Source organism: Rhizobium aethiopicum, assembly GCF_014197535.1.
GTDB lineage: Bacteria > Pseudomonadota > Alphaproteobacteria > Rhizobiales > Rhizobiaceae > Rhizobium > Rhizobium aethiopicum_A.
The window spans coordinates 399,258-503,238 of sequence record NZ_JACIFV010000002.1 but is presented as its reverse complement, the minus strand read 5'-3'; the positions used below and the strand labels follow the sequence as shown (position 1 = coordinate 503,238).

Sequence of the window (103,981 nt, the reverse complement as noted above, 5' to 3'; positions counted from 1 at the left end):
GCGCCTGACCGGTCTGCCGGGGCATGACATGAGGTCGGGACGAACGATCGAGCATAGCCTCTCGACCACCGCCCTTGAAACGCTCGACCCAGCGGGCGACGATCTTGGCCGAGACGCCATAGGCCTGTGCTGCCTGAGCCTGAGTCAGATGCCCCTCGATAACAGCAAGGGCCATTTCTTCCCGGCGCAACGGTGTCAGTCGGGCATTCTTATGAATGTTCATTCGCGGCGATCCCTCCGACTCGAGATGTGGTAGCTCCAGTCTCCTCGATCCGCTCCGAATGGACAACCTCCCGAAAGCTCACACCTAGAGCCTTTCCAGGTTAGATTGAAGCGTTCCACGCTTTCAACGCGCATGCGATACGTCGGGCATCCGCACGGAGGTCGACAAGATCGCCGGCGACGGTCCGGGACCGCCTCGGTGCGGCCTGTATTTTCTATGAGAATCAACGCCTGGCCTCGGGAACAATTGTCTTCATCGGTTATTTCTTCTCTGACGCGCAGGAAAGAACATGACTCGCTACTATTTCGATCTGCACAACGGGGAAGGTCCGACGCGCGACGAGCACGGCACCGAGCTCAAATCTCGTGAAGACATTCCCAAAGAGGTGACCCGCATCCTGCTGGATGTGGCCCGTGACGAATTGCCGGCAGGCGACCGCACGACCATCGCCGTCACCGTCCGCGACGAGCGCGGCGATCCGGTCACGGTTGCCAGCCTCGTCTTCAGCAATGAATGGCTCGACGTCATCCGATGACGGCCTTCATCGAGGCTGCCGCCGAAGCCCGCGGGAAGGATTTTCAGCGCTCCGACACCCGCGCGATCGTCAGAAGGCGCCTGCCTCGGGCGCAGCCATTTCCTCGATCGCGTCGACACGGTCGGGATAAAAGGCGAGATGGTCCTTGATGTTGCTGACGGCGGCATGCGGGGATTCGTAGGTCCAGACGGCATTCTCGGAGCGTTTGCCAGCCAAAACAATGCTGTAGTAGGAGGCATCGCCCTTGTAGGGGCAATGCGTGGCGTGATCGGTGCGCTGAAGCAGCGACATGTCGACATCCCTGCGCGGAATATAGTGGACCGGCGGATAGGAGGCCTCGCGCAGCGTCAGCGCGTTGCGGCTATCGGCAATCGTCTTGCCGCCGACGGTGACGACGACGCGGCAGGGATTGTGCTCAACGGTGATCGGATGGTCCGGCCCGGGAATCTTGATCGACTTGTCCAACATGGGGTTCGTCTCCAGAAGATAACGATGCCCCTGAGATAGGGCGCCCATGCCGCCGGCCCAAGCCCCGAACCTTTATCCCCTCACGCCTGCAATTCGAAGCGCGATGACGCGTGGCTGAGGGTTGCGGTCGCCGCCGTCACCGTCCAGTGACTTGCGAGCGCATCGGCGAGTGTCGCGATCAGCCTGCCGGTATCCTCGCCGGCGCCGGCATGCAGCGCCTCGGCGACGATCAGCACCGAGCGCGTCGTCTCCCGCACCGCTGAAAGCCCGCTCTGCCGGTTCGTCCAGCGGCGCGCATGGGCTCTGCCTTCGCCATCCGCGAAGATCACTTCGTCAGGCTCCGGATGTTCGCTTTGACCGCCGAAGGTGAGATAGGTCTCATGCCCCGTTGCATGCCGCACCTGGAGATCGCCGGCAATTTTTTCCGTGTCGAAGGCGGCGACAGGAATGGCAAAGGCGAGCGAAATCGCATTGCAGAGATCGACGAGCGGATGAAGCCGCGGCAGCAGGCACTCCTGGCGGAAGCGGCGCAGCAGCGCCTCGGAGGCCGAGCGATACTGCGTCGGCTTCAGCCCCATGCGGGAAAAGCCGCGCCGCCAGGCCTGGATCTCCGGGAATTCGCTTTCCTGGGCTTCAGCCAGGCGAGCCTCGGCAATCGCGCTGAAACTTGCGACCGCCTCTTTGACGTCTGCCGCCGCATCAATGCCATCGGCATAAATCGCGGCGGCGCGAAGCTCCGGAAAAGCCTGCCAAATCGCCTCGGAATGGCTGAACTGCATGATCATTTCCCTTCCATGAGTTTCCTGTGGTTTCCGGCAAAGGCAAGCCCGGACACGGCCGCCAGCACGCAGGCAATGCCGGCAATCTGATTGAAGCCGACCGGCTCGCCGAGAATGACGAAGGCGAGCATGACGGCCGAAACCGGCGCAAGCGCGGTGAAGAGCGCGGCTTCGGTGCCGCTCACCCTCTCTGCCCCCGCATACCAGAGCAGAAAGCCGCCGACGGTCGGCACCAGGGCATAATAGGAGACGGCAGCGGCAGCGCTGGCGGAAAACCCATGAAAGAGCGCCTCGAAAATCGCCGGAACGATCGAGACGACGAAGCCGATGCCGGTCATCAGCATCGACTGGGCAAGCGGCGGGATATCGGCCGCCAGCCGCTTGTTCAACAGAATGAACAAGCCCTCGCAGATGACCGCAAGGAAAATCAGCAGATTGCCGACAAGCGAGCCGCCGGTCGCCTTTGGCGTGAAGGCGATCGAAAACACGCCGGCACTTGCCAGCGCCACCGCCAGCAGCAGGCCCCGCCCCGGCCGTTCGCGCAGCAGCAGGATCGAAACCGCCGCCGAGACCACCGGCAACGTGCCGATTATGACGCTGGCATCGGCGGCCGACGTCAGGCTGAGGCCCGATATCAGCAGCGTCGTGTAGCCGACACTGCCGGCGCCGGCCTGAATGACGAGGATGAGGCGGTCATGCCCGGAGAGCTTCGGTAACCGGGTTCCGCTTGCCCGCATCAGCAGGAAAAAGACGGGAAGAGCGAGGGCGAAGCGCAAGGCGGTGGCCGTGAAGGGCGGCAGTCCCGAAGCAATGATCTTGCTCGCAATGACAGTGCTGCCGACCGTCAGCATGGCCAGCGCCAGATAGAAATAGCCTTGAACCTGTCTCGACATTCCGCGCCTCCGATTGGATGCGCTGAAGAAACAGCAGCGACCGGTCTGGGTCTTGAACGAAATTGCAGGCGTATGACCAAAGGTGGCCAGCCCCGTCCTTCGAGGCCCCTGCGGGGCGCCTCAGGATGAGGCTGGAGAGAGGCCCAGTGCGGCCCTTGCGAGGCACCTCGGGATAAGGCTGGAGAGAGGTGGCAGCCGCAGGCACCCACGACCAGCCCTCATCCTGAGGCGCGTAGGCCAAAGGCCGGAGCCTCGAAGGACGAGGGCGGGTGGCAGGGTCTCACCGCTCAGAGAAAAGCGCCGGCGTAAAGCCGCGGCGACAGGCCGTATTTGCGCACGAAGACGCGCGTCATATGGCTCTGGTCGGCAAAGCCGCTGGCAAAGGCGGCTTCCGCAAGCGGCGTGCCCTCAGCGATCAGCCGCCGGGCGAGATGGATGCGGGCCTGGACGAGATAGGCATGCGGCGTCAGTCCCGTCGCCCTGGCGAAGCCGCGCAGCAACTGGAAGCGGCTGAGGCCGCTTTCCCTGGAAAGATCGGCCAGCGAGACGGCGGCAAGAGGATCGTCGTCGATCAGATCCCGCGCCGCGCGGATGGACGCCGGCACCGGCGGCCTCTCCTCGCTGCCGCCGCCTTCCCGCATGACATCGGCAACGAGTTGCAGCAGCAGTTCCTCGGAAAGCAGCCCGTCGGCAGTACTCGCGGTCACCACACGAAACAGCGTTTCGAAGCGGGCGGCGATCGCCGCATCGCGAATGACGGGATGGGAGATTTCCGAGCGCCCTGCGCCGATCTCTTGCGAAAGGCCGGTGACGATCTCGGGATCGAAATAGAGGATGCGCCACGATCGGCGCTCGCCGATCGGCGCGCCATCATGCACCTCGTTCGGATTGACGGTGATGATATCGCCGGCCTCGGCCTCCACCACGCCGCGCCCGCTGAGCGATTTCTGCGCCCCCGACGAGACAAGGCCGATGCCGAACTGCTCATGCGTGTGCCTGGCGAAACTGTGAGGCGTTTCGGCTTCCACCGCTTCGACGCCTGTCAGCGCCGAGCGCAGCATCCTGAACTGGTTTTTCGGCATTTGACATCCGCAGGTTCGATGCCGGCAACTCTGCCAGCCGCGCCTCGATGACGCAACGTCTAGAAGAACTCATCGAGCAGCTGATAATAACCGAGCCTTGCCGGATCAGGTGCCGGCAGGCCGTAACGATCGAGAAAGGGCTGCAACAGCGCCTCGCCGAAATTATAGGCGATGCTGCGGCAGGCGAGCGCGATATCCTGATGGCGGTCGGCGACGCCGAGGCGGCTGCAATCGATATAGCCTGAGAATTGGCCGCCGGACGCGACGAAGTTCGGCAGGCAGGCATCGCCATGGGTGACGACGAGATCCTCGTCGGTTGGCCTCATGCTTTCGAGCGCGGCGAAAAGTTCGGCAGCCCTTTTCCCAAGCCGGGCCGCATCGAAATCCTCCTCATCGACGGTTCCCGCTTCCATATGCGCCTTGGCCACCGGCAGGCGCTTTTCCAGGCGGTGATCGAACGGACAGGAAGCAATCGGCAGGCGATGAAGATCGAGCAGTGCCCCCGCCAGCAATTCGACACGCGCCAGCGGTGTCAGCGCCGAAGCGCTGGCAAGGTCGGTTCCCGGCAGGGCGCTCACCAGCAGCCAGTTGCGCTCGCCGTCGCTTTCCCGGGCGATCACCTCCGGGCATGGCAGGCGGCAAGCCTTGAGCCAGTCGAGCCGGGCCGCCTCATCGGCAAGCTCGCCGAACGGCCCCGCCGCCTCCACCTTCAAATAAAGCGCCGGCAGGCCCTCGCCTGCCAGGCGAAAGACACTCGCCGCCGACCGGCCGAGCGCATCCCGTTGCATCCGGTAGCCGGCCAGACGGGCAGCAAGCGGGCCAGGCAATCTCTCGAAAGATGTCAATGAATCGTTTCGGCGGGGGCTGCTTCGAGCAGGATCTCGAACGCCTCTTCGAGCGCCGCCACCAGAATATCGGTCAGTTCCTCGCCTTTGTTTTCCAGGAACAGCGCGCTGACGGCTTCATCCTGACGCTCAAGAAAACGCTCGATCTCGTTCGACATATCATTGTCCCTTCTTCACCGTACCATCACGGCCATGGTGAGAGGCTAGATGCGGTTCCTTGCGTGTGGCTGGTTGCGGGAGAAGGCTTGCGCCACGTGAAGGTCAGTATTTCAGAAAACCCCGGCTTTTCCATTGGCTTTTGGGAATCTTGTCTCCAACATCGAAGCGGAAGGATATTACCTTCCTAGCATCATTGTCGACTTCGCATATCAAGGTAACGTCGTACCAAGAGCCTGAACTCTGGAAGGCGCCGCCTGTGCCGTTAAGAATATTCCCCTTGATGGCACGCGAGAAGGAAGGCAGGAAATCCGGCTTATACCCTTTCGGAGCATGGATCAGTTGCTGTTGAAGTTCGGTCAGGCAGAGCGCATTGATGCGGGTACCTCGAGGCAGATTGTTAATCGCGGTCTTAATCATCGGATCGGAAGTGACCCTCTCGGAATACAGCACCCCAGCTTCGGTAAGCTCTTTGGCTTTCTTTCCAGCTGCCGTCACAGGAGGTGGCGCTGACGCAGGTTCGTTTGTACGTTCCGCTTGCTCGAATTTCGTCTTTGCTTCGTCCGGCCCTATGGCAGCCGGCGCTTTCTTTTCCGGGTTGATTTCATCAGTTTGCACCTGAGGGAGCTCGATATCCTTAGGCACTGGATTCGCCGCAGGAACCGTCTTCGGAACATCAGACTTTTCGGATTGCGATGGCTCAACGGACGCGTTCGCTGATTTCACGCCGGCAATGGATGGCTTTCGGGTTTCCGCGTGCTGCGGCAACGCCTGTTGCCTCTGTCCCGACACAGTATCCTTGTTCGCAAACTCAAGAACCGAACGAGAGATGCTTTGCATCGGAGGGGTCAGCTGAGGTTTTGCAGCTTCCGTTTGAGGCGGCGGCGGTGGAGGCGGCGGCAGTTGTTTCTTCGCCTGTTCCGGCGGCTTCAGTTCCGGTCGTTTTTCCTTGGGTTTTTCCTCCGGCTTCTTCTCCTCCGGCGGCGGAACGAGCTCGACCTTCACGCTCTCGTCTTCGGCGAGCTTCGGCTCGATCCTCGGCAGACCGAAAATGAGAAGCGCGATGAGAGGCACATGCAGAAGCACGGACGCACCGACACCCCAGCGGATTTCAGTCCGCTGTTTCGATCCTTCATGCATTTCTGCCGGGTCGACTTCTTCTGTCACAGCAGCGATGTGGCCTTTAAAGCGGGCAGCATCAAGCCACAAAAGCAAAAAACCTCGTGATTACACCGCCGAACTCTCAGTTCGGCGGACGTCATCCGCAACGCGGTATGCGTATGCGCTTCGGCCTCACCTGGCCTCTGCACAGTATTTGGAACCGAGCTCGAGCAGTGATCAGCCCAACGAACCAATGAGATCCCGATAGGCCGCTTCCGGGAAGGCCTTCAGCGTCTCGGTCCGCACGTTGCCGGCCATGGCAAGAGAGAGTGTGAAATGCGCCATCACGGCATCGTCAGGCGCCTCGCAGACGGCCACCATGTCATGCCCGCCCATCGTCAGAAAGAATTGATTGAAGGAGCCGCCGACGCTGGCGAGCAGTTTCTTCGCCGCGTCCAGCCGTTTTGTCGAGTCACGTACAGTGCGGATGCCTTGATCCGTCCAATCGATCAAAAGAATGTAAGTGGTCATATCGCACCTCCCAGAGCGTGGTGCCGAAAAGGTGAGCAGACGACATCATGCTCTCTTCTTGGATCAGATCCGGATTCGGATTTCAGGCCGGCAAGGCCTGCAATCATCTGGATCCGGCGGGGATAGACCATGCAGGCATATGTCGCCCCTCGCTCGCGCGTCGCGATCGATCCCTACCCGCGGCCGGATTATAGGCTTGTCACCACAGGGCGACAAGAAAGCCGCCGCGATCATTGGTACTAATCATAAAAGCAAAAGCCGGGCGTAAAGCCCGGCTTTTCCAAATCATCACGGCATTGTCGAAGCGTCAGCTGTCGAGGAAGGAGCGCAGCTTTCTCGAGCGGCTCGGATGCTTCAGCTTGCGCAGCGCCTTCGCCTCGATCTGGCGGATACGTTCGCGGGTGACCGAGAACTGCTGGCCGACTTCTTCGAGCGTGTGGTCGGTGTTCATGCCGATGCCGAAGCGCATGCGCAGCACGCGTTCCTCGCGCGGCGTCAGCGAGGCGAGAACGCGGGTCGTCGTCTCGCGCAGGTTCGCCTGGATGGCAGCGTCGATCGGCAGCAGCGCGTTCTTGTCCTCGATGAAATCGCCGAGATGCGAATCCTCTTCGTCGCCCACCGGGGTTTCGAGCGAGATCGGCTCCTTGGCGATCTTCAGGACCTTGCGGACCTTTTCGAGCGGCATGGCGAGCTTTTCGGCCAGTTCCTCCGGCGTCGGCTCGCGGCCGATCTCGTGCAGCATCTGGCGCGAGGTCCGGACGATCTTGTTGATCGTCTCGATCATGTGCACCGGAATGCGGATCGTGCGGGCCTGGTCGGCGATCGAGCGGGTGATCGCCTGACGAATCCACCACGTCGCATAGGTCGAGAACTTGTAACCGCGGCGGTATTCGAACTTGTCGACCGCCTTCATCAGGCCGATATTGCCTTCCTGAATGAGATCGAGGAACTGCAGGCCGCGGTTCGTGTACTTCTTGGCGATCGAGATGACGAGGCGAAGGTTCGCTTCGACCATTTCCTTCTTGGCGATGCGGGCTTCGCGTTCGCCCTTCTGCACCATATGCACGATGCGGCGGAATTCCGAGATCGAGATGCCGGTTTCCGTCGCCAGATTCTGGATCTCCTGGCGGATGTCGCGGATCGTCGTGTTCTCGGCCTTGGCGAATTCCTTCCAGCCGCGAGCAGCCAGATTGCCGATCGACTTCATCCAGTTCGGGTCGAGCTCGGCGCCCTGATACTGCTCAAGGAAACTATCGCGCTTGACGCCGTAGGATTCGGCCAGACGCAGCAGGCGGCCTTCGTTCTGCACGAGGCGCTTGTTGATGTCGTAGAGCTGCTCGACCAGTGCATCGATGCGGTTCTGGTTGAGCGACAGCGATTTGACCGCCTTGATCAGCTCGTCCTTGAGTTCCTTGTAGCGGCGCTCCTGGGCGGAAGACAGCGTGCCGGTGGCGGCAAGACGCTGCTCGACCTGCTGGTCCTGCAGCTTGCGCAGCTTCTTGTAGGTCTCGGCGATGATGTCGAGCGTTTCCATCACCTGCGGACGAAGCTCGGCTTCCATCGCGGCGAGAGAGAGGTTGGATTCATCCTCGTCCTCTTCTTCCTCTTCAGGAGGCAGGCCTTCGCCGCCGACATCGGTAATGTCGTCGTCACCGGAGCGGGCGCGCCGGGTCTTTTCCTTCTCTTCCGCCGCCTTGCGGTCGGCCTCGATCTTTTCGGGGCTCTGGAACTGCGGCGCGGCCTTGGCTTCCGGACCGGAATAGGTCGTTTCGAGATCGATGATCTCGCGCAGCAGCGTCGTGCCCTCGTTGAGTTCGTCGCGCCAGATGATCAGCGCCTGGAAGGTCAGCGGGCTCTCACAGAGGCCCGCGATCATCGTCTCGCGGCCGGCTTCGATGCGCTTGGCGATCGCGATTTCGCCTTCGCGCGACAGAAGCTCCACCGAGCCCATCTCGCGCAGATACATGCGCACCGGATCGTCGGTACGGTCGGTCGGCTCTTTCTTTTTGGCGGTCGCAAGCGCGGTGCCGGCCGAAGGCGCGAGTTCGCCGCCTTCGCTTTCGTCATCGCCGCCGGCGTCGTCGTCATCGCCACCGCCGGAAGCACCAGCCTCTTCGGCTTCCTCGTCCTCGATGACGTTGATGCCCATGTCCGACAGCATCGACATCGTGTCTTCGATCTGCTCGGAGGTCACTTCCTCGGACGGCAGGACGGCGTTCAGCTCGTCCATCGTCACATAGCCGCGCTTCTTGGCGGCCTTGATCATCTTCTTGACCGCGTCGTCGGAAAGATCGAGAAGAGGGCCGTCGCTTGCGCCGTCGCGTTCGACTTCCGCGTCTTCGTTCTCTTTGACCTTGGTTGCCATTTATATCGTCGCCTTCCTGACGCTATCCAATCTCGCTACGGTGAATGGGCCGTCTCAGGGCTTGACGCGCCGCTCGCGTCGCCCTTGAATCACCTGAGCCCACCTAACGGGATGACATTTAAAGTCTGATTAACCACGATCGCCGGTACCGGACAGCAAAGCTTTCTTGCCTTTGGATTTCCGGCCATGGTTGCGCGATCCGCCTTGACCCTGTTCACCGCTTCAACAAGTCGAACGGTGATTCCCACATTTTTTGTTCTCGTCAAGCTTTTCCAGCAAAAAAGCCCGCGAAAACTCGGAAAAAGCCTTATCCACAGGCTTTGAACCGCGGCTGCGATTGCGAACCTTATTTAAGAAGCAGCAAACAAAAGACAAGGGCGGCCGAGATTTTGCTCGCCGCGCCCGTTGTTTCAGCCTTTTGACGCAGTTGTGGCTTGGATATATTGCGCTTTTTCCGGGCGGGTATCGGCCGGCCTAATGCGCCGCGCCATCATAGGGCGTCACCTTCAGCGCGCCGAGATCGAGCGCGGGAATGCAGCGCAGATTAATCGAAGCCATCGACGAGCCGTTAGGGGCCACGCCCTCGCCGAAAGGCGCGATGCCGCAATTGGCGCAGAAATGATGCTGGATGACATGCTTGTTGAAAGTATAAGTCGAGATATTTTCCTCAGGTGTCTTCAGCACCAGCTTCTCGCGCGGCACGAAGGCAAGAAGCCCGCCTCGCCTGCGGCAGAGCGAACAATTGCAGTCGAGCGCCTCAGTGAATTCGCCTTCGACGGTGAAAGCGATGTTGCCGCAATGGCAGCTTCCATAGAGCATGTCGTCCTCCTCACATCCAATCCATCACGACTTTGCCTGAATTGCCCGACCGCATCGCCTCGAAACCGTCGCGGAAATCGTCGATCTTGATGCGATGGGTGATGATCGGCGAAAGATCGAGGCCGCCTTGCACGAAGGCGATCATCTTGTACCAGGTCTCGAACATCTCACGGCCATAGATGCCCTTGAGATTGAGCATCTTGAAAATCACCTTGTTCCAGTCGATCTCGAAACCAGCCGGCGCGATGCCGAGAATGGCGATCTTGCCGCCATTGTTCATCTTGTCGATCATGTCGCGGAAGGCGGGTGCTGCGCCCGACATTTCGAGCCCGACGTCGAAGCCCTCCGTCATGCCGATCGCCTTCATCACGTCGGCGAGGTTTTCCTTCGATGCATCGACGACATGGTCGATGCCGAGCTTGCGCGCCAGGTCCAGACGGTGCGGATTGATGTCGGTGATGACAACCTTGCGGGCGCCGGAACGTTTGGCGACGAGCGCTCCCATGATGCCGATCGGCCCGGCGCCGGTGACGAGCACGTCCTCACCGACGAGATCGAAGGAAAGCGCGGTATGCACGGCATTGCCGAACGGATCGAAGATCGCGGCGATCTCGTCGGAAATGTCGTCCGGGATCGGCACGACATTGCTTTCGGGAATGCAGACGAACTCGCCGAACGAGCCCGGCCGGTTAACGCCGACGCCGAGCGTGTTGCGGCAAAGATGCCCCCTGCCCGCCCGGCAGTTGCGGCACTTGCCGCAGACGATATGCCCCTCGCCGGAGACCCGCTCGCCGACGTGATAGCGGGTGACCGCCGAACCGATCTCGGCGATCTCGCCGGAGAATTCATGACCGACCACCATCGGCACCGGAATGGTCTTCTGCGCCCACTGGTCCCAGTTCCAGATGTGGACGTCGGTGCCGCAGATCGCCGATTTCTTCACCCGGATCAGCACATCGTTCGGCCCCACCTCCGGCACCGGCACATTCTCCATCCAAAGCCCGACTTCCGGCTGCGACTTGACCAGCGCCTTCATCATGTTCGACATTCAACTACCCCACCTTTGCTGGCCCAGACTTCGCTATTCCCTCTTCTCCCCAGCGGGGGAGAAGGTGCCCGTAGGGCGGATGAGGGGGCCACACGGCACACCGCCCAAATCCGATATTGTTTCTCGCTTACTGCTCGAAACCTCGCTTCGCTCGCCCCCTCATCTGTCCTGACGGACATCTTCTCCCCGCTGGGGAGAAGGGAGAAGAAGCCTTCTCAAATCACCCCCAACTCCCGCCCTGCCTCCGCAAAAGCCGCAATCGCCCGCTCTACATCCGCCTTCGAATGCGCCGCCGACATCTGGGTGCGGATGCGGGCCTGGCCTTTCGGCACCACAGGGAAAGAGAAGCCGACTACATAGATCCCCTTCTTCAGCATCAGGCTCGCCATGTCCTGCGCGAGCTTGGCATCGCCAAGCATGACCGGGATGATCGGGTGGCCTTCGCCGGCTAGCTTGAAGCCGAGCTTCGTCATTTCAATACGAAAGAGATCGGCATTGTCGGAAAGGCGCTTGCGCAGGGCATCGCCGTTTTCGATCAGGTCGAACACTTTCATCGAGGCAGCGGCGATGACGGGAGCCAGCGTGTTCGAGAACAGATAGGGCCGCGAACGTTGCCGCAGCCATTCGACGACTTCGGCTCTCGCCGAAGTGTAACCGCCGGACGCGCCGCCGAGCGCCTTGCCGAGCGTGCCGGTGATAATATCGATCCGGCCTTCGACGCCGCAATATTCCGGCGAACCGCGGCCGTTCTTGCCGACGAAGCCGACGGCGTGGCTGTCGTCGACCATGACCATCGCGCCGTATTTCTCGGCGAGATCGCAGACGCCACCGAGATTGGCGATGATGCCGTCCATCGAGAAGACGCCGTCGGTCGCAATCAGCTTGAAGCGGCTGCCTTCGGCCTTTTTCAGCTCCTCTTCCAGCGCCGCCATATCGTTGTTGGCGTAGCGGAAGCGCTTGGCCTTGGAGAGACGCACGCCATCGATGATCGAGGCATGGTTCAGCGCGTCGGAAATGATCGCGTCCTCTTCGCCAAGCAGCGTTTCGAACAGACCGCCATTGGCATCGAAGCAGGAGGAATAGAGGATCGTGTCCTCCATGCCGAGAAAGGCAGAAATGCGGGCTTCGAGCTGCTTGTGCTCCTCCTGCGTGCCACAGATGAAACGCACCGAGGCCATGCCGTAACCGTAGCGGTCGAGCGCCCGCTTGCCGGCCTCGGCCAGTTCTTCATTATCGGCAAGGCCGAGATAGTTGTTGGCGCAGAAGTTCAGCACACGCTCGCCGGTGGAAATCGCAATCTCGCCCGCCTGCTTGGAACTGATGACCCGCTCTGACTTGTAGAGGCCGGCATCCCTGAGCGCCGAAATTTCGGCCCGGAGATGGGAAAGAAATGGCGAGGTCATGGGCGGCCTTTCCTGACGTTTTTTATAGCAATCGGGTTAGCATATCGCTGCTTGCTTGTCTTCTCGCTGCACCAAAATCAGCAGGCCCCTTCAATCATTGTCGTGCGAAAGAATGATCTCCAGGAAAGCGTCGCCATAACGCTCGAGCTTCGATTGCCCGACGCCCGATATGCCGAGCAATTCCTTGCGGCTGCGCGGCCGCTCCGTTGCAAAGGCAATCAGCGTCGTATCGGGAAAGACGACGTAAGGCGGCACGCCGAGCGATTTGGCAATCGCCATGCGCTCGGCTCTCAGCGCCTCGAACAGCGTGCCGTCGGCGCCCGACAGGCCCGACTTGCGCTCGCTGCGCTCGGCCTTCTTCGTACGCCGTTCCGAGGCCGGCCGGTCCTTGCGGAAGAAGACCTGCCGTTCCTGCTTGAAGACGGCGCGCGCCTCCGGCTCCAGCTTCAGCGCCCCATAGGCCTCATGATCGATACGGATCAGCCCCATGGCGAGCAGCTGGCGGTAGACCGATTGCCATGTGCGCGCCGGAATGTCCTTGCCGGCGCCGAAGACGGGCATATTCACATGGCCGAAACGCTCGGTCTTTTCGTTGACGTTGCCGACCAGCACGTCGATGACGTGACCGGCGCCGAAGCGCTCGCCGGTGCGGTAGACGGCGGCGAGCGCCTTGATCGCCGCTTCCGTGCCCTCCCAGGTTTCAACCGGCTTCAGGCAGGTGTCGCAATTTCCGCATTGGCCGGCATGCGCCTCGCCGAAATGGGCAAGGATCGCCTGCCGGCGGCAGGAGGCGGTTTCGCAGATCGCCAGCAGAGCGTTGAGCTTGGCGCGCTCGACCCGCTTGATTTCGTCTGCGGCGTTGCCCTCATCGATCATGCGGCGGCGCTGGATGACATCGGCCATGCCATAGGCCATCCAGACCTCGGACGGCAGCCCGTCTCGGCCGGCGCGCCCGGTTTCCTGATAATAGGCCTCCACCGAACCCGGCAGGTCGAGATGGGCGACATAACGCACATTCGGCTTGTCGATGCCCATGCCGAAAGCGACGGTCGCGACCAGGCAGAGATTCTCTTCTTTCAGGAAAGCATCCTGATTGGCGTCGCGCAGCGCCCGGTCCATACCGGCGTGGTAGGGCAGCGCGCGGATACCCTGCCCGTTCAGCCAATCGGCCGTATCCTCGACCTTGGCGCGCGACAGACAATAAACGATGCCGCTGTTGCCTTTATGGCCGGAGAGGAAGCGCAGAAGCTGCTGGCGCGGCTGGTCGCGCTCGACGATTTCATAGGCGATGTTCGGCCGGTCGAAGCTGGTGGTGAAGATTTCGGCATTGCCGAGCCCCAGCCGCTCGATGATATCGTCACGCGTATGCGGGTCGGCCGTTGCCGTCAGCGCCACGCGGGGCACGCCGGGATACTGTTCGCCGAGGCGGCCGAGCTCGCGATATTCCGGGCGGAAATCATGGCCCCACTGCGAGACGCAGTGGGCCTCGTCGATCGCAAACAGCGCGATCTTCTCACTGGCGATCAGCTCGCGGAAACCATCCGTCAGGATGCGCTCGGGCGTCACGTAGAGAAGATCGAGCTTTCCCGCCGAAAGCGCCCGGCGAACCTCGACGAACTCCTCGCGCGACAGCGACGAATTGAGTGCCGCAGCCCTGATGCCGAGCTGCTTCATCGCCTCCACCTGATCGCGCATCAGCGCAATCAGCGGCGAGACGACGATGCCGACGCCGTCACGGCAAAGCGCCGGGATCTGGAAGCACAGCGATTTGCCCGCACCTGTCGGGAAGAGCACCACGGCATCGCCGCCTGAAACAATATGCTCCACCACCTGCTGCTGTTTGCCGCGGAAGGTGGAATAACCATAGACCTGTTTCAGGATGTCGAGCGGCGAGCGGTCGGCGGAAAACAGCGCATCGGAAGCGGAAAAGCCTGGTTCATTGCGTTCGCGGAGCGGCATCAGTGGTTCGCCGCCCCTTTGACACGGCCGGAAAGCACGCCGAAGCCGTCGATGATCGCCTCCTGATTCTCGAGGCGTACGCCTTCAAGATGCACTTCCTGCTGCGCCCGTATCAGCTGAACGATCGCCTCGCCGTCGCCGGCTTCGGTCGCCAGCGCAATCTCGCGTTCGAGTTCCATCTTCTGCCGGCGCAAAGCCTTCGCCCGTTTGTGGAAGGCGAGCGCCTGACGATAGCCCTCACGGGCATCCTCCATCGCCGCCTCCTCGGTCGCCGTCCAGAGCCTCGCATTGCGCACCTGCTGGTCGAGGCTCTTGATGAGCGGACCGAAGCCTTCGAATTCCAGCCGCTCAGTCAGATATTCGCGCGTCAGATGCGGGCCGGCGACGGCAGCGGCTGCGCCGAGCATCGCCGACCAGAGCCGCTGCAGCTCGCGGCTGTCATATTCGATCGCGGCGATTTCATCATAATCGTCGATCATCAGGGCCGGATGATTGACGATGGTGAGCGCCAGCACGCTTTCGCGCAGCGCCGTATTGTCCCGGTGTCCGCGCACGGGGCCCGAGCGGGCGAGCCGGTCGGAAATCAGGCTGGGGCTTTTCGGTCCTGCCTTGGCCGCATTGTCGCGGCCGTTCCGGGAATTGCCGCTGAAACCGCGCCGCTCGCCACTGTTGCGGTTCTGGAACTGCGGCTGGAAGAAGGCGTTCAGCCGGTCGCGAATATCCTGCTGGTAATGGCGGCGCACATTTTCGTCGGCGATGACGGCGACGAGCTGCTTCAGCCGTGCTTCGAGCTCGGCGCGCGCCTCGGGCGTATCGAACTTGCCGGTGTTGATTTCCCGGCTCCACAGCATCTCCGAAAGCGGCTTCGCCTGGCTCATCACCTTGTCGAAAGGCGCGCGCCCATCGTCGCGCACGAGATCGTCCGGGTCCTTACCGTCAGGCAGAAGCGCGAAGCGGACGGAGCGGCCGGGCTTCAGATGCGGCAGCGCCAGCTCGGCGGCGCGATTGGCGGCGCGAATGCCGGCGCCGTCGCCATCGAAGCACAGCACCGGCTGCGGCACCATCTTCCAGAGCAGCTCGAGCTGGTTTTCGGTGAGCGCCGTGCCGAGCGGCGCGACGGCATTTTCGATGCCCGCCTGATAGAGCGCGATCACGTCCATGTAACCTTCGACGGCGATGATGGTGCCGCTCGCATTGTCGTCCTGAGAGTCGCCGCGGCCAGGCCCCTGTATGGCGCGGCGCGCTCGGGCGAAATTGTAAAGGACATTACCCTTGTGGAAGAGCTCCGTCTCGTTGGAGTTCAGATATTTCGCCGGCGCATCTGATGACATGGCGCGGCCGCCGAAGGCGATCACCTTTTCCCGCGACGAAAGGATCGGGAACATGATGCGATCGCGGAAGCGGTCGTAGGAGACCGGCACGTTTTCATGAACGACCAGGCCGCAGGCCTCGATCTGCTCCTTGGAGACGCCCTTGCCGGCGAGGAATTCCTTCAGCGCATTGCGGCTATCAGGCGCATAACCGAGACGGAAGGTCTCGATGGTACGCCCCGTCAGCCCGCGATCGCGCAGATAGGCGCGCGCCTTTGCGCCGTTGGCCGTCTGCAGCTGGTCCTGGAAGAAGCCCGTCGCCATTTCCATGACGTCGATCAGCGAGCCGCGCTCCTTCTCGCGTTTTTCCATCACGGGATCGGCAAGCGGCATCGGCACGCCGGCCATGTCGGCGATCTGCTGCACGGCCTCGGGAAAACTCAAGCCCTCCAGCTCGGTCAGGAAGCGGAAGTGATCGCCGGTGACGCCGCAGCCGAAGCAGTGATACCGACCCTTTCGGTCCTCGCAGTGGAAGCTCGGCGATTTCTCGCCATGGAACGGGCAGCAGGCCCAGTAGTCGCCGCGCGAGACATTGGTCTTGCGCTTGTCCCAGCTGACGCGGCGCGCAATCACGTTCGAAATCGGAACGCGGTCGCGGATCTCATCGAGAAAGGTGTTGGAAAAGCGCATTTATCCCTCTTGGCCAAGCTCCATATAAGCTGCTTTGCCGCACCATGCCACGAAACTCGTCGGGAAAACCCGCTATTCACAGGCAAGTGCACCCAACGGTGGCAGCGTCGGTTATCCAATCAACAACGCGTGACCACCCCTGCGACAGGGGTGCGACATTATTGTCGCCGAAAGGCCTGAGGTCGGCCGCCTCAAGGGCTTCGGCACGAGCGGTGGCATAACACGAAACCGAATTAAAACGTTTCAAAACAGCCGCTTATCGGCATGATCGCTCGCGGATCGTGATCCTCGCGGCGCCTGCCGAACCTTCGCCTCGAAGACGCTCGAAGCGCCGTTTCCGGCAATCATTATTTTTTTGTAATTTGAACAGACAGCCGCATCGCCATAGGTTTGATCTCAACAAAGCGATCCCCGAGCGAAGCACCATCCCTACCCCCGGCGCCGCTTCGCAAGGGTGCCTTTGCAAATACCCTCCGGCTTGGGCCTCAGCCCTGCGTTGCCGGCGGAAGCAAAGAGCAAGAAGGCAGGAGCGCCCCCAGCTCCTGCCTTCTTAAATTTAGGCTCTGTTGCCAACTCTCCCTTTGAAATTAACCGCTTATCGACAAAACCGTTGACAGACGGCGCGGGCATGAAAGATGTATGCCCGAACTCCTGGACCCTTCCCAATGGCTTTCACCGCGGAAAATCTTGCAGCAGACGATCGCTTTCTCGCTGCGATCCTACATTGCGCCAATCAACTGCTTGCGATCTATCGCGAGAGCCCGCGCATCGCATCGATTTTCGCCGCGCAGCAGCGCTGGCTGATGGCCCATGCCGGCTTCGCACTTCATTACGGTCACCCCGACGACGGCCAGAGCGGTGGCCTCTATTCCGGCCGCTTTGTCGATTTCGCAGTCAAGAACGACATCGCCAGCCGCAACACGGCCGCGGCTTTCATGCAGGAAATGCTGGCCTATCGTTCCCTGCGTGTGGTGCCCGGACCTGACAAGCGCACACGCTATCTGGAACCGACCGAAATTGCCGAACAGCATTTCACCCGATGGCTCGTCACCCATATGATGATCCTCGACAGCCTCGACGGCGGCGAACGCGCCGACCAGATCACCGCCGACCCCTCCGCAACAATGGCTGCGATCCAGCCGCGGATCGCAAGGGCGATCATCGGCAGCGACTCCGTGCGCAATCCTGGCCCCACCTTCAACCTCTTCAACTGGGCGAATTCCGGCGGACTGGTGATGGATTACCTGATCTCCCGCCTTCCGCAATTTCCTCGGGCGGCCGAGCGCGTCGTTATCGGTCCCCTGTCGCTCCGGGAGCTCCGCGAACAATTCATGATTTCCAATACCCACCTGAAGCGGCTTCTGACCCAGGCCGCGACCATGGAAAGCGTCGGCTGGACAGAACCTTCGCGCAAGGGCGACTTCTGGCTGTCCCGCCGCTTCATCCTCGAATATTGGAACTATCAGGCGGCGAAGTTCGCCATCGTCGATGCCGCCGCCGAGGCCGTGCTCGGACCTGCGGTCCGTCAAGAACCGCAAGCGAGACGGGCCATCTGAGGCTTATCCGTTCAAAAGCTCCTTGACGGTTGCCGATGCCTTGGCGAAATCCATCTGGCCGGCATAACGCTCCTTGAGCGCCGCCATCACCTTGCCCATGTCCTTGACGCCGGCAGCACCCGTCTCGGTGATGATCGCCGAGATGTTGGCGCGCACTTCGCTGTCGGAAAGCTGCTTCGGCATGAAGTCCTGGATGACGGTGATTTCCGCCCGCTCCTTGGCGGCAAGCTCCGGCCGGGAATTCTCCTCATAGATCTTGGCCGATTCGTCGCGCTGCTTCACCATCTTGGCGAGGATCTGCAGGATCTCGTCGTCGCTCGCCTGCTCCTTGCCGGTACCGCGATTGGCAATGTCGCGGTCCTTGATCGCCGCCTGAATCAGCCGAACGGTCGATAACCGCTCCGTATCCTTGGCCTTCATCGCCTCTTTCAGCTGGGTGGCGAGTTGATCGCGCAGCATGTCTTCACTCCTTTTTTGATGCCGCTTCATAAACCACGCCGATGCGACCGATCAAATAAATTGCGCGATGGGCGCGATAAAGCGCAGGAAAACGGCCGCAATCCCGGCTACAAAGATTGACGCTCAGCGATTGCTTGGCTATTTACCGCCACCTGCACCAAAATTCGTGATCAGGCCTGAAGCGCGCGGCATTGCCGTGCCCACACGTCTGCGAGATCAAATGGCGACGAGCGCGGCTAAGCGCATCGGCCGCCGGAAACGGGATGAAGATGACCGCAACAGCACCCTGGACAACCGAAAAGCCGACCGCCTTGCTCGTTCTTGCCGACGGTACGGTGATCGAAGGCAGGGGCATCGGCGCCACCGGCAAGGTCCAGGCCGAAGTCGTCTTCAACACGGCGCTGACCGGCTACGAAGAGATCATGACCGACCCCTCCTATCTCGGCCAGATCGTCACCTTCACCTTTCCCCACATCGGCAATATCGGCACCAATGACGAAGATATCGAGGACCTGACGCCTGCAGCCCGCCACGGCGCGGTCGGCGTCATCTTCAAGGCCGACATCACCGACCCCTCGAACTACCGCGCCGCCAAGCACCTCGACCAATGGCTGAAGGCCCGCGGCATCATCGGCCTTTGCGGCATCGACACGCGTGCGCTCACCGCCTGGATCCGCGAGAACGGCGCTCCGAACGCGGTGATCGCCCACGACCCCAACGGCGTCTTCGACATCGAGGCGCTGAAGGCCGAAGCCAAGGCCTGGAGCGGCCTGGAAGGTCTCGATCTTGCCAAGATCGCCTCGTCCGGCCAGTCCTCACAATGGGCGCAGACGCCGTGGGTCTGGAATGAAGGTTACGGCGAACTCGGCGCGGCGGATGCGAAATATCACGTCGTCTGCCTCGATTACGGCGTCAAGCGCAACATCCTGCGCCTGTTTGCCGGCCTCGACTGCAAGGTGACCGTCGTGCCGGCAACAACGAGCGCCGAAGACGTGCTCGCCTTGCAGCCGGACGGTATCTTCCTGTCGAACGGTCCCGGCGATCCGGCGGCAACCGGCGAATATGCCGTGCCGGTCATCAAGACGCTTGTTAAGACTGATGTCCCGGTCTTCGGCATCTGCCTCGGCCACCAGATGCTCGGCCTCGCCTTGGGCGCCAAGACCGAAAAGATGCACCAGGGCCATCACGGCGCCAATCACCCGGTCAAGGATCACACAACGGGCAAGGTCGAGATCGTCTCGATGAATCACGGCTTCGCGGTCGACTCGAAGTCGCTGCCCGACGGCGTTGAAGAGACTCATGTTTCGCTTTTCGACGGCACCAATTGCGGCCTGCGCGTGCTCGGCAAGCAGGTCTTCTCCGTCCAGCACCATCCGGAAGCCTCTCCCGGCCCGCAGGACAGCCATTATCTCTTCCGCCGCTTCGTCAACATGGTGCGCGAGAAGAAGGGCGAACCAGCGCTCGCCGAACGCTGATTTCAAGAAGTGCCGGTTTCGCAAGGCCCGTTAAACGGGCAGCCACCAACGTAACGCAGCATCTCTTGAACTTGAAAGACAGCTATCAGAGAAAGGACCGCTATCTGCCCATAGCGACCTTTTTTCGTTGCCGAAGAACAGGGCTGCTTTGCGTTCGCAAGTAGAGGACGGCTTCGCAGCTTCCTGACGCTGAGGGTCGTGGTTGCGCCGGCACTGGCTATTACTCAGCTCCGTGCAAACGGCGGCAACAGCTTCAAGATCGGACATTAATCATCCGTCATTGTGCGACACCGGCCTTGCGTAGCCCCTCCACGACAAGCTCGAAATCAGCGGGATTCTTGAAGGGCAAGACTTTGCGACGGTATTCCAAGGAGTAGTCGGGATTGACTCGCAGCACTTCTTGCCACGCCGCGCGAGCCTCTTCGAAACGGCCGAGGTGCCCGTAACAGGCGGCGAGAAGCGCGGGGGAGACATCGGTAATGGGGTTGCGGCTCACGCGCTGCAGCAACAGCTCGACGGCCTCTCGGAACCTTCCCAGTTGAAACAGAGCCAAAGCCTGAAAGTGGAGAACGACATCCGGAAAGTACGGATTCAGGACCCTCGCCCGATCGAAACAGGCGAGTGCCTCCCCGGCTCTGCCCGAATAGATTAGTGCCTCGCCGAGGCTGACCTGCCCTTCGGCGAAGTTCGGATTGAGGACTATCGCACGCTCGGCCTCGCTGATGGCTCTATCGTGCTGTCGCGAGTAAAGCTTGACCACGCTCAGCGCCCAGTGTGCAACAGGATCGTTATCATCCCGCGCTACCGCCAGCGTCGCAGCCTCTTCGGCTTGCTCGATGGAGCGCTGCGGCGACGCGCTCCACCGGTTCAGGTAGTCGAGCCCGTGAGTAAGAGCGAGAAAGGCGTGCGCCGAGGCGAAGTTCGGGTCCAGGTCGACGGCGCGTCGCAAAAGCTCGCGGGCATCGCTGTTCGTTTGCTTCGTCAGGCGGTGCCACAGCTCCCGGCCACGCAGGAAGCAATCATACGCCTCAGGGCGCCCGGTCTGCCCCGGCACCAGCCTTTTTCGATCGCCCTCTGTCAGACTGACCGCCAGCGCATCGACGATTTTCTGCGTTACATCGTCCTGAACCGCGAATATGTCGGTCAGGTCGCGATCGAACCGCTCCGCCCATATGTGCCCGCCGGTGGTCGCGTCGATGAGCTGCGCGGTGATGCGTACCCTGTTCCCCGATTTGCGCACACTGCCCTCGAGAACATGCCGCACGCCGAGCTTCGTGCCCACCTCCTGCACCTGGACGTTCTTGCCCTTGAAGGTAAACGACGAATTGCGGGCGATGACGAAGAGCTGCGACAACTTCGATAGCGCCGTGATGATGTCTTCCGATATGCCGTCGGCGAAGTAGTCCTGTTCGGCGTCACCGCTCATGTTGGCGAAGGGCAGGACGGCGATCGACAGCTTCGGCGACGTTGCCGTCGCAGGTGGGTTCGTTGCGGTTTCCGAGGTCGCGGCTGCCTTGGTCCCGGCGCTGCCGACTTGCAGCGAATAGACCCGGATCGGTTCGGCGATGTTCTTGAGTTGCGTGTTGCCGAGATCGCTGACCGAGAGGTCGAGCCTCGCCTTGACTTGGCGATAGGCATCCTCGGACAGGCAGATCGCGCCCGCCGCAGCGACGCCCTCCAATCGCGAGGCAATGTTGACCCCATCGCCCATCAGATCGCCGTCGCTCTCCTCGACCACGTCGCCCAGATGGATACCGATCCGGAACTCGATGCGACGATCCTGCGGCACGCCGTCATTCCGCTCGACCATACCGTTCTGCACCTCAATGGCGCAGCGCACGGCGTCCACCACGCTGCGGAACTCGACCAGCGCACCATCGCCGGTGCGCTTCACCACCCGGCCATGGTGCACGGCGATCGTCGGATCGATGAGATCGCTGCGCAGTGCCCGCAATCTCGCCAGAGTGCGGTCCTCGTCGGCGCCGGCAAGCCGGCTGTACCCGACCACGTCTGCGGCCAGGATTGCAGCCAGCTTTCGGTTCTCGCTCATGGCGCGGTCTCCTCACTTCCAGGATAGCAGGGAGACAGAGGGCAAGAAAGAACTTCTAGCCGCGGCTTGGAGCGATCTTGGTTGAGATCGACTTGTCCAATGGCTCATGGACGCACCCGACGTTGAAGCTCCACGCAATGATGCCGAGCCAGCGACCGCTTCTGGCGCACCGTTGCATCAAGCTTCGACAATGTCCCCGAAACAGGAAAGCAATGGACTTTCGACCGGCCCCTCCCCTTTCACTATTGACCTCAACCATGCTTGAGGAATTACAGAACTGCCTGCAGATCCGATGCAGGAGATATAGATGAGCGGAGCTTTCTATCGTGTCGACAAGTTCATCGTGCCGGCGGCGGCGCGTGAGGAATTTCTTGTCAAAGTGATGATGACCCACAAGCTGCTGGAGGCACAGGAGGGCTTCATCGATCACCGGGTGCTGGAGCAGGTCGCAGGTCCCGGCGAATTCAATTTCGTCACCATCGCCGAATGGGAAAATACCGAGGTCGTCGAGCGTGCGCGGGCAGCCGTGACGGCCGCCCATAGGGCCGCAAATTGCGATCCGCAGGAAATGTTTTCGCGTCTCGGCATTCGAGCCGATATCGGCAGCTACAAGCCTGTCGCCGCTTGAGGGTTGTGGCCGCCGGCTCAGACGCCGGCGATCGCGCCCTCCCGGCGAACGAGAAGATAGAACCGTCCGCAGAGCATGGCGGCCGCCGCCGCCAGCCCGACGAGGAAGCCGAACCAGATGCCGATGCCGCCCAGGCCCAGCGGAAAAGCGAAGGCCCAAGCCAGGAAGAAGCCAATCGGCCAGTAGGCGATCAGCGCCATGATCATCGGCACGCGCGCGTCCTTCAGGCCGCGCAGCAATCCGTTGGCGATCACCTGCAGCCCATCGACCAGTTGGAAAAGCCCGGCAACGACGATCAGCGGCCCGGCATAGGCGAGCACCTCGGGCGCCTCGGGCGAACTGACGTCGAGGAACCAGCTGCCCAGGAATTGCGGCATGGTGGCAAAGAGCACCGAGCCCACCGCCGAAATGGCGCAGCCGAGGATGAACACCATGATCGAAGCCCGCACCAGCCCGTCATAATCGCCCTGCCCGTGCGCGACGCCCACGCGCACCGTCGCCGCCTGGCTGAGGCCGAGCGGGATCATGAAGGCGATCGAGGCCCATTGCAGGGCGATACCGTGGGCGGCAAGTTCGATCGTGCCGATATAGCCCATCAGCAGCGAGGCCACCGTGAACAGGCTGACCTCGGCAAGGATGGTGACGCTGATCGGGAAACCGAGCCGGATGACTTCCAGCAGCGCATGCCAGTCGGGCTTCCAGAAACGCACGAAGATCTCGTAGCGGCGCGTCTCCTCCCGCCTCTGCACGAAGGCAAGGATGAAGAGGAAACCAGCCGTCTGTACCACGACCGACACGATCGCCGCACCCTCAAGCCCCATCGCCGGAAAGCCGAAATGGCCGAGCACGAGGGCATAGGCGAAGAACGCGTTCATCACCAGCGTAACGATGGTGACGTTGAGGATGATGCCTGCCTTGCCGATGGCGCTGACCAGCGCCCGCATCACGTTGAACAGCAGTGCCGGCAGCACGCCGAACTGACCGATCATGATATAGCCATGCGCGAGCTTGGCCACCTCCGGCTTCTGCTGCGCGAAGAGCAGGATCTGCTCGGAATTGAAGAAAGCGGGCTGCATAACGGCCCAATATCCAATCACCACCCACAGCCCCATGCGCAGCGATCGGCGCACAGAGACGACGTCGCCGCGGCCATAGGCCTGCGCCACCATCGGAATGACGGCGATGGCAAAACCCGAACCGAAGATCAGGATCGTGAAGAGGAACTGAGCCGAGAGCACCATCGCCGCCAGATGCTCGGCGCCGAGGCGCCCGACGATCATCACGTCGGTGGTATTGATGCCGAGCTGAGCGAGCTGTGCGCCGATCAGCGGAATGCCGAGCGCCAGTGTTGCACGGAAATGCGCACCCCAACGATTATCGTTTGTCGGCGCAAGGCTGCGCGCGTCGATCGGCGTGTCCATGACACCAGTCCTGTGATTGAGATCTGCAACGCCGCGTAGTTGGCGCAAAAATATCAATCGGGCTTAAATCAAAGCCCCGCAAAGAACTACCCCAATACAGGCAGATGATGAAAAATTCATCATACCATCACCATTTCTGATCGGTTCAGCCCACGCCTTCCAGCGCCTCGGCCGGCTCCCGGGCTCGAACCCTCGTAAGAAACACCCCGGCGGCCAGAACGATGAGCACGGCAGCCGTGAGATAAGGCGCACCGGCAAAGGTGACGGGCGCCTCAGGCCGCGTGAAATAGCCGAACATCTGCGTGAAGATCAGCGGCCCGACAATGGTGGTGATGCTGCTGAGGCTGGTCAGCGCGCCCTGCAACTCGCCCTGCGCCGAAGGCGGCACCTTGCCGGCGGCAATACTGCGCAGCGCCGGATCGGCGACGTTTTCGATGACGGTCGCCACGATGACGACATAAACCACCCAGCCCTCCCAGGCGAAGGCATAGCCGGTCAGCCCCGCAGCGGAGAAGCAGAGCCCGAGAAGCGCGGTCTTCCATTCGCCGAGCAGAGGCACGACACGCGGCAGGACCAGCCCCATAACGAGCGCCGCGCCGATGCCGTAAATGCCGAGCGACAGGCCGATCTGCCCCTCGCTCCAGCCATAGCGGTAGGTCGAGACGAAAGACCAGACCGAGGGATAGACGGCATGCGCCAGGAAGAACAGGAACATGACGAGGCTGACCCCGCCGATGCCGGGGTAATGGCGCATCTGTCGCAGCGCGCCGAGCGGATTGGCGCGTTTCCACTCGAAGCGGCGGCGGTTCTTCGCCTCCAGCGTCTCCGGCAGCAGAAAGCAGGCGGCGAGGAAATTGAGAAGCGACAAAGCGGCAGCGCCGAGGAAGGGCACGCGCGGGCCGAATTCCCCTAGGAAGCCGCCGATGACCGGGCCGATGGTGAAGCCGACGCCGAAGGCAATGCCGATCAGTCCGAAGTTCTTCGCGCGGTTCTCCTCCGTGCTGATATCGGCGATATAGGCCGAGCAGGTGGCGAAGCTGCCGCCGCTGATGCCGGCAAGCACGCGGCCGACGAACAGCATCCAGAAGCTGGTGGCGATGCCGCAGATGAAATTGTCGATCGCGAAGGTCAGCACCGAAAGCAGGAGGATCGGCCGGCGGCCGAAGCGGTCGGACAGGTTTCCAAGAAATGGCGCGAACAGGAACTGCATGCCGGCATAGACAAGCATCAGCCAGCCGCCGTCGATCGCCGCATCGCTGACACTGCCGCCGGTCAGTTGCTCGAGATAGGCGGGCAGCACCGGCATGATGATGGCGATGCCGATAATGTCGAGGAAGAGAATGACGAAGACCAGGAAAAGGCCGCGGCGAACGAATTTGGGATCAAGCATGAAGCATCTCAACCGCGGCTGTTTCTGGAAAGACGATCTCCGTCGCCGGAAAGTGACATAGCTCAGAAAAGAAACTGAAACAATCCGTGAACATCTGGAAGCATCTCAGGAGTTCTACGGGAAAATCGTCTGGGCCTCAACCGGTAGACGCGCGGCGTCGTTCCGGCGGATCCCGGCGACAACTCCCTTGCAATCGCCGCGACGGCATCCAGATCAATCCAGGCAGAACACTCATTGTGCATTTCCCCGCGCAGCCTGTTCCGCCCGGATACGAAGACGGTGGAACAGCCTCGACAGCAGCGCTCCGGCGCGGATGCCCGGTCACGCCGCCTGGCGCAATAAAGGAGAAGACAATGCAGACCTATCGTTTGGGACAGACCGGACCCGATGTCTCGGCCATCGGCCTCGGCTGCATGGGCATGTCGGGCATGTATGGTCCCGCCGACCCCGCCGAGAGCATTGCGACAATCCACGCCGCCCTCGATGCCGGCATCAATCTGCTCGACACCGGCGATTTCTACGGCATGGGCCACAACGAAATGCTGATCGGCGAGGCATTGAAGGGCCGCAGGCGCGAAGACGCCGTCATCAGCGTCAAGTTCGGCGCGTTGCGCGATCCTGCAGGCGGATGGAGCGGCATCGATGCCCGCCCGGCGGCTGTGAAGAACTTCCTGGCCTACACGCTGCAGCGCCTCGGCGTCGACTATATCGACATTTACCGCCCTGCCCGCCTGGATCCGAATGTGCCGATCGAGGACACCGTCGGCGCCATCGCCGATTTGATCAAAGCCGGTTACGTCAGACATATCGGTCTGTCGGAAGTCGGTGCCGACACCATCCGCCGCGGCGCCGCCACCGCCCCGATCGTCGACCTGCAGATCGAATATTCGCTGATCTCGCGCGGCATCGAAGAGAAGATCCTGCCGACGACACGCGAGCTGGGCATCTCGATCACCGCTTACGGCGTGCTTTCGCGCGGCCTGATCAGCGGCCATTGGCAGAAGAGTCAGGCCGCCGCCGGTGACTTCCGTACCCACAGCCCGCGCTTCCAGGACGGCAATATCGAGCAGAACCTCGCGCTGGTGGAACAGCTGCGCGAGATCGCCCGAGCAAAAAGTGTCTCCGTCGCCCAGATCGCCATCGCCTGGGTCACCGCCAAGGGCAAGGATATCGTCCCCCTCATCGGCGCACGCCGCCGCGACCGGTTGACCGAGGCGCTCGGTTCACGCGCAGTCGACCTGTTACCGGAGGATTTCGCCGCGATCGAACGAGCTGTGCCGAAGGACGCGGCTGCGGGTGGGCGTTATCCCGAGCATATGCTGCAGCATATGGATAGTGAGAAATAAGGCTAGGTATTAGGTCAAAGGGGCTGAAACGTCCCGTCGTGCGGCCCCCTCATCCGCCCTACGGGCACCTTCTCCCCGAGGGGAGAAGGGGACTTGCCACAACGTCTCGACTCCCTCTTCTCCCCTCGGGGAGAAGGTGCCCGTAGGGCGGATGAGGGGGCTGCACGGCAGGACATTGCACCCTCAAACCGGCCCCGAAAACGTATCGCACGCCGTCAGCTGCCCGCTGTCGAAACCGCGCTTGAACCACCTGACGCGCTGCGCCGAGGTGCCGTGGTTGAAACTTTCGGGAACCACGTAACCCTGCGAGCGCTTCTGCAGCGTATCGTCGCCGATCTGCTGGGCGGCGTTCAGCGCCTCCTCGAGATCGCCGGCCTCCAAGATCCCCTTCTGATCGGTATATTTGCCCCAGATGCCGGCGAAGCAATCAGCCTGCAGCTCGACGCGCACCGACATCTTGTTGGCTTCCTCCTCGCTCATGCGCTGACGGGCCTGATTGAACTTCGGCAGGATGCCGAGCAGGTTCTGCACGTGATGGCCCACCTCATGAGAGACGACATAGGCTTCGGCGAAATCGCCGGAAGCTCCGAACCGATCGGATAATTCCTGGAAAAAATCCGTGTCGAGATAGACCTTATGATCCCCCGGGCAGTAGAATGGACCCGTCGCGGCAGAGGCAAATCCACAGGCTGATTGCGTTTGTCCCGAGAAGAGAACAAGGCGCGGCTCCTCGTAATTCCGGCCCTGGGCCTGAAAGATCCCGTTCCAGGTGTCTTCAGTTTCGGCAAGAACGGTGCGCACGAAGGCGGTCATCTCGTCGTTGGCGGGCGTGCGCGTGCCCGCGGACTCGCTCTGCTCGTAGCCGGGACCGCTCGACATGCCGCCGGTTTCGAGCACCTGCAGCAGATCGACACCCATCATCTTGAAGATGAAATAGATGACGACGAGGAAGATGATCGTACCGATGCTCAAGCCGCCGCCGGCGCGGCGGACGCCGCCGCCTGAGGGAAAACTGAAGCCACCGCCGCGGCCGAACCCGCCGCCGGTGGGATCGCTGCGGCGATCCTCGACATTGTCGGACTGACGCCGGCCTCTCCATTCCATCTTCGTTCTCCCCGCCAATCCCGATGCTTGTCATCAATGAATTTATATAACCGTCAGCAGGAGGAATTCCAGCGGCTTCAACCGCATGCAAAATAGGCGGTTGCACGGCTCCTCGGCTGCAAACTTGACGGACGGGATATTGTTCCCTCAGCCCATCGGCCCCAGCCATGCGTCCCCATCACGTAAAGAAGATGCGTCAACCGCTTGACGCGACTCCTGCTTTCGCTCTTCCTGTTAGAAGGGGAGAATGCGGGAGGAGATGGCGATGAAGGCGGTGCGTCTGCAAGCGACGGGACAGTTGCATCTTTGCGAAGTCGAAAGGCCGATACCTGGTCCGGGTGAATTGCTCGTCCGAATTGAGGCTTGTGGCATCTGCGGCACCGACCGCCATATCTTCCACGGCGAATTTCCGTCGAAGCCGCCGGTGACGCTCGGCCATGAATTCGCCGGCATCGTCGAGACCGTCGGACCTGATGTGACCGATTTCCGCCCCGGCATGCGTGTGACCGGCGATCCGAACATTTCCTGCGGCGGCTGCGAGGAATGCCGGCGCGGCCGAGTCAATCTCTGCCGGAACCTGCAGGCGATCGGCATTCACCGCGACGGCGGCTTTGCCGATTATGTCTGCATGCCGCAAAGCCAGGCCTTCGCGCTGCCGACCGATCTTGATCCGCTCCACGGCGCCTTCTGCGAACCGCTCGCCTGCTGCATCCACGGCGTCGATCTCGCCGGGCTGCATACCGGCGCTTCAGTCATCGTACTCGGCGGCGGCGTGATCGGCCTGCTCACGGTTCAACTGGCAAGGCTCGCCGGCGCCACCCGCGTCATTCTGGTGACGCGCAGCGCCGAAAAACGACGCTTGGCCGAAATCCTCGGCGCCACGGCAACGGCCGATCCAGGCGACGGCGATATCGTTGCCCGCATCACCGCCGCAGACGGATTGCTGGCCGGCGGCGCCGACGTCGTCTTCGAATGCGCCGGCGTCGCTGAAACCATGCAACAGGCGCCGCGGCTTGCCCGCCGTGGCGGCACTGCCGTCATTCTCGGCGTGATGCCGCAGGGGGCAAAAATCGAGATCGAGCCCTTTGACCTGCTGTTTCGCGAAGTCAGGCTGATAAGCTCCTTCGTCAACCCCTTCACCCATTGCCGCGCCGCCGATCTGATCGCCTCCGGCAGGATCAAGGTCGAGCCGTTGATCTCCCGCAGGATTGGGCTTGCGGAAGCCCCGGACGCGATCGTCAATCCGGCGCGCAGCGGCGAAATCCGGGCACTCGTCATCCCCGGCCGGGAATAGGCGTCCGCGCCGGTTCGAATTCCTGTCGATTCCGCGATTTATGGGGTTCCGTTTGCAAATACATTTGCCTATAAGCCGCTTCTAGCCTGAAAAGACCCAGCATGCGCAACCGACCCGGTGATCTCCCACCCTGGCCGGTTTTCTGCGCAGCCAGAAAATGGATATCGCCATGCCGAAGCGCCAAGACATCAAATCGATCCTCATCATCGGCGCGGGACCGATCGTCATTGGCCAGGCTTGCGAATTCGACTATTCCGGCACCCAGGCCTGCAAGGCTTTGAGAGAGGAAGGCTACCGCGTCATCCTCGTCAACTCCAACCCGGCGACGATCATGACCGACCCCGGGCTGGCAGACGCAACTTACGTCGAGCCGATCACCCCGGAAGTCGTCGCGAAGATCATCGCCAAGGAGCGCCCTGACGCGCTGCTGCCGACCATGGGCGGCCAGACGGCACTGAATACCGCCCTATCCTTGAAGCGCATGGGCGTGCTCGACCGCTACAATGTCGAGATGATCGGCGCCAAGCCGGCGGCCATCGACATGGCCGAAGACCGCGCGCTATTTCGTGAGGCGATGGCCCGCATTGGCCTGGAAACGCCGCGTTCGATGCTGGCGAACGCCACCGACATCAAGGATCTCGACCGCAAGACGCATGAGGCTGAGCGCACCAAACTGCGCGAAAGCCTCTCCGGTCCCGACCTCGACAAGGCGCTGGACGAGCTGGAAAACCAGTGGAATCTTGGCGAGAGCGACCGCAAGCAGCGCTACCTGAACCATGCCATGGCGATCGCCGCCCAGGCACTCGACCATGTCGGCCTGCCCGCCATCATCCGCCCCTCCTTCACCCTCGGCGGCACCGGCGGCGGCATTGCCTACAACCGATCGGAATTCTTCGAAATCGTCGGCGGCGGTCTCGATGCTTCGCCGACCACCGAAGTGCTGATCGAAGAATCGGTGCTCGGCTGGAAGGAGTATGAAATGGAAGTGGTCCGCGACAAGGCGGACAACTGCATCATCATCTGCTCGATCGAGAACATCGATCCGATGGGCGTTCATACCGGCGATTCCATCACCGTCGCTCCGGCGCTGACGCTGACTGACAAGGAATACCAGATCATGCGCAACGCCTCGATCGCAGTGCTGCGCGAGATCGGCGTCGAGACCGGCGGCTCGAACGTCCAGTTCGCCGTCAATCCGAAGGACGGCCGCCTCGTCGTCATCGAAATGAACCCGCGCGTCTCCCGCTCCTCGGCACTCGCTTCCAAGGCCACCGGCTTCCCGATCGCCAAGGTCGCCGCGAAGCTCGCCATCGGCTACACGCTCGACGAGTTGGAAAACGACATCACCGGCGGCGCAACGCCGGCTTCCTTCGAGCCGTCGATCGACTATGTCGTCACCAAGATCCCGCGTTTCGCCTTCGAGAAATTCCCCGGCGCCTCGCCGGTCCTAACGACGGCGATGAAATCGGTCGGTGAAGTCATGGCGATCGGCCGCACCTTCGCCGAATCGCTGCAGAAGGCGCTGCGCGGCCTCGAAACCGGCCTGACCGGCCTCGACGAAATCGAGATCCCCGATTTCGAAGAAGGCGAATCCAGCCAGAACGCCATCCGCGCAGCCATCGGCACGCCGACGCCGGACCGCCTGCGTATGGTCGCCCAGGCGCTGCGCCAGGGCCTCAGCATCGAAGAGGTGCATGAAGGCTGCAAGATCGATCCCTGGTTCATCGCCGAACTCAAGAATATCGTCGACATGGAAGCCCGCATCCGCGAGCATGGCCTGCCCGGCGATGCCGCGAACCTGCGCATGCTGAAGGCCATGGGTTTCTCCGACGCGAGGCTGGCGACCCTGACCGGCAAGCGCCCGAAGGAAGTCGCGGAACTCCGCAACAGCCTGAACGTGCGTCCGGTTTTCAAGCGTATCGACACCTGTGCGGCCGAATTCGCTTCGCCTACGGCCTATATGTATTCGACCTACGAGACGCCCTTCGTCGGCGCCGCCCGCTCGGAAGCTCAAGTCTCCGACCGCAAGAAGGTCGTCATCCTCGGCGGCGGCCCGAACCGCATCGGCCAGGGCATCGAGTTCGACTATTGCTGCTGCCATGCCGCCTTCGCGCTGAAGGATGCCGGCTATGAAGCGATCATGATCAACTGCAACCCCGAAACCGTCTCGACCGACTACGACACGTCGGACCGTCTCTACTTCGAGCCGCTGACGGCCGAAGACGTGATCGAGATTCTGCGTGCCGAACAGGAAAAGGGCGAAGTCGTCGGCGTCATCGTCCAGTTCGGCGGCCAGACGCCGCTGAAGCTTGCCGAAGCACTTGAGAAGAACGGCATCCCGATCCTCGGCACAGCGCCAGACATGATTGATCTCGCCGAAGACCGCGACCGCTTCCAGAAGCTCTTGATGAAACTCGACCTCAACCAGCCGAACAACGGCATCGCCTATTCGGTCGAGCAGGCCCGCCTCGTCGCCGCCGAGATCGGCTTCCCGCTGGTCGTTCGCCCGTCCTACGTGCTCGGCGGCCGCGCCATGCAGATCCTGCATTCGGAAGGCCAGTTGCAGACCTACCTTCTCGACACGGTTCCGGAATTGGTGCCTGAGGATATCAAGCAGCGTTATCCCAACGACAAGACCGGCCAGATCAACACGCTGCTCGGCAAAAACCCGCTGCTCTTCGACAGCTACCTCACCCATGCGATCGAAGTCGACGTCGACTGCCTCTCCGACGGCACCGACGTCTATGTCGCCGGCATTATGGAGCATATCGAGGAAGCCGGCATCCATTCCGGTGACTCGGCCTGCTCGCTGCCGCCGCGCTCGCTGCCGGTCGAACTGCTCGACGAACTCGAACGCCAGGCGAAAGCCATGGCCAAGGCGCTCAATGTCGGCGGCCTGATGAACGTCCAGTTCGCCATCAAGGACGGCACTGTCTACGTGCTCGAAGTCAATCCGCGCGCCTCGCGCACCGTGCCCTTCGTCGCCAAGACCATCGGCGCGCCGATCGCCAAGATCGCCGCCCGCGTCATGGCCGGCGAGACGCTCGACACCACCTTCGCCGCCTACGGCACGAAGCCCGATCCGCGTAAGCTCACGCACATTGCCGTCAAGGAAGCCGTCTTCCCCTTCGCCCGTTTCCCCGGCGTCGACACGCTACTCGGCCCGGAAATGCGCTCGACCGGCGAAGTGATCGGCCTCGACACCGATTTTGCCCTGGCCTTCGCCAAGTCGCAGCTCGGCGCCGGCGTCGAACTGCCGCGCGACGGAACGGTCTTCGTCTCCGTGCGCGATGAGGACAAGGCGCGCGTGCTGCCGGCGATCCGCATCCTCGTCGAAGAGGGCTTCAAGGTGCTGGCAACCGGCGGCACAGCCCGCTTCCTCGGCGAAAACGGCATCACCGCCAACAAGATCAACAAGGTCCTGGAAGGACGTCCGCACATCGAGGACGCGATCCGCAACCGCCAGGTCCAGCTCGTCATCAACACCACCGACGGCAATAAGGCGATCTCGGACTCCAAGTCGCTGCGCCGCGCGACGCTGATGCAGAAGGTGCCCTATTACACGACGATGGCCGGCGCCGAAGCCGCCGCCCAGGCGATCAAGGCGCTGAAGGCCGGCAATCTCGAAGTTCGGCCGCTGCAAAGCTACTTCGCTTGATACGGCAGCGCCATCGCCATAAGGCGGTGGCGCAAACTCAGCCGGAATCAATTTATCCAGCTGAGACGATAAGCCGCTGAATTTTCAGCAGGTCGTCGCGAAACCGCGCCAGCTCCTCCGCCTTCAGTCGCTCGTCCGGAATGCGCAGCAGATAGGACGGATGCACCGTCACGAAGAGCGTGCGCCCTCCTTCGATCGCCATCGCCCTTCCCCTGACATCCTGCAGGCGTTCTTTCACATCGGTCAGCGCAGCAAGCGCCGTCGCGCCCATCGCGACGATCAGTTTCGGCTTGATGAGTGACATTTCCCGATCGAGCCACCAGCGGCAAAGCTTTACCTCGCCCATATTGGGCTTCTGGTGGATGCGCCGCTTGCCGCGCGGCTCATATTTGAAATGCTTGACGGCATTGGTGACGTAGAGCGTCGACCGGTCGATGCCCGCCTCCAATAGCACCTGATCGAGCAGCATGCCGGCAGGTCCGACGAAGGGACGTCCGGAAATATCCTCCTGATCGCCCGGCTGCTCGCCGACGAACATCACCCGCGCATCACGCGGCCCCTCCCCGAAGACAGTCTGGGTCGCATAGGCATGCAAAGGGCAGCGCGTGCAGACCGCGGCTTCTGCGCGCAGTGCTTCCAGCGTGCCCGCCGGAGGCTCGGGTTCTGCGGGCTGATTGCGTGCGGCCTGCTGTAAGCGGTCGTGAAACGGCAGCGACTGCGTCACCTCCCGCGCCGCCATCTCCCGCACCTTGCTTTCGGCCGATGCAATCAAACCGGGAATAAGGTCGGCCTCCGGCAGGTTCTTCCAGTATTTCTTCGGCATCTCCGCCTGCATCGCCTTCACCTTCAACCGCGCCGGGTTGAAGATGCTGGCATAGTAGGTCCGCCAGAGTTCGTCCGTGGCATCGCTGAGATTAGGCTTTTCGCAGGGCTCGTCGGCAATCGTCAGCCGCTCGCCGTCCCAGGCCGCCGAGCCCTTGGGCGTGGCAATCAGCCAGTCCATGTCGGTGAAACGCCGCTGGAAAAACGCAGCCGTGCGCCTGACGATATGATGATCCGGCTCGAACCAGGCGAGGAATTTCCGGCGACCTGCCGATACCGCGCCGACTTCCTTGAAACGGACGAAGGCCGTCATCTTGTGCGCGTCGCGCCGAACGTTCTTCGCCATCAGCCTGGCCCGCACGACATCCTCGTCGGAACTTACCTCCAGCAGCTGCCGATCCAGTTGAAGCCGCCAGAGCAGACGGTACAGCAGAGAAAATCGCGCCGGATCGGAATGGCAGAGAACCGTCTCGGCAAGCTCGATGAAGGCGGGCGGCACCGTCATCGGCTTGCGTGTTGTCGCAGGCGCGGGCGGCATGGCGTCCCGTTGAAATGAAAGATCGGCCTCGGCGCTTTTTTCACGCCAGTCGATCTCCTCGGGCAATATGCCGGCGGCCGCCAGGGCGCGTGCGGCGTCACGCCATTCGCCAAGATCTCCGCGCCCCGCAAGCACGACCCGGCGCATCACAGCAACGACAATTGTTCAGGCTGCGGCTCGAACATGGCGCGCAGATCCGGGCGGTCGACTAGCCGTCGCGGCGACCAGCCTTCCGCTGAGATGAAGGCTCGGACCTTCTTGATCGAAACGCCGAGCCGGGCGAGCTCATCGAGCCGCAGGCGACGAAACCGGCGTGCCGAAACGATCGCCTTCACCGTCTTGGTGCCGAGGCCGGGCACACGCAGCAACCGCTCGCGCTCAGCCTTGTTGATGTCGACAGGAAAATCGGCCCGGTTGGCCAGCGCCCAGGCAAGTTTCGGATCGAGATTGAGATCGAGCATGCCGCCCGCCTGGTTTGCGGTAATCTCGTCGATGCCGAAGCCGTAGAACCGATAGAGCCAGTCGGCCTGGTAAAGTCGGTGTTCCCGCATCAGCGGCGGCTTGATCAGCGGCAGGTTTTTTGAGGCGTCTGGGATGGGGCTGAAGGCGGAATAATAGACACGCTTCAGACCATAGCTGCTATAGAGCCGGCCGCTGCTCGCCAGGATCGTCGCATCATTGGCCCCATCCGCGCCGACGATCATCTGCGTGCTCTGGCCAGCCGGGACGAAACGCTGTCGTTTTTTGGTCTTAAGCGTCGGTTCATCGGCCGCCTCGATCTTCAACCTGAGATCAGCCATCGATCGCCTGATACTGGCCGGCTTCTTTTCCGGCGCGAAACGGGAAATCCCGCTGTCGGTCGGCAGTTCGATATTGAGCGACAGCCTGTCGGCATGAAGCCCCGCCTCCTCGATCAGATGCGGCGACGCCTCGGGGATCGCTTTGAGATGGATATAGCCGCGGAAATTATGCGTCACCCGCAGCTCGCGGACAATGCGGACCATCTCCTCCATCGTGTAATCGGAAGAGCGGATGATGCCGGAGGAAAGGAAGAGGCCTTCGATATAGTTGCGGCGGTAAAATTCGAGTGTCAGCCAGACGACCTCCTCCGCCGTGAAGCGTGCCCGCTCGACATTGCTGGAGGAGCGATTGACGCAATAGGCGCAGTCGTAGATGCAGAAATTGGTGAGCAGGATCTTCAGAAGCGAAATGCACCGCCCATCCGGAGCATAGGCATGGCAGATACCGGATCCCTCGGTTGAACCCAGCCCGCCGTTTGCGCTCGAATCGCGTTTCACCGTGCCGCTGGACGCGCAGGAAGCGTCATATTTCGCAGCGTCGGACAGAATGGCCAAGCGTTCGGTTAGCGACTTCTTCATCCCAATGTTCACTATATGTTCTAATATACATAGTCAACCGAAACGATCCCGCCTCTGCCCCATTTTGGGGCGCATCGCCCGATGCCGCAGTGGGTTGCATTTCGTCTATGCGAATTTTCTGGAAATCGGCCTTGCCGATCTGCTATAAGCACTTAACTAGAAATGTGGCACGGTTCCGAAGCTCCCCTTCGGGACCTGTTTTCTTTTGTGTGGGCGCCTGATTGCGCGAACACAAGGAGTGAAGGACAAAAAAATGGTTGAAAAGGTACCGATGACACAGGGTGGTTTCGTCAAGCTGCAGGAAGAGCTGCGCTGGCGTCAGCAGGAGGAGCGCCCCCGAATCATCGAGGCGATCGCCGAGGCCCGTGCTCATGGCGACCTTTCCGAAAACGCCGAATACCACGCCGCCAAGGAAGCCCAGAGCCACAACGAGGGCCGTATCAGCGAACTGGAAGACCTAACGGCGCGCGCCGAGGTCATCGACCTCACCAAGATGTCGGGCGACAAGATCAAGTTCGGCGCCAAGGTGAAGCTCGTCGACGAGGACACCGAAGAAGAAAAGACCTATCAGATCGTTGGCGACCAGGAAGCCGACGTCAAGGCTGGCCGCATCTCCATCTCCTCCCCGATCGCCCGCGCGCTGATCGGCAAGGAAGTCGGTGATTCCATCGAGGTCAACGCACCCGGCGGCTCCAAGGCCTACGAAATCCTCCAGGTTTCCTGGGGCTGATCGCCCGCCAGACACGAGATCCATCCCTTGCCGGACATTCGTGACGTCGAGATCATCGCGCCCAACTTCAAGCGCCGGCTCTCCGGCGTCACGTCGACTATCGTCCAGCTCATCCCGTGCCAGATCCGGCTCGGCATGAGGATCGCGACGCTCGGCCCCGGCCTGCCCGACGGCTTGGCGAAACTGACATGGCCGCAGATCCTCGGCTTGTGGCGCCCGCCCGCACGCCGCCGTCACCGCGTCTGGCACGCCCGCCGCAACAATGAGATGGCTGTCGGCATCCTGCTTCGCTATGTCCTGCGCATGCCGCTGAAGCTGCTCTTCACCTCGGCGGCGCAACGCCGTCACACCGCCTACACGAAATGGCTAATCCGCCGTATGGATGCGGTGATTGCAACCAGCGACCGGTCCGGCTCCTTCCTCGAGGTACCGCATACGGTTATCCAGCACGGCGTCGACCTTTCTATCTTCCATCCGCCGGAAACGGCCGACGACGGCATCGCCGCGACCGGCCTGCCCGGCCGCTATCTCGTCGGCTGCTTCGGCCGCGTGCGCCATCAGAAAGGCACCGATCTCTTCGTCCAGGCGATGATCGAACTCTTGCCGCAGCATCCGGAATGGACGGCCGTCGTCTCCGGCCGCGTGACGGCGGAGCACACCGCCTTCGGCGAAAAGCTCAAGGCCGATGTCGCCGGCGCCGGGCTCACCGACCGCATTCTCTTCCTCGGCGAAGTGCCTGATATCAAGGTCTGGTATCGCCGCCTGACGCTTTACGTCGCCCCTTCCCGCAACGAAGGCTTCGGCCTGACGCCGCTCGAAGCCATGGCTTCTCGCACCGCCGTCGTGGCATCGGATGCGGGCGCCTATGCCGAACTCATCGCCGACGGCGAGACCGGCTCGGTCGTCGCCGCCGGTGACGGCGAAGCGCTGACGCGGGCAATCGCCCCCTATATCGCAGATCCCGCACTGGCGATCGCCCATGGCGAGAATGCGCTGTGCCATGTCCGGGCGAATTTCGCGCTGGAGAAGGAAGCAAAAGCGATTGGCGCTGTTTACGATCGCCTTCTCGGCGACAACAGCGGCTGAGTGCAAAAGAAGACTACATCGGTACAAGGATCCATAAAAGACCCCGCCCCAAGCCCCTCCCCACAAGGGGGAGGGGCTTAACTTGCCGCGCCCGTTCTCCATATCTGCGACGTTTCGAGAAGGAACGAAGTGGGCGCTCCGGGTTAGTCCCTCCCCCTTGTGGGGAGGGGTTGGGGAGGGGTAAGCGGTCTCGCCGATCTCCTTGGGTCGGAACGGCTCGTGACGTTGAACATCTGCGTAGAGGGCGACATCTATCGACAAGCGAACGGCCCGCTGTAAAACGGGCCGCTGCAAAGATTGCCAATAATCAGGCGAGATTATTCCGCCGGCTGAAGTCCGGCAACCGGAGCGCCCTCTTCTGCCTGGCCGCCCAGCACTCTAGCGAGCTGCGCCGTATCCAGCTCGTTTTCCCAACGGGCCACGACGATTGTCGCGACCGCATTGCCGACGAGGTTGGTCAGCGCCCGGCATTCCGACATGAAGCGGTCGATGCCGAGGATTAGCGCCATGCCGGCGACCGGCACGGAAGGCACGACGGAGAGCGTCGCGGCAAGCGTGATGAAGCCGGCGCCGGTGATGCCGGCAGCACCCTTCGAGCTCAGCATCGCCACGAGCAGCAGCAGGATCTGGTCACCCCAGGAGAGCTGGATGCCGGTTGCCTGGGCGATGAAGAGGGCGGCCAGCGTCATGTAGATATTGGTGCCGTCAAGGTTGAAGGAATAGCCGGTGGGGATGACGAGGCCGACGACCGAGCGCTTGCAGCCGGCCTTTTCCATCTTGTTCATCAGTCCCGGAAGTGCGGCTTCTGACGACGAGGTGCCGAGAACCAGCAGCAGCTCTTCCTTGATGTAGCGCAGCAGCGCCAGGATCGAGAAGCCGTTATAGCGGGCGACGGCGCCGAGCACGACAAGAACGAAGAGCAGCGAAGTGATGTAGAAGGTGCCGATCAGCATGGCGAGGTTGGCGATCGATCCGATACCGTACTTGCCGATGGTGAAGGCCATGGCGCCGAAGGCGCCGATCGGGGCAGCCTTCATCAGGATGGCGACCAGCTTGAAGATCGGAGCCGTCAGCGCATTCAGGATGTTGATGACCGGCTCGCCCTTTTCGCCGACCATGGCGAGCGCAATGCCGAACAGCACCGAGAAGAACAATACCTGCAGAATATCGCCATCGGCAAAGGCGCCGACAATCGTCGTGGGGATGATGTTTGTGAGGAAGCCGACGATGCTCTGCTCATGCGCCTTCTCGGCAAAGGTGGCGACGGCCTTGGGGTCAAGCGAAGCCGGATCGATATTCATGCCGGCGCCGGGCTGAACGACATTGGCGATGACCATGCCGATGACGAGCGCCAAGGTCGAGAAGGTCAGGAAGTACAACATCGCCTTGCCGGCGACGCGGCCGACCTTCTTCAGATCGCTCATGCCGGCAATGCCGGTTGCCACCGTCAGGAAGATGACGGGCGCAATGACCATCTTCACGAGCTTGATGAAGGCATCGCCGAGCGGCTTCAGCTGCGTGCCGAGCTCGGGGTAGAAATGGCCGAGAAGGATACCCGCGGCGATGGCGGCGAGAACCTGAACGTATAGATGGGTGTAAAAGGGCTTCCTGCCCTTGCTGTCTGCAACTGCGTCAACTGGTGCTGCGATCATGATATCCTCCTAAGGGCTCGCCCGGAACGAACTCCGGCCTCCCGAGCCGTTCGCTTCACTCCAACAGCTCAGCCGTTGTGCCATCTCCTTCGCAACCGCCGTGCCAGTTTCGCATAAATTGGGTAACTAGTTGTTTTGAATAGGATAAAATTTATACCGCTGCCAAAGGGCTAAATAAGCAATGCGGAAAGCCGCACAAATCCGTTTGCGTTCCGTGCCGAAAAATGCACAAATCCGCCATGTCCTTGTCCGTTTCACAAAGGCTGTGGCCCTCCCTGCCCCTCCAGCACCGCATCCGCCGGATGTGGTGGCTGTTTGCGGCCGCCGCCCTGCTGGCTGTGATCGCTAGCCTGTGGGCAAGCGGCGAGCTTGGCCGCCAACGGGCCGAGACGGCTCTCGAAGAGCAGGCCCGCACGGATGCCAGGCTGAACGCAGCATTGCTGCGCACGGTTCTCGAAAAATTCCGGGCCTTGCCCTTCGTCCTGTCGCAGGACAATGCGCTCGCCGCCGCGCTGGCAGAGCGCGATGCCGCCACGTTTGAGCAGCTGAGCCGCAAGCTGGATATGCTGGCGACGGGCACCAAAGCGGCCGTCATCTATGTCATCGACAAGCACGGCATGGCTGTTTCTGCCAGCAACTGGCGCGAGCCGACGAGCTTCGTCGGCAACGACTATCGCTTCAGGGAATATTATCAGGGTGCGGTCGCCCGTGGCCAGGCCGAACACTTCGCGCTCGGCACCGTCAGCAAGAAACCTGGCCTCTATATCTCGCAGCGCATCTCCGACGGCAACAACAGCCTGCTCGGGGTCGTCGTGGTCAAGGTGGAATTCGACGATGTTGAGGCAGATTGGAATGCCACGGATGCCCCGTCTTACGTCGTTGACGACCGTGGCATCATTCTCATCACCAGCATTCCCTCATGGCGGTTCATGACGATCGGCCAGATCGCCGAGGACCGGCTGACGGCGATCCGCGAAAGCCTCCAGTTCGGTGATGCGCCACTCCAGCCCCTTCCGCTCGACATAGTCCGAAATCTCGGCGACAGGCTCGACGTCGTCGAGATAGTCATGCCGGGCGGCGCCGGCAAAACCAGCTTTCTCGATGTCGGAGCACCCGTTCCGGAAACCGCATGGCGCCTTCAGCATCTTGTGGCGCTCGGCCCTTCGATCGATGCGGGAGTTCGCGAAGCCCGCATGCTGGCGCTGCTGACGCTGCTGCCAGTGCTGTCGGGAGCGGCCTTTCTGCTGCGCCGCCGCCAGACGATCACGCTCAGGATCTTCAGCGAACAGCAGGCGCGCGAAGAACTGGAACGGCGCGTGGCCGAGCGGACGCTCGATCTTAGCCAGGCGCGGGATCGCCTGCAGGCCGAGATCACCGGTCACCGCAGCACGGAGCAGAAGCTCCAGGCGGTGCAGCAGGATCTGGTGCAGGCCAACCGGCTGGCAATCCTCGGTCAGGTGGCGGCCGGCGTCGCCCATGAGATCAACCAGCCGGTGGCGACCATCCGCGCCTATGCCGACAATGCCCGCACCTTCCTCGAGCGCGGCCAGACCGCGCCTGCCGGCGAAAATCTTCAGAACATCGCGGCGCTGACGGAGCGTATCGGCACGATCACCGAGGAGTTGAAGACCTTCGCCCGCAAGGGCCGCAGCAGTGCCGAGCCGACTGGCCTGAGGGAAGTCATCGAGGGTGCGGTGATGCTGTTGCGCAGCCGCTTTGCCGGCCGCATGGACACGCTTGACATCGAGCTGCCGCCGGCCGCGCTGCAGGTCATGGGAAACCGGATCCGCCTCGAGCAGGTGCTCATCAATTTGCTTCAGAACGCCCTGGAGGCAGTCGCGCCGAAGGCCGAGGCGGGGCGCGTCGAGGTCAGGACATCAACCGATGCGGACATGGTGACCCTGACGGTCGTCGACAACGGCCCCGGCATTTCGCCTGAAATCCGCAAGGGCCTATTCACGCCGTTCAACACATCGAAGGAGAGTGGTCTCGGCCTCGGGCTCGTCATCTCCAAGGATATTGTCGGCGATTACGGTGGCCGGATGGAGGTTGAGAGCAATGGCGCAGGAACCCGGTTCATCGTTCATCTGAGGAACGCTTAGGTCATGGACACACGGAGCCCGGTTGCGCTGATCGACGACGACAGGGACCTGCGCCGCGCCACCGCCCAGACGCTGGAGCTCGCCGGCTTCTCCGTTTCCGCCTATGACGGCGCCAAGGCGGCGCTGGCGGACCTGCCGGCGGACTTCGCCGGCCCCGTCGTCACCGATATTCGCATGCCCGAGATAGACGGGCTGCAACTCTTCGCCATGCTGCAAGGCATGGATGCCGACCTGCCGGTGATATTGATGACCGGCCACGGCGATATTCCGATGGCCGTCCAAGCCATTCAGGATGGCGCCTATGATTTCATCGCCAAACCCTTCCCCGCCGACAGGCTCGTCCAGAGCGTGCGTCGCGCCAGCGAAAAACGTCGGCTCGTTCTGGAAAACCGCATGCTGCGCAAGGCGGCCGAAGATGCGCAAGAGACTTTGCCGCTGATCGGCCAGACCCCCGTCATGGAGAATCTCAGAAAGATTCTTCGCCACATCGCCGATACCGACGTTGACGTGCTTGTGGCCGGCGAGACCGGCAGCGGCAAGGAAGTGGTCGCGCAGATCCTGCATCAGTGGAGCCACCGCCGGAAAGGCAATTTCGTGGCGCTGAACTGCGGCGCGCTACCTGAGACCGTCATCGAAAGCGAGCTGTTCGGTCACGAGGCCGGCGCCTTTACCGGCGCGCAAAAGCGCCGCACCGGTCGCATCGAACATGCCAGCGGCGGCACGCTTTTCCTCGATGAGATCGAGAGCATGCCTCTCGCCACGCAGGTCAAGATGCTGAGGGTGCTGGAGATGCGCGAAATCACCCCGCTCGGCACCAACGAGGTGCGCCCGGTCGATCTGCGCGTCGTCGCAGCCGCCAAGATCGACCTTGGCGATCCCGAGGTGCGCGGGGATTTTCGCGAGGATCTCTATTACCGGCTGAATGTCGTGACGATTTCCATTCCGCCGCTGAGGGAGCGCCGCGACGATATTCCGCTGCTGTTTTCCCATTTCGCCGCTCGCGCCGCCGGGCGCTTCCGCCGCGATGTCCCGCAGCTTTCAGAGAATGTCCGCCGGCATCTCGCCACCCATGCATGGCCGGGCAATGTCCGCGAGCTCTCCCACTATGCCGAACGGGTGGTGCTGGGCGTGGAAGGCGGCGGAGCGACGCTCGTTCCCCCGCAACCGACCGGCGGCACGCTGCCCGAACGGCTGGAACGCTACGAGGCGGAGATCATCCGCGACGCGCTCGCGGCCAATGACGGCGACGTGCGCGGCACCATCGAGGCGCTCGGCATTCCGAGAAAGACCTTTTACGACAAGCTCCAGCGCCACGGCATCAACCGGGGCGGCTACGCCTCGCGCAAGTAACCGCGAGGTCGCATTAGACTTCGACCAATCCCAGCTTCTTCACCTGCCGGATCGTCAGCATGGTGCGCACGGTGTCGACATGTTCGTTCGCCGTCAGAATCTCGATGACAAAATCCTGGAAATGGGTGAGATTTTCCGCCACGCAATGCAGCAGGAAATCGCTGTCACCCGATACCATCCAGGCCTGGCGCACCAGCGGCCACTCGGTGGTGGCGGCGGCAAACGCCTTGAGGTTGCCTTCCGACTGGTGTTTGAGGCCGACCATGCAGAAAGCAACCAGATCGAAGCCGAGCTTCGGGCTGTTCAGCATGGCGTGGTAGCCCTCGATGATGCCGGCTTCCTCGAGCTTGCGCACCCGGCGCAGGCAGGGCGGCGCCGAGATGCCGACCCGGTCGGCGAGTTCGACATTGGTCATGCGGCCGTCGGCCTGCAGCTCCCGGAGGATCTTTATGTCGATGACGTCGAGTTCCGTGCGCCCCACACCGTGGCCTTTCTTTAATTCTTCGCGGCGAGCTTCTATATAAAGCGGCGGAATACGCAAGAAAGTTTCAAGCCGATGACGGATTCTTGCACAGCGAGGCGATTTGCCTTGTTGGTAATGCAAGGCTGCCCTTGAATAATAGCATTGGACGTTCATAAATGGCGCATGGACCGCGAAACGGCCGCAATCGCCTTTTAGCCGCCGCCCTCCTGCCAGTCGAAAGGAAATGACATGCCTGCCCGCCACACGAAGGTGCTCATCATCGGTTCCGGACCCGCCGGCTATACTGCCGCGGTCTATGCCGCGCGCGCCATGCTGAAGCCGGTTCTGATCGCCGGCCTCGAACAGGGCGGCCAGCTGATGATCACCACCGATGTCGAGAACTATCCGGGCTTTGCCGATCCGATCCAGGGCCCCTGGCTGATGGACCAGATGCTGCAGCAGGCAAAACATGTCGGCGCCGAGATCGTCAACGACCTCGTGACCGAAGTCGACCTGAACCAGCGTCCTTTCGTCGCCCGCACCGACAGCGGCCAGGTATGGACCGCGGATACGCTGATCATCGCAACCGGCGCCAAGGCCAAGTGGCTGGGCATCGAAAGCGAGCAGCATTTCCAGGGCTTCGGCGTTTCGGCCTGCGCCACCTGCGACGGTTTCTTCTATCGCAACAAGGACGTCATCGTGGTCGGCGGCGGCAACAGCGCCGTCGAAGAGGCGCTCTATCTCTCCAACATCGCGAAGTCGGTCACATTGGTGCACCGCCGCGACTCCTTCCGCGCCGAGAAGATCCTGCAGGAACGCCTGTTCGCCAAGGAAAACGTCGAGGTGCTGTGGAACAGCGAGGTGGCCGAGATCACCGGCACGCCGGCCAAGCCGCCAATGCCGCAATCCGTGACTGGCGCGCGTCTGCGCGACGTCAGAACCGGAGCGATTACCGAAATGCCGATCGACGGCGTCTTCGTTGCCATCGGCCACGCCCCGGCAACCGAGCTTTTCAAGGGCAAGCTGAAGCTGAAGGACAATGGCTACCTCTGGACCGCGCCGGATTCGACCGCGACCAGCTTGGAGGGGGTCTATGCCGCCGGCGACGTGACCGACGATACGTTCCGCCAGGCAATCACCGCCGCCGGCTTGGGGTGCATGGCAGCGCTCGAAGCCGAGCGATATCTGACGGGCCACATGCCTATCGCCGTGGCTGCGGAGTAAGACCGGCATGAGGGGCGGGGGAATGCCATTGGATTGGGACAAGCTGCGTATTTTCCACGCAGCGGCCGAGGCGGGTTCGTTCACGCACGCGGCGGATAAACTGCATCTGTCCCAGTCCGCCATCAGCCGCCAGGTGAGCGCGCTGGAGCAGGATGTCGGCACCAAGCTGTTTCACCGTCACGCGCGCGGACTGATCCTGACGGAACAGGGCGAACTGCTCTACCGCACCGCCCATGACGTGCTGCTGAAGCTCGAAACCGTCAAGATGCAGCTCACCGAGACGACCGAGACGCCGTCGGGCAAGCTGCGCGTGACGACGACGGTCGGTCTCGGCCAGGGCTGGCTGACCGACAAGATCCAGGAATTCCTGCAGCTTTATCCCGATGTGCAGATCCAGCTGATCCTCGACAACGAGGAAGTGGATGTGAACATGCGCCACGCCGACTGCGCAATCCGTCTGCGTCAGCCGCAGCAGTCCGACCTCATCCAGCGCAAGCTCTTCACCGTGCACATGCACGTCTACGCCGCTCCCTCCTACATCAACCGCCATGGCGAGCCGCAGAAGATCGAGGATCTCGACAATCACCGCATCATCACCTTCGGCGAGCCGGCTCCGAGCTACCTGCTTGACGTCAACTGGCTTGAGGTCGCCGGCCGCTCCTCCGACAACAAGCGCATCCCGCATCTGCAGATCAACAGCCAGACCTCGATCAAGCGCGCCTGCCTGCTCGGAATCGGCGTCGCCTGCCTGCCGGATTATATCGTCGGGCGCGACCCTGGCCTGATTCAGCTGCCGATCAATGCGGACGTGCCGTCATTCGACACGTATTTTTGTTATCCTGACGAGATCAAGAATGCCGCCAAGCTGAAAGCTTTCCGCGATTTCATTGTCAGCAAAGCGAGAAACTGGAATTTTTAAGCCAGATTTATGGAATGATTTCCATACTATGCGGTGAGCGCATGACTGGCATGCACAAATGAGGGTTGCTGTTTGCCCATTAAACCACCATATCGCACATAGCTGATGCACATGGTGGCTTTTCCTCCCAGTTCCACCGCATTAGCTGTTCCCCTCTGGAGGTTTTTGAACCTTCACACTTATAAGGGCCCTGGTTTTCCAGCGGCCCTCTTTTTTTGCCTTGCCGCTTCGGAAAATGCCGCATCGCAAAAAAATTGTGCGGCGCATAACAGGTATGCACAAAAAAGCATTGAAACCTGCCTAAGGAAGCACCATATCCAACTCAGCTGATGCATTTCGTGGTTTCTCTCCCAGTTCCACCGCATTAGCTGTTCCCCTCTGGAGGTTATTGACCTTCACAATTCAAAGGGCCCTGGTTTTCCGGTGGCCCTCTTTTTTTGCCCAAAATTTGCCCAATCAACAAAAGCTGCCGCCTCACGTCTCCGTGATTTGCATATCGGTATCCGACGATCAATATATCGTTCAAACACGATTTATAATTCGGCAAACGACGATGGACAAGGACGAGATCATCAAGGCGCTCGCCCACCCCACCCGAATGGACATTCTGAGCTGGCTGAAGAATCCCGAGGAACATTTCCCCACGCAGGAGCATCCCTTTGAAATGGGCGTCTGCGCCAGCCAGTTCGAGCGCTGCGGCCTATCTCAATCCACCGTCTCGGCTCATCTTGGAACCCTGCAGCGCGCCGGCCTCGTGACCACGAAACGTGTCGGCCAGTGGATCTTCTATAAGCGCAACGAAGAAACGATCGCGGCTTTCCTCAAGCAGCTGACACAGGATCTCTAGAATGCCCCTCGCCCTTCTCGTCCTCGCCTTGAGCTCCTTTGCGATAGGCACGACCGAATTCGTCATCATGGGTCTGCTGCCGGAGGTCGCCGCCGATCTCTCAGTGACGATCCCACAAGCCGGATGGCTGGTGACGGGTTATGCGCTCGCGGTCGCGATCGGCGCACCCATCATGGCCATTTCCACAGCGACGCTGAAGCGCCGCACGGCACTGATTGCGCTGATGGCCTTCTTCATCGCCGGCAACCTGCTTTGTGCTCTGGCGAGCGATTATTGGGTGCTGATGATCGCCCGCATCGTGACCGCGCTCTGCCACGGCGCCTTCTTCGGCATCGGTTCGGTCGTCGCCGCCGGCCTCGTCGTCGAAGACCGCAAAGCCCGCGCCGTCGCGCTGATGTTCACCGGTCTGACCCTTGCCAACGTCCTTGGCGTGCCGCTCGGCACCGCAATCGGCCAGGCCTATGGCTGGCGCGCCACGTTCGGCGTCGTCACCGTTATCGGCATCATCACCATATCAGGCCTGATCGCCATCCTGCCGAAGGACAAGAAACAGGAAAGCGGCAGCATCCTGCGCGAGATCGCGGCACTCAGGAATGGCAGCCTGTGGCTGGCGCTTTCCACCACCGTCTTCTTCGCCGCCTCGATGTTCGCCCTCTTCACCTATATCGCGCCGCTCTTGCGTGACGTCACCGGCGTTTCGCCTGAGGGCGTCACCTGGACGCTGTTCCTGATCGGCCTCGGTCTGACCGTCGGCAATCTCATCGGCGGCAAGCTTGCCGATTGGCGCCTCGGCGTCACACTTGCCGGCGTCTTCACCGCGATCGCCGTCACCTCGCTTGCCTTCAGTTATACGAGCCGCCTCTTCATCCCGGCTGAGATCACCCTCTTCCTCTGGGCGACCGCAAGCTTTGCCGCCGTGCCGGCGCTCCAGGTCGGCGTCGTCGGCTTCGGCAAGGATGCGCCGAACCTCGTCTCGACGATCAACATCGGCGCCTTCAACACCGGCAATGCGCTTGGCGCCTGGGCGGGCGGCCTGGTCATCGATGCCGGCTTCGATCTCACCCTCGTTCCGCTCGCCGCAGCCCTGATGGCCCTGATCGGCCTGGGTGCGACGGCGCTCACCTATCTCTCCGCCAGGGGCCAAGCCGCTCTCGCCCCCGCCGAGTGATCCTCCCGCAAAAGAAAGGACCATCATGGCCAAGCTTTTCGAACCCGCCAAGGTTGGCGACATCGCCGTCAAGAACCGTATCGTCATGGCGCCGCTTACCCGCAACCGTTCGCCAGGTGCGATCCCCAACGACCTCAATGTCGAATATTACCGCCAGCGCGCCACGGCGGGTCTGATCATCACCGAAGCGACCGCGATCACCCATCAGGGCCAGGGTTATGCCGACGTGCCCGGCCTTTACAGCACGGAAGCGCTCGACGGCTGGAAGCGTGTGACCGATGCCGTCCACGCAGCCGGCGGCAGGATCGTCGTCCAGATGTGGCATGTCGGCCGTATCTCGCACACGACGCTGCAGCCGGACGGCGGCAAGCCGGTCTCCTCGACCAATCGCGTCGCCAAGGCCAAGACCTATCTGGTCAATGCCGACGGCAGCGGCAGCTTTGCCGATACCTCCGAGCCGCGTGCACTCGAAACCGCCGAAATCCCCGGCATCATCGAGGATTACCGCAAGGCAGCCCGCGCGGCCATCTATGCCGGATTCGACGGTGTCGAGATCCACGGCGCCAATGGCTACCTGCTCGATCAGTTCATCCGCGACGGCGTCAACGACCGCACCGATCAATATGGCGGCTCGATCGAAAACCGCACCCGCCTGACCTTCGAGGTCGTCGATGCCGTGGTTAGGGAAATCGGCGCAGGCCGTACCGCAATCCGCATCTCGCCGGTGACGCCGTCGGGCGAAAGCTACGATTCCAATCCGCAGGCGACCTTCACCCGTGTCGTCGAGGGGCTGGCCAGATACGGCCTCGCCTATATCCACGTCATCGAAGGCCAGACCGGCGGTGAGCGCGACTACAAGCAGGGGGATAACCCCTCCTTCGATTACAAGGCACTGCGCCAGGCCTATGAAAAGGCCGGCGGCAAGGCGAGCTGGATGGTCAATAACGGTTATGACCGCGATCTCGCGATCGACGCCGCCGAAAGCGGCCGCGCCGATCTCGTCGCCTTCGGCAAGCCCTTCATCGCCAATCCCGATCTCGTCGAGCGGCTGGCAAAGAACCTGCCGCTCAACACGCCCGACCAGTCGACCTTCTACGGCGGCACCGCCAAGGGCTACCTCGACTATCCCACATTAGAAAAGGTCGCCTGAGATTTCCCATACGCATCAAGAAATCCCGCCGAGAGGCGGGATTTCTGCGTTCAGTATCCCTATATGAGGGGCATGTTTGCTCCCTATCTCGATCGCTGGTCGCTCATGTCGGACGGCGAGCCCATCATCACCCATTCGAGCCGCCTGCTGCCGGTCCTCTGGCAGGAGAGGCCCGCCATGCTGAAAGTTGCGACCGATATCGATGAACGATGCGGCGCACTGCTGATGCAGTGGTGGGACGGCGACGGCGCAGCTCATGTCTATGCCCACGAAGGTGACGCCGTATTGCTGGAAAGGGCAACCGGGAAACGCTCCCTGCTGGCCATGGCGATGGACGGCGAAGACGACGAGGCGAGCCGCATTCTCTGCCGCACCGCCGCCCGGCTGCACGCACCGCGCGAAAGACCACTCCCCAATCCCATTCCCCTCACCCGCTGGTTCCGCGATCTCGAGCCGGCCGCCTGCAAACATGGAGGCACGCTTGCCGATTGCTCGGCGATCGCCAACGCCCTTCTTGCCGATCCGCGCGATCTCTCCGTCCTCCATGGCGACATCCACCACGGCAACATTCTCGATTTCGAGGCGCGCGGCTGGTTGGCGATCGATCCGAAACGGCTCCACGGCGAGCGCGGTTTCGATTTCGCCAATATCTTCGCCAACGAGGAATTGCCAACCATCACCGACCCCGCCCGCTTCCGCCGCCAGCTCGCCATCGTCTCTGCCGAGGCGGGGCTGGAGCCGAAGCGGCTGCTGCAATGGATCGCCGCCTATTCCGGTCTTTCCGCCGCCTGGTTCCTTGGCGACCCCAATATCGAGCAGGCGGAGACGGCCTTGACGGTTGCGCGGATCGCGCTGGCCGAGCTGGCGGCCTAAGGCGCCTTCTGCAGCGTATGCCCGATAAAGGCGGCCGCGGTGTCACGACGCGCTTCCGGCAGGCAGCCGAGCGCCACCAGTGAGGCCCTCACCGCCTCGTCGATCGGTGTCTGCGGCTCCTTGCTAAGTTCGGCGACAAGCTTGGCGTTGTTCATCCTGAGCGGCACTTTCCAGAGATAGCGCATCTCCTTGATCTCCCGCATGACCGGAACGAAAGGCGCGGCGAGCGGCACGATCCACCAGGGAAACCGCCCGATCTTCGCCTTGCCGCCAGCGACTCGCTTGATCGCTTCCGCCATCTGCATGCCATCCGCATCCCAGAAGCCATCCATATGATAGACGGCGAAGGGCGGCAGCCGATCGGCCCGCTCGACGAGCTGGGCGATGGTTTCCGCCATGTCGGGCAGATAGGTCCACTGATGGCCGACGCCGCGCCGCCCTGGATTCTTGATGGTGCCGACCGGCTTGCCCGGCGTCACCAACCCCGATGAGAACCAGCTATTGGCCGTTGCGCCCGGACCGAAGAAATCGCCGGCCCGGACGATGATCGCGGCGGTGCCGGATTGCGAAGCCGCCTTCAGCCGCTTCTCCATCTCGACGCGGATCGCTCCCTTCTTTGTAAGGGGATGCTGCGGGCTTTCCTCCGTCGGCGACTGCAGGGCGTCGGGACCAAAATTATAGACGTTGCCCGGCAGAACGATCCGCGCACCGACGACTCGAGCGGCAGCGATCGTATTGTCGAGCATCGGCAGCACCAGCCTTTCCCAATCGCGATAGCCGGGCGGATTGACCGCGTGGACAATCAGGCCAACACCTTCAGCCGCCTTCAGCACGTCGCCGGCATTCATCGCATCACCCTGCACCCATTCGAATGCCGGCTCGTTCTTCGACGCCTTGGCGGCGTCACGGTTGAGCGCACTGATGCGCCATCCGCGGGCCAGAAGTTTGCGCGCGATCGCGCCGCCGATACCGCCGGTCGCGCCGAGAACCAGTGCCGTGATCTTCGTTTCTCCACTCATCGCAATCATCTCCTTCAATTGAATGAGATGACTATGCGCCTGCTCTCAGATAAACAAAATTGACGAAATAAGTGGATCAGCTATACAAAAACATATGGCTCTCGAACCAAGCTGGGATTTCTACCGCAGTTTCCTGACCGTGCTTCAGCAAGGGTCGCTTTCGGCCGCTGCGCGCGAACTGGGGCTGACCCAGCCGACCATAGGCCGCCATGTCGACGCTCTGGAACAGGCGATCGGCGCCGAACTTTTCATCCGGTCGCCGAACGGCCTCGTGCCGACCGACGCCGCACAGGCGCTGACACCCTATGCCGAAACACTGGCGGCAACCGCCGCCGCCCTTTTGCGCACGGCATCCGGCGAGCGAGAGAGGGTAGCCGGAACGGTGAGGGTCAGCGCCAGCGAGGTCGTCGCCGTCGAGATCCTGCCTCGGATTCTCGGGCCGCTGCAGGAAGCCTATCCCGAACTTCACATCGAGCTCTCGGCATCCGATGCGATCGAAGATCTGGTAAATCGCGAGGCCGATATCGCCGTACGCATGGCCGAGCCGCAGCAGGATGCTCTCATCGTGCGCCGCATCGGCGACATCCCGATCGGCTTCCATGCCCACCGCCGCTATCTCGAACGGCACGGCATTCCGCAAACCATGGCGGACCTCGCCAACCACCGGCTCATCGGCTTCGACCGGCAGACGGCCTACGTCCGCATGGTGATGAAGCGCTATCCGGCGTCCGAGGGCATCAAATTCTCCTACAGGACCGACAGCAATCTTGCCCAGCTCTCCGCAATCCGCGCCGGGGTCGGCATCGGTCCCTGCCAGATCGGACTGGCCCGAGAAAACCCCGACCTCGTGCATGTCCTTCCCGATGCGTTCGAGATTCCGCTTGGCACATGGGTGGTCATGCACGAAAGCCTGAAGACCTCACCGCGCTGCCGCGCCACGTTCGACGCGCTGGTCAAGGGCCTCCGGACCTACCATCATCACTCGACCGGCGCGTAAGCAGAAAAGCGAAATCGATTTTTGGTGAGAATCATGAGCAATCTCGCATCGGAGGGAGATAACGATGCACAAGCCGGTTGAACTCGTGAGCTACGATAGGGAATGGCCGGAAGCTTTCCAGCGCATCCGAGCCAAGCTGCTGGCTTTGCTGCCGCAGGCGCTCGCCATCGATCACGTCGGCAGCACGGCCATACCTGGTATGACCGCCAAGCCGCTCATCGATATCGACATCGTTCTTTCCGGTCTGGAGCAGATCGAGCCTGCGACGCAGGTGCTTCTCTCGGAAAACTACGAGCCGCGCGGCAATCGCTACGATGACGAGGTCTGGGCATTCTTGTCGAGAGGTTCGGCGCCGGCGGAGCGGGTATACCTTTGCCCGGCCGGCAACGGCACGCATCGAAACAGGCTGGCTTTCCGGGATTATCTCATCGCACATCCCGAGGCAGCGGCCGATTATGCCGCGCTCAAACGCAGACTGGCAGCCGAATTCAGAATGGACGGCGATCGCTATACCGCCGAGAAACGCGAATTTGTCGACACGATCGTCACGCGGGCATTGAGGGGCTAAAGCATGTCGCGCAAAAGTGTGCGCGATTTTGCGATAACGGCGTGCGCAAAACAAAGGCCCAAAGCGCAGCAAGCGAATCTGAAAGCTCGCGACGCGCTTTAGGGTTGACGTCCGGCGCTCTGCGAGGCTCCAGCCGATCGCTCCTGCCATAAGCCGTCGACCACCTCGGTTTCCGGCCGGTCACCGCCTTCGGCATATTCCTCATGCCATTTGCCGTTTTCGTCCTGCCAGCTGATCTCGGCGGAATCGCCCCCGACCTGCTGTTCGGCCGCGACGATGCGCGCAGCTTCGAGCGCCTCGGCATGGGTCGGGAATGCCTCGGAATAGACGCCTCCCAGCCTGTAGGCCCAACCGCCGTCATGCGGCACGACTTCATAGACCACCTTGATCATGCATCCGTCTCCTCATCATCTTGTTGCGCATTCGCATGCTTCCGGACAGGGTCCGGATCATCGCGGCCGCGTGACGAGAATTCGAGGACGCCGCGATCTGCTTTCCGGCCCCGATGGCGTCAGTATTCCATTAAACGCCGAAGACTGCAAATAGCAGAGTGCCGCCGCGTGCTTCCCATCCGAAATCAGTGACTTAGTTAAAAGGCGTGAATCGCAACGGGAGCTGAGATTTGGGCATCGCGTCACGCCTTAAAGAGGAGAGGTTTCTGGTCACTGCACTCGTCGTCGCGGTGACCGCCTATCTTCTGGAGCATACAGTCATGGAGATGGGGCGCGGCCTGGCGCTCATCGCCGCCGCAGCACTCGTCGCCACCATCGTGCTCGCTTCGATCCGCGTCGCCTATCATGCCGAACTGCTCGCCGTCAAAGTCGGCGATCCCTACGGCACGATGATCCTGACACTTTCGGCCCTCGCCGTCGAAGTCATCATTCTCGCCATCATGATGAGCGGCGAAAGCTCTCCAACGCTGGTGCGCGACACGATCTATTCGGCCCTGATGCTCGATATCAACGGCATCCTCGGCCTCGCTGCCCTTCTGGGTGGCCTCAAGCACGGGGAGCAGCCCTACAACGACAATTCGGGCAAGACCTATGGCGTGATGATCCTCACCGCCATGGGCATTTCGATGATCGTGCCGGAATTCGTGCCGCGAGATCGGTGGCATTATTACTCCGCCTTCACCATTGTCGCGATGATCGCTCTCTACGGCCTCTTCCTGCGCATGCAGGTCGGCCAGCACAGCTATTTCTTCAGCTACAGCTACCCGCGCTCCGAGCGGAAGAAGGAAAGTCGCGACGAACACGGCATCAACGGACCGGCCGCCGTCTCGATCGCCACCATCCTCGTCGGCGTCGTCATCATAGGCCTGCTGGCGGAATTCATGTCGGCCTTCATGACCGAAGGCTTGCGCGACAGCGGCGCACCGATCGCGGTGACGGCCGTCGTCGTCGCGGCGATTTCGGCCGCCCCCGAAATCCTGACCGCTTTGCGAGCGGCGCTCAAGAACCGGATGCAGGCAACCGTCAACATCGCCATGGGCGCCTCGCTATCGACGGTGATCCTGACGGTGCCCGTGATGGAAGCGATCGCGCTCTATACCGGCCAGCCCTTCATCATGGCGATGACCCCGGTGCAGACGGTGATGGTGACGATCACCTTGATTGCCGCGGCGATCAACCTCAATGACGGCGAGACAAACGCCATCGAGGGCATGACACATTTCATCCTCTTCGCCACCTTCGTCATGCTGACGGCTCTGGGGCTCTGAGGGCTCCCTCCCCGCGGAGGAAGGGAAGGAACAGTCTGTTTAGGCGGGCTGTTGGGCGAAGAGCAGGCGTTCACGGGCTGCGAACCATTCCTCGGCGTAATCGTCGTTCTTGTATTCCTCGAAATACGGCCCGCCATCGGTGAAATGGACGTTCTTGGCGTCTTCGCGGTAGTCGTATTCATTGACGAGGTAATTCCATGTCACCGGTAATCCGCCGATGAGGTCTTCATTCTCCAGCCATTTGAACTGATGCAGTTGCAGCCCGGTCGCGGTATTGACGTAGTCGGGCGTCAGCGCGCGGCATTTGTCGTTGTTGAAGAGGATGAAGCTCGACCAGTTCTTCTTTTCGTACTTGGTCTGCGTCTGGCCGAGGAACTTGGTGTCGATCTTCGGCTGATAATCGTGTTTGACGCACATGACGGCGTAACGCCCGTCGCGCAATGCCCAAAGCTCGGCTATATCGGCACGCATCAGCATGTCGCAATCCATGAAGATGCTCCAGCCCTCGTAACCGCTGAGATAGGGTGTCAGGAAACGCGAGAAGGAGAACTCCGTCGATTGCAGCGCGTTGCGCTGGCGGGTGAAAATCCCGCCAAGGTTGGAGAGCGCAATGGGCGAGAACTCGACCGGGATCGAAGACTTCTCGATGATACTCTGCACGAGAACGTGGTAGGCGACCACTTCCTTGGGATCGAATCCCACAAATATTCGGACGTTCTGTTGTTCCATTGTCCACCTTGATCGCCAGTATCGGCAACAGCTTTCTTGGCCACCCGCGCCTGTTAGCAAAGGCCTGCGACAGTCATCCCTTCGACTTTTCGAGAAAACGCTGCTTGCGGGTTTTCGGTTTGAACCGCCGAAAGAAATTGTCGACGGCGCGGATGAATTTGGTGATGGACATCAGCCTGTCGATCTGGCTGTTCGTATTGTCGAGCCGCTCCGACAAGACCTCAGCCGCAGTCATCGCGATCTCGATCGGCGGCACCTCAGGAAACCGTTTGGCAAGCGCCGAATAGGGGCTGGCATCGACGCCGCCCATCATCGAGATCGAACCCATGCGCGCAAAGAGACGCAGGAAGATCTGCTCGAACGTCCAATCGTGCACGTCGAACACCTTCCACTTCTCGCTCCGCTTCGCCGAAAAGCCGGCAAGCAAGACCTTGCCCGGCAACTGCAGATCGGCGAGCCACAACGCTACCGCAAAGCCGCTCGTCGCGATCTTGCCGATCGGATAGAGGTCGGCGAGCATTTGCGTCAGATCGAGGTGCCGAGCCTTAGCGCCTTCGAAGCGGCTCTCTTCACTGAGATTTTCCTCGACGGAGACCCGGATGTTGACGACGCCGAGGAACTCGTCGCCGCCAAAGAAGCGCAAGACATCCGCCGCCTCGCGCCGGTGGACGATATGGGCGCCCATCACATCGCTGCGGGCAACCAGCATGGAATGGCCGACGAAGGGTTCGTCGAGCACCTTGTAGACCTTGTTGAAGAAGACGTAGAGCGCTGTCTCCGGCAATTCGCTCCGCAGCCGTTCGAGGTCGACCGCCTCACTGTTTGCTACCAACACGATATGGGAGTAGCCCGACAACAGCGCCTTCCACGCTTCCGGCGTCAGGAAATTGAAGCCGCCGTCCGGAGCGGTCATAGCCTTGTTATCGCTGGGGATTGCTTCCATATCGCCTCACATGCACTTTCCAAGGATGACGCGCTCCGCCCGCCCGACTAGCTGTTGCTGAAATAGGCGCGCATCCGGGCAAGCCGCGTCAGCCCGCCGATCTGCTTTCCCACATGCGAGAGGAAGCCCGCCACTCGGCCCGTCATCGACGGCTGCCTGCAGAAGGAAGCCCAAGGCGTGTTGCGAAGATCCTCGGCATAACGATTGGCCATCCGCCGGTGCACCCAGGGGACGTTCGCCTGCCACGGCTTCTTGCGGCCGGTAAAATGAAAGATGGCCGGCCGATCGACGAAAGGCAGCAGGCCCGTCTGTGTATTCCAGCGCGGATCGAGCACCAGCCAGTCGCGGTCGAAAGTGACGTTCAACGCATCCTGGTCGTTATTCTCGAACAGATGCGACCGCTCCTCGAAGACTTCCCGGGTCCTGGCGAAAAGCCCCCTCGCCCGGCAGGCCGACCAGTCGAACAGCAGCACGCCGGCATTGAAGTAGCGACCGCCCTCGCCCATGCCGATCTTGCGCTGCCGTGCCCCGGCCTTCTCAGGAAAGGCCATGACGTAGTCGTCGACGGCGGCGAGCGCCTTGCCTTGGAGATCCCGCGTGAAGAGCTCGTCGACGGAAGCCACCGCGAGCACGTCGGCATCGAGGTAAAGCAGGCGCTCGATATGGTCTGGTATATCCCGATCCATATAGAGCCGCGCCAGCGTGGCGGCGGACCAGCGGCCCCGCGCCTGAAGGCCGGTGTCGGGCGTCTTATAGGGCAATACCCTGATCGCCATACCGTGAAGCCGCCCAAAATTATCGACCTCGGCGACCTCGTGCGGCTTGAGGTCGATGCCGAGAAGCAGGAACTCTACATTAGCATTCGTAAGATTGCGGTTGACGGAAAGCAGAGTGCAGCAGGCGGCCGGGAGCATGTTAACGTCAGAACAGACGATGACGGCACTAAGCTGCAAAATCCGGCCCCCCGAAGCGGCAAATTGAACTTGATGCCGGATATCTAGTTGGTTTGGCGGCCGCCCGCAACCGCAGATCACCCGCCCCACCGGCACTCCGCGTCACGTTTTGAATCGGAATTCAACGACTTGCGAGGCGAAGCGGATTCAATGCAGCAACGCGTTGAATCGGAATGTGAGCTATAGCCGCAGCGCCAAAGGATGATCGACGAGCAGCCGGTCGACGATGGCAAGCTGCAAACCTTCGACCTTGCACTGCGCCAGCAGCAGCCAACGCCGGATAAATAAAAGGCCCGCCGTCACCGGCAGGCCTTCGATCGATATGATGGCGACAAGCCTACTTGCAAGCGCCGCAGAAGCGCTGGATGCGGCGGCAGGCTTCCTCAAGCAGATCTTCCGATGTCGCATAGGAGATCCGGAAATTTGGGCCGAGGCCGAAGGCGGAGCCGTGAACGACGGCGACGCCTTCCGATTCCAGAAGCTCGGAAACGAAATCCTCATCTGTCTCGATGACCTTGCCCGACGGCGCCGTCTTGCCGATCAGGCCGGCGCAGGACGGATAAACGTAAAAGGCGCCTTCCGGCACCGGGCAGGCGATACCCTTGGCCTGGTTCAGCATGGAGACGACGAGGTCGCGGCGGCCTTCGAAAATCTTCTTGTTCGCCGGGATGAAGTCCTGCGTGCCGTTCAGCGCCTCGACAGCCGCCCATTGGGCGATCGACGTCGCACCCGAGGTCTGCTGACCCTGGATCATGTCCATCGCCTTGATGAGCTGGATCGGCCCGGCGGCATAACCGATACGCCAGCCGGTCATGGCATAGGCCTTGGAAACGCCGTTCATCGTCAGCGTGCGGTCGTAGAGCTTCGGCTCGACTTCGACGGGCGTGACGAATTTGAAGTCGCCATAGGTCAGGTGCTCATACATGTCGTCCGTCAGCACCCAGACATGCGGATGCTTCATCAGCACATCGGTCAGCGCCTTCAACTCGGCATGCGTATAGGCCGCGCCCGTCGGGTTGGACGGCGAGTTGAAGATGAACCACTTGGTCTTCGGCGTGATCGCCTTTTCGAGATCGGCGGCCTGGAGCTTGAAGTTATGCTCCTGGGTGGCCGAAACGAAAACCGGCGTGCCGCCGCAGAGCGCCACCATCTCGGGATAGGAAACCCAGTAGGGCGCCGGGATGACGACTTCGTCGCCGGGGTTCAGCGTCGCCATGAAGGCGTTGAACAGGATCTGCTTGCCGCCGGTGCCGACGATCGTCTGCTCCCAGGAATATTCGAGACCGTTCTCGCGCTTGAACTTGGCGGCGATCGCCTTGCGCAGCTCAGGAATACCGGAAACCGGCGTGTACTTCGTCTCGCCGCGGTTGATCGCGTCGATGGCGGCCTTCTTGATATTGTCGGGCGTATCGAAATCCGGCTCGCCCGCGCCGAGACCAATGACGTCGCGTCCTTTCGCTTTCAGCTCACGCGCTTTCTGGGAAACGGCGATGGTGGCTGAAGGCTTCACACGAGAAAGAGCATCGGCAAGGAAGGCCATGATATCGGTCCTATTGGTTGAAACGGGCAGAAAGCCGGGACCGGAGTTCTGCGTTTAGCTCTATGTCCAATGTATGACGGCATTTCAAGGGCAAAGGCGTGATGGGGCAATGATTCTTATTCATCGTTTGGCCGCGCCGGCGGGCTGGCCCGCTTTCCATTTCGGCGAGGCTTGCAGCGAACGGTGGAACCGTTCCGCAGCCAAGTGCGCTTGCGGCGGGATTTAGCTCAGCCTAATCTTCCTCCCGATCCAATGGCGGCGCGTATCGGGCGTCAGGGAGGGCACGGTTAGAATGGCGGACGTCCGGGAATTGAACCAGCCAGAGGGACAGCAATACCAGCAGCAGGCCACCGGCCGGAACATGGCTGCCCGCAACTATCTGAGCGTCCATACGGCGATTTTGCTCGGGATCCTGTTTATTGCCATCGTCTTCAGGTTCCACAAGATCACCTTGCCGCTGGTCGACGGTTTCAGCTGGCGCGAGATCAGCACCGCGATGATGGCGGACAATTTCCAGCAGCGCAGCTGGAACATCTTCTTTCCGGAGGTCAGCTGGACCGGGCCCGGGCCAAGTTATCAGGGCCGCGAGTTCCAGATCATCAGCTATGTCACAGCCCTGCTCTACCAGCTCTTCGGCTGGCACGACTGGTTCGGCCGCGTGGTAGCGGCTTTCTTCGGTCTGGTGACGGTGTTTTCGCTGCATAGGGTCACCGCGCTATGCTGGGGCGAGATGCACGCCCATGCGGCGGCGCTTGCCTACGCGCTGATGCCGGCGGCGATCATGATCGACAGCTCGTTTCTTCCCGATCCGGCAATGCTGGCCCTGGCGACGCTTGGCGTCTGGCTGTTCGTCAAGTACTGGGCCGGCGGCAGCGGCTGGCTCTTGCCGCTCGCCACGGCGAGCGTCTCGCTCGGCGCACTGTCAAAGCCGCCAGGCCTCGTCGCGGGGGCCGTCGTCTTTTATTTGATGGTTTGCTGGATTCTAGAGAAGAAGCAGAAGCAGGCAACCGTGGTCTTCGTTTGGGGGCTTTTAAGCCTAGCCATCATCGCCTCTTATTACAGCTGGGCCATTTATCTCGGCCGCAACTATCCGCCATATCATATCGCCGGCAGCGGCGGCTACATCTGGGATCACGGATTCTGGGCATACGTCAAGAACAGGTTTTATTTCAAATCCGCGTGGAACACGGCGGTCTTGTGGTTCTACGGCTATCCATTCTTGATGCTGTCGGCGGTCGGCTTGTGGATACCGCCGAGATCCGTCGAAGACCTGAAGCAACGCGCACTTTCGACCATTCCCTATGTATGGATGGCAGCGGCGATGATCCTCTATCTGGCGGCGGCGGGCGAAATCACCGCCAATGTTTGGAACTTCCACATCTTCCATGTGCCGCTCGCGATATTCTGCGGCCGCGGCGCGCTTCTCCTGGCAACGCTTTCCTCGAGAACAGTTCTAAAGCCGGCTGTGGCGCTCCGCGCCATCTGCATCGTGGCCGTGGCGCTTGCCTGGTCGACCCTGCCCCTCGTCAGGACGATGAAGAAGCCCGTCGCCACGAAGGGCAAACTGCTTGGCGAGGAACTGGCGCGGTTGACGCAACCGGGCGATCTCGTCGTCGCCATCGCGCCCGACGTCGGCGACCCCGTCGCAGTCTACTACAGCAGGGCGCGCGGCTGGGTGTTCCCACCGGGCGGAGGCGACGCCGATTGGTCGACATTCGTCGCGGATGAGGCCACTGCGATCGCGCAGCTCGACGAACTGCGCGCGCAAGGCGCGGATCTGTTCGGCGTTGCCAAGAACGCCACCGACCAGCAGAATCGGCGGTTCGTCGAGCATCATGTTGGCGTCATCGATTATCTGGACAAGACGGCAACCAAGCTTGTGGATTCGAACGATTTGCTGGTCTACAGAATCACCCGTCCATGAACGTCGCGACAGTCTGAGGCCATGGGCTTTGGACAGGACATGGCTCGATCGCGGTGCTTTCGCCGTGACGACGATTCTGTTTTTCGTCTTTTGAAATCAGAGAGATCGTCGGATTTCGTCATCGCCACGAATAAGCCGCAACAAATGCCGCACGCCGCCGCAATTCGGTCGCGAGCGCGCCGAGATCGAAGCTGCATCATTCGCTCATCCAAAATTGGTTATTGAGGGTAGGCCAATGTTTCTGGAAGATGAGTTCGCCATCGGGCGCATGCGCATGCGCCGGATCTCCATTTCATGTCTTGTCGCCGTCACCGCCTTTGTCGCCTGCATCGCCGCGATGCTGGGGCTGGCCTCCACCGCCCGCGCCGAGACGCGGCAGGCATCCGGCCAGCTCGCGGCGCTTGTGCGGCCGAACGACGTCAACAACGGCTCGCTGCTCTTCCCGTCGAAGGAACCGGGCTTCTATGTCGAAGCGCCGCGGCTGAAGACCGACGTCGCAATCGATGTCTCCGGCCCGATCGCCAGGGTGAAGGTCACCCAACGTTTCCGGAACCCGAGCCAGGGCTGGGTCGAGGGCACCTACGTCTTCCCGCTGCCGGACAATTCCGCCGTCGACGCGCTGAAAATGCAGATCGGCGAACGCTTCGTCGAAGGCCAGATCAAGCCGCACCAGGAGGCCCGAGAGATCTACGAGCAGGCCAAGGCCGAGGGCAAGAAGACGGCGCTGCTCGAACAGCAGCGGCCAAACATCTTCACCAACCAGGTCGCCAATATCGGCCCCGGCGAAGAGATCGTCGTGCAGATCGAATATCAGCAGACCGTCCACCAGTCCGGCGGCGAATTCTCGCTGCGTTTCCCGATGGTCGTCGCGCCGCGCTACAATCCGGCGCCGATCGTCCAGACCGTCGAATTCAACAACGGCGCCGGCTTCGCGACACCGAGCGACCCGGTGGAAAATCGTGAGAAGATCGAAGCCCCGGTGCTCGATCCGCGCGAGAATGCCAAAATCAATCCGATCTCGCTGACCGTCAATCTCAAGGCCGGCTTCCCGCTCGGTGACGTGAAGTCGTCCTTCCACGAGATCGATATCCGGCAGGATGGCGACCACTCAAGGACGATCAGACTGAAGGGCGATGCTGTACCCGCCGACAAGGATTTTGAGCTCACCTGGAAGGCAGCCCCCGGCAATATGCCGAGCGCGGGCCTCTTCCGCGAAGTCATTGATGGCAAGACCTATCTGCTCGCTTTCGTCACCCCGCCCACGGCACCGGATGCGGCGGCGCCGCCGAAACGCGAGGTGGTCTTCGTCATCGACAATTCCGGCTCCATGTCCGGCCAGTCGATCGAGCAGGCAAAGCAGAGCCTGGCACTTGCCATCTCCAGGCTGAACCCCGGCGACCGTTTCAACGTCATCCGTTTCGACGACACCATGACCGATTATTTCAACGGTCTCGTCGCTGCTACGCCTGATAATCGCGAAAAGGCCATCGCTTACGTCAGGGGCCTGACCGCCGATGGCGGCACGGAAATGCTGCCGGCGCTCGAGGATGCGCTTCGCAACCAAGGCCCGGTCGCAAGCGGATCGCTGCGCCAGGTCGTATTCCTGACGGATGGCGCGATCGGCAACGAACAACAGCTCTTCCAGGAAATCACCACAAACCGCGGCGATGCCCGCGTCTTCACCGTCGGCATCGGCTCGGCGCCGAACACTTATTTCATGACCAAAGCCGCCGAGGTCGGCCGCGGCACCTTCACCCAGATCGGCTCGACCGATCAGGTGGCAAGCCGCATGAGCGAACTCTTCGCCAAGCTGCAGAACCCCGCAATGACCGATATCGCCGCGACCTTCGAAGGCATCGAAGCCGAGGATATCACGCCGAACCCGATGCCCGACCTCTATAGCGGCGAGCCCGTCGTTCTGACGGCGGAATTGCCGCAGGAAAAGCCTACCGGAAAGCTGCAGATCGTCGGCAAGACAGGCAACCAGCCCTGGCGCGTCGAGATGGATATCGCTAATGCCGCAGACGGCAACGGCATTTCCAAGCTCTGGGCGCGACGCAAAATCGAGGATTTCGAGGCCCGCGCCTATGAGCGCCAGGATCCCGCCGCACTCGACAAGAACATTGAGACGGTGGCGCTCGCCCACCACCTCGTCTCGCGCGTCACCAGTCTGGTCGCCGTCGACATCACGCCGTCGCGTCCGGCAACCGAACCGCTCGGCTCGGCGAAGCTGCCGCTCAACCTGCCCGAAGGCTGGGACTTCGCAAAGGTCTTCGGCGAAAATGCTATCCCGTCTGGCGGCGCCGAACGCCACGGCGCGGCCACGCCTGATGGAAGCGCCGAACCGCAACGGGCGGCAGCCGCAACGCAGGATCTCGCCGCATCGCCCGAGATCGCCAACTTGATGGCCGCGGCGCCGACGGCGAAAGCCGCCACGCTGATCGCGCAGAAGAGCTCGACCGTGAACCTGCCGCAGACGGCGACACGCGCCGACGAGCAGATCATGCGCGGGCTCACCATGCTGCTGCTGGCGCTGGCGGCGGCGAGTGGGCTCGCCATCTGGCGCCGCCGCCTCAAGGGTCTCGTCTCGGCCGGAGCCAAGCGCGATGGTTTCTAGCAACGCTGAGGAAGCGGTCGAATTCGAGCCGCTTCCGACCTATCTGGAACTCGCCATGGCCGCCGCCACGGCCCACGACATGCCGAAGGCGCGAAGGAGAAAGGGTTTCTTCCTCTGGCGTCTTTCGCCGATCGAAAAGACGATCGCCTTCGCCATTGCCGGTCTCGCCTTCTACGGCCTTGCGCTGATCGGCGACGGTTTTCTGCTGAAGGCGAAGGCGGAAATCTCGCAAGTCCTGCTGAAGCGTGCTTTTGCCGCCGAACTGAGCGGCAAGGAGACGAAACCCTGGCCCTGGGCCGATTTCACCACGGAAGCCAGGGTGCGTGCGCCGCGCCTCGGCAAGGAGGTGATCGTGCTTTCCGGCGCCTCCGGCGAAGCGCTCGCCTTCGGTCCCGCCTGGCTCGCCAATACACCGCAGCCGGGCGACGAAGGCACCTCCATCATCGCCGCCCATCGCGACACCCATTTCCGCTGGCTGCAATATATAAGGCCAGGCGATACGATCGAAGTTACCCGCCGCGACGGCAAGCTATTGACCTTCAAAGCCGGCGAAGGCCGCATTGCCCCCTGGGACGCGAGCGGCATCGACCCCTCCTCCGATGGCCGCCGCCTCGTACTGACCACCTGCTGGCCCTTCGATGCGACGGAACGCGGGCCGCTGCGCTACATCCTCGAAGCCGAACTAGTCGATGGTAGCGCGATCGGCTCCGTTCAACCGGCAAACACAAAGCCGTTATTACAGACAGACTGAGGCTTGAAGCTCTGCCCTGCCCCTCCACGTTCCGGATGGAGAGACGACGGGGAAGCAAATGACGAGAATATCCGCCTTCCATTTCGCCGCGGCGCTGGTTCTGTTCGGCGCCACACCGGCCAATGCGGCCGATTCCGTCAACACGCAAGGTCCTGCGGTTCGCGTCGAAAAACTGGCCGATGGTCTCGAACACCCCTGGGCGGTCGAAGTGTTGCCTGACGGCGCCTATCTCGTCACCGAGCGGCCGGGCCGCATGCGTATCATTCGCAATGGCAAGCTTTCCAAGCCGATCGGCAACGTGCCCAAAGTGAATGCCCGCGGCCAGGGCGGTCTTATGGACGTGGCGCTTGCCACGGACTTTGCCACGAGCAGAAAGCTCTATTTCACCGCCGCCATCGCCAACAGGCAGGGCTCCGGGACCGAGGCCTTCAGCGCGACGCTGTCCGCCGACGAAAAGACGCTTGAGGCGGTGACGCCGATTTTCACCATGAAGCGCTTCACATCGGGCAACATTCAATATGGCGCGCGCATCGCGGTCGCCCGTGACGGCACACTGTTCATCAGCGTCGGCGACCGCGGCGACCGCGACCGCTCGCAGGACTGGCAGGACGATGCCGGCTCGATCGTCCACATCAATGCCGACGGCAGCATCCCCGCCGACAATCCGTTCAAGGACGGCGGCAAGGCGCTGCCAGAGATCTGGTCGAAGGGCCACCGGAACCCGCAGGGCATCTCTTTCGATGCCAAGGTCGGCAAGCTTTATACCGTCGAGCATGGCGCACGCGGCGGCGACGAGATCAATCGGATCGAAGCGGGCAAGAATTATGGCTGGCCGATCATCACCTACGGCCGTGACTATTCGGGCGCCGAGATCGGCGAAGGCACCACCAAAAGAGGGCTGGAGCAGCCGCTGCACTATTGGGATCCTTCGATCGCGCCCGGCGCGCTCGCCGTCTATCGCGGCGCCATGTTCCCGGAATGGGACGGCGACTTCCTCGTCGCGGCGCTGAAATTCCAGCTACTCTCACGCATGCAGCGCGACGAGAGCGGCGCCTTCGTCGCCGAAGAGCGCTTGTTCGAAGGCGATTACGGCCGCATCCGCGACGTCATCGTGGCGCCCGACGGCGCGCTGCTGATGGTGACGGACGAGGACGACGGCGCGCTGCTCAGGGTCTCGCGGGCGCAAGCCAACAATGGTTGAGATCTCGCCAGGCTCAAGCGTCTACTTACAGCTATATTCCCAGATGAAGTACTGAGGATGCCTGGCGTCGGGATCCTTGTCTTGCTCCGGATCCTTGCTCAACCAAATATTTCCGAGCGAGGAAACACCGTTCCGGCAGCTGTCCTTGATCAAAATCGCCACCATCTCGAAAACCTGCAAATGCCGGTCACGAAAAGACATTTCGGCCAGCGGGCCTGTGTATTTCTTCCCGTTATGAGTGACTTCAATTCTGCGGCTGTTCGGACCTAAAGCGGTAACGAGATAGCTGAACTTCGAACCACTGCGCTCTACAGTTCCGCTTTTTACAGCATCGCGGGCATCCGCTGGTTCTGTGGCAAGTGCCAAAAGTCCGCACAGCACAATGAACTTCAAATATTTTCCACCCATAAAATACGCGCTCCCGTTATCCGCCCATGATGCTGGCTTGATCATGTACAAAATCAGCAATCGGCCGGCATTACTACGGTTGCGATCCTTCGCTCCACAGTCACGTGATCTGCTTTGCGGTTAAGGTAATAGATCGACCCGTCAAAGTCTTCGTGCTTGCCTGGAGGAACCGCAACTGCTAACCGCTCGGACAGATCTCCCTTCCCCCTCGAGGACGACATGACGCGCATTCAGGCGAACCTCCTCCTGTTGCTTGCCGCCGCCATCTGGGGCGGCGGCTTCGTCGCGCAGTCGACGGCGATGAAGGCGATCGGCCCCTTCTGGTTCATCGCCTTGCGTTTTGCCGTCGCCACATTGGCCGTCTTGCCTTTCGTTCTTCTGGAAGCGCGCAAAGCAGAGGTGAAGACCAGCGCGCGCCATGCCAGGCTCTACGTCCTCACGGGTCTTGCCCTTTTCAGCGGTGCCGCCACCCAGCAGGTCGGCCTGCAGACGACGACGGTAACGAATTCCAGCTTCATCACCGGCCTCTATGTCGTCTTCGTGCCGCTCATTGCCGTGTTCTTCCTGCGCCGTGCCCCGCATTGGATCATCTGGCCAGGTGCGCTGACGGCGCTCGCCGGCATCTATCTCCTGTCCGGCGGTCAGCTCTCGGCGCTCACCTCAGGCGATCTCCTGACCGTGGTCTGCGCCGTCTTCTGGGCGATCCAGATCACCCTTGCCGGCACGACCGTCTCCGAGAGTGGAAGGCCGCTCGCGCTGGCCGCCACGCAATTTGCCGTCACCACGGTCTGCGCGCTGGCCATTGCCGCGGCGGTCGAACCGATCAGCCTTTCGGCGATTTGGGCCGCAGGACCTGAGATCCTTTATGTCGGCATCTTCTCGTCCGGTCTGGCCTTCGTCCTGCAGGTGATCGCCCAGCGCTACACGACGCCGTCGCAGGCGGCAATCTTCCTATCATCCGAAGCGCTCTTCGGCGCATCGCTCGCAGCCCTGATTCTCGGTGAGTCGATGCCGGCTATGGGATATACAGGTTGTGCGCTAATGTTTATCGCTATGCTTGTAGTCGAGATCGTCCCCGGCTTTGTTCGTCGCCGCCTGCCGGCCATCTGAACATGCGTCCAAATATGGGTGGATGCCGGATTTGAAAAAAATTTCAACGGATCCCGAAAGCCCGTTTACGTTGCATTTTTGGCAAAATCTGCCCGAAACTTACATTGCGGGCGATATAAATCGTTAATCATCTCCCATTCGCGGCGGAAATTTTGCGTTTTTGCGTAAACCAGATGTCGGCTGCAGTGTGCCCGCAAGGACACGTTAAAAAACTTTTGCTTGCCAAAATCCCTTAAACGCAGCACTCTCGGCGCGTTCGGGCATTTTGCGAGCATGGGAAGTCCTTAAGTATTTGCGCGCCGGGAACGCTAATATTCCGGTCAGCCGGTTCCGAAAAAGACAGGCGAAAGTCCTGTTTGGAGCAGGCCGAGGTAGAGGGGACCTTTTTCTCACATTTCAAGACTTGCCTGCCAACGCCTCCCGCAAGGAGGCAATGCTATGATGCTGCCCGTGTGGATGGCGGGCAGAGAGAAAAGGACCTGACGCATGGCCGAGACTGGGACTGTAAAATTCTTCAATACCGACAAGGGCTTCGGCTTCATCAAGCCGGACCGGGGCGGCGCCGATATCTTCGTTCACATTTCTGCCGTACAGGCCTCCGGGCTGGCCGGTTTGACGGAAAACCAGAAGGTAAGCTTCGACACGGAGCCGGATCGCCGCGGCAAGGGCCCCAAGGCCGTCAATCTGCAGATTGCCGGCTGAGCCCTTAACAAGGCTGTCGAATTCGAGTTGAAGCCCGGCAGCAATGCCGGGTTTTGTCGTTCAGCCTTCGTTCAGCTGCGGATTTGTAGGAATGTTGTCATCGAGAAAGGAACCGACATTCGGTTCCCGGAATTAGGGTATCACGCTTATGAACAGGCTCGCCAAAACTCTTTTGCTGACGGCAACGGCTGCCGCACTCACCCTCTCCGCCATCGGCGAGGCATCGGCCCGAGATCGCCATTGGCGCCGGAATGACGCGCTGGTTGGCGGCGCCGTCGGGCTTGCGACGGGCCTGATCGTCGGCTCGGCTATCGCGAATGCCAATAACGGCCCTGTTTACGATGAACCTCGCTACATCGACCCGCCGTACGAGCCGGATTACTATGAACCCGCTCCCGTCTACCGCGCCCCGCGCCGCGTCTACGTTGAAGAGCCGCGCTATGTCGAGCAGCCGCGCTACTATGCGCCCGTCCGCACGGCTGTGGAGCCCTGGTCGCCGCAATGGGAGCGTTACTGCTCTTACCGCTACCGCTCCTTCGATCCGCGCAGCGGCACCTATATCGGCAATGATGGCCGCAGCCACTTCTGCACCGCCGGCTGATCTGCCAACACGTCATCGCGAAGCGCCGCTCTCCAGCGGCGCTTTTGTTTTTGCCTCGTTCAGCCCGCCTTCTTCTCCCAGGGCATCGCCCGCAACTCGGCATCCGACTCGAAATCGGTCGAGACGCTGACCGCGCGCCATACCCGATCGGCCTCGATGCGTGCCGCATCCGACTTCTCGACATTGCGCACAGCATCACTGCCGAGCAGCAACCGGAGCGGCGGTTGGTCGAGACCGGCAATGTGAATGACGACGGCGGCCGCTTTGGCAGGATCGCCAGGTTGACGGCCGTCATATTCACGCTGGAAGCGCACCGTGGCGCCGACCGCTTCCGCATAGTCCGCGCGCCCCTCGGCCAGCACCGTCGAGGCACCGGCGAAATCAGTTCTGAAACCGCCGGGTTCGACCACTGTCACCTTGATGCCGAATGGCGCGACTTCCTTCGACAACACCTCCGAAAAGCCCTCGACGGCAAATTTGGCTGCCGAATAGGCGCCACGTCCGGCCGGTCCGATACGGCCGCCGACGGATGAGAACTGGATGATATGGCCCGCACCCTGTTCGCGCATCAGGGCGATCACCGCCTTGGTCATGATAACAGTACCGAAGAGGTTGGTCTCGACCTGGGCTCGGAAATCGGCGAGGCTGGTATCCTCGATCGGACTGACATTGCCGTAGCCGGCATTGTTGACAAGCACGTCGATACGGCCGAACCGCTTCACGCCAGCTTCCACCGCGGCAGCTGCCGCTTCCTCGTCGGTCACGTCGAGCGCCAGCGTCAGCACCTGATTGCCATATTGTCCGGAAAGATCCGCAAGCCGGGCAGGATCGCGCGCCGTCGCCAATAGATTGTCGCCGGCGGCCAGAACCGCCTCCGCCAGCGCCCGGCCGAGACCACGCGAACTGCCTGTAATCAACCACACCTTCGACATCGGAAACCTCTCCTTGATTGGTTCCCCGAGCATGTAGGTCCTATTGTTCCCGATCGAAAGAAGGTACCAGAATGATCTATACACACCTCGAGGTAACTGAAGTGGCCGGCGACATATTCGATTTCTGCTGCAACATGACCGAAGAGCAGGATGCACGGGCGCGCGCCTTGATAGAACGGGCGGCGGCGAAATGGCCACTGCGCATCCTGCACGCACTATCGGATGCCGGCGCGCCCTTACGCTTCTCGCGCCTCATGGAGCGGATCGAGGGCATCAGCCAGAAAGTGCTGACGCAGACGCTGCGCACCCTCGAAAGCGACGGCCTCATTATTCGCACCCTCTATCCCGAGATTCCACCGCGCGTTGAATATGAATTGACGCCGCTTGGCCGCGACCTCCTCATGCAGGTCGTCACTCTCTGGCGTTGGATCGTGGAGCGCCTGGATGAGTTCGATTCGCGCAAGGCCGTGAAGCTGACGGCAACGGACAATTAGGCCGGAATACGGATCGTTGCCCGTAAGCCCCCGAGCGGGCTGTCGCCGAGCGTGACGTTGCCGCCATGGCTGCGGGCAATATCGCGGGCGATCGCCAGACCGAGGCCGGTGCCTGATGCATCCAGGTTGCGGGCCGCATCCAGCCGGAAGAACGGCTTGAACACGTCCTCGCGATTCTTCTCCGGAATGCCCGGCCCGTCATCGTCGAAGATAACAGTCAGCCACTTGGCATTGTGCTTGGCCTCGATGTCGAGCCTATTGGCATAACGGCGCGCGTTCGAGGCAAGGTTGGTGACGAGACGCGTGAACGCATTCGGTCTGACGGAAATGTCGTCGTCGCCCTCGATCGAATAGCTGAACGTTTTACGATGCAGGACGAAGTCGGATTCCAGCTTGGCGAAGATCTCGCTGAGCTTCAGCTCGCCGACATCCTCTTCGACCTCGCCGCGGGCGAAGGCCATGTAGGCCTCCAGCATCGTCTGCATATCATTGACGTCGTCGTTTAGGCCATGCAGGTCGGGATTGTCGCCGGCGAGCGCCAGTTGCAGCTTGAAGCGGGTGAGAATGGTGCGCAGATCGTGGCTGACGCCGGAAAGCATCGCCGTCCGCTGCTCGATCTGCCGCTCGATGCGTTCACGCATCAGAATGAAGGCAAGGCCGGCGCGCCTAACCTCGTCGGCGCCGCGCGGATAGAAATTGTCAGGCTTCTGCCCTTTGCCGAAGCTTTCGGCAGCCCGCGCCAGCATCAGGATCGGCCGGATCTGCCCGCGCAGGAAGAGGATCGAAATGCCGATCAGCACCAGCGACGTGCCGACCATCCAGACGATGAAGATATGGGTGTTGGAGGCATAGGTCTGGCTGCGTTTGGCCAGCACCCGCAGGATCTTGTTCTCGAGCTTGATGCGGATTTCGACGAGATTCGAGTTGCCGACCGTGTCGATCCAGAAGGGCCGATGAATCTCATCGGTGATCTCATCGCTGAGGATGCCGTCAAGGATCGAGAAGAACGGCTTGACGCGCGGCGGCGGCAGATCGCCGTCCGGCTCGATCGAAATCTGCAGGTTGAGCTGATCGCGCGCAATGCGGATGATCTCGTTATAGTCCGAATTCTGCGGATAGGTCTCGACGATCTCGATGATCGCGGCGATGTCTCGGGTGACGGCGAGCGACAGCCGCTCGGTCACCATTTGCCAGTGACGCTCCATGAAGACGGCGGCGACGACGGATTGCAGCAGCACCATCGGGATGATGATGATCAGCAGCGAGCGCGCGTAGAGTCCGGTCGGCAATCGGCGCCGCAGCCAGCGGACGATCCAGCGCCAGCCCGCCGCCGGAGCGCGGTCTTCCCGCCGCAAACTGTCCATTGTCACCATCGTCGGTCCCGGCCGTTCAGAGCACGATGCGGGAAAGTGTGAACGTCATCGGCATCATGCTCCACTTCTTAAATCTAGTCGATGCTCAGCCTGTATCCGATGCCGCGCACCGTCTGCAGCCAGACGGGGTTGGCCGGATCCTCCTCGATCTTGCGCCTGAGCCGGTTGATCTGCACGTCGATCGTCCGCTCGCCGACCTCAGTGTCATTGCCGATCAGCTCGTGGCGGGGGATGGTGTCACCGGCGCGCCGCGCAAAGAGCAGCATGATTTCCTGCTCGCGATCGGTAAGCCGGATCACCTCGCTGGCTTTCTTTAACTCCTTGCGGGTCAAGGAGAAAGTATAGGGTCCGAACATGACCTGTTCGATCTTCAGCCCCTCACCGTTGGCGTTGCGGCGCAGGATATTGTTGATGCGCAGGACCAGCTCGCGCGGATCGAAGGGTTTGGAGAGATAGTCGTCGGCGCCGGCCTCGAGGCCTTCGATGCGGTTGCCCGATTCCGCCAGCGCCGTCAGCATGATGATCGGCACGTTCTTGATGGCTCGAAGCCCGCGGGTGACGTCGATGCCGGATTCGCCCGGCATCATCACATCCATGATGATGAGATCGAAATCGAGACCGGCAAGTTTGCGCTGCGCCTCGGCGCCGTCGGCCGCGACAGTGACGCGAAAGCCATTCTCCGCGAGATAACGATTGAGCAGCGCGCGGATGCGAGAGTCATCGTCGACCACCAGCAGATGCGCCGCATCGTCGGAAATACCTGTCTTGACCGCCATTCAATCCGCCTTCTTTCTGTCCCGCATGCCTCTGAGGAAGGCCTTCACGCCCTCCCGCACCTGCGCAGAGGCTCCTTCGAATGCCCGCTCAATGCGGCGCGATTGCGGCTCTGCAAGGGCAAGCGCCAGCTCGCGCCCCGACTTCGTCGGATAAAGCTTGCGCTGCCGCCGATCCTCGGGACCGGCCACCTGGCGAATATAGCCCGAATCAATCAGCTGTTTCAGCACCCTTGCAAGACTTTGCTTGGTGATCTTCAGTGTGTCGAGAAGATCAGCCACCGTCATGCCCGGATTGCGGTTGACGAAATGCACGACGCGGTGATGCGCCCGGCCGAAGCCGCTCTTTTCGAGGATGGCGTCAGGGTCGGAAACGAAGTCACGATAGGCGAAGAAGAACAGTTCGATGATCTCGAAATCGATACCGCCCGTATCTTCCATCGGCGTGGCCAGCGGCTCCGGCTTGCCTGCTTTCGGACCGGTCTGTCGTGACACTCGGCATTTCCTTTCTCGTTCCGCATGCTGCGGGAAACTTCCGCAAAGATAGGTCAGTATTATTGACATAAATTTACGCGACTAGTAGCTTTGCTGAACTTTGGTGGGAGCCCGCCCGGCTTCTCAATTTCCCTGGCACTTCTTTGGAAACCAAGGTCCGCCCGGAACTTCCGACGCAATAGTAATTCCCCTAGCGTCTGTGGATAAAACGTAATGGGGACAACAATCAACAGGTATGGCGGGTGAAGCGCCGGAGAAGGTTTGGGATCGCTTGGCATCGAGCGCGCGCGATCCTGCCGGAGGAACTGGCTGATTTCAGCGAATGTGTCCTCACCAGTTTGGCCGCGCAAGTAACGCCGGTCTCTGAGATGCCGAACCCTCAGAATATTAGCATTTTGTCAAATAAAGAAAGAAAGCTAGGAAAGTCAACCCTTGCGGGATTAAGGCGGGGAGGATTGCCCGGACGAGGCGGCCTGCCGACCGCCTCGGTAGTTGCCGATGATCTTACTGATAGACGTAGACGATCCGACGCGTCCCTGGATCGACCAGAACGGGCCGGTCGTTGATCCTTGTGTAGCGATATTCATAGTCCGGAATCGTCTGGAAAGTCACGTCGGCAGGCACTTCCGCGCCGACGACCACATCGCCGCCAAGCCGGACCGTCTCGGTCGGATTGGTCTCGATGTAGGTCCGCACCGTCTCCGGCGGCGTGATCGTTTCGACGGCTCCAACCGGACCGATCAATTCATCGCCCGGCGCCGGTTGCGGGTCGGCCGGGACAACGCTGGCGGTCGACTCGTAGGTCACGACGGGAACGCCGATCTCGGCGCGATGCTGCTCGACGATAACCTGGTTGCCGCCGTAGTCCATCTGCAGATAGTCCGCATAGACCCAGCCGCGCATGCCGTTGACGTCGACACGGCACCAGCGGCTGCCTTCGATACAGCCGTCAAGCACCGCGGTCGAACCGCGGGTGGCAAGGCCGACCGCCGGATATTGCGGACCCGGACCTGCGCGGACGTTGAGATCGTTGACCGTGGTGGCCACCATCTCCGCCTGCGCCAGACCGCCGCTCGCCAGGAGCACGGCTCCAACCAACAGGATGTTTCTCTTCAAGGTCATGTGAGCGTCTCCTTGGTTTCGATGGCCGGACAACGCGCGGCGTTCCACGATGTTCCCACGCGGCCCACCCCGGCAAAACGCCCCCTGCAGATACGCTTCCACAAGCAATTGAAAAGCCAGAATAAAATTTGATTTCCTCGACGCGCTGAACGGCGGAAGAGACCTATAAACTTGTGTTGCAGCTGGTCTTTCTGCCGTGAAACACGCGTCAAAAGCAGAAGATTTCGGCTGTCCTCGCTGCCGTTTCGGACTATACCCTCAGCACCCGAGACACCCAAGCGAGGCACTCATGGGCATGCTCCAGGCCGGCATCATTCCGGTGACACCCTTTCAGCAGAACTGCACGGTCTTCTTCGATCCCGATACCCAGGAAGGCGTCGTCGTAGATCCGGGCGGCGACGTGCCGCTCATCCTTCAGGCGATTGAGAAAAGCGGCCTGACCATCAAGGAAATCTGGCTGACGCACGGTCATCTCGATCATGCCGGCGGCGCCAAGGAGTTGAAGGAAGCCCTCGGCGTCGACATAGTCGGCCCGCATCAGGACGACCTGCCGCTGCTGCAGCGCATCGAGACCCAAGCCGCGACATACGGCATATCTGGATTGCGCAATGTTCTGCCGGACCGCTGGCTGAAGAACGGTGACACGGTCTCCTTCGGCGCCCATGAATTCGAGGTCTATCACACGCCCGGCCATGCCCCCGGCCACGTGATCTATTTCAACCGCGCGCAGAATTTCGCCCATCTCGGCGACGTGCTCTTCAACGGCTCGATCGGCCGGACCGACCTGCCGGGCGGCAATCATCAGCAGCTGTTGGATTCGATCCGCGACAAGGTCCTGCCGCTTGGCGACGACGTCGGCTTTATCTGCGGCCACGGGCCCGGCAGCCGCATCGGCGACGAAAGGCGAAGCAACCCGTATCTCCAGGAAATCGAGCCTCGTTGAGCATCCAATGCAGACACATCAGGCACCCGGCAAAATGGTGTGTGCTCACGCTCACATCATCTTCATGCCGTTCGGCACCGGCTGTTCGACCGCCGCAAGCACGATCGCGCCGTTCTCGTCCTCGAATCCCAGCGTCAGCACTTCCGAACGAAATGGCCCGATCTGCCGCGGCGGGAAGTTGACGACGCCGAGTACCTGCCGGCCAATCAGGCTTTCCAGCGTATAATGCACGGTGATTTGCGCCGAGGATTTCTTGATGCCGATCTCAGGGCCGAAATCGATGAGCAACTTGAAAGCCGGCTTGCGCGCCTCCGGAAAAGGGCTCGCTTCGATGATCGTACCGATACGGATGTCGACACGCTCGAAATCGGCGTAGCTGATCTCTTCCGCCATGTGGTTCTTCCTCAGCCGGCCAGTTCCTCGGCCCGCTTGCGCGCCGCCGCAAGGGCTGCGTCGAACAGGGGCTGCATGCCGTTCTCGGCCATCAGCACGGCGAGCGCCGCGGCCGTCGTGCCGCCGGGAGACGTCACATTCTGCCGCAGCCGCGAAGCATCGTCGGGGGACTGGTGCAAGAGTTCACCAGCCCCCGCGACCGTTTCCCGCGCAAGACGCATGGCGAGGTCCGCCTGCAGGCCGAGCTTTCGGCCTGCCTCCGCCATACATTCGACGAGATAGAATACATAAGCCGGGCCACTGCCGGAAAGCGCCGTCACGGCATCAATATCGGCCTCCGCAGGCACCCATTCGACCGGACCGGAGACGCTGAGAAGGGCATGGACGCGTTTGCGCTGCGGATCGCTGACCCCTGAATTGGCGAAGGCCCCGGTCACACCGCGGCCGACCATAGCCGGCGTGTTCGGCATGGCTCTCACCATGGCGGCTTTGCCGAGATGTCTTTCGAGAAAACCGAGCGTCTTGCCGGCTGCGACCGAGACGACGACCGTCGCCGGCCCGACGGCGCTCTTCACATCAGGCAACACCGTCTCCATCACCTGCGGCTTGACTGCGAGGAACAAGACGCTTGCCTTCAATTTCGCAGGGACCGCGGTCAGATGCGTCGCACCGGCTTCCTTGATCGTCGCCAGCATCGCCGACGAGGGGCCGGGATCCACAACGATGACGGCCGAACCCGGAACGCCGCTCTTCAGCCAGCCGGAGAGCATGGCTCCGCCCATGTTTCCGGCGCCGATCAGTACGACGGGATTTGCCGAGGAGAAAGCCTTCGCCGGCATCTTATGCCTCGCCCACCGTTTCGAACAGCACGGCTTCCATCGCCTTCGCCGCGTCCATGCCGGACCAGACAACGAACTGGAATGCCTGGAAATAGGCTTCGCAGGTGTCGAGCGCGCTGGAAAGCAGCACCTCTACCTGGCGATTGGTCGGCTCCGCGCCGCCTGCGAGCAGCAGCGACTGCCTGAAAATGACGACATCTTCCTGACGCCAGAGGTCGAAATGACCCATCAGCACCTGCCCGTTGATCGCCGAGAGCAGCTTGACCACCTCGTTGACCCTGATGTCGGGGACTTTGATATCGAAAGCGCAGCCAAGATGCAGCGCCTCGAATTCCTCCATCCAGGAAAAGGAAACATGATAGTCCGCCCAGCGCCCCTCGACCGTCATCGCGATCTCGTCCTCGCCGGACCGCTCGAACGACCAGTCGTTGTTGGAGGCAACGTACTCGATCATATCGACCGGGTTCGACTGACGCTCGACTTCCAATTCCATCAGGTTCATGCAGCACCTTCTTGACCGGAACGAATGCGGCTTAGCTTGGGATACGAACACAAGAAAGACACACGCAATACCGGAAACCACCGTCGGATGATCGTTGAACCGCTGCCAGACTTAACGCAGATAACCTGCCCGGAGCTTACCAAGTCGCTTCGAATCATCATTTAAAATCAGTGTATAATGACCCTTGCCACCTGCCAGCCCCCAGAAGGGAAAATAGGGCAGACCTGCTGTGGAAAGCACTTCGAAACTCAATTCAGAAGGGAGATTAAACGACTCTGCGTATTGGCTTTTTTGGCAGTGTCCACAGGTGGAAAACTCACCTGGAATTTTTTATGACAGATGCGGCGTGTGGCATGAAGGCAACGCCGCATCTGCGCCCTACGGGGATTTAGTGGGCCTCGCCGGCAAGCTTGGCCTCCAACGACGCGATACGGGCGGCAAGCGCCTCGTTTTCATCACGCGCCTTGATCGCCATCTCGCGCACGGCCTCGAATTCCTCGCGCTTGACGACGTCCATACTGTTCAACCATCGCTCGGCCTGGGCGTTGAAAGCCGTCTCGATCTCCTTGCGGACACCCTGGGCGGCACCTGCCGCGTCGGTCATCAGCTTGGCGAACTCGTCCATGATGCGGTTCGTTCCGGTCGTCATGGCGTTTTTCTCCCTTTGCATAAGGTAAATTCAGCCCTTCGGGGCCTCGAAGATTGAGGTAGGGCTTCGCCACCCGCGATGCAAGCGCTTTGCGCGGGATAGCCTTATCCTGAAGCGGGCAGCGGAGGCGCGATCACGAACAATGCACTTGACCGTCCGGGATCGCGGCGGCATGTTCCGCCGACCTCAACGGATGGGAAAATCTTGCCGACAGCAGCCAATCTCCTAGCCATCATGCCTTTCCCGGACATCGATCCGATCGCTTTTTCGATCGGTCCGTTGGCGATTCACTGGTACGGCCTGGCATACGTCGCCGGCATCCTGCTCGGCTGGGCCTATGCGCGCCGCCTCGCCGCCAACGACAGTCTCTGGCCGGGCAATACATCGCCGATGACGAAGACGCAGCTCGACGATTTCATCGTCTGGGCCGCCCTCGGCGTCGTGCTCGGCGGCCGTCTCGGCTATATCTTCTTCTATGACCTCTCCGCCGTCCTGCGCGATCCCATTCGCGCAGTCGAAATCTGGAACGGCGGCATGTCCTTCCACGGCGGCCTGACCGGCACGACAATCGCCATGATCATCTTTGCCCGCCGCAATGCCATTCCGATCTGGAGCCTATTCGATATCGTCGCCGCCGTCGTTCCCTTCGGCCTGCTCTTCGGCCGCATCGCCAATTTCATCAACGGCGAGCTCTGGGGCCGGCTGACCGACGTCCCCTGGGCCGTAGTTTTCCCGACCGGCGGTCCCTTCGCCCGCCATCCGAGCCAGCTCTACGAGGCCGGCCTCGAAGGCATCGTCCTGCTCCTGGTGCTTGCCGCCCTCGTCTACGGCATGCATGCGCTGAAAAGCCCTGGCTTCATCACGGGCGTCTTCGTCTGCGGTTATGCACTGTCGCGCATCTTCGTCGAGTTCTTCCGAGAGCCGGACGCCCAGCTCGGCTACCTCCTCGGCACGAACTGGCTGACCATGGGCATGGTCCTATCCTCCCCGATGATCCTGCTCGGTCTCTGGGCGATCCTGCGGGCTCGCCGCCAGACTGCGCCGCAGCTCTGACAACGGCAGGACGCGCGACATGACCACCGCTCTAGGCGAAAAGATCAAGGCGATCATCCAGGCCAACGGCCCGATCAGCGTCACCGACTATTTCTCGCTCTGCCTCGCCGATCCCGAGCACGGCTATTACCGCACCCGCGAACCCTTCGGCCGTTCGGGCGATTTTGTCACCGCGCCCGAAGTCAGCCAGATCTTCGGCGAGATGATCGGCGTCTTCGTCGTCCATGCCTGGCAGCGCCACGGCACGCCGGCAGATGTGCGCCTGGTCGAGATCGGCCCTGGCCGCGGTACGATGATGGCGGATATGCTGCGTGTCATCGCCCGCATCGCCCCGCCGCTCTTCGACACGATGAGCGTGCATCTCGTCGAAACCAGCGAGCGCCTGCGCGACGTCCAGAGCCAGACACTCGAAGCTTATGGCGAAAGGATCGCGTGGCACGGTGGCTTCGATGAGATCCCGCCCGGCTTCACGCTGATTGCCGCCAACGAATTGTTTGACGCGATCCCGATCCGGCAGTTCGTGCGCACGCAAACGGGCTTCCGCGAGCGCATGGTCGGGCTTGACGCCGATGGCGAACTGACCTTCGCCGCAGGTGTCGCGGGCCTCGATCCCGCCCTACTGCCGGAACCGGTACAGAACCTGCCGCTCGGCACGCTTTTCGAGATCTCGCCCGCCCGCCAGGCCGTGATAATGGCGATCTGCGAGCGGCTGCGCGCCTTCGGCGGCACGGCGCTGGTCATCGACTACGGCCATCTCGTCACCGGCTTCGGCGATACGCTGCAGGCGGTGCGCATGCATGAATTCGACCCGCCGCTCGCCCATCCCGGCGAAGCCGACCTGACGAGCCATGTCGATTTCCAGCAGCTCGCCGAGACGGCGCTGACGGCCGGCCTGCATCTGAACGGCGCCCTGCACCAAGGCGACTTTCTGACCGGCCTCGGCATTCTCGAACGCGCCGCCGCCCTCGGACGTGACCGCGAACCGCAGACCCAGCAGGTGATCCAGTCAGCGATCGACAGACTTGCCGGCGCCGGTGAGGGTCGGATGGGCGAACTCTTCAAGGTCATGGCGGTCTCCCACCCTGCCGTTGATCTCATGCCCTTTCGGCCGGTGGATTGACAGGTCGCACGCGGCTGAGCCAACATCCGCGCGAAACAGGAACTTGAAGCGCGCCGCGGATGCGATGCGCTCGGGACAAAACAAACCCCTCGAAAAACCCGGAATTACAGATGCAGGACGCGGCCTCTCCCGCACCGATCCAAAGCGCGCTGCTGAATGAAGCGACGGGCGGCACCATCCGCCACGGTTATTTCACCCGAGCGGGCGGTGTTTCCGAAGGAATCTATCGCGGTCTCAATGTCGGCCTCGGCTCCAACGACGAGCGCGGAAACGTCATGGAAAACCGCCGCCGCGTCGCCGCCTGGTTCGACCTGCCGCTCGAGCGGCTGGCAACCGTTCATCAGGTGCATTCGCCCGACGTCGTGACGATTGGCGCCGATTACGACGGCGCCCGGCCCGACGCGGACGCGATGGTGACCGCAGTTCCCGGCATCGCGCTTGGCGTGCTGGCCGCCGATTGCGGTCCGGTCCTCTTTGCCGACCCGGAAAATCGCGTCATCGGCGCCGCCCATGCCGGCTGGAAAGGCGCGCTGACCGGTGTTCTCGAAAACACCATTGCGGCCATGGAAGCCCTGAGGGCCGACCGCACCAGCATATTGGCGTGCCTCGGCCCCTCGATCAGTCAGGCGAGTTACGAGGTCGGGCCGGAATTCGTCGATCGGTTCGTCGCCGAAAATCCGGACTACGAACGCTTTTTCAAGCCGTCCGCAACGCCGGGCCGCGCCATGTTCGACCTGCCGGCGCTGACGATCGACAGGCTGACGCGGGCGGGTGTGCAGGCCGAAAACCTCGGGCTCTGCACCTATCCGGATAGCGAGCGCTTCTTTTCCTATCGCAGGACGACACATCGCAACGAGCCGGACTACGGCCGCCAGATTTCAGCGATATCAATCAGGGAGACTTGAGCAGAATGGCACTGCACTTCGAAAAGGCCGAGTACGCAAGCCGGCTTGCGCGCCTCACCGAAAAGATGAAGGAAGAAAAGCTCGACGCTCTGCTGCTCTTCGCCCAGGAAAGCATGTATTGGCTGACCGGCTATGACACCTTCGGCTACTGCTTTTTCCAGACGCTGATCGTCAAGAGCGACGGCACCATGGCGCTGATCACCCGCTCGGCTGATCTTCGCCAGGCCAAACACACGTCGATCCTCGACGACGTCCACATCTGGGTCGACAGGGTCAATGCCGATCCGACGCTCGATCTGAAGAACCTGCTGGTCGAGATGGATCTGCTCGGCGCACGCATCGGCGTCGAATATGATACGCACGGCATGACCGGCCGCATCGCCCGCCTGCTCGACGCGCAGTTGACCACTTTCGGCCAGATCGTCGACGCCTCCTATCTCGTCAGCCGTCTTCGTCTCGTCAAGAGCCCGACGGAGGTCGCCTATGTCGAGCGCGCTGCCGCTCTCGCCGACGACGCGCTCGACGCCGCAATCCGGCTGACGAAACCGGGCGCCGACGAGGCCGATATCCTCGCCGCCATGCAGGGTGCGATCTTTTCCGGCGGTGGCGATTATCCCGCCAACGAGTTCATCATCGGTTCTGCTGCCGACGCCCTGCTCTGCCGCTACAAGGCCGGCCGCCGCAAGCTCGACGCCAACGACCAGCTGACGCTCGAATGGGCCGGCACCTACGCGCATTACCATGCCGCGATGATGCGCACGATCGTCATCGGCGAGCCGATGCAACGCCATCGCGAGCTCTACAATGCCTGCCGCGAAACCATCGAGGCGATCGAGACCGTGCTGAAGCCCGGCCACACATTCGGTGACGTTTTCGACATGCATGCCAGGATCATGGACGAGCGTGGCCTCGCCCGCCACCGGCTGAATGCCTGCGGTTATTCGCTCGGCGCCCGCTTCTCGCCCTCCTGGATGGAGCACCAGATGTTCCATGTCGGCAATCCGCAGCCGATCGAGCCGAACATGTCGCTCTTCGTGCATATGATCATTGCCGATTCCGATACTGGCACGGCAATGACGCTCGGACAGACCTACCTGACGACGGCGGATGCGCCGCGCACACTTTCCCGTCATTCGCTCGATTTCATCGGCCTTTGAAGACCGGGACTGACCGGTGAGAATCCGGAATTGACAGAGGACCATGCCCGCCCGCATAAATCCGGGCGGGCTGATGCGATTGTGGGAAGGACGGATCACGGGATGACGCGAGCTGCGACTGTGCCCACGCTCCTGTTCGTCATGGCTCTGCTGACCGCTTGCAACACCACCGACGCGCTGACGCCGCAAGTCGGCATCGGCGAGCCCTCCGGAGGTCCGCTGTCAAGCCCGGTGACGCAAGGCGAGGCAGAACGTCTGGCTGGCGCCCGCCAGCCGGTTTTTGCCGGGAGCACGCAGCCGAGCGGCTATCATCCGGCCTATGATCAATCGCAAAGAACCTATCGACCCGGCAGCGGCGCGCCGCCGACGACGATGCAGGAGCAGGCAGACGCTCTGTCCAGAAACGGCTGCTCGCCCGCCGCCTCCGCTCCGATCGAGGGACAGGCGCTGCCGCCCGCTGCCGCCGGCGCCGGGACTCCAACACAGCCCGATCAGCGGCTTGACACGCAGCAACCGCAGCAGACCGCCGCCCTCACCCTCGGGACATCATCCGCGCGTGGCAATACCGTGCGCTTCCTGCCGATCATCGGGGCGCCGGTGCAAGCCGTGACTCCGCTCTCGCGCCAGCTCGGCGCCGAGGCGCGCGCCCACGGCCTGTCCATCAAGAGCTCGAACGATACGAGCAGTGATTACATCCTCAAAGGTTATCTCTCTGCCTTCAGTGACGACGGCAAGGTCACCGTGGTCTATGTCTGGGACGTTCTCGACGGCGGCGGCGCCCGCCTGCATCGCATCCAGGGGCAGGAAAGCGTACCGACGGCCGCCGCCGACCCCTGGGCGGGTGTCCCGGCTTCGGTGATGCAGCAGATCGCCTCGAAAACCATCGCGGAATTCACCTCCTGGCGGCAAACTCAGGGCGGTTAGTCACAAACTTTTTGCAAATATGAAAGTCTGTGGCGCCTTTGCCCTTGCATTCACGAGGAAGCTGACTAAAAAGCGCGGCTATCAGCGCATAACAGGCGGACCAAAATGAAGGTTTTCGCAGGCAATTCGAACCGGCAACTCGCCGAAGCGATCTGCAACTATCTCAATGTTCCTTTGGGAAGAGCCAGTGTCCGAAGGTTTGCCGACCAGGAAATCTTCGTGGAAATCCAGGAAAACGTGCGCGGCGAGGACGTCTTCCTCGTGCAGCCCACCGCCTTTCCCGCCAACGACCACCTGATGGAGTTGCTGATCATGATCGACGCGATGCGTCGTTCGTCGGCACGCCGCATCACCGCCGTTCTTCCCTATTTCGGCTATGCCCGTCAGGACCGCCGCGCATCCGGCCGCACGCCGATCTCGGCAAAGCTGGTTGCCAACCTCATCACCGAAGCCGGGGCCGACCGCGTCATGACGCTCGATCTCCATGCCGGTCAGATCCAGGGCTTCTTCGATATACCCACAGACAACCTCTTCGCCTTGCCCGTGCTGACGCGCGACATCAAGAGCCATTATGACCTCAGCAACGTCATGGTTGTCTCGCCCGACGTCGGCGGCGTGGTGCGCGCCCGCGCGCTCGCCAAGCGGCTGGACTGTCTTCTGGCTATCGTCGACAAGCGTCGCGATCGGCCGGGTGAATCCGAAGTCATGAACATCATCGGCGACGTCACCGGCAAGGACTGCCTGCTGATCGACGACATTGTCGATTCCGGCGGCACTCTCTGCAATGCGGCCGACGCGATGCTTGCCCAGGGCGCATCCAGCGTCACCGCCTATATCACGCACGGCGTTCTCTCGGGCGGCGCGGTCACCCGCGTCACCTCCTCGAAGCTGCGTGAACTCGTCATCACGGATTCGATCCAGCCGACAACGGCGGTGCTTTCAGCGCACAATATCCGCGTCGTGACGACGGCCCCGCTGATCGGCGAAGCCATCAGCCGCACGAGCCAGGAAGAGTCCGTCTCCAGCCTCTTCGATTAAAAAGCCTCTTCCGTCATGCTCGGCCTTGTGCCGAGCATCTGAACCCTTGGCAGCAAAGCGTTTATTTTCAGATATTTAATCGGCAGAAGCAGGTCCTCGGCACACAAGGCCGAGGATGACGTCACGGCTTTTGCAGTGGTTTGCCAGCAGTCTGAAGGCCGGCACAAGGCCGGCCTCTTTCATTCTGATTCCAACCGAGAACGTTCAAGGCTGCTGAGGTTGCGCAGGTAGTGCGTCCTGATCTTGGTCCGGTTCCTGCTGCTGGTCCGGCTCCAGCCCCTGATCCTGATCCGGACCATCCGGTCCCTTGATCTGTTGGCCATTGACCGCCACGGAACCATCGCGGCTGACGCTGACGTCCCAGCGCGAACGGCCATCCGGATCGGTCTTGGCAAAGCCCTTCACCATCATGATGCCGAAGGAGACCTGGTTGAGATCGGGGTCCGTCTTGGCAAGCTCCTGAACCGCCGCGATCGTCTTGTCGAGATCGCGGGCAAGGATCGTCGCCTCCATCGAATAATCCTTCTCGGTATCGACGCGACCTTCGATCTTGCCGGTTATATCGACGTCATAGACCTGCGATTTGGCACTGATCTTCGGAAACTCGACGGCAAGCCGGCCATCGCGGAAGAGCTTCTTCGCCATCTCCTCGCCGATCTTCTCGGACGCCGAATCTTTGAAATCCACCGCCATGAGGGCGCCGCCAAAGCTTGCGAAATCCAGATTCGGAAGCGCGAGCTGGAAATCGAAGCTGGTCGGCACGAAGGCCGAATAGTTTGCCGGCATCAGCGGCGTGTCGAGGCTGATCTCCTGCGCATTCATGCCGAAGCCGAAACGCATGGCGTCACTCGGCCCCTCGATGGCGAGGTTATAGCCGAATGCCTTGGCGCCGCCCTTGCCCATCTCGCTGCTGACGTTCAGGTCGTTGACCCCGATCGTCTCGCTGAACAAAGTCAGAAGCGGGAAGGCTTCCTTCACTATTCCCTTTATCTTGTCGCTGTTTTCCGGACTCAGTTCCTTCTCATCGAGATGGTCGAGCACGAAGAAGACCATCTCGCGAATATGCTTGGCCGGCAGGCCGTTCACCTTGGCCTCGACATTGATCGAGCCGGCACGAAGTTCGATGGGCGGCATTTGCAGGCCGGAAACCTGCTCGACGAAATCAGACATCGAGCCGCTGCCGGCAAAATCGATACGTCCATGGCCCCCTGCGCTGTTGGTCGAACTCAGCTTCTGGTCCATGCTGGCGATGCTGGCATGGACCTCCTCGGTTTCGGACTTGCTGGCCATCTTGATGTCTTTGGCCGCGAAGGTGCCGGAGCGCAGATAGCTGATCGCCGGGTCGAAGACGCCGGAATAAACAAGCGACGCGATGGAATAGGTGAAATCCGTCGGCTTCTGGTCTGGACCCTTGAAATGGCCCGAGACATTGAGCTTGTTGTCGCCTTCGACGTTCCAGAGCCCACTGTCGAGCGGCGTGGCGAACATCGAAAACGGTGTCAGTCCTGTGATCGCAAACGTCGCCGGATCGGCCTTGGTAAGCAGCTTCGCCAGATCGTAGATGACCTCATAGCGCGTGCCGGCCGGATTGACGGTGATGAGGCCGCTTTTTGCCAAATCCTGCGGAAGCAGCTTCGTCAGGGCCTCCTTGACCGCGTTGGCGCCCTCCTGGTTGATCTCCGCGCCCTCGGCCCCGGTGAAAAGGCAAAGGGCAAGCATACTCGTTGCCGTGACAAGTTTGAGACGCATAGTCTGGTTTTCTCCTCAGCCGCTTTTTGATTGCGGTCATCCAAAGATGCGAAGCGCGCCGATGTCAAGCCAAGTAGCGATAAGGACTGGCAAATATGCCTTTGACCAAGTGCATTTCACGAGTGATTTCAACAAGGTTCTCGCTTTGGGATGGGTGCGCATGCAATCTGGGCGAGTTCGCTCTCCTCGAAGATGGAGCGCCCCGGCGAAACCCCCTCCATCACCGAAAAACCGGCGCAATCGGCAACTTGCGTTTCCGGGCGACTTATACTATAGGCCACCGGTCCGCGTAGACACCCTTGGAGGCAACGCGGATGAGGATGGGAAAACCCGCCTCCGGTTCGACGGAACAAGGCTTTTGCCTGCCGCCGAACTCTCCAAATAACCTCGAAAGGAAAAGCCATGAGCCAGGAAACTTACGAGCTCAAGGCCGAGGCGCGCGAACGGGTTGGTAAGGGGTCCGCCCGTGAACTTCGCCGCAACGGTTTGATTCCCGCTGTCATCTATGGTGACAAGCAGGCCCCCATTGCCATCGCTATCAACACCAATGAGGTGACGAAGCGCATTCACGCCGGTGGTTTCATGACCACGGTAGCGACCATCGAAGTCGACGGCAAGAAGTACAAGGTTCTGCCGAAGGACTACCAGCTCGATCCGGTCCGCGACTTCACGCTGCATGTCGATTTCCTTCGCGTCTCCGGCAACACTCAGGTGACCGTCGAAATCCCGGTTCACTTCATCAATGAAGCAAAGTCTCCGGGCCTCAAGGTCGGCGGCGTTCTGAACATCGTCCGCCACGAAGTTGAAGTTCACTGCCCGGCCGATGCGATTCCGGAATTCTTCAACATCGACCTCAGCGGCAAGAAGATCGGCGACAGCATCCATATTTCGGAAGTCACCCTTCCGAAGGGCGTCAGCCCGGTCATCGACCGCGACTTCACGATCGCGACCATCGTCGCTCCGGCTGGCGGCGTCGACGAGAGCGGCGCGGAAGCTGAAGGCGAAGCCGAAGCCTGATCGCTTCGACCAATTGAAAGCATATGGCCCGCCTTACCGGTGAACTGGCTCCCGAAAGTCCAACTTTTCGAGAGCCGGGTTACGGGGAAGGCGGGCTTTTCATTGCCTGCCAAGCCTCCGTTTCAGCAACATTTAACATATTCGTGAAAGCATGGGCCGTCAGCTGCGAAGAAGCCGGCCCGAACGCGCGACAGCAAAGATGCCGGCCTGGGGGAGTAGACGGAACCATGAACAATTCCGTTGAGAACAGGTTTTTTGGGATTGTTTGCGGAGCGCTGCTTGTTTTTGTCGCTCCGCTTTTTGTTCTCTTCCTTTTTCTTTCCTCGGAACGAGCCGATAAAGAAATACGTGACCATATCTCTGTTCTTCTTGTCGCCAACGCTCAGGCGCTGGCAAAACCGCTCTGGGATCTCGATGAGGAAAGCGTCACCCAGATCAGCGCGACGGTCGTTTCCCAAGGCGCCATCGTCAAGGTCGAGGTGCGCGATCAGTCGGGCCAGCTCGATGTCAGCCAATCCACCATTCCGCGTTCCTTTGACGGCAAGCTCGTGCAGGTGTCGCGTGCCATCATCTACAACACCGTCGACGGTCCGAAGAACCTCGGCAGCATCAGCGTCTATTATCCCGCCCTCGGACTGTTTTCCGGTCTGAAGCAGGAAGAGGTCGTCTTCATTTCGATCTTCATCTTCGCGGTTCTGACCGTTTTCGGCACAGCGCTGATCGGCAATCGATTCTTCGTCATCCAGCCGCTGATGCGTCTGACGGCGGCAATCGAGGCCACCCGGCAGCTCGGCTCGCGCCATCACGTCGACTGGCAGTCGAACGATGAGATGGGACGGCTTGCCCGCAGCTTCAACGAGATGCAAACCAAGCTCGAAAGCGAGGAGAAGGAGCTGAAGTTCGCCCATCGCCGCGCCACCGATATCTACAATCTGACGCCCGCCATGCTCTTCTCGCTCGATGAGGAAGACCGCATCACCGCCGTCAGCGAGTATTGGCTGCTTGCCACCGGATATAGCCGCGCCGACATCATCGGCCGCAATTTCGCAGATCTGGTGACGTCAAGCAGCCGCGATAAGTTCGTCAAGCGGCGCCAGGGCGAAAACGGCATGACGGTCACCGTCAAGTTCGTCCGCCTGGACGGCCGCACCATGGATATCCTCATCATGGAATCGGAAGCGGCCGCCGGCGCTGACGATCGCCTCTCGCTGTCCGTCATGACGGATGTGACCGAGCTCAAGGCTTCGGAGGACCGCAACCATCGCCAGGCAATCACCGACCATCTGACCGGCCTTCTCAACCGCCAAGGCTTCGAGGCGGTGCTCGATAACAAGATCGCCGCCGCAGACGCCGCCGGCCAGGAACTCGCCTGTCTCTTCGTCGATCTCGACCGTTTCAAGTGGATCAACGACAATATGGGGCACGCTGCCGGCGACACGGCGCTGATCGAACTCGTGGAGCGCCTGAAGACCCATCTTGCCCCCTCCGACGAGGCGGCCCGTCTGGGCGGCGACGAGTTCGCCATCCTGCTGCCGGCGAAGGACGCCGAAATACGCGCAAAAGCGATGTGCGAGCAGATCGCCTCGATCTTCGAAACGCCATTTGCCCCGGACATGCATCTGAGCGCGTCGATCGGCATCGCTATCTACCCACATCACGCCGCGACCGCGGCCGAGCTGCTGCAGAAATCCGACATGGCGATGTACGCCAAGAAACGGGACGGCAAGAACGGCGCACAGCTCTTCGACAAAGCCATGCTCGACCGCGCCCGCAGCCGCGCCGAAATCGAGGCCAATATCGAAGCCGGCCTCGTCGACAATTGGTTCGAAGCCTTCCTGCAGCCGATCGTCAATCTGAACGGCCGCGGCATTGCCGGGTTCGAGGCGCTGATGCGCCTCAACCATCCGCAGAAAGGTCTGATGCCGCCGGCCGAAATTATCAGCGTCGCCGAGGAGACGGGCAAGATCGTCCGCGTCGGCAACGTCATCATGGAAAAGGCGATTTCCAACCTCGCGAAAATCTCTCGTATATCGGGGATGCAGGATACCTACCTCGCCATCAACTTCTCGCCACTCCAGTTCGAGCCGGCACTGCCGGCCCGTCTAGCCGCGATCGTCGGTCGCCACGGCATCCGCCCCGAGCGTATCGTGGTCGAGATCACGGAAGCCGTGCTGATGCACGACAACCCGCAGATTCGCATGATCGTCACCGAGCTTCGTCGCTTCGGCTGCCGCATCGCGCTCGACGATTTCGGCACCGGCTACTCGTCGCTTAGCTACCTCAACCGTTTCCCTGTCGATATCATCAAGATCGACCAATCCTTCACCCGCGCGAGCAACGACGGCGACGACGAGGTGCGCCAGAAGAGCCGTATGCTGATCGAAGGCATCACTACCCTGTCCCACAAGATGAACTGCACCGTCATCGCCGAGGGCATCGAGACGGAAGAGGAATGCCGCACGCTTCACCAGATGGGTCTGGACTATGGCCAGGGCTATCTCTTCCATCGTCCGCAGCACGCAGCCGCACTCATCGAGGAACTGATGGCCCCGCAGTCGGCCGTCGCGCGCGCCTCGTAAACGAAGAACGAAGGAGACGACACGATGAAAAAGCTCCTGCTTCTCGCATGCCTGGCGCTGCCATGCGCGGCCCACGCACAGACGGTTGCTTTCACGACCGAGGATTACGCCCCGTTCAACTATCGCGAAGGCAAAGAGATCAAGGGCGCGACGGTCGAGCAGGTCGAAAAGGTCATGGCTGCCATCGGCGTCGACTATACGATCGAAGTCATGCCTTGGGCCCGTGCTTTCAGCCTTGCCCGCACCGCGCCGATGACATGTGTTTTCGCCACCGCCCACAACAGCGGGCGTGACCCATTGTTCAAATGGGTCGAGCCGCTGCTCATCGACCGAAACATCCTGATCACCCGCAAGGGTTCGGGCATCACCGCCAGCAATCTCGAAGAGGCAAAGAAATATACGATCGGCACCCAGCGCGAGGACTACACCGAGACGATCCTGAAGGAGAAGGGTTTCACCAAGCTGGACGTCGCCAGTGACTTCAACGCCACGCTGCGCAAGCTGCTCAGCGGTCGCATCGACATGATGCCGATCTCCGAACTCTATTACGATAAGCTGAAGGACGATCAGCCGGTGGAGATCGTAACCGTGCTCTCCTCCCAACCCATGGGCATTGCCTGCGAGAAGAGCTTTCCCGACGATCTGCACGCCAAGATGCAGGCTGCCCTCGACAAGCTGATCGCTGATGGCGACCAGAAGCAAATCTTCCTGAAATACGGCATGAACCTCTCGGAATGATGCTGCCGCCGGGCTCGCCGTTTCCGCTTGACTTTACTTTCGTTTCCGGGTGGTGAACGTCGGGAAACGCATAAGCGAGGATGACAGGCCATGCTGATCATTGCAGGTCTCGGCAATCCCGGCAGCAAATACGCCGGCAATCGCCATAATATCGGCTTCATGGCCGTCGACGCCATTCATCGCCGCCACAGCTTCTCGCCCTGGTCGAAGAAATTCAAGGCCCAGATCGCCGAGGGCGAGCTTGGCGGCGAAAAGGTGCTGCTGATCAAGCCGCAGACCTATATGAACCTCTCCGGCGAGGCCGTCGGCGAGGCGATGCGTTTTTATAAGCTCCAGCCGGCGGACCTTGTCGCGATCTACGACGAGCTCGACCTTCCCCAGGGTAAGGCGCGGCTGAAGACCGGCGGCGGCCATGGCGGCCACAACGGCATCAAATCGTTGGACGCCCATTGCGGCAAGGAATACCGGCGGCTGCGCCTCGGCATCGGCCATCCCGGCGTCAAGGAAATGGTGCAAAACCATGTGCTCGGCGACTTCGCCAAGGCAGACAAAGCCTGGCTGGAGCCACTTCTCGATACGCTGGCCGACAATGCCGATATGCTGGTGCGAAACGAGGATTCACAGCTGATGAACAAGATCGCGCTGGCGCTCGGCGGCAAGCCCGACGAGGAAAAGCCGCGGAAGGAAAGCAAGGACAGCGAGAAGAAGCCGGCCGGCCAGTCGCATATCCGCCAGGCCCGCAACAACAACCAGCCAAAGCTGCCGGCCACCGGCCCGATGGCCGACATGCTGAAGAAGATGTTCGGCAACAAGGGGGAATGAGGCCGGTGCCGGACCAGGATTTTACCATCCGCAGTGTCGCTCCCGGCGATCTCGTGGGGCTGACCATCCTCTACCGGCATCTGAATCCGACCGATCCCATTCTCGACGGGACCATGGCCGAGGAGCGCTTTTCCGCCATTCTCGCCCAGCTCGGCATGACCGTATTCATCGGCTTTGCCGGCGCTCACGCCGCCGCCACCGTCACACTGGTCGTCGTGCCGAACTTGACGCGCGGCGGCGCCTCTTATGCGCTGATCGAAAACGTCGTCACCCACGCCGAGCACCGCCGGCGCGGCTATGCCGGCGCCGTCATCGGCCATGCGGTGAATGAGGCCTGGAAGGCCGGCTGCTATAAGGTGATGTTGCTCACCGGCTCGAAGAACCCGGCGACGCTGCGCTTCTACGAAAATTGCGGCTTCCTGCAGGACAAGACCGGCTATCAGATCCGCCGGCCGTGAGCTGAAAGGCTATTCCTCGGGCTCTGTGGTGAACATCAGCGGGAAACCCATCTCCTTGGCAAGGTCGATACCCTCCTTGGCCTTGGTCTCGGCAATGTCCTTGGCGCAGACCATGACCACGCAGGAGCCGAGCTTGTGCGCCGTCATCATCACCCGATAGCCGGTCTCCTCGCTCATGCGGAAGACGACTTTCAGGATCACGATGACGAATTCGCGCGGTGTGTAATCGTCGTTGACGAGAATGACCTTGTAGAGCTTCGGCTTATCCAGCTTCGGCTTCACCTTGGTCTTCGGTTTCAGGGCAACGTCATTGTCACTCATCGGAAAACCCACCCGTTGATGACATGAAAAGGCGGAAGAAACATCCGCCGGACTAATATCGCACCGTCAGCACGGCAGTTCAATGACGGATATCACTCCGACGAGAGCAGCAGGCAGGCTCGCCCGGCACTTTCGACGATGGCGGCAGCCTTCCTGTCGAAGGTCGCGAATACTTCGCCTCCAAGCCTGCGCCCTTCGAAGACGATGACGCCGTCGGCGAAATCCCCGCCGGCATCGAGGAAGGACAATCCAGCCTCGACAGCTGCTCTATCGTAGACGACCTTCCTGTCGGCTATCAGCAGCCGGATGGTCGCGGCGATCTCGGAGGCGCTTTTGCGATAAATCCGGCCGACGACCCAAACGAACTCGCAGAACGTCAGGTTGGAGACGAACAGCCGCTCAGCCTCGCGCATCAATATCCTTGCACGTTCCGTTTGCTTCGGATCGTCGTCGACGGCGGCCCGCACGAGCACATTCGTATCAACGATCATCGCCGATGCCGACCTCACCGGCCCAGCCCGCCTTTATGGCCTCATCGATTTCCTGGAGCGTCGCATGGATATTGCCCTTGTTCTCGATACTTCCGAAGAAACTCTCGATGGAACCGCTGGCCGGCTTCGTTTTGACCGCAACGACCTCAAGCCTGCCGCCAGGTAGGAGATCGACGTCGATCCTGTCGCCGGGTCTGACCCCGAGGTGCCGAAGCACTTCTTTTCTCAAGGTGACCTGTCCTTTTGCCGTCACTGTCAAGGTTGTCATGCCAGCTATATCCTTTTCGCTGAAGGTAAGGCTAAACCGCCTTACCTTCAAGCCGGCCGGCCTTGCTTTTTCGATTCGTGCCGCAAACCCTTGACCCGAGCCGGTCATTCCCGCATAGGCAGGGCAAAGTTACCAATTAGATATGGATCAAGCCATGGGCTTCAAATGCGGCATCGTCGGTCTGCCGAACGTCGGCAAATCGACCCTATTCAACGCGCTCACCAAGACGGCGGCCGCACAGGCTGCGAACTACCCGTTCTGCACTATCGAGCCGAACACCGGCGAAGTCGCCGTGCCCGATCCGCGCATGCGCAAACTCGCCGACGTCGCCAAGTCCAAGGAACTGATCCCGACCCGCATCTCCTTCGTCGATATCGCCGGCCTCGTCCGCGGCGCCTCGAAGGGCGAAGGTCTCGGCAACCAGTTCCTCGCCAATATCCGCGAAGTCGACGCGATCGTGCACGTGTTGCGTTGCTTCGAAGACAGCGACATCACCCATGTCGAGGGCCGTATCAATCCTGTCGCCGATGCCGAGACGATCGAGACCGAGCTGATGCTCGCCGATCTCGAGAGCCTGGAGCGCCGAACCGAGCAGACGCGCAAGCGCGCCACCGGCAAGGACAAGGAGTCGATGGCGATGCTGCCGATCATGGAAGCCTCGCTGAAGCTGCTCAACGAAGGCAAGCCGGTGCGCACGCTGCTGTCGACGCTCGATGCCGAGGAGATCGCCATCCTCAAGGGCCTCAACCTCCTCACCTCGCATCCGGTGCTCTATGTCTGCAACGTCGCAGAAGGCGATGCCTCGACCGGCAACGAATTCACCGCCGCCGTCGCCGCAATGGCAAAGGAGCAGGGTGCCGAAACCGTCATCATCTCGGCGGCGATCGAAGCTGAGGTCGCCCAGCTTGCCGAAGAGGAAGCCAAGGAATTCCTCTCTGCCCTCGGCCTTGACGAGGCCGGCCTCGACCGGCTGATCCGCGCCGGCTACAAGCTGCTGCACCTCATCACCTATTTCACCGTCGGCCCGAAAGAAACGCGCGCCTGGACGATCGAACGCGGCACCAAGGCGCCGCAGGCCGCCGGCGTCATCCACTCGGATTTCGAACGCGGCTTCATCCGCGCCAACACCATCGCCTACGACGATTACATCAAGTACAATGGCGAAGTGGGCGCCAAGGATGCTGGCAAGGCGCGCGACGAAGGCAAGGAATATGTCGTCCAGGACGGCGACGTCATCCACTTCCGTTTCAACACCTGATCAAATCGCTGCCGCCCTAGAGCTTTTCCGGGTTAGATTGAAGCATTCTGCCGGAGCAGGTTTTCGTCAGGGCAAAGGCGATTGGCGACGGGCATACCCCCAGGTACGTCCGAGCCGATCGCCTTTGATCCTGGCGGAAACATGCCCGGCCCTTCGGGTTGGCTGAAACGGGCCGGCTGATCGACCGGCCGGCTTGGCCGTAGAGCTTGGCTACGACGCGCGCCAACCGGTCGACCATCCGACTCCGTTTGAGCCAACAGAATGATTCAATCTAACCCGGAAAAGCTCTAACCAGGCGACAGCCTGTTTGCGATTGCCGGAGGCAGTGCCCTGAGCACCAGCCGGCGAAGCGGCATCCAGCCCGTTCCGATAACGAGCACGATCGCGCCGACGACGATCAGCGTCGTGAAGATGTAGGTATCGACAGTCGCATTTCCCTTCCGAACGACGCTGAAGATCGCAACGCCGAGAGACAGCAGCCCCGACGTGACGAAGGCGCGACGATCGATGACGAGGCCGATCAGCATCAGCGCCGCCACAGTCGCGACGACCACAGGCGTCCGGGCCGACATGTTCGCCAGGTCGAAAATACGGCCGGCTTCCCCGAACGACAGCAGGGAGACGGCACTGTAGAGCAGCGCCGGCGCCGCGCCGAGGTGCAGCCAGAAGGCGATATCCGAACGCGTCGTCCGCCGCAGTCGGTCGCCGAGGTCAAAATATAGCGCCGTCGCGAACAGGCCGAGCGCGCAGAGGAAAGCGACCGCGGCCAGCACGCCAAGATGATCGACGAAAAACGCGGGATTGCCGCTTAGCCATTGCACCAGGCGCAAAAGCAGCGTGAGCACCAAGGCAAGCGTCGACATGATAGTGAGCGCCAGCGACAACGGCACGCGATAGAGGGCATAATAGACGCAGAGCAGGATCGGAAAGCCGGCGACGAACTCCGTCAGATCCGCCCCGATTTCGGAGGTCCATGGCGTGAAGACGCGGGACATCAGCAAAAATGTCCAGCAGAACAGCGCGATCGTCAGGCTGACAGCCGGCAAGGCGAGCCGCTGGCGGCGCACCAGGATTTCCGAAAGCACGATGATAGCGACCGGCACGGCGTAAAGCGGCGCCAGGCCCCAGAGGCCGACGAGCGCGACGATAACACCGATGGTGATCAGCACGTCGTGAAAGCCGCGCACGAAGCGCGGCGTCTCGGTGTCCGACCAGGCCTGCTCCTCGGCTGCGACTGCCTTCTGCGTCTCAACGACAGACACGCCACGCTCGGTCAGAAACGGCAGAAGCCGCCCGCCCGCTTCCGACGAAATCAGCCCCTGGCGCGCCGCCTCGTCAAGTATCGACCTCAGTTCCGTCATACCGGATTATCTCCCGGGAATCATTGAGCCCGCGCGGATGCTATTGTAAGCACTAGAGCATGATGCCGAAAAGTGTAAGCGGTTTTCGGACGACATCATGCGCTAACTCTTTAATGTAGAACAGGATTCAGATTTTAGGGCGACCGGCCTAAAAACATCCTGTTCTAGGCGCTTGATATGGCGGAGGAGAGAATGCCGGCAGAAAAGCTGTCTTTCGAGGATTTTGAACCCGGCCGCCGTTTCGCCCTCGGCCCGAAACTGGTGCTCACCGAAGAAATCATCGAGTTCGCCAGCGAATTCGACCCGCAGCCGATGCATCTCGACGAAGGCGCCGGCCGCGCCAGCATCCTCGGCGGGCTTGCCGCCTCCGGCTGGCATACCTCGGCAATGCTCATGCGCATGATGGCAGACAGCTACGTGCTGAACGCGCTTTGCGAGGGTGCGCCGGGCATCGATCTGATGGAATGGCGAAAGCCGGTGCTTGCAGGCGATACGCTGCAGGGCCATTCGACCGTTCTCGAAGCCCGGCCGATGCGCTCGCGCCCCGGCATGGGCATCGTCAAATTCCGCCACGCGGTGGAAAACCAGCGCGGCGAACTCGTCTGCCTCTCGGAGAATTCCGTGATGATTCGCATGCGCCTCACTCCGGAGGATGCCAACGTGAGCTCGGAGCCGTCATCATGAGAATGTCCGAGCTTTACGCCGTTGGTCAGAAAGCCGAGATCGGCAGCTACACCTTCACCGAGGAAAACATCATCCGCTTCGCAACCCGTCACGATCCGCAGCGTTTTCACGTCGACAAGGAAGCCGCGAAAGACACGCTCTTCGGCGGGCTTTGTGCCTCGGGCTGGCATACCACGGCCGCCTGGATGCGGACCTTCCTCGCCTTCTGGCAAAAGCAAAGCGTCATTCTCGCCGAAAAGGGGCTGACGGCGCCCAAGCTCGGCCCCTCGCCCGGCTTCCAGAAACTGCAATGGCTGCGGCCGGTCTTTGCTGGCGACGTCGTGACCTATTCCGTCGCCTTCCTGTCCAGCCGACCACTCGCATCGCGGCCGGGCTGGCACCTCAACACCATCCTCTGCGAGGGCGTCAATCAGAACGGCGATCCCGTCATGCGCTTCGAAAGCGGCGTCCTGGAATTCGACTGACGCCGTCGCAATGCAGGCTCAATGCCCGGAGAATTCGACCAGCGTGTGTACGACGACGCCGAGCTCTTCCAGCTTCCTGCGGCCGCCAAGGTCGGGCAGGTCGATGACGAAGCAGGCACCGACCACCTCCGCGCCGATCTGGCGCAGAAGCTGCGTCGCACCCACGGCCGTGCCGCCGGTGGCGATGAGATCATCGACCAGGATCACCTTCTCGCCGGGCTCGACCGCATCGCGATGCATCTCCATTTCGTCGACGCCATATTCCAGGCTGTAGGCAATGCGCACGGTGTCGTGCGGCAACTTGCCCTTCTTGCGGATCGGTACGAAGCCCGAGGAAAGCTGGTGGGCCACCGCACCGCCGAGGATGAAGCCGCGCGCCTCCATGCCGGCGATCTTGTCGACCTTCGTGCCGGCATAGGGTTGCACCAGTTCATCGACCGCCCGGCGGAAAGCACGGGGGTTGCCGAGCAGCGTGGTGATGTCGCGGAAGATGATGCCGGGATTGGGATAGTCGGGGATGGAGCGAATGCTGGCTGCGAGCTCCGAAATTGTATTGCCCATGGAACGTCCGTATTTGCGAGCGCATAAAACCGGCCGCACCCTATCAATTGCCGAGGGTGGAACCAACAAAAAAGGCGGCTCGCAAGCCGCCTTTTCGAATTCAGGCACGGAACGCTTAATGTTCCTTGTTGGCGTAAACCGAGCGCTTCGTCAGGTAGATCAGCACGGTAAAGATCGCCAGGAACACCATCACCATGAAGCCGGTGCGCTTGCGCTCCTCGAGATGCGGTTCGGCGGCCCACATCAGGAAGGCGGAAACGTCCTTGGCGTATTGGTCGACGGTCGCCGGCGCGCCATCGTCATAGGTTACCTGGCCGTCGGAAAGCGGTTTCGGCATGGCGAGAACGGCGGCAGCATGGAAATACGGGTTATAATGCGCGCCCTGCGCCACCTGGAAGCCCGCTGGCGGCTCTTCATAGCCGGTCAGCAGCGAGTAGATGTAGTCCGGGCCGCTTTCCTGATACTGCGTAAAGATGTCGAAGACGAATTGCGGGAAGCCGCGCTCGACTTCACGGGCCTTGGCGATCAGCGAAAAATCAGGCGGAGCCGCACCGTTGTTGGACGCGGCCGCGGCTTCAGCATTAGCGAAGGGCGATGGGAAATGATCCGAAGGGACTGCCTTGCGGGTGAACATTTCGCCGGCCGAGTCCGGCCCGTCCTGAACTTCGTAATTGGCCGAGAATGCCTTCACCTGTGCCTCGGAATAACCGAGTTCGTCGAGCGTGCGGAAAGGCACGAGGCTCATCGAATGGCAGGCAGAACAGACTTCCGTGTAGACCTTGAGGCCGCGCTGGAGCTGAGCCTTGTCGTAGTGGCCGAAGGGGCCGGCAAAGCTCCATTCCTGCTCCTTTGGCTCCTTTAGCGGATAGTGCGGCGTCGCGCCTTCCTCGTGATGCGCGGGAGCTGCACCATTTGCGGGCGTCGCTTCCTCGGCGAAAGCGGCGCTGCCAAGGAGAGCGGCGACGGCAAGCGGCAGAATGCTTGCAACAAGCGTTTTCATAGTTCTATTTCCTTCCGTCGCTCGCTTACGCATTGGCCGCCGCGGTGGCGCCAGTGGTCTTGTTGCGCTTTTCAAGCACCGCTTCAGTGATCGAGTTCGGGATGCGGCGCGGCGTTTCCACCAGACCCAGAACTGGCATCGCGACCAGGAAGAAGGCGAAGTAGAGAAGCGTGCAGATCTGCGACACGATGACGTAGCTGCCTTCCGCCGGCTGCGAACCGAGCCAGCCGAGGATGATCGCGTTGAGCACGAACAGCCAGAAGAACAGCTTGTACCAGGGACGATAGACCGCCGAGCGGACCTTCGAGGTGTCAAGCCACGGCAGGAAGAAGAGCACGATGATTGCGCCAAACATCACGAGCACGCCACCAAGCTTGGAGTCGATCGGGCCGATGTTGAAGGTGATCGAACGCAGCATCGCGTAGAACGGCAGGAAGTACCATTCGGGAACGATGTGGGCAGGCGTCTTCAACGGATCGGCCGGGATATAGTTATCGGCGTGACCGAGGAAGTTCGGCAGGTAGAAGACGAAATAGGCATAAACGAGCAGGAAGACGGAGACGCCGAGGGCGTCCTTCATCGTCGCATAAGGCGTGAAACGCACCGTGTCGGTCTTCGTCTTGACCTCGACGCCGGTCGGGTTCGTCTGGCCTGTGACGTGCAGCGCCCAGATATGCAGGACGACGACGCCGGCGATCATGAAAGGCAGCAGGTAATGCAGCGAGAAGAAGCGGTTCAGCGTCGGCTGATCGACGGCAAAGCCGCCAAGCAGGAACTGCTGCACCCATTCGCCGACCAGAGGGAAGGCCGAGAAGAAACCGGTGATGACGGTCGCGCCCCAGAAAGACATCTGCCCCCAGGGCAGGACGTAGCCCATGAAGCCCGTCGCCATCATCAGCAGGTAGATGACCACGCCGAGGATCCAGAGGATTTCGCGCGGCGCCTTGTAGGAGCCATAATAGAGGCCCCGGGCAATGTGCAGGTAGACGGCGACGAAGAAGAAGGAGGCGCCGTTGGCATGCAGGTAGCGCAGCAGCCAGCCGTGGTTGACGTCGCGCATGATCTTTTCAACGGAGTTGAAAGCGATCGTCGTGTCGGCGGCATAGTGCATGGCGAGCACGACACCCGTCAGGATCTGCACGATCAGCATGACGGAAAGCATCGCGCCGAAGGTATAGGCATAGTTCAGGTTTCTGGGAACCGGATATGCCACGAAGCTGTCATAGACCATGCGCGGCAGCGGCAGGCGCGCATCGACCCATTTTTCGAATCCGGTTGATGGTTCGTAGCTGGAATGGCCACTCATAAATCAGTCTCCCCTCAACCGATCTTGATTTTGGTATCGGACACAAATGAAAAGGTCGGAATCGCCAGGTTCTGCGGCGCAGGGCCTTTGCGAATGCGGCCGGCCGTGTCGTAGACCGAGCCATGGCAGGGACAGAACCAACCATTGTACTCACCGGCCTGACCGAGCGGAACGCAGCCGAGATGGGTGCACGTGCCGATCATGACGATCCAGTTTTCCTTGTCCTTGCCGCCCGAACGGTCAACACCGGTCGCCTGCGCTTCAGGCGGAAGGTTCGCATTGCGCGCGATCGGATCCTTGAGATCCGCCAGCGGAACATCGGCTGCCGCCTTCACTTCCTCCGGTGTGCGGTTGCGGATAAAGATCGGCTTGCCGCGCCACTTGACCGTCAGTGACATGCCGGGCTCGAGGCTCGCGACATCGACTTCGATGGAGGCCAGCGCCAGCGTCGATGCATCCGGACGCATCTGGTCGATGAACGGCCATGCGACAGCAACAGCGCCGACAGCGCCCGCCATACCAGTGGTGAGATAAAGGAAATCACGGCGAGTGGGCTCTGCTGAAGCCTCGCTTGTCGTTACGTGTTCGCTCACGGCTTAACCATCCTCTGCGCAATTATCGCGGAATTCCGCCCCGCCCCCTCTGCTGGCGAATCGATCTGGACACATTTCGGCCATAGATTCCCCGGCAATCCGGCGCGTTCTAAGCTTGATCGCAAGTTATGTCCAGCCTTGACAAGGGGATGAGGGCACAATGTCGCGGGAAATTTCAGATGAATTTTTTACGGCAAACCCCCGCTTGCCCCTATGTTGCATTGCAACAAAAAAGCCGCCGTGTTAGGCGCAACCGCAACGATGCCAGCCAGCCGGACCCGAGCGGATGAGAGACACGATCTTTTGCGTAATGAGCGTTCTCACAACTCTCGTCATCGCCATTATCTCGCTGCGCTATGTCAAAGATTTCTATCTGCTTTCTCTTTTTTACAGCTTCCAGATCCATCTGGCGGCGGCCGCAGCAGTGGCCTCCGGCATAGCCCTCCTCTTCAAGCGGCATTGGTACGCGCTGCTGACACTCGGCGCATCGATGGTTCTCGTCGTCCACGGCATCGTGATGACGCGTGAATTCGTCGAGCCTGCGGTAGACGAGAGCCGCCCTGCTCTCTTCAAGCTGATGTCCTTTAATATAGAGAACGACAATTTCGCAAATGGCGCTGATATCGCCGACATGGCGATCGGCTCGGGGGCCGACGTCGTCAACATCCTCGAAGCCGAACCGGTTTTGTCCGAATTGCCGCGACTGCTGAAGACCTACCCCTATTATGTCGGCTGCGGCGTCGGCATGGAGCAATGCGATACGCTCGTCCTGTCGAAGCGCCCGCTGATCGAACCTCGCATCCGCAGCCTTGGCCTGCTGTGGCGCAACCGCCTGACGATCTCGACGATCGATTTTGACGGCCAGAAGGTCAACTTCCTCGCCGCGCACCTGACCAAACCTTATTATGACGAATTCCACGGCCTGGAAGTCGAAGATCTCGCCGAGATTATCCCTTCGCTGCCGGGACCACTCGTGCTTGCCGGTGATTTCAATACGTCGATTCTGGCGCCGGATGTGCAGTATCTCATGCGCAGCCAGGGCTTGGGCACAGCATCGCTGGAGCCTGCGACATGGCCGATCGCCGCCGGCCCCTTCGGCATTTCGATCGATCACGTCTTCAGCAAAGCGCCCCTGCGGCTGAAATCGGTCCGCCGCATCGAGAACAGTTTCGGATCAAACCATTTTGGCCTCGTGGCGGAATTCGTCCTCGATCCTTGAGTCTGCATCCTCGTCGGCCGCGAGGAAGCCGCCGGATTGACGAGTCCAAAGCTCGGCATAGAGACCGCCGCGGCGAAGCAGCTCGTCGTGGCTGCCCTCCTCGATGATCCGGCCGAGATCGACGACAATCAGCCGGTCGAGCGCGGCGATCGTCGACAGCCGATGGGCGATCGCGAGCACTGTCTTGCCCTCCATGATCCGATGGAGATTGGACTGGATCGCTTCCTCCACTTCCGAATCGAGCGCCGACGTCGCTTCGTCGAGAACCAGGATCGGCGCGTCCTTCAGCATGACTCGCGCGATGGCGATGCGCTGCCGCTGCCCGCCCGACAGTTTGACGCCGCGTTCGCCGACATGCGCATCGAAACCTCTGCGGCCCTGCTGATCCTGCAGGCGGGCAATGAAGTCGATGGCCTCGGCGCGTCGGGCCGCCTCGACCAGCCGCTCCTCGCCGGCATCCGGCCGTCCGAAGAGGATATTGTCGCGCACGGAACGATGCAGCAGCGACGTATCCTGGCTGACGACGCCGATCTGCATCCTGAGCGATTCCTGGGTCACCGCCGATATATCCTGGCCGTCGACCAGGATGCGGCCGTCCTGGATGTCATAGAGACGCAGCAGCAGGTTCACCAGCGTTGATTTGCCGGCGCCCGAACGCCCGACAATCCCCACCTTCTCGCCCGGGCGGATGGTCAGGGAGAAATTCTCGACGACGGGCTGCTGACCCTTGCCGTAGTGGAAGGAGACATTGTCGAAGCGAATGCTGGGATGGCGGATCACCAGGCTCGTCGCATCGTGCCGATCGACGAGCCCGAGCGGCTGGGAAATCAGTTCCGCAGAATTCTGGATGGTGCCGAGATTGCGCATGATGCCGTTGAACTGCGTCATCAGCCTGCCGAGCAGGAAATTCAGCCGGAGCACCAGCGCCAGCGAAAATGCCACCGCGCCGGAACTGATCAAGCCGCGCAGCCAGAGATCGACGCTCAAGCCCGCCATCGTCACGATCATCAGGCCGGAGAGCAGCGCCATGGATGCCCGCACACCGGTGATGAACCGCGTGAAGCGCAGCACCGTGTCCTGATAGATATCGAAACCTTGGCGCATGTAGCGGTCGCTCTCTTCATCGCGTGCGAACAGCTTATGCGTCTGCATATTACTATAGGAGTCGACCATCCGGCCGTTCAGCATCGACCCGGCCTCCGCCGTTTCGCGGGAGTGATGGCGGATCCGCGGGACGAAGTGGCGGGCAAGCAGGCTGAAGGCGCCGAGCCAGAACAGCACGACGGCGGCGAGTGTAAAGTCCAGTCGGGCGACGAGCACCAGCGTCGTTACCGCATAAATTCCAACGAACCAGACACTTTCCATCAGCGACGTGACGAGATCGCCGGTTGCCTGGCCGGCAGACCAGACCTTGGTGACGATACGCCCGGAGAAATCGCTCTGAAAGAACGACAATGATTGCCTTGAGACGTGGAGATAAGATTGCCAACGTGCTAGATTGTAGAAGCCCGGCGTGATCACCTGCTGATCGACGAGGGCAATCATGAAGGCGACGACGAAGCGCACGAGCCCGATGAGAGCGAGCATGCCGAACAGCTCGCCGCCATGAGCCGCGAGAAGACCGCTCCAGCCGACGCCGGGCTTAATGCTGGCGAGAATATCGACGAGGCGTCCGACGAACCAGAAGAGTGCCGCCTCGATTGCTGCCGACGTGCCGCCGAGAATGAGCATGGCGATGAACGGCGTCTTCGCCTGGCCGATGTAGAACCAGATGAAACCGAGCGTCGCACGCGGCGGCTGCAAGTTGTCGCGCGGACGGAATGGATCGATCCAGGTTTCGAACAGGCGGAAGACGGGTCGCAGGAACATGGAAGCGATATAGGCGGATTGAGGGTGGCGGCAAAGGGAATGGAAAGCGGACGCAACCTAATATTTTGGTAATAAACGATAACATCGGCGGCATCGCCATTGATTGCCCCCGAGCCCGTCACAATCTGACGATAGGATCGCGCTTCACTGGAGAGAAGGTCATGGAAACGAAAATGCTCGATGCGCATATTCCGCTTCCGCTTGCAGAAAGGTTGGATGCCCTGGCTCTCGACCTGGCGCTGCCGCGCGACGAGATCGTCATCAAGGCTATCGCCGCCTGGCTCGACAGCGAGGAACGCCGCCGCATCGTGGCACTGCGCACGATCGCAGCCGCCAACACCATCGTTGTCGTCGAACATGACCGCGTGATCGACTGGGCCGACAGTCTTTGAAAGCACGCCGGCCCGACCGCAGCCGGTCAAATCATCGCAATCATGAAAATGCCCTCCCCGCTCACGCCGGGAGGGTCGATTTTTATTCCGCGGCCTCTTCCGCCTCCTCGGCGTGATCGGAGAGGAAGCCGCCGGACTGGCGGTTCCAGAGGTCGGCATAGATGCCGCCATTTTCGATCAGTTCCCCGTGCGAGCCGGCCTCGATGATCCGGCCCTTGTCGAGCACGATCAGCCGGTCCATCTCCGTCAGCGTCGAAAGCCGGTGGGCGATCGCGATCACCGTCTTGCCTTCCATCAGGGCGAACAGATTTTCCTGGATCGCCGCCTCGACTTCGGAATCGAGTGCCGAGGTCGCCTCGTCGAGCACCAGGATCGGCGCGTCCTTCAGAAAGACGCGGGCGATGGCGATCCGCTGCCGCTGACCACCGGACAGCTTGACCCCGCGTTCGCCCACCTGTGCGTCGAGCCCCTGGCGGCCCTGCATGTCGACTAGCCCTTCGATGAACTCCCAGGCGTTGGCGCGTTTGGCGGCTTCGATCACTTCGGCGTCGCTCGCCTCCGGCCGGCCATAGGCGATGTTGTCGCGGATCGAGCGGTGCAGCAGCGACGTGTCCTGCGTCACCACGCCGATCAGCGAGCGCAGGCTTTCCTGCGAGACGCCTGATATATCCTGCCCGTCGATGGTAATGCGGCCGGCCTCCAGGTCATAGAAGCGCAGCAGCAGGTTCATCAGCGTCGTCTTGCCGGCGCCGGAACGACCAACCAGACCCACCTTCTCGCCGGCCTTGATGTCGAGCGACAGATTGTCGATGACGTCTTTGCCCTTGCCGTAGTGGAAGCGGATGCGATCGTAATGGATCGCCCCCTTCTTCGCCGTCATGTCAGGCGCATTCGGCTTGTCGACGATGTCGTGCTGCTTGCTCATCATTTCCATGCCGTCATAGACCGTGCCGATGTTCTCGAACAGCGCCGAGACTTCCCACATGATCCATTGCGACATGCCGTTGACGCGCATGGCAAGACCGATGGCGATGGCGATCGCGCCGACCGAGATCGCCCCGTTCAACCAAAACCAGATCGACAAGCCCGAGACGACGAAGAGCGCGACGCAGTTGTTGAGATAGACGCTGATGTGGAAGAGCGTCACTTTGCGCATCTGCTTGTGCACGGTTTGCAGGAACTCGTCCATGCCCTCCCTCGCATAGACCTCCTCACGGCCCGCATGCGAGAAAAGCTTGACGGTGGCGATATTCGTATAGCTGTCGACCACGCGCCCCGTCATCATCGAGCGCGCATCCGCCTGCGTCGCCGCAATCTTGCGAAGCCGCGGCACGAAATAAGAGACGATGCTGACATAGACGGAGAGCCAGACGAGGATCGGGATCATCAGCCGCCAGTCGGCCGCCGCAATCACGATGATCATCGTCAGGAAATAGCTGACGACATAGACGAAGACGTCGAGGATCTTCATGACCGTTTCGCGCACGGCAAGCGAGGTCTGCATCACCTTGGTCGCGACGCGCCCGGCAAATTCGTTGGCGAAGAACGTCATGCTGTGGCGCAGCAGGAAGCGGTGCATCTGCCAGCGCGCCATCATCGGATAATTGCCGAGCAGCATCTGATGCATGATGAGGGAATCGAGCCCAGCCGCCAGCGGCAGGCCCACAAGCACCAGCGCCGCCATCCAGAACAGCTTGTGGCCTTCAGTCTGCAGGAAAGTGGCGCGATCGGCATTGGTCAGCCAGTCGACGATGTCGCCGAGGAACTGGAAGAGCGCCACTTCGCCGACGGCGATCAGCGACGTCAGCACGGCCATCAGGCCGAGCCAGGGTGCTGCCGGCTTGCTATAATGCCAGCAGAAGGCAAAGAGACCTTTCGGGGGCGCAACGGGCTCCTCGCTCGGAAAGGGATTGAGTCGCTGTTCGAACCAGCCAAACATGAAATTGCTCCGAAACATCACGTTCCGGCTCCTGGCTTCGCGCCATCTCGGCGCCATGCAAGCACATATGGGAACCGGACATTCAAGGGGCGAGGCTGAATCAGCCGCGCAATGGATCAAAAGGGAAGTTTTAGAAAGAAGCCCGCTCTAGCGGCGCCATGTCGCCTTGATCGGCATCACGGCGGGAAAGCGCATAATGAGCAAAATATTCATGAGGCCCTCCCTTGCTGGCGTTCGAAGACGTGCATGCATAACGCGAAAACTGCGAAATTTCCAGCCCTGAACTGGCGCGATTAGAACGTTTCTTGGCCAAACTGCGCCCTGTTGCGCCAAAATCACAGTTGTATTAGGCCTCCTGCGTCGAAACGAAGGGGCGGCGCCTGAATGACGAACCTCAGACTGGCACTCTACCAGCCGGACATCCCCGGCAATACCGGCACGATCCTGCGCCTTGCCGCCTGCCTCGGCTTCGCCGTCGATCTGATCGAGCCCGCCGGCTTCGACGTCTCCGACCGTAACCTGAAACGATCGGGCATGGATTATATCGCCGCCGCCGCTCTGACCCGCCATGTCAGCTGGGATCGCTTCGAGGCGTGGCGCGCCACGACCGGCCGTCGCCTGATCCTCGCCTCGACCAAGGCTGCCGATCGCTATACCAACTTCGCCTTCCGGCCGGACGATGTGCTGCTTTTCGGACGCGAAAGCGCCGGCGTGCCGGATCACGTGCACGAAAGAGCCGACGCCCGTATCCTCATCCCGATGGTCGAGGGCCAGCGCTCGATCAATGTCGCAATTTCGGCAGCCATGATCGTCGGCGAGGCGATGCGGCAGACCGGCTGGACTTGATCATCGCCGGCTTGGGAAAGATTGCCTGATATATTGCTGAAGTGTCGGAAATCGACATTGTCAATCCTTCAAAGCCGCGTATATTTATTAGCCGGGCAATCAAAAACATCGAGGGATTTGCACTATTTCAATAGCTTGGGAAGATGAGTCCTCAGGCCAATACCCCTCCAAACCGACGAAAGCAGAATAGATAAAAGAATGGATTCCATGATCATCATGATCAACCTGTTCGGAGCCGTGGCGCTGCTGCTATTCGGTCTCGCGCAGGTGAAGGACGGCGTATCCAGGGCCTTCGGCGCCCGGCTGAGAACCGGTCTGGCGACCGGTACGCGCGGCGGCCTTCGATCGTTCCTGTCCGGGCTGGTGGCGACCATCGCGCTGCAGAGCTCCACGGCAACGGCGCTGATGACCGCCTCTTTCGTCGAACGTGATCTGATAAGACCGCGCATGGCGCAGATCATCCTCCTCGGCGCCAATGTCGGCACCGCCATTACCGCCTGGATCGTCGCGACTGGAATCGAATGGCTCTCCCCACTCCTGATCCTCTCCGGCATCGTGCTTTACCGCGGCCGCTCCAGCACCCGCCAGGGCGGCGGCGCAGCGCTGATCGGCATCGGCCTGATGCTGTTGTCGCTGAATCTCCTGAGCCTTGCGACGGAG

At 61.4% G+C, this 103,981-nt stretch carries 98 protein-coding genes and 1 pseudogene (1 of these 99 running past the window's edge); 47 read left to right on the top strand and 52 right to left on the bottom strand.

The features are described from left to right. The coding region (locus GGD53_RS05510; protein WP_184454293.1) for a leucine zipper domain-containing protein at positions 1 to 223 on the bottom strand (223 nt) is incomplete at its 3' end. A gap of 289 nt (positions 224 to 512) precedes the next feature. Between GGD53_RS05510 and GGD53_RS05505 the strand changes: the two genes are divergently transcribed. After that, positions 513 to 758, top strand: coding sequence for a DUF6894 family protein (locus tag GGD53_RS05505; RefSeq protein WP_184454292.1), 246 nt, complete (start codon positions 513 to 515; stop codon positions 756 to 758). Positions 759 to 827: 69 nt separating this feature from the next. On the opposite strand, the gene GGD53_RS05500 is transcribed toward GGD53_RS05505, so the two are convergent. The 14 genes from GGD53_RS05500 to dnaG all read right to left on the bottom strand — a co-directional run bounded on the left by GGD53_RS05500 (position 828) and on the right by dnaG (position 16,207). After that, a complete protein-coding gene (locus GGD53_RS05500; RefSeq protein WP_184454290.1) occupies positions 828 to 1,226 on the bottom strand; it encodes a DUF427 domain-containing protein in 399 nt (132 codons plus the stop codon). 80 nt (positions 1,227 to 1,306) lie between these two features. After that, positions 1,307 to 2,005 carry a B3/B4 domain-containing protein gene (locus tag GGD53_RS05495; protein ID WP_184454289.1) on the bottom strand — a complete coding sequence of 233 codons (699 nt, stop codon included), beginning with the start codon at positions 2,003 to 2,005 and terminating at the stop codon, positions 1,307 to 1,309. Positions 2,006 to 2,007: 2 nt separating this feature from the next. Next, complete coding sequence (locus GGD53_RS05490; RefSeq protein WP_184454287.1) at positions 2,008 to 2,898, bottom strand: DMT family transporter; 891 nt, start codon at positions 2,896 to 2,898, stop codon at positions 2,008 to 2,010. 287 nt (positions 2,899 to 3,185) lie between these two features. Then, positions 3,186 to 3,980 carry an AraC family transcriptional regulator gene (locus GGD53_RS05485; RefSeq protein ID WP_184454284.1) on the bottom strand — a complete coding sequence of 265 codons (795 nt, stop codon included), beginning with the start codon at positions 3,978 to 3,980 and terminating at the stop codon, positions 3,186 to 3,188. Positions 3,981 to 4,039: 59 nt separating this feature from the next. Further along, positions 4,040 to 4,825 carry an APH(3') family aminoglycoside O-phosphotransferase gene (locus GGD53_RS05480; RefSeq protein WP_184454282.1) on the bottom strand — a complete coding sequence of 262 codons (786 nt, stop codon included), beginning with the start codon at positions 4,823 to 4,825 and terminating at the stop codon, positions 4,040 to 4,042. Continuing rightward, positions 4,822 to 4,983 carry a hypothetical protein gene (locus GGD53_RS05475; RefSeq protein WP_184454275.1) on the bottom strand — a complete coding sequence of 54 codons (162 nt, stop codon included), beginning with the start codon at positions 4,981 to 4,983 and terminating at the stop codon, positions 4,822 to 4,824. The genes GGD53_RS05480 and GGD53_RS05475 overlap by 4 nt, the downstream gene beginning before the upstream one ends. A 103-nt stretch (positions 4,984 to 5,086) precedes the next feature. Continuing rightward, a complete protein-coding gene (locus tag GGD53_RS05470; RefSeq protein ID WP_348647398.1) occupies positions 5,087 to 6,196 on the bottom strand; it encodes a DUF930 domain-containing protein in 1,110 nt (369 codons plus the stop codon). A gap of 123 nt (positions 6,197 to 6,319) precedes the next feature. After that, positions 6,320 to 6,613 (bottom strand): GYD domain-containing protein, encoded by a 294-nt coding sequence (locus GGD53_RS05465; protein ID WP_184454273.1) that lies wholly within the window; start codon positions 6,611 to 6,613, stop codon positions 6,320 to 6,322. Positions 6,614 to 6,920: 307 nt separating this feature from the next. Next, entirely contained in the window at positions 6,921 to 8,978 is a 2,058-nt protein-coding gene (gene rpoD / locus GGD53_RS05460; RefSeq protein ID WP_184454271.1) for an RNA polymerase sigma factor RpoD, read from the bottom strand. Positions 8,979 to 9,452: 474 nt separating this feature from the next. After that, the gene (locus GGD53_RS05455) at positions 9,453 to 9,797 is read right to left on the bottom strand and encodes a GFA family protein (protein ID WP_184454269.1); all 345 of its coding nucleotides are present in this window, start codon (positions 9,795 to 9,797) and stop codon (positions 9,453 to 9,455) included. Positions 9,798 to 9,807: 10 nt separating this feature from the next. Beyond that, the gene (gene tdh, locus GGD53_RS05450) at positions 9,808 to 10,845 is read right to left on the bottom strand and encodes an L-threonine 3-dehydrogenase (protein ID WP_184454267.1); all 1,038 of its coding nucleotides are present in this window, start codon (positions 10,843 to 10,845) and stop codon (positions 9,808 to 9,810) included. Positions 10,846 to 11,060: 215 nt separating this feature from the next. Next, a complete protein-coding gene (locus tag GGD53_RS05445) occupies positions 11,061 to 12,248 on the bottom strand; it encodes a glycine C-acetyltransferase (RefSeq protein ID WP_184454264.1) in 1,188 nt (395 codons plus the stop codon). A 90-nt stretch (positions 12,249 to 12,338) separates the two neighbouring features. Then, positions 12,339 to 14,207, bottom strand: a complete 1,869-nt coding sequence (gene recQ, locus GGD53_RS05440; RefSeq protein WP_184454261.1) for a DNA helicase RecQ — start codon at positions 14,205 to 14,207, stop codon at positions 12,339 to 12,341. Then, positions 14,207 to 16,207, bottom strand: a complete 2,001-nt coding sequence (dnaG, locus tag GGD53_RS05435; protein ID WP_184454259.1) for a DNA primase — start codon at positions 16,205 to 16,207, stop codon at positions 14,207 to 14,209. Before dnaG ends, recQ begins: the two co-directional genes overlap by 1 nt. A gap of 665 nt (positions 16,208 to 16,872) precedes the next feature. On the opposite strand from dnaG, the gene GGD53_RS05430 reads away from it, so the two are divergent. Next, positions 16,873 to 17,763: a hypothetical protein gene (locus tag GGD53_RS05430; RefSeq protein ID WP_184454256.1), complete on the top strand. Its 891-nt coding sequence runs from the start codon at positions 16,873 to 16,875 to the stop codon at positions 17,761 to 17,763. Between the two features lie 3 nt (positions 17,764 to 17,766). Here the strand turns inward: GGD53_RS05430 and GGD53_RS05425 are convergent, their stop codons facing one another. Further along, the gene (locus GGD53_RS05425; RefSeq protein WP_184454254.1) at positions 17,767 to 18,222 is read right to left on the bottom strand and encodes a GatB/YqeY domain-containing protein; all 456 of its coding nucleotides are present in this window, start codon (positions 18,220 to 18,222) and stop codon (positions 17,767 to 17,769) included. A gap of 269 nt (positions 18,223 to 18,491) precedes the next feature. On the opposite strand from GGD53_RS05425, the gene carA reads away from it, so the two are divergent. Further along, positions 18,492 to 19,697, top strand: coding sequence for a glutamine-hydrolyzing carbamoyl-phosphate synthase small subunit (gene carA / locus GGD53_RS05420; protein WP_184454340.1), 1,206 nt, complete (start codon positions 18,492 to 18,494; stop codon positions 19,695 to 19,697). A gap of 277 nt (positions 19,698 to 19,974) precedes the next feature. Here the strand turns inward: carA and GGD53_RS05415 are convergent, their stop codons facing one another. After that, positions 19,975 to 21,747: an adenylate/guanylate cyclase domain-containing protein gene (locus GGD53_RS05415; protein WP_184454252.1), complete on the bottom strand. Its 1,773-nt coding sequence runs from the start codon at positions 21,745 to 21,747 to the stop codon at positions 19,975 to 19,977. A gap of 307 nt (positions 21,748 to 22,054) precedes the next feature. Between GGD53_RS05415 and GGD53_RS05410 the strand changes: the two genes are divergently transcribed. Next, positions 22,055 to 22,375 (top strand): antibiotic biosynthesis monooxygenase family protein, encoded by a 321-nt coding sequence (locus tag GGD53_RS05410; protein ID WP_184454250.1) that lies wholly within the window; start codon positions 22,055 to 22,057, stop codon positions 22,373 to 22,375. 17 nt (positions 22,376 to 22,392) lie between these two features. Here GGD53_RS05410 and GGD53_RS05405 read toward each other — a convergent pair whose 3' ends face one another. Both GGD53_RS05405 and GGD53_RS05400 read right to left on the bottom strand, forming a co-directional pair. Then, positions 22,393 to 23,796, bottom strand: coding sequence for an MATE family efflux transporter (locus GGD53_RS05405; RefSeq protein WP_088391835.1), 1,404 nt, complete (start codon positions 23,794 to 23,796; stop codon positions 22,393 to 22,395). A gap of 145 nt (positions 23,797 to 23,941) precedes the next feature. Continuing rightward, complete coding sequence (locus GGD53_RS05400; RefSeq protein ID WP_184454248.1) at positions 23,942 to 25,186, bottom strand: TCR/Tet family MFS transporter; 1,245 nt, start codon at positions 25,184 to 25,186, stop codon at positions 23,942 to 23,944. A gap of 353 nt (positions 25,187 to 25,539) precedes the next feature. Here GGD53_RS05400 and GGD53_RS05395 point away from each other — a divergent pair, with 353 nt between their 5' ends. After that, entirely contained in the window at positions 25,540 to 26,532 is a 993-nt protein-coding gene (locus tag GGD53_RS05395) for an aldo/keto reductase (RefSeq protein ID WP_184454246.1), read from the top strand. A 183-nt stretch (positions 26,533 to 26,715) separates the two neighbouring features. Here GGD53_RS05395 and ypfJ read toward each other — a convergent pair whose 3' ends face one another. Further along, complete coding sequence (gene ypfJ, locus GGD53_RS05390; protein ID WP_184454243.1) at positions 26,716 to 27,636, bottom strand: KPN_02809 family neutral zinc metallopeptidase; 921 nt, start codon at positions 27,634 to 27,636, stop codon at positions 26,716 to 26,718. Between the two features lie 265 nt (positions 27,637 to 27,901). Between ypfJ and GGD53_RS05385 the strand changes: the two genes are divergently transcribed. Continuing rightward, positions 27,902 to 28,930 (top strand): zinc-dependent alcohol dehydrogenase family protein, encoded by a 1,029-nt coding sequence (locus GGD53_RS05385; protein ID WP_184454338.1) that lies wholly within the window; start codon positions 27,902 to 27,904, stop codon positions 28,928 to 28,930. Between the two features lie 169 nt (positions 28,931 to 29,099). Beyond that, entirely contained in the window at positions 29,100 to 32,588 is a 3,489-nt protein-coding gene (gene carB / locus GGD53_RS05380; RefSeq protein ID WP_184454241.1) for a carbamoyl-phosphate synthase large subunit, read from the top strand. Positions 32,589 to 32,640: 52 nt separating this feature from the next. Here the strand turns inward: carB and GGD53_RS05375 are convergent, their stop codons facing one another. Next, positions 32,641 to 34,095, bottom strand: a complete 1,455-nt coding sequence (locus GGD53_RS05375) for a UdgX family uracil-DNA binding protein (RefSeq protein WP_184454239.1) — start codon at positions 34,093 to 34,095, stop codon at positions 32,641 to 32,643. Beyond that, on the bottom strand, positions 34,095 to 35,327 hold the full coding sequence (locus GGD53_RS05370) for a putative DNA modification/repair radical SAM protein (RefSeq protein WP_184454236.1): 1,233 nt from the start codon (positions 35,325 to 35,327) through the stop codon (positions 34,095 to 34,097). The genes GGD53_RS05375 and GGD53_RS05370 overlap by 1 nt, the downstream gene beginning before the upstream one ends. A gap of 253 nt (positions 35,328 to 35,580) precedes the next feature. Between GGD53_RS05370 and greA the strand changes: the two genes are divergently transcribed. After that, positions 35,581 to 36,057, top strand: coding sequence for a transcription elongation factor GreA (gene greA / locus GGD53_RS05365; protein ID WP_017965278.1), 477 nt, complete (start codon positions 35,581 to 35,583; stop codon positions 36,055 to 36,057). A gap of 27 nt (positions 36,058 to 36,084) precedes the next feature. Then, positions 36,085 to 37,143, top strand: coding sequence for a glycosyltransferase family 4 protein (locus GGD53_RS05360; RefSeq protein WP_184454234.1), 1,059 nt, complete (start codon positions 36,085 to 36,087; stop codon positions 37,141 to 37,143). A gap of 317 nt (positions 37,144 to 37,460) precedes the next feature. Here the strand turns inward: GGD53_RS05360 and GGD53_RS05355 are convergent, their stop codons facing one another. Beyond that, on the bottom strand, positions 37,461 to 38,795 hold the full coding sequence (locus GGD53_RS05355; RefSeq protein WP_184454232.1) for a dicarboxylate/amino acid:cation symporter: 1,335 nt from the start codon (positions 38,793 to 38,795) through the stop codon (positions 37,461 to 37,463). 224 nt (positions 38,796 to 39,019) lie between these two features. On the opposite strand from GGD53_RS05355, the gene GGD53_RS05350 reads away from it, so the two are divergent. Together GGD53_RS05350 and GGD53_RS05345 are read left to right on the top strand one after the other, a co-directional pair. Next, positions 39,020 to 40,897 carry a sensor histidine kinase gene (locus GGD53_RS05350; RefSeq protein ID WP_184454230.1) on the top strand — a complete coding sequence of 626 codons (1,878 nt, stop codon included), beginning with the start codon at positions 39,020 to 39,022 and terminating at the stop codon, positions 40,895 to 40,897. Positions 40,898 to 40,900: 3 nt separating this feature from the next. Next, positions 40,901 to 42,247, top strand: a complete 1,347-nt coding sequence (locus tag GGD53_RS05345; protein WP_184454229.1) for a sigma-54-dependent transcriptional regulator — start codon at positions 40,901 to 40,903, stop codon at positions 42,245 to 42,247. A gap of 13 nt (positions 42,248 to 42,260) precedes the next feature. On the opposite strand, the gene GGD53_RS05340 is transcribed toward GGD53_RS05345, so the two are convergent. Beyond that, a complete protein-coding gene (locus GGD53_RS05340) occupies positions 42,261 to 42,728 on the bottom strand; it encodes an Lrp/AsnC family transcriptional regulator (protein WP_064695956.1) in 468 nt (155 codons plus the stop codon). 231 nt (positions 42,729 to 42,959) lie between these two features. Between GGD53_RS05340 and trxB the strand changes: the two genes are divergently transcribed. The 6 genes from trxB (at position 42,960) to GGD53_RS05310 (ending at position 48,891) form a co-directional block, all read left to right on the top strand. Beyond that, entirely contained in the window at positions 42,960 to 43,934 is a 975-nt protein-coding gene (gene trxB, locus GGD53_RS05335) for a thioredoxin-disulfide reductase (RefSeq protein WP_184454227.1), read from the top strand. A 22-nt stretch (positions 43,935 to 43,956) separates the two neighbouring features. Beyond that, positions 43,957 to 44,853, top strand: coding sequence for a LysR family transcriptional regulator VtlR (locus GGD53_RS05330; RefSeq protein ID WP_085778879.1), 897 nt, complete (start codon positions 43,957 to 43,959; stop codon positions 44,851 to 44,853). A 553-nt stretch (positions 44,854 to 45,406) separates the two neighbouring features. After that, positions 45,407 to 45,700 (top strand): ArsR/SmtB family transcription factor, encoded by a 294-nt coding sequence (locus GGD53_RS05325; RefSeq protein ID WP_086082480.1) that lies wholly within the window; start codon positions 45,407 to 45,409, stop codon positions 45,698 to 45,700. Position 45,701: 1 nt separating this feature from the next. Continuing rightward, a complete protein-coding gene (locus tag GGD53_RS05320) occupies positions 45,702 to 46,868 on the top strand; it encodes an MFS transporter (RefSeq protein WP_184454225.1) in 1,167 nt (388 codons plus the stop codon). A gap of 25 nt (positions 46,869 to 46,893) precedes the next feature. Then, positions 46,894 to 48,018: an alkene reductase gene (locus GGD53_RS05315; protein ID WP_184454223.1), complete on the top strand. Its 1,125-nt coding sequence runs from the start codon at positions 46,894 to 46,896 to the stop codon at positions 48,016 to 48,018. A 72-nt stretch (positions 48,019 to 48,090) separates the two neighbouring features. Further along, positions 48,091 to 48,891: an aminoglycoside phosphotransferase family protein gene (locus GGD53_RS05310; RefSeq protein WP_184454221.1), complete on the top strand. Its 801-nt coding sequence runs from the start codon at positions 48,091 to 48,093 to the stop codon at positions 48,889 to 48,891. Here GGD53_RS05310 and GGD53_RS05305 read toward each other — a convergent pair. After that, positions 48,888 to 49,910: an NAD-dependent epimerase/dehydratase family protein gene (locus GGD53_RS05305; protein ID WP_184454219.1), complete on the bottom strand. Its 1,023-nt coding sequence runs from the start codon at positions 49,908 to 49,910 to the stop codon at positions 48,888 to 48,890. The genes GGD53_RS05310 and GGD53_RS05305 overlap by 4 nt on opposite strands. A 94-nt stretch (positions 49,911 to 50,004) precedes the next feature. On the opposite strand from GGD53_RS05305, the gene GGD53_RS05300 reads away from it, so the two are divergent. Together GGD53_RS05300 and GGD53_RS05295 are read left to right on the top strand one after the other, a co-directional pair. Then, entirely contained in the window at positions 50,005 to 50,907 is a 903-nt protein-coding gene (locus tag GGD53_RS05300; RefSeq protein WP_184454217.1) for a LysR family transcriptional regulator, read from the top strand. A gap of 58 nt (positions 50,908 to 50,965) precedes the next feature. Further along, a complete protein-coding gene (locus GGD53_RS05295) occupies positions 50,966 to 51,475 on the top strand; it encodes a GrpB family protein (RefSeq protein WP_184454336.1) in 510 nt (169 codons plus the stop codon). A 98-nt stretch (positions 51,476 to 51,573) separates the two neighbouring features. Here GGD53_RS05295 and GGD53_RS05290 read toward each other — a convergent pair whose 3' ends face one another. Beyond that, the gene (locus tag GGD53_RS05290) at positions 51,574 to 51,867 is read right to left on the bottom strand and encodes a DUF2188 domain-containing protein (protein ID WP_184454215.1); all 294 of its coding nucleotides are present in this window, start codon (positions 51,865 to 51,867) and stop codon (positions 51,574 to 51,576) included. A gap of 230 nt (positions 51,868 to 52,097) precedes the next feature. Here GGD53_RS05290 and GGD53_RS05285 point away from each other — a divergent pair, with 230 nt between their 5' ends. Next, positions 52,098 to 53,195 carry a calcium:proton antiporter gene (locus tag GGD53_RS05285; RefSeq protein WP_184454213.1) on the top strand — a complete coding sequence of 366 codons (1,098 nt, stop codon included), beginning with the start codon at positions 52,098 to 52,100 and terminating at the stop codon, positions 53,193 to 53,195. Between the two features lie 39 nt (positions 53,196 to 53,234). On the opposite strand, the gene GGD53_RS05280 is transcribed toward GGD53_RS05285, so the two are convergent. From GGD53_RS05280 to GGD53_RS05260, 5 genes and pseudogenes are all read right to left on the bottom strand, one after another. Continuing rightward, a complete protein-coding gene (locus GGD53_RS05280; protein ID WP_184454211.1) occupies positions 53,235 to 53,924 on the bottom strand; it encodes a glycosyltransferase in 690 nt (229 codons plus the stop codon). A gap of 73 nt (positions 53,925 to 53,997) precedes the next feature. Further along, a complete protein-coding gene (locus tag GGD53_RS05275) occupies positions 53,998 to 54,867 on the bottom strand; it encodes a 3-deoxy-manno-octulosonate cytidylyltransferase (protein WP_184454209.1) in 870 nt (289 codons plus the stop codon). A gap of 47 nt (positions 54,868 to 54,914) precedes the next feature. Next, positions 54,915 to 55,820: a glycosyltransferase family 8 protein gene (locus tag GGD53_RS05270; RefSeq protein ID WP_184454207.1), complete on the bottom strand. Its 906-nt coding sequence runs from the start codon at positions 55,818 to 55,820 to the stop codon at positions 54,915 to 54,917. Between the two features lie 180 nt (positions 55,821 to 56,000). Continuing rightward, a pseudogene (locus GGD53_RS05265) lies at positions 56,001 to 56,090 on the bottom strand (PIN domain nuclease); the annotation flags it as partial. 67 nt (positions 56,091 to 56,157) lie between these two features. Further along, positions 56,158 to 57,360: a pyridoxal phosphate-dependent aminotransferase gene (locus GGD53_RS05260; RefSeq protein WP_184454205.1), complete on the bottom strand. Its 1,203-nt coding sequence runs from the start codon at positions 57,358 to 57,360 to the stop codon at positions 56,158 to 56,160. 292 nt (positions 57,361 to 57,652) lie between these two features. Here GGD53_RS05260 and GGD53_RS05255 point away from each other — a divergent pair, with 292 nt between their 5' ends. The 4 genes from GGD53_RS05255 (at position 57,653) to GGD53_RS05240 (ending at position 63,853) form a co-directional block, all read left to right on the top strand. Beyond that, positions 57,653 to 59,284 carry an ArnT family glycosyltransferase gene (locus tag GGD53_RS05255; protein ID WP_184454203.1) on the top strand — a complete coding sequence of 544 codons (1,632 nt, stop codon included), beginning with the start codon at positions 57,653 to 57,655 and terminating at the stop codon, positions 59,282 to 59,284. 235 nt (positions 59,285 to 59,519) lie between these two features. Next, positions 59,520 to 61,901 (top strand): marine proteobacterial sortase target protein, encoded by a 2,382-nt coding sequence (locus GGD53_RS05250; protein ID WP_184454201.1) that lies wholly within the window; start codon positions 59,520 to 59,522, stop codon positions 61,899 to 61,901. Next, on the top strand, positions 61,891 to 62,652 hold the full coding sequence (locus GGD53_RS05245) for a class GN sortase (protein WP_184454199.1): 762 nt from the start codon (positions 61,891 to 61,893) through the stop codon (positions 62,650 to 62,652). The genes GGD53_RS05250 and GGD53_RS05245 overlap by 11 nt, the downstream gene beginning before the upstream one ends. 58 nt (positions 62,653 to 62,710) lie before the next feature. Beyond that, positions 62,711 to 63,853 (top strand): PQQ-dependent sugar dehydrogenase, encoded by a 1,143-nt coding sequence (locus GGD53_RS05240; protein ID WP_184454197.1) that lies wholly within the window; start codon positions 62,711 to 62,713, stop codon positions 63,851 to 63,853. A gap of 21 nt (positions 63,854 to 63,874) precedes the next feature. Here the strand turns inward: GGD53_RS05240 and GGD53_RS05235 are convergent, their stop codons facing one another. Further along, positions 63,875 to 64,306 (bottom strand): hypothetical protein, encoded by a 432-nt coding sequence (locus tag GGD53_RS05235; RefSeq protein WP_246717700.1) that lies wholly within the window; start codon positions 64,304 to 64,306, stop codon positions 63,875 to 63,877. Positions 64,307 to 64,480: 174 nt separating this feature from the next. Here GGD53_RS05235 and GGD53_RS05230 point away from each other — a divergent pair, with 174 nt between their 5' ends. The 3 genes from GGD53_RS05230 (at position 64,481) to GGD53_RS05220 (ending at position 66,674) form a co-directional block, all read left to right on the top strand. Next, complete coding sequence (locus tag GGD53_RS05230) at positions 64,481 to 65,371, top strand: DMT family transporter (RefSeq protein ID WP_184454195.1); 891 nt, start codon at positions 64,481 to 64,483, stop codon at positions 65,369 to 65,371. A 486-nt stretch (positions 65,372 to 65,857) separates the two neighbouring features. Continuing rightward, positions 65,858 to 66,073: a cold-shock protein gene (locus GGD53_RS05225; RefSeq protein WP_003561293.1), complete on the top strand. Its 216-nt coding sequence runs from the start codon at positions 65,858 to 65,860 to the stop codon at positions 66,071 to 66,073. A 148-nt stretch (positions 66,074 to 66,221) separates the two neighbouring features. Next, complete coding sequence (locus tag GGD53_RS05220) at positions 66,222 to 66,674, top strand: BA14K family protein (RefSeq protein ID WP_011426247.1); 453 nt, start codon at positions 66,222 to 66,224, stop codon at positions 66,672 to 66,674. A gap of 59 nt (positions 66,675 to 66,733) precedes the next feature. Here the strand turns inward: GGD53_RS05220 and GGD53_RS05215 are convergent, their stop codons facing one another. After that, positions 66,734 to 67,606 carry an oxidoreductase gene (locus tag GGD53_RS05215; RefSeq protein WP_184454193.1) on the bottom strand — a complete coding sequence of 291 codons (873 nt, stop codon included), beginning with the start codon at positions 67,604 to 67,606 and terminating at the stop codon, positions 66,734 to 66,736. Positions 67,607 to 67,677: 71 nt separating this feature from the next. On the opposite strand from GGD53_RS05215, the gene GGD53_RS05210 reads away from it, so the two are divergent. Further along, the gene (locus tag GGD53_RS05210) at positions 67,678 to 68,100 is read left to right on the top strand and encodes a winged helix-turn-helix transcriptional regulator (RefSeq protein ID WP_085778894.1); all 423 of its coding nucleotides are present in this window, start codon (positions 67,678 to 67,680) and stop codon (positions 68,098 to 68,100) included. Here GGD53_RS05210 and GGD53_RS05205 read toward each other — a convergent pair. The 4 genes from GGD53_RS05205 to GGD53_RS05190 form a co-directional block, all read right to left on the bottom strand. Then, positions 68,097 to 69,473, bottom strand: coding sequence for an ATP-binding protein (locus GGD53_RS05205; RefSeq protein WP_184454191.1), 1,377 nt, complete (start codon positions 69,471 to 69,473; stop codon positions 68,097 to 68,099). The genes GGD53_RS05210 and GGD53_RS05205 overlap by 4 nt on opposite strands. Before the next feature lie 74 nt (positions 69,474 to 69,547). After that, the gene (locus tag GGD53_RS05200; protein WP_011426251.1) at positions 69,548 to 70,249 is read right to left on the bottom strand and encodes a response regulator; all 702 of its coding nucleotides are present in this window, start codon (positions 70,247 to 70,249) and stop codon (positions 69,548 to 69,550) included. Next, positions 70,250 to 70,741, bottom strand: coding sequence for a MarR family winged helix-turn-helix transcriptional regulator (locus GGD53_RS05195; RefSeq protein ID WP_064804038.1), 492 nt, complete (start codon positions 70,739 to 70,741; stop codon positions 70,250 to 70,252). Between the two features lie 504 nt (positions 70,742 to 71,245). After that, positions 71,246 to 71,863, bottom strand: coding sequence for a DUF1236 domain-containing protein (locus GGD53_RS05190; protein WP_184454189.1), 618 nt, complete (start codon positions 71,861 to 71,863; stop codon positions 71,246 to 71,248). A 289-nt stretch (positions 71,864 to 72,152) separates the two neighbouring features. Here GGD53_RS05190 and GGD53_RS05185 point away from each other — a divergent pair, with 289 nt between their 5' ends. Continuing rightward, on the top strand, positions 72,153 to 72,806 hold the full coding sequence (locus tag GGD53_RS05185) for an MBL fold metallo-hydrolase (RefSeq protein WP_184454187.1): 654 nt from the start codon (positions 72,153 to 72,155) through the stop codon (positions 72,804 to 72,806). 51 nt (positions 72,807 to 72,857) lie between these two features. Here the strand turns inward: GGD53_RS05185 and GGD53_RS05180 are convergent, their stop codons facing one another. The 4 genes from GGD53_RS05180 to GGD53_RS05165 form a co-directional block, all read right to left on the bottom strand. Continuing rightward, complete coding sequence (locus tag GGD53_RS05180; protein ID WP_184454185.1) at positions 72,858 to 73,199, bottom strand: tRNA-binding protein; 342 nt, start codon at positions 73,197 to 73,199, stop codon at positions 72,858 to 72,860. An 11-nt stretch (positions 73,200 to 73,210) separates the two neighbouring features. Then, positions 73,211 to 74,038 carry a pyrroline-5-carboxylate reductase gene (proC, locus tag GGD53_RS05175; RefSeq protein ID WP_184454183.1) on the bottom strand — a complete coding sequence of 276 codons (828 nt, stop codon included), beginning with the start codon at positions 74,036 to 74,038 and terminating at the stop codon, positions 73,211 to 73,213. Between the two features lies 1 nt (position 74,039). After that, entirely contained in the window at positions 74,040 to 74,540 is a 501-nt protein-coding gene (locus GGD53_RS05170) for a YbjN domain-containing protein (protein WP_004680153.1), read from the bottom strand. Positions 74,541 to 74,928: 388 nt separating this feature from the next. Continuing rightward, positions 74,929 to 75,189 carry an accessory factor UbiK family protein gene (locus GGD53_RS05165; protein WP_184454181.1) on the bottom strand — a complete coding sequence of 87 codons (261 nt, stop codon included), beginning with the start codon at positions 75,187 to 75,189 and terminating at the stop codon, positions 74,929 to 74,931. 204 nt (positions 75,190 to 75,393) lie between these two features. Between GGD53_RS05165 and lgt the strand changes: the two genes are divergently transcribed. The 6 genes from lgt to GGD53_RS05135 all read left to right on the top strand — a co-directional run bounded on the left by lgt (position 75,394) and on the right by GGD53_RS05135 (position 81,386). Next, positions 75,394 to 76,242, top strand: coding sequence for a prolipoprotein diacylglyceryl transferase (lgt, locus tag GGD53_RS05160; protein ID WP_184454179.1), 849 nt, complete (start codon positions 75,394 to 75,396; stop codon positions 76,240 to 76,242). Between the two features lie 19 nt (positions 76,243 to 76,261). Further along, on the top strand, positions 76,262 to 77,362 hold the full coding sequence (locus tag GGD53_RS05155; RefSeq protein ID WP_184454177.1) for a class I SAM-dependent methyltransferase: 1,101 nt from the start codon (positions 76,262 to 76,264) through the stop codon (positions 77,360 to 77,362). 110 nt (positions 77,363 to 77,472) lie between these two features. Further along, complete coding sequence (pgeF, locus tag GGD53_RS05150) at positions 77,473 to 78,267, top strand: peptidoglycan editing factor PgeF (RefSeq protein WP_184454175.1); 795 nt, start codon at positions 77,473 to 77,475, stop codon at positions 78,265 to 78,267. 5 nt (positions 78,268 to 78,272) lie between these two features. After that, positions 78,273 to 79,424, top strand: coding sequence for a M24 family metallopeptidase (locus GGD53_RS05145; protein ID WP_184454173.1), 1,152 nt, complete (start codon positions 78,273 to 78,275; stop codon positions 79,422 to 79,424). 102 nt (positions 79,425 to 79,526) lie between these two features. Then, positions 79,527 to 80,348, top strand: coding sequence for a hypothetical protein (locus tag GGD53_RS05140; RefSeq protein WP_184454171.1), 822 nt, complete (start codon positions 79,527 to 79,529; stop codon positions 80,346 to 80,348). A gap of 105 nt (positions 80,349 to 80,453) precedes the next feature. Further along, entirely contained in the window at positions 80,454 to 81,386 is a 933-nt protein-coding gene (locus tag GGD53_RS05135) for a ribose-phosphate pyrophosphokinase (protein ID WP_184454169.1), read from the top strand. A 204-nt stretch (positions 81,387 to 81,590) separates the two neighbouring features. Here GGD53_RS05135 and GGD53_RS05130 read toward each other — a convergent pair whose 3' ends face one another. Continuing rightward, positions 81,591 to 83,135: a hypothetical protein gene (locus GGD53_RS05130; RefSeq protein ID WP_184454167.1), complete on the bottom strand. Its 1,545-nt coding sequence runs from the start codon at positions 83,133 to 83,135 to the stop codon at positions 81,591 to 81,593. 402 nt (positions 83,136 to 83,537) lie between these two features. Here GGD53_RS05130 and GGD53_RS05125 point away from each other — a divergent pair, with 402 nt between their 5' ends. The 5 genes from GGD53_RS05125 to GGD53_RS05105 all read left to right on the top strand — a co-directional run bounded on the left by GGD53_RS05125 (position 83,538) and on the right by GGD53_RS05105 (position 88,749). Further along, positions 83,538 to 84,152 (top strand): 50S ribosomal protein L25/general stress protein Ctc, encoded by a 615-nt coding sequence (locus GGD53_RS05125; protein ID WP_085860135.1) that lies wholly within the window; start codon positions 83,538 to 83,540, stop codon positions 84,150 to 84,152. Positions 84,153 to 84,379: 227 nt separating this feature from the next. Continuing rightward, the gene (locus GGD53_RS05120; RefSeq protein WP_184454165.1) at positions 84,380 to 86,731 is read left to right on the top strand and encodes an EAL domain-containing protein; all 2,352 of its coding nucleotides are present in this window, start codon (positions 84,380 to 84,382) and stop codon (positions 86,729 to 86,731) included. Positions 86,732 to 86,755: 24 nt separating this feature from the next. After that, positions 86,756 to 87,469, top strand: coding sequence for a substrate-binding periplasmic protein (locus tag GGD53_RS05115; RefSeq protein ID WP_184454163.1), 714 nt, complete (start codon positions 86,756 to 86,758; stop codon positions 87,467 to 87,469). Positions 87,470 to 87,559: 90 nt separating this feature from the next. Further along, on the top strand, positions 87,560 to 88,291 hold the full coding sequence (gene pth / locus GGD53_RS05110) for an aminoacyl-tRNA hydrolase (protein ID WP_184454161.1): 732 nt from the start codon (positions 87,560 to 87,562) through the stop codon (positions 88,289 to 88,291). Then, entirely contained in the window at positions 88,288 to 88,749 is a 462-nt protein-coding gene (locus GGD53_RS05105) for a GNAT family N-acetyltransferase (RefSeq protein ID WP_184454159.1), read from the top strand. The genes pth and GGD53_RS05105 overlap by 4 nt, the downstream gene beginning before the upstream one ends. A 9-nt stretch (positions 88,750 to 88,758) precedes the next feature. On the opposite strand, the gene clpS is transcribed toward GGD53_RS05105, so the two are convergent. From clpS to GGD53_RS05090, 3 genes are all read right to left on the bottom strand, one after another. Beyond that, positions 88,759 to 89,070, bottom strand: a complete 312-nt coding sequence (gene clpS / locus GGD53_RS05100) for an ATP-dependent Clp protease adapter ClpS (protein WP_184454157.1) — start codon at positions 89,068 to 89,070, stop codon at positions 88,759 to 88,761. A gap of 92 nt (positions 89,071 to 89,162) precedes the next feature. Continuing rightward, positions 89,163 to 89,561, bottom strand: coding sequence for a type II toxin-antitoxin system VapC family toxin (locus tag GGD53_RS05095; protein ID WP_184454155.1), 399 nt, complete (start codon positions 89,559 to 89,561; stop codon positions 89,163 to 89,165). Next, on the bottom strand, positions 89,551 to 89,829 hold the full coding sequence (locus tag GGD53_RS05090; RefSeq protein WP_184454153.1) for an AbrB/MazE/SpoVT family DNA-binding domain-containing protein: 279 nt from the start codon (positions 89,827 to 89,829) through the stop codon (positions 89,551 to 89,553). Before GGD53_RS05090 ends, GGD53_RS05095 begins: the two co-directional genes overlap by 11 nt. A 154-nt stretch (positions 89,830 to 89,983) precedes the next feature. On the opposite strand from GGD53_RS05090, the gene ychF reads away from it, so the two are divergent. Next, positions 89,984 to 91,087: a redox-regulated ATPase YchF gene (gene ychF / locus GGD53_RS05085; RefSeq protein ID WP_184454151.1), complete on the top strand. Its 1,104-nt coding sequence runs from the start codon at positions 89,984 to 89,986 to the stop codon at positions 91,085 to 91,087. Between the two features lie 287 nt (positions 91,088 to 91,374). Here the strand turns inward: ychF and GGD53_RS05080 are convergent, their stop codons facing one another. Beyond that, positions 91,375 to 92,448: a hypothetical protein gene (locus GGD53_RS05080; protein WP_184454149.1), complete on the bottom strand. Its 1,074-nt coding sequence runs from the start codon at positions 92,446 to 92,448 to the stop codon at positions 91,375 to 91,377. Between the two features lie 192 nt (positions 92,449 to 92,640). Here GGD53_RS05080 and GGD53_RS05075 point away from each other — a divergent pair, with 192 nt between their 5' ends. Both GGD53_RS05075 and GGD53_RS05070 read left to right on the top strand, forming a co-directional pair. Continuing rightward, positions 92,641 to 93,132: a MaoC family dehydratase gene (locus GGD53_RS05075; RefSeq protein ID WP_184454147.1), complete on the top strand. Its 492-nt coding sequence runs from the start codon at positions 92,641 to 92,643 to the stop codon at positions 93,130 to 93,132. Further along, entirely contained in the window at positions 93,129 to 93,596 is a 468-nt protein-coding gene (locus tag GGD53_RS05070; protein ID WP_184454145.1) for a MaoC family dehydratase, read from the top strand. The genes GGD53_RS05075 and GGD53_RS05070 overlap by 4 nt, the downstream gene beginning before the upstream one ends. An 18-nt stretch (positions 93,597 to 93,614) precedes the next feature. Here the strand turns inward: GGD53_RS05070 and GGD53_RS05065 are convergent, their stop codons facing one another. The 4 genes from GGD53_RS05065 to petA form a co-directional block, all read right to left on the bottom strand. Next, entirely contained in the window at positions 93,615 to 94,157 is a 543-nt protein-coding gene (locus tag GGD53_RS05065) for an adenine phosphoribosyltransferase (protein WP_184454143.1), read from the bottom strand. A gap of 115 nt (positions 94,158 to 94,272) precedes the next feature. Further along, positions 94,273 to 95,157 (bottom strand): cytochrome c1, encoded by an 885-nt coding sequence (locus GGD53_RS05060; protein WP_064804087.1) that lies wholly within the window; start codon positions 95,155 to 95,157, stop codon positions 94,273 to 94,275. A gap of 25 nt (positions 95,158 to 95,182) precedes the next feature. After that, positions 95,183 to 96,463 (bottom strand): cytochrome b, encoded by a 1,281-nt coding sequence (locus GGD53_RS05055; protein WP_064804088.1) that lies wholly within the window; start codon positions 96,461 to 96,463, stop codon positions 95,183 to 95,185. A 14-nt stretch (positions 96,464 to 96,477) separates the two neighbouring features. Then, positions 96,478 to 97,056 (bottom strand): ubiquinol-cytochrome c reductase iron-sulfur subunit, encoded by a 579-nt coding sequence (gene petA, locus GGD53_RS05050; RefSeq protein ID WP_011426278.1) that lies wholly within the window; start codon positions 97,054 to 97,056, stop codon positions 96,478 to 96,480. 286 nt (positions 97,057 to 97,342) lie between these two features. Between petA and GGD53_RS05045 the strand changes: the two genes are divergently transcribed. After that, positions 97,343 to 98,275 (top strand): endonuclease/exonuclease/phosphatase family protein, encoded by a 933-nt coding sequence (locus GGD53_RS05045; RefSeq protein ID WP_184454140.1) that lies wholly within the window; start codon positions 97,343 to 97,345, stop codon positions 98,273 to 98,275. On the opposite strand, the gene GGD53_RS05040 is transcribed toward GGD53_RS05045, so the two are convergent. Continuing rightward, on the bottom strand, positions 98,231 to 100,144 hold the full coding sequence (locus GGD53_RS05040; RefSeq protein ID WP_184454138.1) for an ABC transporter ATP-binding protein: 1,914 nt from the start codon (positions 100,142 to 100,144) through the stop codon (positions 98,231 to 98,233). The two genes, GGD53_RS05045 and GGD53_RS05040, sit on opposite strands and share 45 nt — an antisense overlap. 161 nt (positions 100,145 to 100,305) lie before the next feature. Between GGD53_RS05040 and GGD53_RS05035 the strand changes: the two genes are divergently transcribed. Then, complete coding sequence (locus tag GGD53_RS05035) at positions 100,306 to 100,536, top strand: CopG family transcriptional regulator (protein WP_184454136.1); 231 nt, start codon at positions 100,306 to 100,308, stop codon at positions 100,534 to 100,536. A gap of 82 nt (positions 100,537 to 100,618) precedes the next feature. Here the strand turns inward: GGD53_RS05035 and GGD53_RS05030 are convergent, their stop codons facing one another. Further along, a complete protein-coding gene (locus GGD53_RS05030) occupies positions 100,619 to 102,475 on the bottom strand; it encodes an ABC transporter ATP-binding protein (protein WP_184454134.1) in 1,857 nt (618 codons plus the stop codon). 384 nt (positions 102,476 to 102,859) lie between these two features. Here GGD53_RS05030 and GGD53_RS05025 point away from each other — a divergent pair, with 384 nt between their 5' ends. Together GGD53_RS05025 and GGD53_RS05020 are read left to right on the top strand one after the other, a co-directional pair. Further along, entirely contained in the window at positions 102,860 to 103,321 is a 462-nt protein-coding gene (locus tag GGD53_RS05025; RefSeq protein ID WP_184454132.1) for a tRNA (cytidine(34)-2'-O)-methyltransferase, read from the top strand. Between the two features lie 198 nt (positions 103,322 to 103,519). Continuing rightward, on the top strand, positions 103,520 to 103,981 hold the beginning of the coding sequence (locus GGD53_RS05020) for a Na/Pi cotransporter family protein (RefSeq protein ID WP_184454130.1). 1,185 nt of this gene lie beyond the right edge of the window; 462 of the gene's 1,647 nt are visible here — the first part of the coding sequence; the start codon lies at positions 103,520 to 103,522; its stop codon lies off the right edge, out of view.

Coding starts and splice junctions, on each gene's coding strand:
- GGD53_RS05405 (WP_088391835.1), bottom strand. CDS start 23,796: ATGGACACGCCGATCGACGCGCGCAGCCTTGCGCCGACAAACGATAAT.
- GGD53_RS05240 (WP_184454197.1), top strand. CDS start 62,711: ATGACGAGAATATCCGCCTTCCATTTCGCCGCGGCGCTGGTTCTGTTC.
- GGD53_RS05310 (WP_184454221.1), top strand. CDS start 48,091: ATGTTTGCTCCCTATCTCGATCGCTGGTCGCTCATGTCGGACGGCGAG.
- GGD53_RS05235 (WP_246717700.1), bottom strand. CDS start 64,306: ATGATCAAGCCAGCATCATGGGCGGATAACGGGAGCGCGTATTTTATG.
- GGD53_RS05485 (WP_184454284.1), bottom strand. CDS start 3,980: ATGCCGAAAAACCAGTTCAGGATGCTGCGCTCGGCGCTGACAGGCGTC.
- GGD53_RS05230 (WP_184454195.1), top strand. CDS start 64,481: ATGACGCGCATTCAGGCGAACCTCCTCCTGTTGCTTGCCGCCGCCATC.
- GGD53_RS05350 (WP_184454230.1), top strand. CDS start 39,020: ATGCACAAATCCGCCATGTCCTTGTCCGTTTCACAAAGGCTGTGGCCC.
- GGD53_RS05345 (WP_184454229.1), top strand. CDS start 40,901: ATGGACACACGGAGCCCGGTTGCGCTGATCGACGACGACAGGGACCTG.
- GGD53_RS05245 (WP_184454199.1), top strand. CDS start 61,891: ATGGTTTCTAGCAACGCTGAGGAAGCGGTCGAATTCGAGCCGCTTCCG.
- pgeF (WP_184454175.1), top strand. CDS start 77,473: ATGCAGGACGCGGCCTCTCCCGCACCGATCCAAAGCGCGCTGCTGAAT.
- dnaG (WP_184454259.1), bottom strand. CDS start 16,207: ATGCGCTTTTCCAACACCTTTCTCGATGAGATCCGCGACCGCGTTCCG.
- GGD53_RS05105 (WP_184454159.1), top strand. CDS start 88,288: ATGAGGCCGGTGCCGGACCAGGATTTTACCATCCGCAGTGTCGCTCCC.
- GGD53_RS05475 (WP_184454275.1), bottom strand. CDS start 4,983: ATGTCGAACGAGATCGAGCGTTTTCTTGAGCGTCAGGATGAAGCCGTC.
- GGD53_RS05220 (WP_011426247.1), top strand. CDS start 66,222: ATGAACAGGCTCGCCAAAACTCTTTTGCTGACGGCAACGGCTGCCGCA.
- GGD53_RS05255 (WP_184454203.1), top strand. CDS start 57,653: ATGGCGGACGTCCGGGAATTGAACCAGCCAGAGGGACAGCAATACCAG.
- carA (WP_184454340.1), top strand. CDS start 18,492: ATGACCGCAACAGCACCCTGGACAACCGAAAAGCCGACCGCCTTGCTC.
- GGD53_RS05030 (WP_184454134.1), bottom strand. CDS start 102,475: ATGTTTGGCTGGTTCGAACAGCGACTCAATCCCTTTCCGAGCGAGGAG.
- GGD53_RS05170 (WP_004680153.1), bottom strand. CDS start 74,540: ATGAACCTGATGGAATTGGAAGTCGAGCGTCAGTCGAACCCGGTCGAT.
- GGD53_RS05165 (WP_184454181.1), bottom strand. CDS start 75,189: ATGACGACCGGAACGAACCGCATCATGGACGAGTTCGCCAAGCTGATG.
- GGD53_RS05080 (WP_184454149.1), bottom strand. CDS start 92,448: ATGACGGAACTGAGGTCGATACTTGACGAGGCGGCGCGCCAGGGGCTG.
- recQ (WP_184454261.1), bottom strand. CDS start 14,207: ATGCCGCTCCGCGAACGCAATGAACCAGGCTTTTCCGCTTCCGATGCG.
- GGD53_RS05410 (WP_184454250.1), top strand. CDS start 22,055: ATGAGCGGAGCTTTCTATCGTGTCGACAAGTTCATCGTGCCGGCGGCG.
- GGD53_RS05320 (WP_184454225.1), top strand. CDS start 45,702: ATGCCCCTCGCCCTTCTCGTCCTCGCCTTGAGCTCCTTTGCGATAGGC.
- GGD53_RS05045 (WP_184454140.1), top strand. CDS start 97,343: ATGAGAGACACGATCTTTTGCGTAATGAGCGTTCTCACAACTCTCGTC.
- GGD53_RS05065 (WP_184454143.1), bottom strand. CDS start 94,157: ATGGGCAATACAATTTCGGAGCTCGCAGCCAGCATTCGCTCCATCCCC.
- GGD53_RS05490 (WP_184454287.1), bottom strand. CDS start 2,898: ATGTCGAGACAGGTTCAAGGCTATTTCTATCTGGCGCTGGCCATGCTG.
- GGD53_RS05180 (WP_184454185.1), bottom strand. CDS start 73,199: ATGGCGGAAGAGATCAGCTACGCCGATTTCGAGCGTGTCGACATCCGT.
- GGD53_RS05115 (WP_184454163.1), top strand. CDS start 86,756: ATGAAAAAGCTCCTGCTTCTCGCATGCCTGGCGCTGCCATGCGCGGCC.
- trxB (WP_184454227.1), top strand. CDS start 42,960: ATGCCTGCCCGCCACACGAAGGTGCTCATCATCGGTTCCGGACCCGCC.
- GGD53_RS05075 (WP_184454147.1), top strand. CDS start 92,641: ATGCCGGCAGAAAAGCTGTCTTTCGAGGATTTTGAACCCGGCCGCCGT.
- clpS (WP_184454157.1), bottom strand. CDS start 89,070: ATGAGTGACAATGACGTTGCCCTGAAACCGAAGACCAAGGTGAAGCCG.
- GGD53_RS05215 (WP_184454193.1), bottom strand. CDS start 67,606: ATGTCGAAGGTGTGGTTGATTACAGGCAGTTCGCGTGGTCTCGGCCGG.
- GGD53_RS05395 (WP_184454246.1), top strand. CDS start 25,540: ATGCAGACCTATCGTTTGGGACAGACCGGACCCGATGTCTCGGCCATC.
- GGD53_RS05500 (WP_184454290.1), bottom strand. CDS start 1,226: ATGTTGGACAAGTCGATCAAGATTCCCGGGCCGGACCATCCGATCACC.
- GGD53_RS05465 (WP_184454273.1), bottom strand. CDS start 6,613: ATGACCACTTACATTCTTTTGATCGATTGGACGGATCAAGGCATCCGC.
- GGD53_RS05190 (WP_184454189.1), bottom strand. CDS start 71,863: ATGACCTTGAAGAGAAACATCCTGTTGGTTGGAGCCGTGCTCCTGGCG.
- GGD53_RS05300 (WP_184454217.1), top strand. CDS start 50,005: ATGGCTCTCGAACCAAGCTGGGATTTCTACCGCAGTTTCCTGACCGTG.
- GGD53_RS05445 (WP_184454264.1), bottom strand. CDS start 12,248: ATGACCTCGCCATTTCTTTCCCATCTCCGGGCCGAAATTTCGGCGCTC.
- GGD53_RS05155 (WP_184454177.1), top strand. CDS start 76,262: ATGACCACCGCTCTAGGCGAAAAGATCAAGGCGATCATCCAGGCCAAC.
- GGD53_RS05415 (WP_184454252.1), bottom strand. CDS start 21,747: ATGAGCGAGAACCGAAAGCTGGCTGCAATCCTGGCCGCAGACGTGGTC.
- GGD53_RS05505 (WP_184454292.1), top strand. CDS start 513: ATGACTCGCTACTATTTCGATCTGCACAACGGGGAAGGTCCGACGCGC.
- carB (WP_184454241.1), top strand. CDS start 29,100: ATGCCGAAGCGCCAAGACATCAAATCGATCCTCATCATCGGCGCGGGA.
- GGD53_RS05355 (WP_184454232.1), bottom strand. CDS start 38,795: ATGATCGCAGCACCAGTTGACGCAGTTGCAGACAGCAAGGGCAGGAAG.
- GGD53_RS05185 (WP_184454187.1), top strand. CDS start 72,153: ATGGGCATGCTCCAGGCCGGCATCATTCCGGTGACACCCTTTCAGCAG.
- GGD53_RS05210 (WP_085778894.1), top strand. CDS start 67,678: ATGATCTATACACACCTCGAGGTAACTGAAGTGGCCGGCGACATATTC.
- GGD53_RS05325 (WP_086082480.1), top strand. CDS start 45,407: ATGGACAAGGACGAGATCATCAAGGCGCTCGCCCACCCCACCCGAATG.
- GGD53_RS05385 (WP_184454338.1), top strand. CDS start 27,902: ATGAAGGCGGTGCGTCTGCAAGCGACGGGACAGTTGCATCTTTGCGAA.
- proC (WP_184454183.1), bottom strand. CDS start 74,038: ATGCCGGCGAAGGCTTTCTCCTCGGCAAATCCCGTCGTACTGATCGGC.
- GGD53_RS05430 (WP_184454256.1), top strand. CDS start 16,873: ATGGCTTTCACCGCGGAAAATCTTGCAGCAGACGATCGCTTTCTCGCT.
- GGD53_RS05070 (WP_184454145.1), top strand. CDS start 93,129: ATGAGAATGTCCGAGCTTTACGCCGTTGGTCAGAAAGCCGAGATCGGC.
- GGD53_RS05455 (WP_184454269.1), bottom strand. CDS start 9,797: ATGCTCTATGGAAGCTGCCATTGCGGCAACATCGCTTTCACCGTCGAA.
- GGD53_RS05315 (WP_184454223.1), top strand. CDS start 46,894: ATGGCCAAGCTTTTCGAACCCGCCAAGGTTGGCGACATCGCCGTCAAG.
- GGD53_RS05260 (WP_184454205.1), bottom strand. CDS start 57,360: ATGGCCTTCCTTGCCGATGCTCTTTCTCGTGTGAAGCCTTCAGCCACC.
- GGD53_RS05120 (WP_184454165.1), top strand. CDS start 84,380: ATGAACAATTCCGTTGAGAACAGGTTTTTTGGGATTGTTTGCGGAGCG.
- GGD53_RS05370 (WP_184454236.1), bottom strand. CDS start 35,327: ATGAAGAAGTCGCTAACCGAACGCTTGGCCATTCTGTCCGACGCTGCG.
- GGD53_RS05290 (WP_184454215.1), bottom strand. CDS start 51,867: ATGATCAAGGTGGTCTATGAAGTCGTGCCGCATGACGGCGGTTGGGCC.
- GGD53_RS05060 (WP_064804087.1), bottom strand. CDS start 95,157: ATGAAAACGCTTGTTGCAAGCATTCTGCCGCTTGCCGTCGCCGCTCTC.
- GGD53_RS05135 (WP_184454169.1), top strand. CDS start 80,454: ATGAAGGTTTTCGCAGGCAATTCGAACCGGCAACTCGCCGAAGCGATC.
- GGD53_RS05400 (WP_184454248.1), bottom strand. CDS start 25,186: ATGCTTGATCCCAAATTCGTTCGCCGCGGCCTTTTCCTGGTCTTCGTC.
- GGD53_RS05425 (WP_184454254.1), bottom strand. CDS start 18,222: ATGCTGCGCGATCAACTCGCCACCCAGCTGAAAGAGGCGATGAAGGCC.
- GGD53_RS05090 (WP_184454153.1), bottom strand. CDS start 89,829: ATGACAACCTTGACAGTGACGGCAAAAGGACAGGTCACCTTGAGAAAA.
- GGD53_RS05495 (WP_184454289.1), bottom strand. CDS start 2,005: ATGCAGTTCAGCCATTCCGAGGCGATTTGGCAGGCTTTTCCGGAGCTT.
- GGD53_RS05095 (WP_184454155.1), bottom strand. CDS start 89,561: ATGATCGTTGATACGAATGTGCTCGTGCGGGCCGCCGTCGACGACGAT.
- tdh (WP_184454267.1), bottom strand. CDS start 10,845: ATGTCGAACATGATGAAGGCGCTGGTCAAGTCGCAGCCGGAAGTCGGG.
- ychF (WP_184454151.1), top strand. CDS start 89,984: ATGGGCTTCAAATGCGGCATCGTCGGTCTGCCGAACGTCGGCAAATCG.
- GGD53_RS05130 (WP_184454167.1), bottom strand. CDS start 83,135: ATGCGTCTCAAACTTGTCACGGCAACGAGTATGCTTGCCCTTTGCCTT.
- rpoD (WP_184454271.1), bottom strand. CDS start 8,978: ATGGCAACCAAGGTCAAAGAGAACGAAGACGCGGAAGTCGAACGCGAC.
- GGD53_RS05055 (WP_064804088.1), bottom strand. CDS start 96,463: ATGAGTGGCCATTCCAGCTACGAACCATCAACCGGATTCGAAAAATGG.
- GGD53_RS05200 (WP_011426251.1), bottom strand. CDS start 70,249: ATGGCGGTCAAGACAGGTATTTCCGACGATGCGGCGCATCTGCTGGTG.
- GGD53_RS05225 (WP_003561293.1), top strand. CDS start 65,858: ATGGCCGAGACTGGGACTGTAAAATTCTTCAATACCGACAAGGGCTTC.
- GGD53_RS05330 (WP_085778879.1), top strand. CDS start 43,957: ATGCCATTGGATTGGGACAAGCTGCGTATTTTCCACGCAGCGGCCGAG.
- ypfJ (WP_184454243.1), bottom strand. CDS start 27,636: ATGGAATGGAGAGGCCGGCGTCAGTCCGACAATGTCGAGGATCGCCGC.
- GGD53_RS05305 (WP_184454219.1), bottom strand. CDS start 49,910: ATGAGTGGAGAAACGAAGATCACGGCACTGGTTCTCGGCGCGACCGGC.
- GGD53_RS05275 (WP_184454209.1), bottom strand. CDS start 54,867: ATGGAAGCAATCCCCAGCGATAACAAGGCTATGACCGCTCCGGACGGC.
- GGD53_RS05375 (WP_184454239.1), bottom strand. CDS start 34,095: ATGCGCCGGGTCGTGCTTGCGGGGCGCGGAGATCTTGGCGAATGGCGT.
- greA (WP_017965278.1), top strand. CDS start 35,581: ATGGTTGAAAAGGTACCGATGACACAGGGTGGTTTCGTCAAGCTGCAG.
- GGD53_RS05125 (WP_085860135.1), top strand. CDS start 83,538: ATGAGCCAGGAAACTTACGAGCTCAAGGCCGAGGCGCGCGAACGGGTT.
- GGD53_RS05280 (WP_184454211.1), bottom strand. CDS start 53,924: ATGGAACAACAGAACGTCCGAATATTTGTGGGATTCGATCCCAAGGAA.
- GGD53_RS05025 (WP_184454132.1), top strand. CDS start 102,860: ATGACGAACCTCAGACTGGCACTCTACCAGCCGGACATCCCCGGCAAT.
- GGD53_RS05140 (WP_184454171.1), top strand. CDS start 79,527: ATGACGCGAGCTGCGACTGTGCCCACGCTCCTGTTCGTCATGGCTCTG.
- GGD53_RS05035 (WP_184454136.1), top strand. CDS start 100,306: ATGGAAACGAAAATGCTCGATGCGCATATTCCGCTTCCGCTTGCAGAA.
- GGD53_RS05205 (WP_184454191.1), bottom strand. CDS start 69,473: ATGGTGACAATGGACAGTTTGCGGCGGGAAGACCGCGCTCCGGCGGCG.
- GGD53_RS05040 (WP_184454138.1), bottom strand. CDS start 100,144: ATGTTCCTGCGACCCGTCTTCCGCCTGTTCGAAACCTGGATCGATCCA.
- GGD53_RS05145 (WP_184454173.1), top strand. CDS start 78,273: ATGGCACTGCACTTCGAAAAGGCCGAGTACGCAAGCCGGCTTGCGCGC.
- pth (WP_184454161.1), top strand. CDS start 87,560: ATGCTGATCATTGCAGGTCTCGGCAATCCCGGCAGCAAATACGCCGGC.
- GGD53_RS05250 (WP_184454201.1), top strand. CDS start 59,520: ATGTTTCTGGAAGATGAGTTCGCCATCGGGCGCATGCGCATGCGCCGG.